At 60.7% G+C, this 113,987-nt stretch carries 106 protein-coding genes, 1 tRNA gene, 4 pseudogenes and 1 riboswitch (2 of these 112 only partly in view); of the genes and pseudogenes, 46 read left to right on the top strand and 65 right to left on the bottom strand.

What is annotated here, in order from left to right; translation table 11 throughout:
* Window positions 1-1,596, top strand: the 3' portion of a protein-coding gene (gene rpsA / locus ACZ1JM_RS09575; protein ID WP_465134587.1) for a 30S ribosomal protein S1. 120 nt of this gene lie to the left of the window's left edge; the window shows 1,596 of its 1,716 coding nt (coding positions 121-1,716); the start codon falls outside the window, past its left edge; the stop codon is at window positions 1,594-1,596.
* 173 nt (window positions 1,597-1,769) lie between these two features.
* Window positions 1,770-2,540 carry a hydroxyacylglutathione hydrolase gene (gloB, locus tag ACZ1JM_RS09580; protein WP_465135027.1) on the top strand — a complete coding sequence of 257 codons (771 nt, stop codon included), beginning with the start codon at window positions 1,770-1,772 and terminating at the stop codon, window positions 2,538-2,540.
* Window positions 2,541-2,545: 5 nt separating this feature from the next.
* On the opposite strand, the gene ACZ1JM_RS09585 is transcribed toward gloB, so the two are convergent.
* From ACZ1JM_RS09585 to ACZ1JM_RS09625, 9 genes are all read right to left on the bottom strand, one after another.
* Window positions 2,546-2,734, bottom strand: coding sequence for a hypothetical protein (locus tag ACZ1JM_RS09585; protein ID WP_465134588.1), 189 nt, complete (start codon window positions 2,732-2,734; stop codon window positions 2,546-2,548).
* Window positions 2,735-2,909: 175 nt separating this feature from the next.
* Window positions 2,910-3,494, bottom strand: a complete 585-nt coding sequence (locus tag ACZ1JM_RS09590; RefSeq protein ID WP_465134589.1) for a F0F1 ATP synthase subunit B family protein — start codon at window positions 3,492-3,494, stop codon at window positions 2,910-2,912.
* A complete protein-coding gene (locus tag ACZ1JM_RS09595) occupies window positions 3,487-3,981 on the bottom strand; it encodes a F0F1 ATP synthase subunit B family protein (protein ID WP_465134590.1) in 495 nt (164 codons plus the stop codon). Before ACZ1JM_RS09595 ends, ACZ1JM_RS09590 begins: the two co-directional genes overlap by 8 nt.
* Window positions 3,982-4,085: 104 nt before the next feature.
* Window positions 4,086-4,310, bottom strand: coding sequence for a F0F1 ATP synthase subunit C (locus tag ACZ1JM_RS09600; protein WP_008833283.1), 225 nt, complete (start codon window positions 4,308-4,310; stop codon window positions 4,086-4,088).
* Between the two features lie 42 nt (window positions 4,311-4,352).
* Window positions 4,353-5,135 (bottom strand): F0F1 ATP synthase subunit A, encoded by a 783-nt coding sequence (locus ACZ1JM_RS09605; protein WP_465134591.1) that lies wholly within the window; start codon window positions 5,133-5,135, stop codon window positions 4,353-4,355.
* A 64-nt stretch (window positions 5,136-5,199) separates the two neighbouring features.
* Window positions 5,200-5,520, bottom strand: a complete 321-nt coding sequence (locus ACZ1JM_RS09610) for an AtpZ/AtpI family protein (RefSeq protein ID WP_465134592.1) — start codon at window positions 5,518-5,520, stop codon at window positions 5,200-5,202.
* Between the two features lie 362 nt (window positions 5,521-5,882).
* Window positions 5,883-6,266, bottom strand: a complete 384-nt coding sequence (locus tag ACZ1JM_RS09615) for a YdbL family probable chaperone protein (protein WP_465134593.1) — start codon at window positions 6,264-6,266, stop codon at window positions 5,883-5,885.
* Window positions 6,266-6,427 (bottom strand): YnbE family lipoprotein, encoded by a 162-nt coding sequence (locus ACZ1JM_RS09620; RefSeq protein ID WP_465134594.1) that lies wholly within the window; start codon window positions 6,425-6,427, stop codon window positions 6,266-6,268. The genes ACZ1JM_RS09615 and ACZ1JM_RS09620 overlap by 1 nt, the downstream gene beginning before the upstream one ends.
* Window positions 6,428-6,564: 137 nt before the next feature.
* On the bottom strand, window positions 6,565-9,798 hold the full coding sequence (locus tag ACZ1JM_RS09625) for an intermembrane phospholipid transport YdbH family protein (protein ID WP_465134595.1): 3,234 nt from the start codon (window positions 9,796-9,798) through the stop codon (window positions 6,565-6,567).
* Window positions 9,799-9,851: 53 nt separating this feature from the next.
* On the opposite strand from ACZ1JM_RS09625, the gene radC reads away from it, so the two are divergent.
* Complete coding sequence (gene radC / locus ACZ1JM_RS09630) at window positions 9,852-10,589, top strand: RadC family protein (protein WP_465134596.1); 738 nt, start codon at window positions 9,852-9,854, stop codon at window positions 10,587-10,589.
* A gap of 4 nt (window positions 10,590-10,593) precedes the next feature.
* Here radC and ACZ1JM_RS09635 read toward each other — a convergent pair whose 3' ends face one another.
* Window positions 10,594-12,273, bottom strand: a complete 1,680-nt coding sequence (locus ACZ1JM_RS09635; protein WP_465134597.1) for a sensor domain-containing diguanylate cyclase — start codon at window positions 12,271-12,273, stop codon at window positions 10,594-10,596.
* 284 nt (window positions 12,274-12,557) lie between these two features.
* Between ACZ1JM_RS09635 and purB the strand changes: the two genes are divergently transcribed.
* From purB to ACZ1JM_RS09660, 5 genes are all read left to right on the top strand, one after another.
* Complete coding sequence (gene purB, locus ACZ1JM_RS09640) at window positions 12,558-13,871, top strand: adenylosuccinate lyase (protein ID WP_465134598.1); 1,314 nt, start codon at window positions 12,558-12,560, stop codon at window positions 13,869-13,871.
* A 149-nt stretch (window positions 13,872-14,020) separates the two neighbouring features.
* Window positions 14,021-14,362: a LapA family protein gene (locus ACZ1JM_RS09645; protein WP_465134599.1), complete on the top strand. Its 342-nt coding sequence runs from the start codon at window positions 14,021-14,023 to the stop codon at window positions 14,360-14,362.
* Window positions 14,359-15,051, top strand: a complete 693-nt coding sequence (gene pyrF, locus ACZ1JM_RS09650; protein ID WP_465134600.1) for an orotidine-5'-phosphate decarboxylase — start codon at window positions 14,359-14,361, stop codon at window positions 15,049-15,051. The genes ACZ1JM_RS09645 and pyrF overlap by 4 nt, the downstream gene beginning before the upstream one ends.
* A 111-nt stretch (window positions 15,052-15,162) precedes the next feature.
* Window positions 15,163-15,921, top strand: a complete 759-nt coding sequence (locus ACZ1JM_RS09655) for an SIMPL domain-containing protein (RefSeq protein ID WP_465134601.1) — start codon at window positions 15,163-15,165, stop codon at window positions 15,919-15,921.
* 112 nt (window positions 15,922-16,033) lie between these two features.
* Window positions 16,034-16,681, top strand: a complete 648-nt coding sequence (locus ACZ1JM_RS09660) for a phosphoribosylanthranilate isomerase (RefSeq protein WP_465134602.1) — start codon at window positions 16,034-16,036, stop codon at window positions 16,679-16,681.
* 107 nt (window positions 16,682-16,788) lie between these two features.
* Here ACZ1JM_RS09660 and ACZ1JM_RS09665 read toward each other — a convergent pair whose 3' ends face one another.
* Window positions 16,789-17,256: an outer membrane protein gene (locus ACZ1JM_RS09665; RefSeq protein WP_465134603.1), complete on the bottom strand. Its 468-nt coding sequence runs from the start codon at window positions 17,254-17,256 to the stop codon at window positions 16,789-16,791.
* A gap of 266 nt (window positions 17,257-17,522) precedes the next feature.
* Here ACZ1JM_RS09665 and trpB point away from each other — a divergent pair, with 266 nt between their 5' ends.
* Genes trpB through ACZ1JM_RS09685 form a run of 4 tightly spaced genes read left to right on the top strand, consistent with a single transcriptional unit; the run spans window position 17,523 to window position 21,104 of the window.
* Complete coding sequence (trpB, locus tag ACZ1JM_RS09670; RefSeq protein WP_465134604.1) at window positions 17,523-18,764, top strand: tryptophan synthase subunit beta; 1,242 nt, start codon at window positions 17,523-17,525, stop codon at window positions 18,762-18,764.
* Entirely contained in the window at window positions 18,761-19,012 is a 252-nt protein-coding gene (locus ACZ1JM_RS09675; RefSeq protein ID WP_465134605.1) for a hypothetical protein, read from the top strand. Before trpB ends, ACZ1JM_RS09675 begins: the two co-directional genes overlap by 4 nt.
* Entirely contained in the window at window positions 19,012-19,788 is a 777-nt protein-coding gene (gene trpA / locus ACZ1JM_RS09680; protein WP_465134606.1) for a tryptophan synthase subunit alpha, read from the top strand. Before ACZ1JM_RS09675 ends, trpA begins: the two co-directional genes overlap by 1 nt.
* Window positions 19,788-21,104, top strand: coding sequence for a bifunctional folylpolyglutamate synthase/dihydrofolate synthase (locus ACZ1JM_RS09685; RefSeq protein ID WP_465135028.1), 1,317 nt, complete (start codon window positions 19,788-19,790; stop codon window positions 21,102-21,104). Before trpA ends, ACZ1JM_RS09685 begins: the two co-directional genes overlap by 1 nt.
* A gap of 22 nt (window positions 21,105-21,126) precedes the next feature.
* On the opposite strand, the gene ACZ1JM_RS09690 is transcribed toward ACZ1JM_RS09685, so the two are convergent.
* Window positions 21,127-22,440: an AmpG family muropeptide MFS transporter gene (locus tag ACZ1JM_RS09690; protein WP_465134607.1), complete on the bottom strand. Its 1,314-nt coding sequence runs from the start codon at window positions 22,438-22,440 to the stop codon at window positions 21,127-21,129.
* 96 nt (window positions 22,441-22,536) lie between these two features.
* Here ACZ1JM_RS09690 and ACZ1JM_RS09695 point away from each other — a divergent pair, with 96 nt between their 5' ends.
* Together ACZ1JM_RS09695 and rsmD are read left to right on the top strand one after the other, a co-directional pair.
* A complete protein-coding gene (locus ACZ1JM_RS09695; protein ID WP_465134608.1) occupies window positions 22,537-23,967 on the top strand; it encodes a pseudouridine synthase in 1,431 nt (476 codons plus the stop codon).
* Entirely contained in the window at window positions 23,964-24,527 is a 564-nt protein-coding gene (gene rsmD, locus ACZ1JM_RS09700) for a 16S rRNA (guanine(966)-N(2))-methyltransferase RsmD (RefSeq protein ID WP_465134609.1), read from the top strand. Before ACZ1JM_RS09695 ends, rsmD begins: the two co-directional genes overlap by 4 nt.
* 45 nt (window positions 24,528-24,572) lie before the next feature.
* Here the strand turns inward: rsmD and ACZ1JM_RS09705 are convergent, their stop codons facing one another.
* On the bottom strand, window positions 24,573-25,157 hold the full coding sequence (locus ACZ1JM_RS09705; RefSeq protein ID WP_465134610.1) for a hypothetical protein: 585 nt from the start codon (window positions 25,155-25,157) through the stop codon (window positions 24,573-24,575).
* A gap of 115 nt (window positions 25,158-25,272) precedes the next feature.
* Between ACZ1JM_RS09705 and ACZ1JM_RS09710 the strand changes: the two genes are divergently transcribed.
* Entirely contained in the window at window positions 25,273-27,561 is a 2,289-nt protein-coding gene (locus tag ACZ1JM_RS09710; RefSeq protein WP_465134611.1) for an ATP-dependent helicase, read from the top strand.
* A gap of 217 nt (window positions 27,562-27,778) precedes the next feature.
* Complete coding sequence (locus ACZ1JM_RS09715; protein WP_465134612.1) at window positions 27,779-28,081, top strand: integrase arm-type DNA-binding domain-containing protein; 303 nt, start codon at window positions 27,779-27,781, stop codon at window positions 28,079-28,081.
* A gap of 195 nt (window positions 28,082-28,276) precedes the next feature.
* Here ACZ1JM_RS09715 and ACZ1JM_RS09720 read toward each other — a convergent pair whose 3' ends face one another.
* Window positions 28,277-28,735: an Lrp/AsnC family transcriptional regulator gene (locus ACZ1JM_RS09720; RefSeq protein ID WP_465134613.1), complete on the bottom strand. Its 459-nt coding sequence runs from the start codon at window positions 28,733-28,735 to the stop codon at window positions 28,277-28,279.
* Between the two features lie 140 nt (window positions 28,736-28,875).
* Here ACZ1JM_RS09720 and ACZ1JM_RS09725 point away from each other — a divergent pair, with 140 nt between their 5' ends.
* Window positions 28,876-29,499 carry a LysE family translocator gene (locus ACZ1JM_RS09725; protein ID WP_465134614.1) on the top strand — a complete coding sequence of 208 codons (624 nt, stop codon included), beginning with the start codon at window positions 28,876-28,878 and terminating at the stop codon, window positions 29,497-29,499.
* Between the two features lie 838 nt (window positions 29,500-30,337).
* Here ACZ1JM_RS09725 and ACZ1JM_RS09730 read toward each other — a convergent pair.
* Complete coding sequence (locus tag ACZ1JM_RS09730) at window positions 30,338-30,799, bottom strand: hypothetical protein (protein WP_465134615.1); 462 nt, start codon at window positions 30,797-30,799, stop codon at window positions 30,338-30,340.
* Window positions 30,800-30,929: 130 nt separating this feature from the next.
* Between ACZ1JM_RS09730 and ACZ1JM_RS09735 the strand changes: the two genes are divergently transcribed.
* From ACZ1JM_RS09735 to ACZ1JM_RS09745, 3 genes are all read left to right on the top strand, one after another.
* On the top strand, window positions 30,930-31,058 hold the full coding sequence (locus tag ACZ1JM_RS09735; protein ID WP_465134616.1) for a hypothetical protein: 129 nt from the start codon (window positions 30,930-30,932) through the stop codon (window positions 31,056-31,058).
* A 282-nt stretch (window positions 31,059-31,340) separates the two neighbouring features.
* The gene (locus ACZ1JM_RS09740) at window positions 31,341-32,456 is read left to right on the top strand and encodes an RNA-directed DNA polymerase (RefSeq protein ID WP_465134617.1); all 1,116 of its coding nucleotides are present in this window, start codon (window positions 31,341-31,343) and stop codon (window positions 32,454-32,456) included.
* Entirely contained in the window at window positions 32,416-33,006 is a 591-nt protein-coding gene (locus ACZ1JM_RS09745; RefSeq protein WP_465134618.1) for a hypothetical protein, read from the top strand. The genes ACZ1JM_RS09740 and ACZ1JM_RS09745 overlap by 41 nt, the downstream gene beginning before the upstream one ends.
* Window positions 33,007-33,640: 634 nt before the next feature.
* Here the strand turns inward: ACZ1JM_RS09745 and ACZ1JM_RS09750 are convergent.
* A complete protein-coding gene (locus ACZ1JM_RS09750; RefSeq protein WP_465134619.1) occupies window positions 33,641-33,964 on the bottom strand; it encodes a nucleotidyl transferase AbiEii/AbiGii toxin family protein in 324 nt (107 codons plus the stop codon).
* Window positions 33,957-34,565: a DUF6088 family protein gene (locus ACZ1JM_RS09755; RefSeq protein WP_465134620.1), complete on the bottom strand. Its 609-nt coding sequence runs from the start codon at window positions 34,563-34,565 to the stop codon at window positions 33,957-33,959. Before ACZ1JM_RS09755 ends, ACZ1JM_RS09750 begins: the two co-directional genes overlap by 8 nt.
* Before the next feature lie 1,051 nt (window positions 34,566-35,616).
* On the opposite strand from ACZ1JM_RS09755, the gene ACZ1JM_RS09760 reads away from it, so the two are divergent.
* Entirely contained in the window at window positions 35,617-36,303 is a 687-nt protein-coding gene (locus ACZ1JM_RS09760) for a type IV toxin-antitoxin system AbiEi family antitoxin domain-containing protein (RefSeq protein WP_465135029.1), read from the top strand.
* Window positions 36,296-37,147 (top strand): nucleotidyl transferase AbiEii/AbiGii toxin family protein, encoded by an 852-nt coding sequence (locus tag ACZ1JM_RS09765; RefSeq protein ID WP_465134621.1) that lies wholly within the window; start codon window positions 36,296-36,298, stop codon window positions 37,145-37,147. Before ACZ1JM_RS09760 ends, ACZ1JM_RS09765 begins: the two co-directional genes overlap by 8 nt.
* Window positions 37,148-37,399: 252 nt before the next feature.
* Here ACZ1JM_RS09765 and ACZ1JM_RS09770 read toward each other — a convergent pair.
* Window positions 37,400-37,928, bottom strand: a pseudogene (locus ACZ1JM_RS09770) (LysR family transcriptional regulator); the annotation flags it as partial.
* A 95-nt stretch (window positions 37,929-38,023) separates the two neighbouring features.
* Between ACZ1JM_RS09770 and ACZ1JM_RS09775 the strand changes: the two are divergent.
* Genes ACZ1JM_RS09775 through ACZ1JM_RS09785 form a run of 3 tightly spaced genes read left to right on the top strand, consistent with a single transcriptional unit; the run spans window position 38,024 to window position 38,906 of the window.
* Window positions 38,024-38,353, top strand: coding sequence for a nuclear transport factor 2 family protein (locus ACZ1JM_RS09775; protein WP_465134622.1), 330 nt, complete (start codon window positions 38,024-38,026; stop codon window positions 38,351-38,353).
* Window positions 38,350-38,769, top strand: a complete 420-nt coding sequence (locus ACZ1JM_RS09780; RefSeq protein WP_465134623.1) for an SDR family NAD(P)-dependent oxidoreductase — start codon at window positions 38,350-38,352, stop codon at window positions 38,767-38,769. The genes ACZ1JM_RS09775 and ACZ1JM_RS09780 overlap by 4 nt, the downstream gene beginning before the upstream one ends.
* Window positions 38,664-38,906, top strand: coding sequence for an alpha/beta hydrolase (locus tag ACZ1JM_RS09785; RefSeq protein WP_465134624.1), 243 nt, complete (start codon window positions 38,664-38,666; stop codon window positions 38,904-38,906). Before ACZ1JM_RS09780 ends, ACZ1JM_RS09785 begins: the two co-directional genes overlap by 106 nt.
* Window positions 38,907-38,972: 66 nt before the next feature.
* On the opposite strand, the gene ACZ1JM_RS09790 is transcribed toward ACZ1JM_RS09785, so the two are convergent.
* The 9 genes from ACZ1JM_RS09790 to ACZ1JM_RS09830 all read right to left on the bottom strand — a co-directional run bounded on the left by ACZ1JM_RS09790 (window position 38,973) and on the right by ACZ1JM_RS09830 (window position 51,324).
* Window positions 38,973-39,719 carry a sulfite exporter TauE/SafE family protein gene (locus tag ACZ1JM_RS09790; RefSeq protein ID WP_465134625.1) on the bottom strand — a complete coding sequence of 249 codons (747 nt, stop codon included), beginning with the start codon at window positions 39,717-39,719 and terminating at the stop codon, window positions 38,973-38,975.
* A gap of 92 nt (window positions 39,720-39,811) precedes the next feature.
* Complete coding sequence (locus tag ACZ1JM_RS09795; protein WP_465134626.1) at window positions 39,812-40,297, bottom strand: cupin domain-containing protein; 486 nt, start codon at window positions 40,295-40,297, stop codon at window positions 39,812-39,814.
* A gap of 132 nt (window positions 40,298-40,429) precedes the next feature.
* Complete coding sequence (locus ACZ1JM_RS09800; RefSeq protein ID WP_465134627.1) at window positions 40,430-42,160, bottom strand: N-acyl-D-amino-acid deacylase family protein; 1,731 nt, start codon at window positions 42,158-42,160, stop codon at window positions 40,430-40,432.
* 251 nt (window positions 42,161-42,411) lie between these two features.
* Window positions 42,412-43,587 (bottom strand): amidohydrolase family protein, encoded by a 1,176-nt coding sequence (locus tag ACZ1JM_RS09805; protein WP_465134628.1) that lies wholly within the window; start codon window positions 43,585-43,587, stop codon window positions 42,412-42,414.
* A gap of 311 nt (window positions 43,588-43,898) precedes the next feature.
* Entirely contained in the window at window positions 43,899-44,789 is an 891-nt protein-coding gene (locus ACZ1JM_RS09810; protein WP_465134629.1) for an AraC family transcriptional regulator, read from the bottom strand.
* A gap of 135 nt (window positions 44,790-44,924) precedes the next feature.
* The gene (locus ACZ1JM_RS09815; RefSeq protein ID WP_465134630.1) at window positions 44,925-45,962 is read right to left on the bottom strand and encodes a serine hydrolase domain-containing protein; all 1,038 of its coding nucleotides are present in this window, start codon (window positions 45,960-45,962) and stop codon (window positions 44,925-44,927) included.
* A 43-nt stretch (window positions 45,963-46,005) separates the two neighbouring features.
* Entirely contained in the window at window positions 46,006-47,331 is a 1,326-nt protein-coding gene (locus ACZ1JM_RS09820; RefSeq protein ID WP_465134631.1) for a spinster family MFS transporter, read from the bottom strand.
* 104 nt (window positions 47,332-47,435) lie between these two features.
* The gene (locus ACZ1JM_RS09825) at window positions 47,436-49,112 is read right to left on the bottom strand and encodes a sialidase family protein (protein WP_465134632.1); all 1,677 of its coding nucleotides are present in this window, start codon (window positions 49,110-49,112) and stop codon (window positions 47,436-47,438) included.
* A gap of 139 nt (window positions 49,113-49,251) precedes the next feature.
* Window positions 49,252-51,324 carry a TonB-dependent receptor gene (locus tag ACZ1JM_RS09830; RefSeq protein ID WP_465134633.1) on the bottom strand — a complete coding sequence of 691 codons (2,073 nt, stop codon included), beginning with the start codon at window positions 51,322-51,324 and terminating at the stop codon, window positions 49,252-49,254.
* Between the two features lie 645 nt (window positions 51,325-51,969).
* Here ACZ1JM_RS09830 and ACZ1JM_RS09835 point away from each other — a divergent pair.
* Window positions 51,970-52,305 (top strand): hypothetical protein, encoded by a 336-nt coding sequence (locus ACZ1JM_RS09835; protein ID WP_465134634.1) that lies wholly within the window; start codon window positions 51,970-51,972, stop codon window positions 52,303-52,305.
* Between the two features lie 29 nt (window positions 52,306-52,334).
* The gene (locus ACZ1JM_RS09840) at window positions 52,335-52,520 is read left to right on the top strand and encodes a hypothetical protein (protein WP_465134635.1); all 186 of its coding nucleotides are present in this window, start codon (window positions 52,335-52,337) and stop codon (window positions 52,518-52,520) included.
* On the opposite strand, the gene ACZ1JM_RS09845 is transcribed toward ACZ1JM_RS09840, so the two are convergent.
* The 4 genes from ACZ1JM_RS09845 to ACZ1JM_RS09860 all read right to left on the bottom strand — a co-directional run bounded on the left by ACZ1JM_RS09845 (window position 52,504) and on the right by ACZ1JM_RS09860 (window position 55,099).
* Complete coding sequence (locus ACZ1JM_RS09845) at window positions 52,504-52,620, bottom strand: Arm DNA-binding domain-containing protein (protein ID WP_465134636.1); 117 nt, start codon at window positions 52,618-52,620, stop codon at window positions 52,504-52,506. The genes ACZ1JM_RS09840 and ACZ1JM_RS09845 overlap by 17 nt on opposite strands.
* A 391-nt stretch (window positions 52,621-53,011) precedes the next feature.
* Window positions 53,012-53,839 carry a sigma-70 family RNA polymerase sigma factor gene (locus ACZ1JM_RS09850; protein WP_465135030.1) on the bottom strand — a complete coding sequence of 276 codons (828 nt, stop codon included), beginning with the start codon at window positions 53,837-53,839 and terminating at the stop codon, window positions 53,012-53,014.
* Window positions 53,840-53,897: 58 nt separating this feature from the next.
* The gene (locus ACZ1JM_RS09855; protein ID WP_465134637.1) at window positions 53,898-54,341 is read right to left on the bottom strand and encodes a hypothetical protein; all 444 of its coding nucleotides are present in this window, start codon (window positions 54,339-54,341) and stop codon (window positions 53,898-53,900) included.
* Window positions 54,338-55,099: an SDR family oxidoreductase gene (locus ACZ1JM_RS09860; protein WP_465134638.1), complete on the bottom strand. Its 762-nt coding sequence runs from the start codon at window positions 55,097-55,099 to the stop codon at window positions 54,338-54,340. Before ACZ1JM_RS09860 ends, ACZ1JM_RS09855 begins: the two co-directional genes overlap by 4 nt.
* Between ACZ1JM_RS09860 and ACZ1JM_RS09865 the strand changes: the two genes are divergently transcribed.
* On the top strand, window positions 54,983-55,726 hold the full coding sequence (locus ACZ1JM_RS09865) for a carboxymuconolactone decarboxylase family protein (RefSeq protein ID WP_465134639.1): 744 nt from the start codon (window positions 54,983-54,985) through the stop codon (window positions 55,724-55,726). The two genes, ACZ1JM_RS09860 and ACZ1JM_RS09865, sit on opposite strands and share 117 nt — an antisense overlap.
* A 307-nt stretch (window positions 55,727-56,033) precedes the next feature.
* Here the strand turns inward: ACZ1JM_RS09865 and ACZ1JM_RS09870 are convergent, their stop codons facing one another.
* The 9 genes from ACZ1JM_RS09870 to ACZ1JM_RS09910 all read right to left on the bottom strand — a co-directional run bounded on the left by ACZ1JM_RS09870 (window position 56,034) and on the right by ACZ1JM_RS09910 (window position 69,774).
* Window positions 56,034-57,470, bottom strand: a complete 1,437-nt coding sequence (locus tag ACZ1JM_RS09870) for a serine hydrolase domain-containing protein (RefSeq protein WP_465134640.1) — start codon at window positions 57,468-57,470, stop codon at window positions 56,034-56,036.
* A 406-nt stretch (window positions 57,471-57,876) separates the two neighbouring features.
* Window positions 57,877-58,719, bottom strand: coding sequence for a hypothetical protein (locus tag ACZ1JM_RS09875; RefSeq protein WP_465134641.1), 843 nt, complete (start codon window positions 58,717-58,719; stop codon window positions 57,877-57,879).
* Window positions 58,720-59,370: 651 nt separating this feature from the next.
* Window positions 59,371-61,497: a TonB-dependent receptor gene (locus ACZ1JM_RS09880; RefSeq protein ID WP_465134642.1), complete on the bottom strand. Its 2,127-nt coding sequence runs from the start codon at window positions 61,495-61,497 to the stop codon at window positions 59,371-59,373.
* Window positions 61,498-61,710: 213 nt separating this feature from the next.
* Window positions 61,711-61,959: riboswitch (cobalamin riboswitch) on the bottom strand.
* Window positions 61,960-62,073: 114 nt separating this feature from the next.
* On the bottom strand, window positions 62,074-62,625 hold the full coding sequence (locus tag ACZ1JM_RS09885) for an SUMF1/EgtB/PvdO family nonheme iron enzyme (protein ID WP_465134643.1): 552 nt from the start codon (window positions 62,623-62,625) through the stop codon (window positions 62,074-62,076).
* Window positions 62,626-62,772: 147 nt separating this feature from the next.
* Window positions 62,773-64,434 (bottom strand): arylsulfatase, encoded by a 1,662-nt coding sequence (locus ACZ1JM_RS09890; RefSeq protein WP_465134644.1) that lies wholly within the window; start codon window positions 64,432-64,434, stop codon window positions 62,773-62,775.
* A 25-nt stretch (window positions 64,435-64,459) separates the two neighbouring features.
* Complete coding sequence (locus ACZ1JM_RS09895; protein ID WP_465134645.1) at window positions 64,460-66,838, bottom strand: TonB-dependent receptor; 2,379 nt, start codon at window positions 66,836-66,838, stop codon at window positions 64,460-64,462.
* A gap of 337 nt (window positions 66,839-67,175) precedes the next feature.
* Window positions 67,176-67,325, bottom strand: coding sequence for a hypothetical protein (locus ACZ1JM_RS09900; protein ID WP_465134646.1), 150 nt, complete (start codon window positions 67,323-67,325; stop codon window positions 67,176-67,178).
* A 218-nt stretch (window positions 67,326-67,543) separates the two neighbouring features.
* Window positions 67,544-68,098, bottom strand: coding sequence for an ankyrin repeat domain-containing protein (locus ACZ1JM_RS09905; protein WP_465134647.1), 555 nt, complete (start codon window positions 68,096-68,098; stop codon window positions 67,544-67,546).
* Window positions 68,098-69,774: a catalase gene (locus ACZ1JM_RS09910; RefSeq protein ID WP_465134648.1), complete on the bottom strand. Its 1,677-nt coding sequence runs from the start codon at window positions 69,772-69,774 to the stop codon at window positions 68,098-68,100. The genes ACZ1JM_RS09905 and ACZ1JM_RS09910 overlap by 1 nt, the downstream gene beginning before the upstream one ends.
* A gap of 910 nt (window positions 69,775-70,684) precedes the next feature.
* Between ACZ1JM_RS09910 and ACZ1JM_RS09915 the strand changes: the two genes are divergently transcribed.
* On the top strand, window positions 70,685-73,597 hold the full coding sequence (locus tag ACZ1JM_RS09915) for a TonB-dependent receptor domain-containing protein (protein WP_465134649.1): 2,913 nt from the start codon (window positions 70,685-70,687) through the stop codon (window positions 73,595-73,597).
* Window positions 73,598-73,921: 324 nt separating this feature from the next.
* On the opposite strand, the gene ACZ1JM_RS09920 is transcribed toward ACZ1JM_RS09915, so the two are convergent.
* On the bottom strand, window positions 73,922-74,551 hold the full coding sequence (locus ACZ1JM_RS09920; RefSeq protein WP_465134650.1) for a DeoR family transcriptional regulator: 630 nt from the start codon (window positions 74,549-74,551) through the stop codon (window positions 73,922-73,924).
* A 206-nt stretch (window positions 74,552-74,757) separates the two neighbouring features.
* Between ACZ1JM_RS09920 and ACZ1JM_RS09925 the strand changes: the two are divergent.
* Window positions 74,758-74,835: pseudogene (locus ACZ1JM_RS09925) on the top strand (hypothetical protein); the annotation flags it as partial.
* 46 nt (window positions 74,836-74,881) lie between these two features.
* Window positions 74,882-75,523: pseudogene (locus ACZ1JM_RS09930) on the top strand (S1/P1 nuclease); the annotation flags it as partial.
* A gap of 16 nt (window positions 75,524-75,539) precedes the next feature.
* Here ACZ1JM_RS09930 and ACZ1JM_RS09935 read toward each other — a convergent pair.
* Complete coding sequence (locus ACZ1JM_RS09935) at window positions 75,540-76,370, bottom strand: aldo/keto reductase (protein ID WP_465134651.1); 831 nt, start codon at window positions 76,368-76,370, stop codon at window positions 75,540-75,542.
* A gap of 251 nt (window positions 76,371-76,621) precedes the next feature.
* Here ACZ1JM_RS09935 and ACZ1JM_RS09940 point away from each other — a divergent pair, with 251 nt between their 5' ends.
* From ACZ1JM_RS09940 to ACZ1JM_RS09950, 3 genes and pseudogenes are all read left to right on the top strand, one after another.
* Window positions 76,622-77,221, top strand: coding sequence for an SOS response-associated peptidase (locus ACZ1JM_RS09940; protein ID WP_465135031.1), 600 nt, complete (start codon window positions 76,622-76,624; stop codon window positions 77,219-77,221).
* Between the two features lie 59 nt (window positions 77,222-77,280).
* A complete protein-coding gene (locus ACZ1JM_RS09945) occupies window positions 77,281-77,904 on the top strand; it encodes a thermonuclease family protein (protein WP_465134652.1) in 624 nt (207 codons plus the stop codon).
* Window positions 77,895-78,086 (top strand): annotated as a pseudogene (locus ACZ1JM_RS09950) (tyrosine-type recombinase/integrase); the annotation flags it as partial. The gene ACZ1JM_RS09945 and the pseudogene ACZ1JM_RS09950, both read left to right, overlap by 10 nt.
* Window positions 78,087-78,239: 153 nt before the next feature.
* Here ACZ1JM_RS09950 and ACZ1JM_RS09955 read toward each other — a convergent pair.
* From ACZ1JM_RS09955 to ACZ1JM_RS09970, 4 genes are all read right to left on the bottom strand, one after another.
* Complete coding sequence (locus ACZ1JM_RS09955) at window positions 78,240-79,484, bottom strand: PepSY-associated TM helix domain-containing protein (RefSeq protein WP_465134653.1); 1,245 nt, start codon at window positions 79,482-79,484, stop codon at window positions 78,240-78,242.
* A 19-nt stretch (window positions 79,485-79,503) separates the two neighbouring features.
* Window positions 79,504-81,864 carry a TonB-dependent siderophore receptor gene (locus ACZ1JM_RS09960; RefSeq protein ID WP_465134654.1) on the bottom strand — a complete coding sequence of 787 codons (2,361 nt, stop codon included), beginning with the start codon at window positions 81,862-81,864 and terminating at the stop codon, window positions 79,504-79,506.
* 78 nt (window positions 81,865-81,942) lie between these two features.
* Complete coding sequence (locus ACZ1JM_RS09965) at window positions 81,943-82,902, bottom strand: FecR family protein (RefSeq protein ID WP_465134655.1); 960 nt, start codon at window positions 82,900-82,902, stop codon at window positions 81,943-81,945.
* A complete protein-coding gene (locus ACZ1JM_RS09970) occupies window positions 82,886-83,398 on the bottom strand; it encodes a sigma-70 family RNA polymerase sigma factor (protein ID WP_465134656.1) in 513 nt (170 codons plus the stop codon). Before ACZ1JM_RS09970 ends, ACZ1JM_RS09965 begins: the two co-directional genes overlap by 17 nt.
* Before the next feature lie 459 nt (window positions 83,399-83,857).
* Between ACZ1JM_RS09970 and ACZ1JM_RS09975 the strand changes: the two genes are divergently transcribed.
* Window positions 83,858-84,634 carry a hypothetical protein gene (locus ACZ1JM_RS09975; RefSeq protein ID WP_465134657.1) on the top strand — a complete coding sequence of 259 codons (777 nt, stop codon included), beginning with the start codon at window positions 83,858-83,860 and terminating at the stop codon, window positions 84,632-84,634.
* Window positions 84,635-84,697: 63 nt separating this feature from the next.
* Entirely contained in the window at window positions 84,698-85,630 is a 933-nt protein-coding gene (locus tag ACZ1JM_RS09980; RefSeq protein WP_465134658.1) for a hypothetical protein, read from the top strand.
* A gap of 42 nt (window positions 85,631-85,672) precedes the next feature.
* Here the strand turns inward: ACZ1JM_RS09980 and ACZ1JM_RS09985 are convergent, their stop codons facing one another.
* The 3 genes from ACZ1JM_RS09985 to ACZ1JM_RS09995 form a co-directional block, all read right to left on the bottom strand.
* Window positions 85,673-86,317 (bottom strand): hypothetical protein, encoded by a 645-nt coding sequence (locus ACZ1JM_RS09985; protein ID WP_465134659.1) that lies wholly within the window; start codon window positions 86,315-86,317, stop codon window positions 85,673-85,675.
* Between the two features lie 336 nt (window positions 86,318-86,653).
* Window positions 86,654-87,985 carry a tyrosine-type recombinase/integrase gene (locus ACZ1JM_RS09990; protein ID WP_465134660.1) on the bottom strand — a complete coding sequence of 444 codons (1,332 nt, stop codon included), beginning with the start codon at window positions 87,983-87,985 and terminating at the stop codon, window positions 86,654-86,656.
* Window positions 87,986-88,167: 182 nt separating this feature from the next.
* Window positions 88,168-88,257: transfer RNA gene (locus tag ACZ1JM_RS09995), tRNA-Ser, on the bottom strand.
* Between the two features lie 155 nt (window positions 88,258-88,412).
* On the opposite strand from ACZ1JM_RS09995, the gene hspQ reads away from it, so the two are divergent.
* Window positions 88,413-88,793, top strand: a complete 381-nt coding sequence (hspQ, locus tag ACZ1JM_RS10000) for a heat shock protein HspQ (RefSeq protein ID WP_465135032.1) — start codon at window positions 88,413-88,415, stop codon at window positions 88,791-88,793.
* A 7-nt stretch (window positions 88,794-88,800) separates the two neighbouring features.
* Here the strand turns inward: hspQ and ACZ1JM_RS10005 are convergent, their stop codons facing one another.
* Entirely contained in the window at window positions 88,801-90,951 is a 2,151-nt protein-coding gene (locus tag ACZ1JM_RS10005; protein WP_465134661.1) for a bifunctional diguanylate cyclase/phosphodiesterase, read from the bottom strand.
* Window positions 90,952-91,122: 171 nt separating this feature from the next.
* Entirely contained in the window at window positions 91,123-92,028 is a 906-nt protein-coding gene (locus tag ACZ1JM_RS10010; RefSeq protein ID WP_465134662.1) for an ABC transporter permease, read from the bottom strand.
* 123 nt (window positions 92,029-92,151) lie between these two features.
* Here ACZ1JM_RS10010 and ACZ1JM_RS10015 point away from each other — a divergent pair, with 123 nt between their 5' ends.
* Window positions 92,152-92,859, top strand: coding sequence for a GcrA family cell cycle regulator (locus ACZ1JM_RS10015; protein ID WP_465134663.1), 708 nt, complete (start codon window positions 92,152-92,154; stop codon window positions 92,857-92,859).
* A 22-nt stretch (window positions 92,860-92,881) separates the two neighbouring features.
* Entirely contained in the window at window positions 92,882-93,571 is a 690-nt protein-coding gene (locus tag ACZ1JM_RS10020) for a peptidylprolyl isomerase (protein WP_465134664.1), read from the top strand.
* Window positions 93,572-94,043: 472 nt separating this feature from the next.
* On the opposite strand, the gene ACZ1JM_RS10025 is transcribed toward ACZ1JM_RS10020, so the two are convergent.
* The 6 genes from ACZ1JM_RS10025 to ACZ1JM_RS10050 all read right to left on the bottom strand — a co-directional run bounded on the left by ACZ1JM_RS10025 (window position 94,044) and on the right by ACZ1JM_RS10050 (window position 100,247).
* Complete coding sequence (locus ACZ1JM_RS10025; protein WP_465134665.1) at window positions 94,044-95,120, bottom strand: NAD(P)H-dependent flavin oxidoreductase; 1,077 nt, start codon at window positions 95,118-95,120, stop codon at window positions 94,044-94,046.
* A 128-nt stretch (window positions 95,121-95,248) separates the two neighbouring features.
* Window positions 95,249-97,567, bottom strand: coding sequence for a polyribonucleotide nucleotidyltransferase (gene pnp, locus ACZ1JM_RS10030; RefSeq protein WP_465134666.1), 2,319 nt, complete (start codon window positions 97,565-97,567; stop codon window positions 95,249-95,251).
* Between the two features lie 198 nt (window positions 97,568-97,765).
* Window positions 97,766-98,035 (bottom strand): 30S ribosomal protein S15, encoded by a 270-nt coding sequence (gene rpsO, locus ACZ1JM_RS10035; protein ID WP_465134667.1) that lies wholly within the window; start codon window positions 98,033-98,035, stop codon window positions 97,766-97,768.
* 5 nt (window positions 98,036-98,040) lie between these two features.
* On the bottom strand, window positions 98,041-98,949 hold the full coding sequence (truB, locus tag ACZ1JM_RS10040) for a tRNA pseudouridine(55) synthase TruB (protein ID WP_465134668.1): 909 nt from the start codon (window positions 98,947-98,949) through the stop codon (window positions 98,041-98,043).
* On the bottom strand, window positions 98,949-99,455 hold the full coding sequence (locus ACZ1JM_RS10045) for a DUF2239 family protein (RefSeq protein ID WP_465134669.1): 507 nt from the start codon (window positions 99,453-99,455) through the stop codon (window positions 98,949-98,951). Before ACZ1JM_RS10045 ends, truB begins: the two co-directional genes overlap by 1 nt.
* Before the next feature lie 201 nt (window positions 99,456-99,656).
* Entirely contained in the window at window positions 99,657-100,247 is a 591-nt protein-coding gene (locus tag ACZ1JM_RS10050; RefSeq protein ID WP_465135033.1) for a thymidine kinase, read from the bottom strand.
* Between the two features lie 200 nt (window positions 100,248-100,447).
* Here ACZ1JM_RS10050 and ACZ1JM_RS10055 point away from each other — a divergent pair, with 200 nt between their 5' ends.
* Window positions 100,448-102,019, top strand: coding sequence for a DUF1963 domain-containing protein (locus tag ACZ1JM_RS10055; RefSeq protein WP_465134670.1), 1,572 nt, complete (start codon window positions 100,448-100,450; stop codon window positions 102,017-102,019).
* Window positions 102,020-102,035: 16 nt separating this feature from the next.
* Here ACZ1JM_RS10055 and rbfA read toward each other — a convergent pair whose 3' ends face one another.
* Window positions 102,036-102,431, bottom strand: a complete 396-nt coding sequence (rbfA, locus tag ACZ1JM_RS10060) for a 30S ribosome-binding factor RbfA (protein ID WP_465134671.1) — start codon at window positions 102,429-102,431, stop codon at window positions 102,036-102,038.
* Between the two features lie 111 nt (window positions 102,432-102,542).
* Between rbfA and ACZ1JM_RS10065 the strand changes: the two genes are divergently transcribed.
* Window positions 102,543-102,851 (top strand): RcnB family protein, encoded by a 309-nt coding sequence (locus tag ACZ1JM_RS10065; protein WP_465134672.1) that lies wholly within the window; start codon window positions 102,543-102,545, stop codon window positions 102,849-102,851.
* 50 nt (window positions 102,852-102,901) lie between these two features.
* Here ACZ1JM_RS10065 and ACZ1JM_RS10070 read toward each other — a convergent pair whose 3' ends face one another.
* The 5 genes from ACZ1JM_RS10070 to rimP all read right to left on the bottom strand — a co-directional run bounded on the left by ACZ1JM_RS10070 (window position 102,902) and on the right by rimP (window position 109,305).
* Window positions 102,902-103,435, bottom strand: a complete 534-nt coding sequence (locus ACZ1JM_RS10070) for a DUF1697 domain-containing protein (RefSeq protein ID WP_465134673.1) — start codon at window positions 103,433-103,435, stop codon at window positions 102,902-102,904.
* A gap of 108 nt (window positions 103,436-103,543) precedes the next feature.
* A complete protein-coding gene (gene infB / locus ACZ1JM_RS10075; RefSeq protein ID WP_465134674.1) occupies window positions 103,544-106,330 on the bottom strand; it encodes a translation initiation factor IF-2 in 2,787 nt (928 codons plus the stop codon).
* A gap of 22 nt (window positions 106,331-106,352) precedes the next feature.
* Window positions 106,353-107,126, bottom strand: a complete 774-nt coding sequence (locus tag ACZ1JM_RS10080; RefSeq protein ID WP_465134675.1) for a DUF448 domain-containing protein — start codon at window positions 107,124-107,126, stop codon at window positions 106,353-106,355.
* Entirely contained in the window at window positions 107,107-108,729 is a 1,623-nt protein-coding gene (nusA, locus tag ACZ1JM_RS10085) for a transcription termination factor NusA (RefSeq protein ID WP_465134676.1), read from the bottom strand. The genes ACZ1JM_RS10080 and nusA overlap by 20 nt, the downstream gene beginning before the upstream one ends.
* A gap of 3 nt (window positions 108,730-108,732) precedes the next feature.
* The gene (gene rimP / locus ACZ1JM_RS10090; protein WP_465134677.1) at window positions 108,733-109,305 is read right to left on the bottom strand and encodes a ribosome maturation protein RimP; all 573 of its coding nucleotides are present in this window, start codon (window positions 109,303-109,305) and stop codon (window positions 108,733-108,735) included.
* Window positions 109,306-109,572: 267 nt separating this feature from the next.
* Here rimP and ACZ1JM_RS10095 point away from each other — a divergent pair, with 267 nt between their 5' ends.
* Entirely contained in the window at window positions 109,573-110,265 is a 693-nt protein-coding gene (locus tag ACZ1JM_RS10095) for a hypothetical protein (RefSeq protein WP_465134678.1), read from the top strand.
* Between the two features lie 21 nt (window positions 110,266-110,286).
* Here ACZ1JM_RS10095 and ACZ1JM_RS10100 read toward each other — a convergent pair whose 3' ends face one another.
* Together ACZ1JM_RS10100 and pspF are read right to left on the bottom strand one after the other, a co-directional pair.
* Window positions 110,287-111,057: an EAL domain-containing protein gene (locus ACZ1JM_RS10100; RefSeq protein ID WP_465134679.1), complete on the bottom strand. Its 771-nt coding sequence runs from the start codon at window positions 111,055-111,057 to the stop codon at window positions 110,287-110,289.
* A gap of 131 nt (window positions 111,058-111,188) precedes the next feature.
* Complete coding sequence (gene pspF, locus ACZ1JM_RS10105) at window positions 111,189-112,208, bottom strand: phage shock protein operon transcriptional activator (RefSeq protein ID WP_465134680.1); 1,020 nt, start codon at window positions 112,206-112,208, stop codon at window positions 111,189-111,191.
* A gap of 161 nt (window positions 112,209-112,369) precedes the next feature.
* Here pspF and ACZ1JM_RS10110 point away from each other — a divergent pair, with 161 nt between their 5' ends.
* The 4 genes in view from ACZ1JM_RS10110 to ACZ1JM_RS10125 are tightly spaced (at most 41 nt apart) and all read left to right on the top strand, a layout consistent with a single transcriptional unit that may run on beyond the window.
* Window positions 112,370-112,603: a hypothetical protein gene (locus tag ACZ1JM_RS10110; protein ID WP_465134681.1), complete on the top strand. Its 234-nt coding sequence runs from the start codon at window positions 112,370-112,372 to the stop codon at window positions 112,601-112,603.
* A gap of 41 nt (window positions 112,604-112,644) precedes the next feature.
* On the top strand, window positions 112,645-113,406 hold the full coding sequence (gene pspA, locus ACZ1JM_RS10115) for a phage shock protein PspA (protein WP_465135034.1): 762 nt from the start codon (window positions 112,645-112,647) through the stop codon (window positions 113,404-113,406).
* Window positions 113,407-113,440: 34 nt separating this feature from the next.
* Window positions 113,441-113,833, top strand: a complete 393-nt coding sequence (locus ACZ1JM_RS10120; RefSeq protein WP_465134682.1) for a PspC domain-containing protein — start codon at window positions 113,441-113,443, stop codon at window positions 113,831-113,833.
* A 29-nt stretch (window positions 113,834-113,862) separates the two neighbouring features.
* Window positions 113,863-113,987, top strand: partial view of a hypothetical protein gene (locus ACZ1JM_RS10125; protein ID WP_465134683.1) — the beginning only. Its footprint extends 154 nt past the window's final position; 125 of the gene's 279 nt are visible here — the first part of the coding sequence; the start codon lies at window positions 113,863-113,865; its stop codon lies beyond the right edge, outside the window.

Consider the following 113,987-nt stretch of genomic DNA (forward strand, 5'->3'; position numbering starts at 1 on the left):
GAAAACGACAAGGCCGTCATCGACGTGGGCCTCAAGAGCGAAGGTCGCGTGCCACTGCGCGAATTCGCGCGCGGTGAAGACGACCACGGCATCAAGGTAGGCGACGAAGTCGAAGTCTATGTCGATCGCGTTGAGAACGCCGACGGCGAAGCGATGCTCTCGCGCGACCGTGCTCGCCGCGAAGCCGCATGGGACAAGCTCGAAAGCGAGTTCGGCGAAGGCAAGCGCGTCGAAGGCGTGATCTTCGGCCGCGTCAAGGGCGGCTTCACGGTTGACCTCGACGGCGCCGTCGCGTTCCTGCCCGGCTCGCAAGTCGACATCCGCCCCGTGCGCGACGTCACGCCGCTCATGGACGTGCCGCAGCCTTTCCAGATTCTCAAGATGGATCGTCGCCGTGGCAACATCGTTGTGTCGCGCCGCGCCGTCCTCGAAGAAACCCGCGCCGAACAGCGCAGCGAACTGATCGACAAGCTGAGCGAAGGCCAGGTCATCGACGGCGTCGTCAAGAACATCACCGATTACGGTGCGTTCGTCGACCTCGGCGGTATCGACGGTCTGCTCCATGTCACTGACATGAGCTACAAGCGCGTCAACCACCCGAGCGAAGTCATCGCCATCGGTGACACCGTCAAGGTTCAGATCATCCGCATCAACTCGGACACCCAGCGCATCAGCCTCGGCATGAAGCAGCTGGAAAGCGATCCGTGGGAAGGCGCTACGGTCAAGTACCCGGTCGGTGCGAAGCTGTCGGGCACCGTCACCAACATCACCGAATATGGCGCCTTCGTGGAGCTGGAAGCCGGGATCGAGGGCCTTGTCCACGTTTCGGAAATGTCCTGGACCAAGAAGAACGTCCACCCGGGCAAGATCGTTTCGACCTCGCAGGAAGTCGAAGTCATGGTTCTCGAGGTCGACAGCGACAAGCGTCGCATCAGCCTGGGCCTGAAGCAGGCACAGCAGAACCCATGGGAAGCCTTCGCAGAGAAGCACCCCGTCGGTTCGCAGGTCGAGGGCGAAGTCAAAAACGCAACCGAATTCGGTCTGTTCATCGGCCTGGATGGCGACGTCGATGGCATGGTTCACATGTCCGACATCGCCTGGGGCATCTCGGGTGAAGACGCGCTGGCCCTCCACCGCAAGGGTGAGCAGGTATCGGCCGTGGTTCTCGACGTCGACGTCGAAAAGGAACGCATCAGCCTCGGCATGAAGCAGCTTGAGCGTGGCGCTCCGGCAGCTGGCGGCGCGGCTACGACCGGCGGCGAAGGCGGCCTGCGTCGTGGTCAGGTCACCACTGTGACCGTTCTCGAAGTACGCGACGGCGGCCTGGAAGTTCAGGCTGGCGACGATGGCGCCACCGGCTTCATCAAGCGTTCGGACCTTGGCCGTGATCGTGACGAACAGCGTCCCGACCGCTTCCAGGTCGGCCAGAAGCTCGACGCCATGGTCACCGGTTTCGACCGCTCCAAAAAGCCGAACTTCTCGGTCAAGGCCCGTCAGCTGGCCGAAGAGAAGGAAGCAGTCGAGCAGTACGGTTCGTCCGACTCGGGTGCATCGCTCGGCGACATCCTGGGCGAGGCTCTGAAGGGTCGTTCGTAAGAACCCTTCAGGCTCGATCAGGCCTGAAATTGCAAAGCCCGTCCGGAGCGATCCGGGCGGGCTTTCGTTTGCAAAAGGCCAATCGTTGGCAAATCAGCGCCTGTCCAAAAGGACGTTGCGCACTTTCGAACCTCGCGCTTCAGACCTACATTCCAATGAGAAGGAGAGGTCAAATGCTCGAGGTTCACCAATTCCCATGTCTATCCGACAACTATGGCTTCCTGCTTCATGACAGCGACAGCGGCGAGACCGTTTGCATCGATACCCCTGATGCTGGCGAGTATCTGAAACAAGCAGCGCACAAGGGGTGGCAGATCACCCAGATCTGGAATACCCACTGGCACCCCGATCACGCGGGTGGAAACTTTGCAATCAAGTCCGCCACGGGTTGCCGTATTACCGCGCCTGTTAACGATGCCGCCAAGATTGAGGGGGTTGATCGAACCGTGGGGCAAGGCGACATTGTCGCCATCGGCGATCGCCAGGCGCACGTCATTGACGTCGGCGGACACACCGCCGGGCATATTGCGTATCATCTGCCCGGTGCCTGCCTGGCGTTCGTCGGTGACGCTCTATTCGCCCTCGGCTGTGGCAGAATGTTCGAAGGGACACCGGCCCAGTTCTGGACATCACTCCAGCGCCTCAAGGCACTGCCCGGCGCGACGATGATATACTGCGCGCATGAATACAGCGCATCAAACGCCAAGTTCGCGCTACACGCCGATCCCGAAAATGCTGAACTTCAGGCCTATGCCGAAGAGATCGACAGGCGACGCGCCAAGGGTCTACCCACCGTCCCCGCCAAACTGGAAAGGGAACTGACTACTAACCCATTCCTCCGGGCTGATCAGCAAGCCATTCAATCCCGCTGGGCGCCGAACGACAACCCGCATGATCCGGTCGCTACATTCGCAGCTTTGCGATCAGCAAAGGACGGTTTCTGAACGCCTCAGGTATTCGGAAACGACAGTGTGTGGTTGAGGCGTTCCATCACTTCCTCAAGCGGCTCGACCACCGTCACCGCACGGCCTTCTCCAAACCGAATGCGCGTTCCGCCGGTAACTTGCGAAATGAAAGTGACCTGAGCCGCGTTGACCGATGTCGCCGTACGATCCGCGCCAGTGAACTTTACGAACATGAATCACCTCTCCATTCGCTTTGGAAGGTGAGCCTATAGCTTGCCAGCGCCGCGTCAAACGCTCTCGTAAAGATTTGCCCCTCGTCACTCCAGACGACGCTTGCTGGGAGCATGCATAAGAAAAAGCCCCCGCCGGGACGACGAGGGCTAATCTATAATTGTGTGGAGGAACCGATCAGATTCCGGCGATTGCCTTATCAACCAATGCGCGATCAGCATCAGCGGTATGGTTTGCCGAAATCAATCCCCTCGCAGCTGCTGCAGCTGCCGCAGCAGCCTGGTTACGCAGCTCGGTGACAGCCGAGAATTCAGCCGCAGAGATCTTGTCCCTGGCCATCTTCTCACGCCGGACGACGACATCCGCCGTGTCCTTTTTTGCCTTTGCGATGATTGCCTCCGCTTCATGACGCGCATGATCAATCATCGAAGCCGCGTCTTTCTCGGCACCCGCAATTTTGTTGGCATATTCCTGGCGCAAGGCCTCCGCCTCGGCACGCAAGGACTTCGCTTCTGCGAGCTGCGCCTTGATTTCGGCAATCTTGGAGTCGAGCCCCCCTGCGAGAAGCTTGGGCACACCCTTCCATGCCAAGATAGCGAGCAGCACGATCATCGAGGTGCTGACGATCGCAACCGGGGGAGCAAAGCCCATCAGGAGCGGCTCAGCGTGATGCACAGACGCGCCCTCATGAGCATTGGCGCCAGTCACTTCGGCGCCCTCATGCTGAATGCCCTGTTCTACGGCCAGATTAGGATCAGCCATGGATCAGATTCTCCCTTACGGCGCCACGCACGGCAGCATCATCGAGCGACAGTCCAGCGATACGGCTGACGATATCGCGCGTAGCGTCGGCAGCGACGTTTTCGATTTCGGCGGCCGCCGAACGACGGGCTTCCACGATGCGGCTTTCGGCGCTCGAGATAGTTGCATCGATGCTGGCCTGTGCTTCAGCAAGGCGCTGCGCGGTAGCGGTTGCGGCTTTTGCGCGGGCATCCGCGATCATACCCTGCGCCTGAGTGCGATTTGCGCTTTCGCGCGCACGCCAGGCGGCTTCTTCCGCGTTCGCCTGTGCGCGTGCGGCTTCGGCCGCCTTGAGGTCGTCGGCGATCTGCTTGTCGCGGGTCGCGACCGTGTCCATCACCTTAGGCACCATTCCACGTCCGACGACAAAGAAAGTGATGCCGAAGAAGACGAGCAGCCAGAAGATCTGGCTTGAGTAGAATTCGCCTAGCTGTGCGATCTGAGGCATTGATCAGCCCTGTCTCGAGGAAGCCGTAAAAATCTTGAACCAGGAAAACCCGGTCGCCTGACCAAAGGGTTCAGGCGACCGGATCAATCTGGTTGACGCTGGGATCAGGCGAAGATCAGCAGCGCGGCAATGACGAACGAAAGCAGGCCGAGAAGCTCTGCACCGGCGAAGCCGATGAAGAGGCGGCCCTGCTGGGCATCAGCAGCGCCCGGATTGCGCAGCGCGCCTTCGAGGAACTTTGCGAAAACATTGCCCACGCCGATCGAGGCCAGACCGGCGCCGATTGCAGCGAAACCAGCTCCGAGCAGCTTTGCAGCTTCTGCGTCCATTTCAAAAACTCCCTTTGGTAAACCCGTGTTGGCGAAAAAAGATCAGTGAAGGTTCTCGGCGTCGTTCAGATAGACGCAGGTGAGAAGTGCGAAAACGTAAGCCTGGATACCGGCAACCAGCAGTTCCAAGGCGCAAATGCCAACCATCAGCACAAAGCTGGGAATGCCGGCAATGACGAACAGAGCCGGTCCGGCGTTGCCGCCGCTGATGACGAAGCTGGACAGCACTTCAAGAAGAACGTGCCCTGCCATCATGGCAACGAACAGTCGCAGGCCGAGGCTAAATGGGCGTACCAGGAACGAGATCAACTCGACCACAAAAATGATCGGGATCATCAGCACTGGCGTACCATGGGGCACGAAAAGCGAGAAGAAGTGCAGGCCATGCTTCCCGAAGCCAACGATCAGCACGATGGCGAAGGAGAGCACCGCCAGAACACCGGTTGCCGAGAAGTGGCTGGTAAAGGTGAATGGGTGCACGCCAACGACGCCAAGCGGCATCAGGCCCAAGAAGTTGGCGAACAGGATGAACATGAACAGCGAGAAAATGTACGGGACATACTTCTTGCCGGCCTTGCCGACGTTCGCAGCCAGCATACCGTCGATGAAGCCGGTGAATGTTTCCACCGCCATCTGCCAACGGCCGGGCACTACCTGGCGCTTCATCCCGCCAGCCACGAAAACGATGAGCGCGAGCGTCGCGATACCCATCCATAGTGCACTATTGGTGAAGGCAATGTTGTAACCGGCAATGTTCCAGTCCGCGCCCGCCAGCTTTTGCAGCTGGAACTGGTGCATCGGATCGAGCTTTGCTTCGGCTGCCACGCGAATTTCCCTGTCGCCAATGAACGGCAGCGCCCCTTAACAGTCCCGCAGCGATGGCAACGGTTCAGTCCGGGCGCCGGTTCGTAATCCGGATTATGTTTCTGAAAGCAATGCCAATTCCGACGAACAGCATTACCATCAGACCCCAGGGCGATGTTCCAGCGAAATGGTCAATCAACCATCCCAGGAACAATCCACCCGCAAGCCCCCCCAGAAGTTCCGAAAGAACGCGGTTCCCAAGGCGATAGCTCGCATCAGTCTCCGCACCTGCTTTCGGTCGGTTACGCTCCTCTTCCTTATCGCGGAGGGCTTTCAGCCTTCCGTCGAGAGAGTCGATGCGCGCATCCTCGCCTACAGGGTCTTGGGCGGAAGGCTCGTCGGTCATGTCAGGGTCCTCATCTACGACAACAAGAACGCAAGACACAAACAACGGCTGCCCGCCAAGAGCGCCGCCCCCTTAGGGTGGCCGTTTTCCCGAGTCAACCATAGGTGACGGATACCGAGGTCGTCTGGACTACATTGTCGGCAGCGATTGGCCATGCTTCCCTGTCGCGGAAAGGTTTGAGAAGCCATTTCGGCCAACGCGCGTTGCTGCTTTGATAAGCGATTGCGCAAAAAGGCTGCAAAAACATATCGTTCCTGCAGCCTGATAATGTTGATGTCAGGTTGGACCGGGATAGCCATCATCCGACAAAGCTTCGAAACCACACTTTATCACCGTGCGGACAATCGAAACCGCTGCGGCATTCAGGGGCAGCGTGGATCCAACTCCGGCGCGCTCGCGCCACGCGTTTTCCATGAGCCGTCGAGACCCTGATACTTTTCGCCCGGTTTCGTGTCGCGAATGAGTTTGCAGCCGGTAGTGAACGCATATTCCTGGATGGTGCTCTTTCCGGATGATGCATTCGTATAGACGGCGCGGCGCTGATTGTTGAGATCGCGCACCATGGCTGCGATATCCGCGCTTTGCCCTCCCACTACGCCCAGATAACCGTCCGTCTGTTCGCCCACCTGCCCGGCGGCGCGCGCGGCATTATAGGCCGGACTGCGACCTTCGGCATGAGCCGAAATAAGGCCCGAAGCCATCAGGATAGTGGCGACTGCTGCGCCGATGAGACGGATGCTGGTCATCAGAATATACCTTCGTTCTGCTCCACGGTCTTGGCCGCATCAGCCGCCAGACGATAGACCACTTCCTGCCGGATGTTGATATTCAGTTCGATGACGATGGGCTTGTCCGGAGCAGCAACCTGTATGCACCCGCAAAGTCCCAACGCTACCGATGCGGCCATCAGCATCACGCCAAATTTACAAGCGCGAACGGCGCGCCCTCCGGACCTTGAAAACACCAGTTGCTGTTGAGATGGACCATCCTGCATGGTCGGGTATCTCGCAGCCAGCGCGCTTCCGGTCAATTCACACGGCAACATCATCTTTTCTCGCTGACTGGAGGCTGAATGGAGACGGGCGGAGGCGTGGAGGGGATGACAGTTGCGTCAAGACCCGATTCGCGACGGCGACCGTCCGAGTCGAGCAGCCCTATTTCTCGCGGGTCAGTGACAAAGTTAGGATCGTACAAGGAGCGCATCGATCCGAATAAACTGAAGAACGGAGCCCTGATATTGAGCACAAAGCGGATCGGCAGCTTGGCGATCTGCTTGGTGATAAAATTCTTACTCGCGCCCTTGCCCTGGCTAAGGCCATCGAAGCTGATCCGCGTCAGTATCTCGCCCGAAAGTGAGCCGCCCAAGCCGATTTCCATGTGCTTGTAGTTCACCGACTTAAGCGCATCGAACGCAAAATTACCCATCGCCGACAGGTCCTTGTACGTCAGCGCTCCGTTATAGGCGACAATTCCGCCAGGTGGGCGGCTCAACAGGAAGCCGTGTTCGATCCGCCCCCCATTCTCGTCAAATATCAGCGGCATCTCGCCATCGAACGTGCCGGTAGCGCTGATATTCTCCAACTCCAGATGTTGGATGAAGGTTGCGGCGTCGAGGCCCGTCACCCTCAAGGTGTATCGCCGCGTCTCCGCCACACCAATCTGCATATGAGCGGGATCCAGGTTGAGCGTACCGTCCATGAACGGCCACTGCGCGCCATTGATCTGTAGCCGGTAGCCCGGCAGCATCGCATACGACAGCGTGCCATCGGTCACTTCGATGCCAGGGTTGGCGGACGCGATGTGGACGGTCTGCTTCGGCGCGGTGACCAGCCCCAGCAGATCGGTGAAGACAACTTCGCCCGATAATCCCTTCACCGGCCCAAAGGCAGCGGCAAAATCCACACCGTCGGTTGAAAACCTTCCACGGCTCTTCACCACGTCAGGGGTCCAATCAATCCGACCGGTGCCCTTCACCAGTCCTTTCAGACCGGAAACGACGCCGAGCATCGATCGCGACAGCGTGTCAGCCTGCAATCGCTTGTCGAAAATAACGCCATCGACAACTAGGTCGGCATGCCCAGTCGCGTTGGCCAGACTGTGGGTAATCGTGGTCCTCACTACTTGCCGGTCGCTGGATGGCTCCCTCAGCAACGCATTGGCAACGATGCGATTGTCCGCCAGGCGCAGGCTTGCATCACGCGCGACTAGAGGTTGGAAACGACCGACCGGCTGACGGTCGACCAGCGCAAATCCCGCCTTGTCGATCGAAAGAACGCCGCCCGCATAGCGCCATTCTCCTGACGCCTGCTTCATGTCTAGTGGCACCGCCGCCAGAGCAATATCCGCCTCATCAAAACTTCCCGCGATGTCTTTTCCGACGCGCGCGGCGATGCGGTTGATCGAAAAATGGGAGGCGGTCTGTGCCGGTCCGAGCGAAACCCTAACATCGCTGGCGCGCAAGGCACCAGGGCGCCCCCTCCCCGAAGCAAAGCCGACTGGCCCGCTCGCGATCCGGATGGGCGTTTGCCCCAGCTTGCCCGCCAATGTCAGCGACGTCGCCCCGGCACCGAATGAAACCTCTTCCGATGTCCCTTCGACGATGGCTGCCCCTCGCGATGGGCAGATCGTCAGCGCTCGTTTGTCGATCGTGAGGTTGGCGAACCGCAATTCGTCGAAACGCACGTCGACACAGTCTCGCCAGACCGCCAGCTTTCCATTGCCCGACCACTTCCCGTCGACAGGTACGAGCAGGTTGCGCGCAGAGCCGCCCGGAACAGCGCCGCCCAGCAGCACTTGCCCGGTAAAGCCCAGCGTTCCGTCCCGGTCTTGGGTCAGGGACAGGCGCGGGACGCCGATCAACGCCGGACCGGCGCGGTAATCCGGCATGGCGATCTGCATCGTGAGACGGCCACCGGGGGCCGTTTCCATCCGCCCCCAGATCTTGGGCAGTTCCTTGCCACCCGTCGTGAAATTTCCGGTGACGTGAGGGGGTTCGTCCTCCCCTTTCCCAGCAAACAGCGCCTGGATGCGTGACAAAGACAGGAGCGATGCGCCGCTTCCACCGCGCAGAGCACCTCGCGTCACCACCAGACTGAGGCGCCCCTGTGAACGGCGCACCAAGACATTGGCGTCGAGCGTGCTGCCCCGCGATTCGCGATGCAATGCATTGCGCATTTTCGCCATGATCGGGTCTACCAAGGTGCCTACGCCTGCCCGCTGGGCGCGTCGTAGCTCACGATCGATCTGCTGGCCGAGAGCAACATTGCTGCCTTCCAGGTCCCCTTCGACATCGAAGCGCGCCAATCCGCCCGTAGAGCGCACCCAGCCATCGAAACCGAGGCTATCCATGCTCGTCTGCGGGGTCGACACGCGGCGGGCCGCAATCTTGTACGTGCTGCTCAACGCCCGCTTTCGATAGGTAAAACGCCCGCTCGCCGACAAGCCGGCCACTGCGTTCGCTCCGTACCGGCCATTACCGGCCGACAGTCCTGCCTTGCCCTCACCGCCGTCCAGCGCTTCATCCAGCGTGAGGTCAAGCTGGACGCCGGCTTGCGCAAGTCGGGCGTTCCGATCGGGGCACGCGAGGCCTTGAGTTCGGATCGGCCCGACGAAACGCGGCTTGGCCGATGCTATGGTCAGTTTCCCGTACAGTGTGGTCCGTCCAGCCGAGCATCCGCGGACGGCGATGGTCGGCGCCACTGCCGCCACTTCACCCGAGAAACCGCCGCGCAAAGCACCCTTGCCAGCCAGCTTTACGCCGACGCGTCCCAGATCGCTGTTGATAAGCGCACGGCCATCGACGATGCCCACGTCGAGGTCAGGCATGGTGAATGGACCGCCCGCCCCCCCGAACAGCACTTTATCGAGACTGCCGAAGCTTAGTTTTCCACGATAAAATTTGCCATAAAGGCGCGGCCTCACCAAGGTGATGCGTCCAATGCCCGGCAACCCCCAGTAGAGCCGGGTGGAAATGCGCAGTTCCGACACGGTAAGGTCCGGATTCGCGGGATCGCCGATCGACAGGTTGCGGATGACCTGTTCGGACGGGCCGATTCTGACGATATCGTACCGTGCCGGCAGGTTCATCGCGTCGAGTTGCTGCTGGATCAGATTGTCCGCAATTTCCTTGCGTGAGAGCCAGGCGGCCCCCATCGCAATGACAAGTATCGTCCCGACGACGATGACCGGCCCCCGCCAACGCACGCGAAGTGCCGGCGCGCGGGCCGTCCCACTTGCAACCTCTCCGCCATCCTGCAACTGGTCGTGCTCTTGCGCCATCCGCTGCATCACTTGCGCTGGCCGAGCGAGAAAGGCAATTGCCTGCGCACGCTATGTCCGACCAGAACTCCTTATTCGAGGCCAATGCTGGCCCCTATGCGCCGCCCCCGGTCGATGCCGGCAATGATCCAAGCGGTCACCGAACCCGCCTTCGGAAGCGACTTCTGGAGGGCGGAACCGAAGCCCTTGGTGATCATGAAGTCATCGAACTACTGCTTATGCAGGCGGTTCCGAGGCGCGACATGAAGCCATTGGCGCGAAGCCTGCTGCAGCGGTTCGGATCGTTGGCAGGCGTCCTGCAGGCGGACCCACGCACCCTGGCAGCGCATCCCGGCATGGGGCAGGCCACTGCGGCCGCCCTACGCATCGTCACGGTGGCCGCGACTCGAATGGCGCGCCAGAAAGTGCGGGAAGCCCCCGTCATTGGGTCATGGCAGGCGTTGATCGATTACCTGACGATCGACATGGCGCACCTTACCGTAGAGCGGGTGCGCGTACTCTATCTGAACACGCGCAACATGCTGATCCTGGACGATCTGGTGGGCGAGGGATCGATCGATGAAGCGGCGATCCATCCTAGGGAAGTGATTCGCCGTGCGCTGGATCTTGGCGCCGTCGCCCTTATCCTCGTGCACAACCATCCGTCCGGCTCACCCCAGCCGAGCCGCGCCGACATCGAAGTCACCAATCGCATCGCTGAGGCGGGCCGATTGCTCGGCGTGACCGTTCACGATCATGTCGTTATCGGTCGCGAGGGCCATGTTTCGCTACGCGCGAAAGGCCTGATCTAAATACCTAAGCCGCGATAAGCCGGTTACGCCCGCCCCTTTTGGCTTCGTACAGGGCCATGTCGGCGCGGTTGAGAAGATCGATGCCGTCTTGACCCGGCATGCGATGGACCAGACCACAGCTGATCTGGGCTTGGGCCTCTCCACCCAGCGGCAATTGCACGGGCTGGGCTGATACGCTGGCGACGATGCGCATGCAGATCTCCCGTGCCACTTGGGGGTTCGCCGTCCCGAGCAGCACCACAAATTCATCGCCGCCCAGTCTAGCCACAAGATCACTGGACCGCAGGTTCCCCGCAATCCGGCGGCCTACTTCAGCCAGCGCGGCATCGCCGGCCACATGACCCAGTTCGTCGTTCAGAGATTTGAAGCGATCGACATCAATCAGCGCTATGCTGATTCCATCGCTCGGCGGCTCAGCCAATGCCGTGTCGAAGCGGCGCAGGAATCCGGCGCGATTGATCAGTCCGGTGAGTTCATCGGTTTCCGCACGGCGCGCGAGTTCACCCTCTCGCGCTTTTCGAGCGGTGACGTTCGTTAACGTCGCTACAGAGCCCGTCATCAACCCTTGTTCGTCGCGTTCGGCCCGGAAAGTGGCCTCCACCCACCCCAGCCCAGGTCGTTCCACCTCGACCGTAACAGGTCCGTCAGAATCGGCCGCCTGGAGATGCGCGGCGAAGAACTGATCGCCCATGGGTTGCTCAAGCTCCCCAAGATGCGCACCCGGCAGAAATTCGGATCTCTCTCCCAGCAGCAATCGGGCGTTGCCCACTACCCGCGTGCATGAGCCATCGTCCGAAAAACGCAAAAGGACGATGGAAGAGCGATCAGCCAGCAGCTTGAGCGACCTCTCACTTTCACTCAACCGGTCAATCAGGTCGCGCCGTGTCGCAAGAGCCGCCGCCACCGGCATCATTACGACCAGGACGGTACCCAGATAGACCTGCAGGAATACCATGTGCATCCCCATGTCCCCGCCGGAAAGAGTGACCGGTCCATGCCCGTAAAATGTCGCAACGCCCCCCACGACCGCCAGCATCATCACGCCCAGGCTGGTTCCCAGCCACCCTTGGCGGAACGACAGCAGCATAAGCGGCGCGAGCGGCATGAATAGGATGGGGAACCGATCCTGCCAGAACACGGCCGCGCTTACGATGAGCACAGCGCTGTAGAGCGCCAGTATCCTGGCTCGCTCCTTCCAGTCAGTCGCCCGGATGTTTGCCAGATAGTCGCCGCGGAACAGGCCATAGAAAAACGGTGTGAAGATTAGAAGCCCGAGCGAATCGGCACTGAATTTGGTGACCAGCGAGCCCCCGAAAGACAGGCCATATGCCATGTTCGCGACCAGTGCCCCCAAGGTCGCTCCACAAGCCGGCGCGATCAGACCTGCGAAGATGGCGAAGCGGCCGACGGAGGCGTGACGATGCAATAATCGGCCGTCTCCGTCCACAGCGCTACGTAGCAGCCAAGCAGCAAGCAATATCTCGAAACAATTTGCGATCGCGAAGCCGAGGGGTGCGATCAGGGTGCCTCGGGTGATGATGCCAGCGGCCATGATGGCCACAAACGCACCGACAATGAAGCGCCACCATTCGCCTCGGCTCCGCCCGATCAGCTGAGCCACGACCACTGCATTGGCAGGCCATACCGACGCGAGATTTCGGTCAAAACTCAGCAGTCTGATCATCGCGACCGCAATCGCAAAACAAAGCAGCGCGCTGATGAGGGGCGCAACAATGGTCCTGATCCTGATCATTCTAGATGCCTTGAATTTGGCCCCGGGTATCAAAGTGTTTTGCGTGTGAACGTAGCCTTGGCTGTAATTGGTTAATATTAGTACCTGCTCCACATCCGACGGCTGCTTCCCGGCAACAAGCAGACGGCGGCTCCTTGCCTGTTCTCAGGGGCCTCACGCTTGCGTTTCCCGCCCAGCCCGCCTAGCGGCCCGTGCGTCAGCCTTAGGAGTCGAACATGGTCCCCCGCTACGCCCGCCCCGCGATGACCGCGATCTGGGAACCCGAAGCACGTTACCGCATCTGGTTCGAGATCGAGGCTCATGCCGCCGTGAAGATGGGTGAGATGGGCACCGTCCCGCCCAGCGCAGGCAAGGCGTTATGGGATTGGTGGGGAACGAACCCGACGATCGACGTGGCCGCTATCGACGCGATCGAGGCAATTACCAAGCATGACGTGATCGCCTTCCTGGACTGGGTCGCACAGCAGGTCGGCCCCGAAGCCCGCTTCATGCATCAGGGCATGACGAGTTCCGACGTTCTCGACACCACGCTCAACGTGCAGTTGGTGAAAGCGGCAGACATCCTGCTGGAAGACCTCGATGCCCTGCTCGCAGCCATCAAGCGTCGGGCGGAGGAGCACAAGTACACGCCAACGATCGGTCGCAGTCATGGCATCCATGCGGAACCGGTGACGTTCGGCCTCAAGATGGCCGAGGCGTATGCCGAGTTCTCCCGCTGTCGCGCCCGGCTCGTCGCGGCACGAGAAGACGTTGCGACGTGCGCTATCTCTGGCGCAGTGGGTACTTTCGCGAATGTCGATCCCGCCGTCGAGGAATACGTAGCGGACAAGATGGGCCTGGGTATCGAGCCGGTCTCCACCCAGGTGATCCCGCGTGATCGTCACGCGATGTTCTTCGCGGTGCTCGGCGTGATAGCCAGCTCGATCGAACGCCTGGCAGTCGAAGTTCGCCACCTGCAGCGCACTGAAGTGCTCGAAGCAGAGGAATATTTCTCGCCCGGGCAAAAAGGCTCCTCGGCGATGCCGCACAAGCGCAACCCCGTTCTGACCGAAAACCTGACCGGCCTTGCCCGCGTCGTCCGATCGGCCGTCGTGCCAGCGATGGAGAACGTAGCGCTCTGGCATGAGCGGGACATTTCGCACTCTTCGGTTGAACGCTTTATCGGACCCGACGCCACCATTACGCTCGATTTCGCCCTTGGTCGTCTGACCGGAGTGATCGACAAGCTGCTGGTGTATCCCGAGCGCATGCAAAAGAACCTCGATCGCATGGGCGGTCTCGTTCACTCGCAGCGCGTTCTGCTGGCTCTCACGCAAGCTGGCCTGTCTCGCGATGAAAGCTATAGGCTCGTCCAGCGCAACGCGATGAAAGTCTGGGAGTCGGACGGTCAGCTGTCGCTTCTGGAACTGCTGAAAGCAGACGCCGACGTTGCCGCTGCACTACCGGCCGAAGTCATCGAGGACAAATTCAACCTCGATTATCACTTCAAGAATGTGGACACGATATTCGCGCGCGTATTTGGTAACTGACGCGGCAACCGTCACCGCAAAAAGGGAATGATCGTCAGGCTCGCTCGGCGTTGGCCGAAGGAGCCTGACGCGATTGCAGGCAACCTCTTTCCTTGCCCGGATTTCATGCCTAGCATCAGTAAGTCCGGCGGGGGAAAGCAGGAGGTTCAATGCAAGTCATCCGCACCATAGCGTGGATCGTTGCCACGGCCGTTCTCGTCGCCTTCGTGGCGATGAACTGGAACCGGGCGCCGGTGAATTTCTGGCCGCTGGAAAACGGCAACTATATCCATTTCGACTGGCCGGTCGGTTTCCTGGCGCTGCTGTTTTTCGTGCTCGGTATGCTACCGGTCTGGCTCTACCTGCGCGCCGTGCGCTGGCGCCTGAACCGTCGCATCGCCAGCCTGGAAAACTCGCTGCGCGCCACGTCGACCTCCAATCTCGCCACGCCGTCCGGAGAACCCGTGCCGGTCAGTCCCCTTGAAACCCGTCCGGAACCTTTGCAGCCATGAACCACAATCCCGTCTATCTTGCCCTCGATCTTCCCCGCCTCGACGCTGCCGAAGCGTTGGCGCGAAAGGTCGCCGGGCATGTGGGCGGGATAAAGCTGGGCTTGGAATTCTTTTGCGCGCACGGGCACCATGGCATTCATGAACTGCACAAACTGGGGCTGCCGATCTTCCTTGATCTGAAGCTGCACGACATTCCCAATACCGTGGCCGGTGCAATGCAGGCCATCCATGTGCTTCAGCCGTCAATCGTCACCGTTCACGCGGCGGGTGGCCGCGCGATGATGGAGGATGCCAAGGCTGCGGCTGGCGAAAACTGCAAGGTCGTTGCCGTTACCGTGCTGACCAGCCTGGATGGCGATGATCTCGCCGCGATCGGCGTGACTGATGCCGATCCGCACGCGCAGGCCCTGCGCCTTGCCGACCTGGCCCATGCCGCCGGTCTCGACGGTATCGTGTGCTCCGGGCACGAAGTGGGCGCCGTGCACAAGCAGTGGAAGGATGGCTATTTCGTGGTCCCAGGCCTGCGTCCGGCCGATGGCAAGTCTGCTGCCAGCAAGGGCGACCAGAAGCGCATCGTCACACCGAGGGAAGCGCGCGACGCCGGCGCCAGCGTCCTGGTGATCGGCCGCCCGATCAGTCGCGCGGAAGACCCCCTCGCAGCTGCCCGCGCAATTGAGGCAACGCTGTAAGCTTCGAAGTTCGTTTCGCCTTAACCTTGGCTCGTTCCGTCGTTCAGCCGAAGGCAACCTCCGGGCATCCAAGTCGTTGTTCCTGATCCTGATCGATGGAGAACGACCGGAATGAAAAGCCTGAACTTCCTCGCAGCCACTGCCCTTGGCGCGGCCATGATCCCCGCGATCCCAGCCGCCGCTCAGCAGGTTGGACCTGTGCCGGCGATCGAGGCAGGCCATACCTTGCTGACGGTGACCGCCGAGGGATCCTCCGCCCGCGAACCCGACCTGGCTACCTACACCGCAGGCGTTACCACCCAAGGGGCTACGGCGACCGAAGCGCTGGCCGCCAACTCTTCCCAGATGAACAAGGTCCTCGCCGCAGTGAAGCGCGCGGGTATCCCCGACCGTGACGTGCAAACCAGCAACCTAAGCGTCAGCCCGGTTTATGCGCAGCCGAAGCGTCTGCCGGATGGCAATTACGAGGACGGTCCCCAGCGGATCGTCGGCTATCAGGCGAACAACTCCGTTAATGTGAAGCAGCGCAAGCTGGCTGACATGGGCAAGGTCATCGATGCGCTGGTCACGGCCGGTGCCAATCAGGTGAACGGTCCGTCGTTCATGCTCTTCGCTCCAGACGCGGCCGAGAATGAAGCGCGCACGGCTGCCATGAAATCGGCCCGTGCCCGCGCCGATCTTTATGCCAGCGCGGCTGGTCTGCGAGTAGCGAGGATCGTCTCTATCAGTGAGTCCAGCGGGTACGTCCCCCAGCCCGTGATGTATGCGCGCAAGCAGTCTGCCGATGTAATGGTCACTGGTTCTTCAGTCGCTGCCGGCGAACTCGAGACGAAAGTGAATGTGACCGTCCAGTTCGAATTGGCCCCCTGATCGGCGGTATGCGCGCCGCCTGCCCAGCGTGGCGGCGCGCAACCTGCCCATTGTCGCGCCCAACCTTCTCGCTACATAGCCCCATCGACGTTCAGACATAAGAGGTGGGCCAATGCCGGCAGCGGCAATCAAAATCTGTGGTGTTTCCACACCGGACGCGCTCGAAGCAGTGGTCAAAGCCCGCGCTGCCTATGTCGGATTTGTGTTCTTTCCGAAAAGCCCACGGGCGGTAACCCCAAAGCAGGCGTCGTCTCTTTCCCAACAGGCACAAGGGCGAGTGGGTCGTGTTGGGCTGTTCGTCGATCCCGCCGACGATGCCATAGGCGAAGCTGTCGCCGCCGCCGCCCTAGACGCCATTCAATTGCATGGTGAGGAGACACCCGAACGAGCCGCCCAATTGCGAGCGCGGTTCGGCATTCCGGTGTGGAAGGCTCTTCCCGTTGCAACGGCCCGGGACATTCATCATGCCACGGCTTACGCCGACGCGGTGGATCTCATTCTATTTGACGCCAAAACGCCCAAAGGCTCCCTGCCAGGTGGAATGGGGCTCAGCTTCGACTGGACATTGTTGAGCGCTTACAAAGGGCAAACCGCTTGGGGACTGGCGGGCGGCCTCGACGCCAAAAATGTGGGCCAGGCGATAATGGTGACCGGCACACCGCTCGTCGATGCATCGTCGGGCGTGGAAAGCGAGCCGGGCCAAAAGGATGAAGCCCGGATCGCTGCCTTCTGCGCCGCGGTCCGTTCTGCCGGTACGTAGACTTCACGAAAAAGGGCGGCCCGTTGCCGAACCGCCCTTTCCCTCGTGTAATCATCGGTCACCGACGCCGCCGACTCGGGACATGCAGCGGATCGGATCGCCGGTGATCAGAACTTGACGCCGAGGCCCACCAGCCCGCGATCGGCATCGGGCGTGTTGTCGCCCACCAGCAGGTGCTGGTACTCAGCCTTGACGTAGTAGCGTTGATCGAGATCGCGCTGCACGCCCCCACCGACGCCCACGGCGCTGTTGCCGAAGCGGGTGTTCTTCGACTGCCAGTCAGCCAGCGCATAGACCTTGGTCGCCGGGTTCAGCTTGACACCAACACGGCCGCCGGCGCCCCAGGAGACGCGGGTGTTGCTGGTGAGGATCTTGTCGGCCGAGCCCTGGACGCCGACGAACAAATTGTCCGACAGGTCGTAATCGTAACCAGCGGCGACGCCCGCCGTCGCTTCGCTGTCGCTGCCGTTCCAGATCACGCCGCCGCGCGCTTCCACGCGGGCTTCATTGGCGAATGCGGGAGCTGCGGCGGCCATGGCGGCGACAGCGGCGAGCGAAACGAGTGCAATACGCATACATAACTCCAGTATCTTGTGTCCCGGCCCTCACCGGGTGCGCGGCCAGTGAGCGTGGCGACCTTGCCGCCAAATGAACGATATTCTCGGGATGCCATCAAACCGTCACAAAACCAGCGCGCGCAGGGATTGTTGTTTTTGGAGCCAGCCGCTTGCGGAATTAGCAATTGAAAATCGATCGCGGACGACCAAGGCGGGCGGGGGCTGCGCGAACTCTCGCTATGGCTTCTGGACAAGAATCGAAGCGTCTGCCAAGCGCCCGTATCATGACAGCACAACCGCCCGTGAATTCGCTGCGCTCCCTGCCCGATGCGACCGGCCATTTCGGCCAGTTCGGCGGACGGTATGTGGCCGAAACGCTGATGCCGCTTATCCTGGACCTGGAAAAGGAATACCGGGCGGCGAAACTGGACCCGGCTTTCCAGGCCGAGTTCGACGATCTGCTCAAGACATTCGTCGGCAGGCCCAGCCCTCTGTATCCCGCGCCCCGCATCACCGAGCATTTTCGGAAGCTCGCGCCCGATGGCAAGGGTCCGAAGATCTACTTCAAGCGCGAGGACCTCAATCACACCGGCGCGCACAAGATCAACAATTGCGTCGGACAGATCCTGTTGGCGATGCGGATGGGCAAGACCCGCATCATCGCCGAGACCGGAGCCGGCCAGCACGGCGTCGCCACCGCCACGGTCGCTGCTCGCTTCGGGTTGCCCTGCACGATCTTCATGGGCGCCAAGGACGTTGAGCGCCAGAAGCCGAACGTGTTCCGCATGAAGCTGCTCGGGGCGGAAGTTCAGCCAGTTACCAGCGGCGCGGAAACCCTCAAGGACGCGATGAACGAGGCGCTGCGCGACTGGGTCGCCAACGTCCACGACACGTTCTACATCATCGGCACCGCCGCCGGTCCGCACCCTTACCCCGAACTCGTTCGCGATTTTCAGAGCGTGATCGGCAACGAAACGCGTGAGCAGATGATGGAGGCGGAAGGTCGCCTTCCCGATATGCTCGTCGCGTCCGTGGGCGGTGGATCGAATGCGATCGGCATCTTCCACCCTTTCCTTGACGATCCCGAAGTCGAAATGGTCGGGATCGAAGCGGCCGGCCATGGCGTGGAGACGGGCCAACACGCCGCCAGTCTCACCGGTGGCAAGCCGGGCATCCTGCACGGCAACAAGACCTACCTGCTGCAGGATGAGGACGGCCAGATCACCGAGGCCCATTCGATCAGCGCCGGCCTGGATTATCCGGGCCTCGGGCCAGAGCACTCGTGGCTGCATGAAAGCGGGCGTGTGCGCTATGTGCCGATCACGGACAATCAGGCGCTCGAGGCGTTCCAGCTGTGTTGCGCACTGGAAGGCATCATCCCTGCTCTCGAAAGCGCCCATGCGCTGGCTGCCCTGCCCCAGCTGACGAGCGAGATGGACGAGGACAAGATCCTTGTCGTCAACGTGTCGGGCCGCGGCGACAAGGACATCTTCACCGTCGCCGAGGCCCTGGGGGCAGAGCTTTGAAGAAAGGCGGGTGGCAACGCTCGCTGATCGACGCCGCCATTTTGTGGATGGCAGTGTTCCCGGCGATGAAAGTGCTGGCCGATCTGGTCCGCGCGCGCTCGTTCGATCTGTCAGGCGCCGGCTATTTCTGGTCGTTCGCGTTTCGCGGTGACTGGGGCGCCATCGGCGTGAGCCTCGCTTATCTCGCCATCTTCATCGGCCTCACCGCCGCCATCCTCCGCTTTTCCGGAAAGACGCTGTTTTCCTGATGACCCGCTTCCAAACCGCTTTCGCCAAAGGCCCGGCGCTCGTCTGCTTCATCACTGGCGGCGACGGGGACACCGCTGCGAACCTCGACGCATTGGTTGCAGGCGGCGCGGACGTGATCGAGCTGGGCATGCCGTTCACCGACCCCATGGCCGATGGGTCCGCGATTCAGGAAGCGAACCTGCGCTCCTTCGCCAAAGGAACGCGCACCGCTGACATCTTCGCCATTGCGGCGGCCTTCCGTGCGCGCCATCCGCAAGTGCCCTTGGTGTTGATGGGCTATGCCAATCCGATGACTGTGCGCGGCCCCGAATGGTTCGCCGCCGAATGCGAGAAGGCGGGCGTCGACGGCGTCATCTGCGTCGATATACCGCCCGAGGAAGACGCCGATCTGGGTCCGGCCCTGCGTGAGAAGGGCGTCTCCCTCATCCGCCTGGCCACGCCGACGACGGACAGCGCGCGCTTGCCCGCCGTGCTGGAGGGTTCATCCGGGTTCCTGTATTACGTGTCCGTCGCGGGCATCACCGGAATGCAGCAGGCGGCACAAAGCTCCATCGATGAGGCTGTGGCGCGGCTCAAAGCTGCCTCCAAGATTCCGGTCGCCGTCGGCTTCGGCGTTCGCACGCCCGAACAGGCGGCCGCTATCGCCAAAGTGGCGGACGGCGTCGTCGTCGGCTCTGCGCTGGTGGATCTGGTGAAGCAGCATGGAGACAACGCCGCCGAGCCTTTGTGGGCCTTGACCGCCGCGCTGGCGCAAGCGGTGCATTCGGCGCGCTGATGCGCGACTTCGCGGTATCGGATGCGCCTGCCGTCCAGAAGCAGCTGGACCGTCTCGCGGCGCTGTCGTTACCGCAGGGCCGAATTGGACTGGACGCGATCCGGGCGCTGCTAGGCAGGCTGGGCGATCCGCACTTGGCGATACCCCCGGCTTTTCATGTGGCCGGGACGAATGGCAAAGGATCGACCTGCGCTTACTTGCGAGCGATCCTGGAAGCGCAGGGCTACAAGGTTCACGCGATCACCAGCCCGCATCTCGTGCGCTACAACGAACGCATCCGCATAGCCGGCGAACTTGTCTCTGACGCAGAACTCGCATCGCTGCTGGATGAGGTGCTGGACGCTGCGGCCGGGCTTCAAGTCAGCTTCTTCGAAGTGACGATCGCCGCCAGTTTTCTGGCGTTCTCTCGCCACCCTGCCGATGCCTGTGTGATCGAGGTCGGGCTTGGCGGCCGGTTCGATGCGACCAATGTGTTGCCCGCTCCCCTCGCGTGCGGGATCGCCACATTGGGTATCGATCACGAGCGTTTCCTGCTCGCCCCGGAAGCGGATGTGCCGGGCGAACCGCTTTCACGCATCGCGTTCGAAAAGGCGGGTATTCGCCGCGCCCATGTCCCGCTGGTGACGCAGGCTTATCCGCCCAGCGTGGTGGCGGTGCTGCAATCGCTCGCCGCATCGGATGACGTGCCGCTGTTCTGGCGCGGCGAGTGCTGGAATGCGCGCGCCACCAGCGATGCCATCTGGTTCGAGGATGGCGACGGATCGCTCACCCTGCCCCTGCCAACGATGCCCGGAGCCCATCAGGCAGACAACGCGGCGCTGGCCGTCGCGATGGTTCGCAGACAGGATACGCTGCGGGTCGATCCGGCTGCAATAGCGCAAGGCATTCGATCCGCGCATTGGCCCGCCCGGATGCAGAAACTGGCTGACGGCCCGCTCACGCAACTGGTGCCCGGCACTCCCGTCTGGCTGGATGGTGGACACAACCGCGATGCAGGGCTGGCGCTAGCCGCGTTTCTCCAGGAGCAGGAAATAGCGCCGCAGCTCGTGCTGGGCATGATCGCAGGCAAGGATCCCGGCGCCCTTCTCGATCCGCTCAATCGGCTGGTCGAAAGCGTCACGATCGTCCCGGTGCCGGGCCATGATTGCCTGCCGCCTGAGTCGTTCGCCGAATGGGCGCCGGACGCCAGGACCGCCCCTGATGTGACGACCGCGCTGCGCGAACTGGAGGCTCGCAACCCGCGAAGCATCCTGATCGCCGGATCGCTGTATCTCGCAGGAGCAGTGCTGGCACAAAACGCGGAATGGCCGGACTGACCGTTCCGCGCCGCTTACGCCGCTAGACTTCGACTTCGCCTGCCGACCCCATTGCTTGATCGACCAGCCCGGTACGGCTCATCCACCAGAACAGCACGATGCCCGGCAGGGCGGCAAGCGTGGTCAGCAGGTAAAAGTTCACATAACCCAGCGCCTCGATCAGCGCGCCGGCGGTCGTGCCGGTGAGCAGCCGCCCCACCACGCTCGCCGCCGCCGAAATCAGGGCGTACTGGGATGCGGTGTAACGAAGGTCGCACAGCGCCGAGAAATAGGCGATCACCACCACCCCGCCATAGCCGCTGGCAATGTTCTCGAACCCGATGGCGCCAGCCATGCCCCAATTGCTGTGGCCCGCCGCCGCCAGCGCCGCGAAGCTGATGTTGGAAACCCCCATCAGCACCAGCGACAGCATGACCGATCGCTTCAACCCCATGCGCGCATAGGCGACGCCGCCGATGAACACGCCGATCATGTACGCCCAGAAACCAAGGCCGATGTCGTAGATCGCGATCTCGTCATTGCTGAAGCCAAGATCGTTGAACAGCAGCCGGAAAGTAAGGTTCGCCAGCGTGTCGCCGATCTTGTGGACCAGGATGAACAGCAGCACCAGAAATGCGCCGTTGCGACGAAAGAACTCGACAAACGGGCCGACGATCGACGACCAGACTTCGGCCACGCCTTTCTTCTCGACGACGACCTTGCGGCGCTCAGGCTCTCCGAGGAACAGGGCAGCGAGCATGGCTGGAAGCGCGAACACCGCGCAGGCCATGTACCCGACACTCCATCCGTATCGGGCCGACAGGACCAGCGCCAGCGCGCCCGCCCCGGCAGAGCCGATCCGCCAGCCGTACTGGCTCATCCCCGATCCCGTGCCAAGCTGATAGGGCTTGAGCGTCTCGATCCGATAGGCGTCGATTACAATGTCGAAGCTGGCCCCGGCCACGCCGACAAGCACGGCGGCCAGCACGGTCGCGCCAATGTCGGCGGATGGATTGACGAGGGCGAGGTTCACCACCGCCGCCATGACCGCCAGCCCGCACACCAGCATCCAGGAAACTCGCTGCCCCACCCGGTGCAGCAGCGGCAGGCGCACACCATCGATGATCCAGGCCCAGAAGACTTTCAGATTGTAGACCAGGAAGGCCAGGGTGAACGCGGTGACCGTCTTCTTGTCGATCCCGTTCTGCGCCAGCCGGGTGGTCAGCGTGGCGCCGATCATGGCGTAGGGAAAGCCCGAGGACAGACCCAACAGGAACGCCGCCAGCGATTCCCGCTCAAAATAGGGCTTGATGGCCCCCAGGACGCTGCGACGCTCCAAACTGCTATCGGCGTCCACGCCTGTCTCCTGATTGCGAACCGGCCTGCAACTTAGCGGCCCCTCCGGTGAAGGGAAGGCTGGATGATAGGGCGATCAACAGCTATGGGCGCTCGAATGTCCAAACCACCCAGCAAGTCCGGCGGCGCCGGCCGCGGCCGTCCGCCCCAAGGTCCATCCGGCGGCGGATCGTCGCGCGATCGCTCGTCCTCCGGCGAATCCCGTAGCGGCGGCTTCCGCAACGACAGCCCGCGCGGTGGGCCTTCGCGTGGAGCGGGACCGCGTGAGGATGCTTCCCGGGGCGGCGATGGGTCGCGGTATAATTCGGGTGGATCGCGCGGAGCTGCACGCTCCGGCGGACCTCGCGACAATTTCCGGCGGGACGATGCCCCCCGCGGAAAGATCGGTCGGGACGAGGCTGCCCGGCGCGATGGCCCTCGCCCGCCACGTCGTGATGACCGGCCCCGCGCGGATGGTCCCCGCGATGCTCCTGCGCGTGATGGCGCATTTCGCACCGGGCCGAGGGACAGCGCCCCGCGCGGCAAGTATTCGCGCGATGACCTGCCGCGTGGCGGTTCCCGCGATGGCGCACCCCGCGCTACCTATTCGCGCGGCCCTGCCCGCGACAGTCGCTTTGGCGATGATCGGCGCGACAACCGCTACGGCGACGATCGTCGCGACAACCGCTACGGCCGGAACGAGCCATCGCGTGGTCCGCGCCCGATCTCGAACCCCGGTCCCGCACCTCGCGCGGCAGCACCGACACCGAAGAACCCGGCGCTTCCCGCGCGTGAAGGAGAACGGATCGCCAAGCTGCTTGCCCGTGCCGGTGTCGCCAGCCGCCGCGAAGTGGAGCGGATGATCATCGAGGGCCGTGTGAGGCTGGGCGATGATCTGATCGAAACGCCCTCCACCGTGCTGACCAGCCTGGCGGGCGTCACCGTTGACGGCAACCCGGTGGCTGAGGCGGAAGGCACTCGCCTGTTCCTGTTCCACAAACCCGCCGGTCTGATCACGGCCGAGCGTGACCCTGCCGGGCGGCCTACGATCTACAACGCCCTTCGCAATGCGCTGCCTGATGGCGCTGGCCGGGTGATGCCGATCGGACGGCTGGACCTTAATACCGAAGGCCTGCTGCTGCTGACCAACGACGGGGAGTTCAAGCGGCAGCTGGAACTGCCTGCCACCGGGGTTCCGCGCACCTACCGGGCACGCACATTCGGGGACATCACCCAGAGCCGCCTTGAAGAGCTGATGGAAGGCATCGAGGTCGATGGCGTGATCTACGGCAAGATCAACGCCAACATGGAGCGGCGCACCGGCCGCAACCAGTGGATCGAAATGACCCTGACCGAGGGCAAGAATCGCGAAGTCCGCCGCGTTCTGGAAGCGCTGGACCTGCAGGTCAGCCGCCTTCTTCGCGTGTCTTACGGCCCCTTCCGCCTTGGCGATCTGCCCAAGGGCGCGGCGGGTGAAGTCGCGCAAAAGGACCTTGAGAACTTCCGCCGCTCGTTGCGCGAAGGGAAGGCATCGGGAGGCCTGGCTTGACCGGATCGCTCCGCATCGTCGCAGGTGAATGGCGCGGCCGCAAGCTGATCGCGCCGCAAGGCGATACTACTCGCCCCACCGCCGACCGAACCCGGGAAACCCTGTTCTCGATGCTCGTCAGTCGACTGGGCGATTTCGAGGGCCTGAAAGTAGCCGACCTGTTCGCCGGGTCCGGCGCGCTGGGGCTTGAGGCGCTTTCACGCGGCGCGGCGCATTGCCTGTTCGTGGATCAGGACGCGGCGGCGATCCGGGCCATCCGCACCAACATCGCCAATCTTCGGGCGCAAAACCGTAGCGATGTTAGAGCAAGTTCGGTGATGGCGCTGGGACCGGCGAAAGAACCGCTCGATCTCGTCCTGCTTGACCCGCCCTACGAAAGCGGCGCCGGTGCTGTCGCGGTGGACAAGCTGGCGCGGCTGGGTTGGATCGGCGAAGGAACCTGGGTCAGTCTCGAAACCGGCAAGGGCGAGCAGGTCGTCATCCGCGGGTTCGAAACCGAAACCGCGCGCGATGTCGGCAAGGCGCGGCTGCATCTGCTTCGCCGCATCGAAAGAACCTGAAACGTCGTCCCGGACGCAATGCCGGGACGACGAAGGGCTTCAAGGTTACTTGCCGCCGCGATTGCGGCAGTTGTCGGTCACGGTCTTGCTGCAGACCGGATACTTCTTGTCCATTGCAGTAGCCGGCGGCGGGGTCATCGTGCCCTGGCCTGCCATGCTCTGATCATTCTGGTCAGCTGGCATCGTAGTGAGAGCCGCCTGTCCCGCAGTTTGCGGATCCGGCGCGCCACTGGCTGGTATGCCTGCTCCCGAAGGATTTGCCTGCCCGGCAGGGGTCGTCGGCGTCTGGCCATTCATCTGCTGCATGATGGAATTCCACGCCATCTGGCGCTGTTCCGGCGTCATCTTGTAGATCTGGCCACGCTGGTCTGCGGTGAGTGCCCAGTATCCCTTCTGCTGCTCGGGGTTGAGTGACCAGTAATAGACCTTGTAGTCGTTTGGCCAGGCATCATAATCGGTTTTCTGGGCTGCCGGCCACGCATCATACATTGCTTTCTGCGCTGGCGTCATGGTCGGGGCGGCGGCGGTTGAGGTGGGTGCGTCCGTCATCGGGGCCGACTGGGCCTGGAGCGCGGCGGGGACGCTCATCATCGTCAACGCGGCGCATCCTGCGAGCAGTATTTTACGCATGTGTTCTCTCCGATATTTATTTTAGCTGACGGAACGACGAACCACCGGCGGAAATGTTCCAGACACACCGTCATGCAGACTTGCGCCCAGACTTGGCGTTCCCTAGTTGTTCACGGTGAACAATCTGCAAGCCCCCCCTTCCCCCGATGCGCTCATCGCGGGACTCAACGAACCGCAACGCGACGCGGTGATGACTACCGAGGGCCCTGTACTCATGCTGGCGGGCGCGGGAACGGGCAAGACGGCCGCCTTGACCACCCGGCTCGCCCACTTGATTCGCAACCGCCTCGCCTGGCCCAGCGAAATCCTGTGCGTGACTTTCACCAACAAGGCCGCGCGCGAAATGCGCGAACGCGTCGGCCACATGATCGGCCCGGCGGTGGAAGGAATGCCATGGCTCGGCACGTTCCACTCGGTAGCGGCGAAGATGCTGCGGCGGCACGCGGAACTGGTCGGACTGCAATCGAACTACACGATCATCGACACCGACGATCAATTGCGCCTGCTCAAACAGCTGATCGTGGCAGAGGGTGTCGATGAAAAGCGTTTTCCGGCCCGTCAGCTTGCGGGGTGCATCGATCGCTGGAAGAACCGAGGCTTCAACCCGGCGGACATTGATGCCGGCGAAAGCGAGGCCTATGCCAACGGCAAAGGTCAGCACTTTTACCAGCTGTACCAGAACCGCCTGAAAGCGGTGAACGCCTGCGATTTCGGCGATCTGCTGCTACACATGTTGAACATCTTGCGCACGCATCGCGAAGTGCTCGAGCAGTACCAGCAGCGCTTCAAATACGTGATGGTAGATGAATATCAGGACACCAACCAGGTCCAGTACCTGTGGCTGCGCCTGATTGCACAAGGCCGTCAGAACATCTGCGTGGTGGGTGACGACGATCAGTCCATCTACTCCTGGCGTGGGGCGGAAGTCGCTAACATCCTGCGTTTCGAAAAGGACTTTCCCGGCGCCAAGGTGATCCGGCTCGAACAGAACTATCGCTCCACCCCGCAGATCCTTGCCGCCGCGTCCGGTCTCATCAACGAGAACAGCCAGCGGCTCGGCAAGACATTGTGGACCGAGCGTCATCCCGGCGAAAAGGTGCATGTCATCGGTGTCTGGGACGGGCCCGAGGAAGCCCGTCGCGTGGGGGAGGAGATCGAGCGGATCGAGCGTGAAGGCGCCCCACTGGACCAGATCGCCATCCTTGTGCGCGCCCAGTACCAGACGCGCGAGTTCGAAGACCGGTTCATTTCGATCGGCATGAAATATCGCATCGTCGGCGGATTTCGTTTCTATGAGCGCGCCGAAATCCGCGACGCGCTGGCGTATCTTCGGGTTATCGCCCAGCCGCAGGACGACCTCGCCTTCGAACGTATCTACAACAGCCCAAAGCGCGGCCTGGGCGCCAAGGCGTTGGAGGCGCTACACACGCTGGCCCGGCGCCAGAACATCCCACTCGCAATGGCCGCAATCCAGATCGCGGACAGCGACGAGCTTTCCGCGCGACCGCGCAATACGTTTCTCGCGCTGATGCGAGATTTTGCGCGTTGGCGCGAACTGTCTGCCACGGAAAAACCTTCCGACCTGATCCGCACTGTGCTCGACGAATGTGGTTATACCGACGCTCTGCAGGCCGAAAAGACGGCTGAGGCAACCGGGCGACTGGAAAACCTGGCTGAACTCGCCCGCGCCATGGAAGAGTACGACAGCCTCGGCGATTTCCTCGAACACGTCAGCCTCGTCATGGATAACGAGAATGCAGCGGACGAGGAAAAGGTCACGATCATGACCATGCACGCCGCCAAGGGGCTGGAATTCGACAACGTATTCCTGCCGGGCTGGGAAGAAGGCGTGTTTCCTTCCCAGCGTGCGCTGGACGAGGGCGGTCTCGCCAGCCTGGAAGAGGAACGCCGGTTGGCGTACGTCGCCATCACGCGTGCCCGGCGCAAGTGCACGATCCTCCACGCGGCAAACCGACGCATCTATGGCCAGTGGACCAGTTCCATCCCGTCGCGCTTCGTGGCCGAATTACCGGACGACCATGTGGAAACCGAAACCACCCTGTCTGGCGGCGCGTCCCTGTGGCGGGCGCAGTGGTCGGAGCATGCCGATCCTTTCGCCGACGTCGCTCGCGCACAGCCTTCGCGCACTGTCACCCGTGGCCCGGGTTGGCAACGAGCCGCCGCGCAGGAATTCGACACCAAACCCAAGCGCGTCGCCGAAAGCTCCCGCAGCGCCGCCAGCTTCGCTGCCAAGCCTCGCGCCGACATCGCCACAGGATCGCGCGTTTTTCATGAAAAGTTCGGCTACGGCACCGTTGCGGCGCAGGAAGGCAACAAGCTCGAGATCGACTTCGAACATTCGGGCCGCAAGCGCGTGATCGACAGCTTCGTCAAACCCGCCTGATCATCAGGCCAGCGTGATCAGGCAAACGAGTGCCTGAACTGGCAAAGCCCTGCTGGGTTCGAACCAGCGACCTACTGATTAAAAACAAAAGTTCAATGATTTGGCAACTTTGCCCCCAACTCCCATGTAGCCTAAATCCCCTTGTTTTCGGTGATTTTTCACTGCACTTCTTATTCTGCGATAGCTTCGAAACGCTCTCTACTGCTGTTTGCGGTGGTTGCTAGCAGTTGGAAATGGGCAACTTACAAAGAGAACGATCGACCGCTTAGAGGTCATATCAACGGCGCCAAGCATCCTTTCGGATGATCAGCTACCCGGTTTCGGGGTGAAAGCTTTCCTCACTGGCCCCAAACGGTTCATCCTGAAATGCCGCACAGGCGGCGGTGGCCGAGCAGCTAAACAGCGATGGATGACGCTCTTATGGACAATGACGCTCGACCAAGCTCGAGGTCTAGCAAGGCAGGCGCGTGCAGAAATTGCTGGTGAAGGTAACCCGCAGGATGCCAAATGCAAGCTGTGAGCCGCTCCAACCTCACTGGGTGTATGGGACCGATTTGAGCGTGAGCAACTCGATCGCCAAAAGGCAATCACGCCGCGCGATTACAAAGCAGCTTGGAAGATCTCAAAGCACCTCGGCTGAGGTCGACAAAATCGAAGCAATGACACCTGCCCTCGGACGGATGGGCTCACAATAGCGAAAAATACGGTTGCGCTTCTAAAGCGGAAGCTCGTTGGTCGCCTTGATCGAACGCAACACTATCCAAGACTTAAGCGCGGTGACACCGCCGGTGACGGTCATTATCCGGTCGATGAGGTCGGCTAGTTCGCTCAGATCGTGAACCGCCACCTTGAGAATAAGGTCAACATCGCCGCTTTGCATATAACATTCAAGCACCTCCGGCGCTTCGCGCACGAACTGGTAAAATGTGTCATTTTTGTCCCGCTGATGCTCTCGGAGGCTGATCAGCACATGCGCAAGGATTGCCAATCCCAAGCGCTCGCGGCTCAGCGTGGCGACCATGCCTTCCACATATCCGTCCGCCCGTAGTCGATCGAGTCGGCGCGCGCATTGGCTGGCGGACAGGTGAACGCTTTCCGCGAGCTTGGCATATGTCAGGCTGCCGTCGCGCTGGATCGCGCGAAGCAGACGGAGATCAAAGGCATCGAGGTTCATGACAGGACAATGCGCGTATCTCGCATAAATGCCAACGTCTATGCGAAAAACTAAGCATCAAGCGACCATATTTCGGTCAAAATGCGTACTTCCGCGGTGGCTCCAGCGGTATCTATGCCATTTTAATTCTGAGGCAAGTTATGATCGTGATTCCTACGGATCTTCCCGCCTTCATTGCTTCATCCATCCTATTGGCGTTCGTTCCCGGTCCAGACCTGCTATTCGTTTTGACCGAAACGATACTGCGTGGAAGGAGGGCAGGCCTCCTGGCGACCGCAGGCCTTTGCAGCGGCCTGCTGGTGCATACAGCGGCCGTTGCGCTAGGTGTCGCAACGTTACTTCAGGCGTCGCCCACAGCTTTTGCCGCCCTTCGATTTTTGGGGGCGGCCTATCTGCTCTACCTCGCATGGCGGACCTTTAGCGCGTCGCACGCGGCAGTCGAAGGCGACGAGCCAGCACCGGTCATCACGAAGGCAATCTATCGCCGTGCTGCGATCATGAACGTCACGAATCCAAAAGTGCTGATATTCTTCCTCGCATTCCTGCCGCAGTTCGCCCAGCCGTCGCGGGGCGGCATGGCGGGCCAGATGCTTGTGCTCGGCGCAACCTTCATGGCTTGCACTGCCCTGTGCTTCTTCGTCATCACCTTGGCAGCGCATCCGATCGGAGGATGGATTAGGAGAAAGCCCTCCCGGCAGGTGCGCCTCAATCAGGGTGCGTCCGTTGTGTTCGTAATGCTGGCCGTGAAGCTGGTCCTATTCTGACTGCGATTACGCAATGCCGGCTATAACCGTTTATAGGTTCACGATCTAAAGCGCAGATATTCCTCAAGCATAGCGACAATGTCCGGCGCGCGCTGTAGGACTACTTCCCTAAACAACTCTTCCTTGCTTGCAAAATGGTAGATAGCAAGGCCGTGCGGTACCTGCGCGAGCTCCTAATCTGTCGCATCAACGCGCCAAAACAGCCTCGCTCAGCAAAGGCCTCGTCCGCAGCGTCGAGAAAGGCCAACTTCCCCGAAGCTGTCATTGATCCCTGCCGGAACATGGCCGAGGCGCACAGAGCGAAGTCCCTTAAATGGCGATCCAGATCGCTTGACCATAAAACTCTACGATCATGCAGTTTGGACGAGAAGCGGGAATGATCCGCATTTTCGTCGACATCGGATCATCATGATAGGGAGGAGAGAATGCACGAACGGCCGAACATAGCCCTTCTTCGATTGATCGGCGGAGCGCCCGACTCCGACAGATATGAGCGCGTTTTGAGCGTCGAGCTAGCCAACACCCGTCGGGTTGGCGTGTTTAGTCATCGTGATGCCCTGCTGCGCGATCGTGATTCATTTGTTCGGACGGCTTTACGACCTTTCGGACTGAGTGCTAGGGGGGCATCAGATCAGCCGTTGCTCATCAGGCGGTCGCAAACGACGCGGTCGACTGGCGCCCCGTTTCCTCATGTCCTTAGCGTTCTGACGCTCGGCGACACGAAATTGGTGGCCCTGTCGCCCCTGCCCACTTCATTCCTTCATTGATCGAGCATGAGTTCTGTTGAAGCGTCAATCGACCTGCGCGTCGGCGGAATCAGCCGAATTGCAGCCCGGCATCAGCGTATGACATGGCGGGCTGGTTGCGTTGGAGCGGGGCCGTGGTTCGGTAGCGATGTCTCGGCGCTTCGAAGCTTCGGCCTAGGATTTTGGGGCCGGAGTTGGTTTTCTTGGCAACGGTTGGCGACATCTTCACAAGCATCATCCCACGTCATATCTGGAAAGCGATATTGAGGGTAGCTGATGCGCCATACCTTCATCAGAGCATCGCCCGCCTCTAACTCCCTCTCGTATATTAGTTCTTGGCGTTTCAAAGTCATTCTATGAACATCAGTTGCTTTTGCGAGTTCGGACCGGTGCGTTTCTAGGGCTTCATTCAGTTTCCCTTGATGGTCTTGCAGCCATCTTTTTGATGCATGGTTACTCATGAACTTGGCGACACCAGCCGATACTACACCCACGCCACCAAGCGCCGTCACCGCCGTTAACCCGGCCGTCACAAGGTCCGTATAATCTACCATCGCTGAACCTATCGCTTATTGAAGGATCATCCTAACGCTCGACAAAAAACTCCGGGCGCGGGAGACAGGTCGTTTACCATCCGCAACGTCGGAACTTTTGTGGACGTAATCACAATGGCGCGAGAACGTAATGCAGACCACCCGCTTCAGCGCGGTAAACGAGGAGTTCGGCGACGTCGTTCTCGGTTGCGATTTGAAACCACGTCCGGCGCTGCATCCGGTTGCAGGCTTCCGTAGTCGCGAGAAGACCGCAGGATAATCACCATCGTGGACGGCAGCGTCATGAAGGCGGCCTCATGGATAGACAGCATTAGTGCATGCACGGGACAAACTTATGCCCGCGTGCGAGACGCGAAAATACTGGTTTCAGCTCACCGCTTACCTGATCCTTTCCCGAGCACTGGCGGAGACTTGGCATGTTACACAACCGCCCGTCCGGCGAGCGCCACCCTCCGCTTGGACCGCGTGAGAGCACCATCGGGAAGCAAACGAGGTTGCCGTTCCAGTACGCATCCGCCAACTTGCCCGAAGGGGGACGCTAATGACGAAAGACCAAAGGCTGCTGGCCCTTCTAGGCAGGGGATATTTTCCAGACGAGTTGCCCCCGTCGTTTACGAGCATGACCTTTGCCAAATATCGTAATGCTATCGGAAAGGCCTGGGCCGGGGCACAGGCGCAATACCCCAAAACCGTTCCCGAAATATTCTCGATACCCAAAGCAAAAAAGGTTCGTCGCGATCTTTCTATCGTGAACCCCATTGCAGAATATCATGTTTGCAAATTGATCGCCGATAACTGGATCACGCTTCGTAAACATTTACAATCTTGCGACCTCGGCCCAGCGCCACTCGAGATTATGTCCAGTGACCAGCGAGCGATACCAATCCCTGACTTCCGCCTGATCAGCCTTCGCCAGGCGGAAATATCCGCATCTTTCGATAACTTGCTCATTGCCGACGTTTCTCGGTTTTATGGCACCCTGTACACTCATGCAATACCCTGGGCGCTTCATACGAAGTCTAGGGCAAAGAAACACTTAAACACCCCAATCTACGACAACTCATTGGGAGCAAAACTCGATAGAGCTGTAAGAAAAGGAAATGACAACCAAACCATTGGCATACCAGTAGGGCCCGATAGTTCGAGAATACTTTCAGAGATTGTCGCTGTGGCTGTAGATAAAGAACTGAGGGGAAGCTTGAAGGTCTCCTCGTCCTGCCTGCTGCGCAATGTAGACGACTGGTATGTCGGCTTTGACAGCGCTGGCCAGGCGGAAGATGCCATAGCTGCGATAGCAACCGCGTGCCGCACATATCAGCTAGAAATACACCCCGATAAAACGCGATCAGGTCACGCTGGAACGATGATTAACGCGGTTTGGCCTACCACTCTTCGACAAACACCGTTTCGGCAGGCAGTGTACCCACAGGGCCAAGATATAGAGCACTTTTTCGCACTCGCGTTTGATTATGCAAATGCAAATGCAAATGCAAATGCAAATGCAAATGCAAACCCAAACATTTTAGACTTCGCAGTCAAGCGAACAATGTCCGTCAAGGTTCACCCGGATAATTGGCATCGCTATGAGACATATCTTCTGAAGGCGGTCAGGTCCAATGCCCACAACAATACCCGCCGTAGTTCAGATATTTGCTAGTTATAATGAATTGGCTTATCCGTTGGGGAATACTCGCATAGCGAAGCTGATCAGTGATCTAATTCGCCGCTGCGCCCCGACGGGGAGTCACGCCGAAGTTTCGTGGGCACTCTTCCTCGCGAAAGCGTTAAAGATCACACTTACTTCGTCCGACGTCGGGCCTGTTTCTGGTGTAGAAAGTTCCGTTTGCGCGCTAATCGCACTCGACCTGCGTTCCCTCGGACTAATCAACGGCACGCTGGACACCTCCCTGTGGCAGCAGAGTATGAATACGGCTGGTTTGAGATCTAATAATTGGCTGCTAGCCTACGAGGCGAACATCAAAGGCTGGTTACCAACCGTAGCCCCCAATTATCTCGACGATCACACACATTTCTCTGTATTGAAAAATCACGGCATCAGCTTCTACGACGTCAAAAAGAACGTAAAACGTATCAAGGCACGGAAGCCAAAACGTGTTTCACCTGCGCTTGCTGAATACCTCGCTGCGACCAAACCTGAACCATTCCAGATAGCCGCCCAACTCATGGGCATGTCGATGACAGGCTGATGTTGGCAACGGCAAGCGCCTAACTCCATTCGCCCACAGTCTACGCAGCACCTTCTTCGGAGCCATTCCCTAATGCTGACCACCATCGCGCCCCTCTACGACGCTCTGCTTGACCGTGTGTCGGGAGCGACCCGCGACTTGAAGTCTGACGATATGACCGAGAAACTGGTTGCCTTGATCGTTGCCTCGCGCGGTTTTTTGATGACACTAAACCGCGTTCCGCTAATTTCTAAGGTTTTGGGCAAAGAATATTTCATGTTTTGCGACGCGGCGGGGAATAAGACCTCTCGACCTGTCAATACTGCTTTATTTAACGATGCCTTACCTGCTGAACAAATCAGATCGCTACTAAGCTGCAATGTTGAAGGACTAACAGAGGATCAAATCACGGCAGGCGTATATTCATGCGCGATTGCCTATTGCTGCGCGACGGACATTCTTAAAGCGTCGGACCAAAAAACACCCGGCACGTTCTTTGAAGTAATCATAGGCCACATGGTAGCGCGGTCATTAGGGGTAAACCCAGAAACTTCAATTACGGTTCCTACTTTGGATGTAAAGATCACCTTACCAACCGATTACGTGTTCGATCTAGGCCCAGATAAGAACAGAGTTCACCTGCCGATCAAAACTTCTACGCGGGAGCGCGTCGTGCAAGTTTGGTGCCGATGTCCGGATCCATGGGCGATGCGACATCCTCGATCAACGGCGCCGATCGCCGGATCGTAAGGTCGATGTCTTCCGAAAAGCGTGCGATGATCCCGTAGGCCTTCGACAGCGACGTTCCGCCCTTGAACGTCAGATGGCCCGCCAACTCTCGAGTCTGGGTCAGGCGACGAAGCGTCCAGCAAACCCAGAAATCCTTCTCGATGACGAGAGCGGTCAAATCGCGACGAGCTGCACATTCCTCGACAAAGACAATCCGCTCTTCAGCGGGGCGTCGTGCGAATTCATCCATGGCGGGCTTCCTGAATCTTGAGAATCACGTCGCTCATCCATCCGGACATCCGCGAGCGGGCCCTAAGGAGGGCGTGCATGTCGCGATCATCCACCTGGTTCGCAAATTTTCCGATGGCATCGGCATCGACCTGCCCTTTTCCCAAGTGCGCGAGCGCTTGCACGATCGCATTAGCAGATGCGCTCGCGTTCTCCAGAACCGGTGCCCGGCTGTGCCGGAGAGTCAGACTGCGTCCGGCGGCACGCTTGATCCGCGTAGGACCATTTGTCGCATAGCTCGCTTTGGCGGGCACCTGCGTCGAAAGGCCCAGGCTATTTGCAGCCATAGCGCCCGAAGGAGCGAACCGGTCGCCGGCTTGCGTGGAGACAGCGTCTGCCAGTCTGTTGGTTTCGGGGCTCAGGGCACCCAACGTCGCATGAAGACGCGGATAATCGTAAAGACCTCGGCCAATGCGGCGAATCTCTCCAGCCTTGGCGAGTCGGGACAAGGCCACGTCTATTGCGCCGCGCGTCCCGAAGTCGACAAAATGCTTGGGCGTGAAGACCCAACCGCGGCCCTTCCCGCGTACACGCTTCATAATCCTGTCGCTCACGGCCAGCATAGCTTGCTCCTAGGCGTTAGATATTAGCGCACTAGTTTCTAACAGACCAGATGATAAAATGGGGCCGAAATATGAGGGAAAATCGTGGTCTATGGCTACCAGCACCATTGACGACCCCCAAGGGTCTGTAACGCAGACAAGCCCTGTCCGATACGACGGCCTGTCTCCCGGTGCGCAGCGAATGCCCCCCTCGGCATACTAGGTGCATGAACGCGGATTTCGGTCTAGAGCTATCGGCGACCGGAGAGGTGCAGATAGTAGGCTCGAAACAGGAACACTGCCTACATCTTCCTTTTCTTGCCTTCGAACCCGTCCTTGACGTCATCGATCCAGGCGACGATTTCATGGTCGCTCCACCGGGAGGCGCCATTGGCGAGCCTATAGGGAGCTGGGAAACGGTCTTCCTAGATGAGACGATAGACCATCGACTTGCCTAGGCCGACCCGACGCTTGACCTCGTCCAGCTTGATGAAACGGTCAGGGCTATCCCTCTCGGTATTCATTTCAATACCGGCCAGAGCATTGGAGCGGACGGATTCCTGCCTCCCGAATGAATGCCGTTCGAATGATCGAAGGGGCGGCATTTATTCGGATGTGCAAATTTGTCGGTTTCATATGGACCTCCACCGCATCGCTCGCCACGACGGGTTCGGCCTAGGATCTGCTAGCCACATCCTTAAAGATAGACATTCTCTGGTATCTCGAGGGTCTGTTTCAGGGTCGCCGGTTGCATATCTCCTGCGGCCGTTCTCCCGCGAAATTTTTAAACTACGTGTGAAGATCGCTTCGAAGCCGGCAAACCAACGAGTACAGAAGAGGACTCGAAAACGAGCAATTCTGGCGCAGAAAACCGCCATTTCTTGAGCATTGTCGCGAGCTGATACCATGATCGATACCCAGGGACTTTTTGTCGGAGCGGTTCGAGTCCTGAAGCCCCCGAAATTGTGAGTGTGCCCAGGTGATTCGATAAAGCCGCTTTGGGGAGGCGGTAGCCCTTGCTGTCATTCGAGAAATTCTTGAAACTTTCATTTATTGAATGTATCTGGAATTTATGAGCGCGCTTTCGGAACAGATTTCGGGATCAGGCCTTGCTGAGCGGGTCTTCAACGAAGACCAGCTTCGTGAGTTGTTGGGCGGGAGCGATGCCCGCCGTCATGCTCTGGTACACAGGGCTTTGAAGGACGGTTCTCTGATCCGCCTCAAGCGGGCCACCTACATTTTGGGTCAGCGATCCAGCAACGATGCCATCCATCCCTTCGTGGCTGCCCAGGCGCTTTTGCCAGGGAGCTACATCTCCTTTGAAACCGCCCTCGCTTACCATGGCTGGATTCCGGAGGCCGTCTTCACCACGGCAAGCGTTTCGCCCAGCCGCAAGACGATTACCTATGACACGTCATCCTTCGGGCAATTCAGCTTTCATCCCCTCGCGCTCAAAGAATACCAGTTTCTGACGAGTGTCGACCGGGAAAAGTTCGGCAAACTTGCGGCATTCGTCGCACAGCCTTTACGAGCAATGATGGATCTGGTCGCCTTAAGGAAAGAACGCTGGTCCGGTTTGGACTGGCTTACCACGGGCATGCGCATCGACGAGGATCAGCTGTTGTCGCTTAAACGCAAGAATTTCTCCGCACTCCGCCCCGTTTACAAGCATAAGGCCGCCAACCATTTTCTTCATTCACTTGAAGACGCCATTTTGACGAACAAAGGCGCAGTCAAAGGACGCCTCGCGGATGATTGAAATCATTCAAGAGAAGCTTCGCCAATATCGAGCGACCAACGCGGTCGAAGAAGAGAATGCGACCAAGGAGATCATCCAAGAGATCGCTCTGTACGCGCTATGGCGTGGCGACTTTTTCGATGTTGCCCTTTTCCAGGGCGGCACGAGCCTACGCATCCTGCACCATCTGCCAAGGTTTTCCGAAGACCTCGATTTCATGCTCCGGTCACCGAACCCCGAGTTCGACTGGGCACCCTATCTCAAAATTCTGGTCGAGGTTTTCGCACAGTTCGGATTGAAGCTCGATGCCCAGCCGAAGGAGAGGATGGACAAAGCGGTTCGGGAGGCGGTGCTCAAGGATGACTCCATCGCGAGCCAGCTCGACCTGACCTTCGCGGGAACAGGACGCCGCAAGACCATCAGGATCAAGCTGGAGATCGACACCAATCCACCGCCCGGGTCCGGGGAAGCCAGCACCTTTCTCGATTTCCCTGCCGATTACGAGGTGCGGCATCAGGATCTGCCTTCTAACTTTGCATTGAAAATACACGCACTTCTTTGCCGAGGATATCTGAAAGGGCGGGATTGGTTTGACTTCTCTTGGTATGTTTCGAACGGGGTGCTTCCCAATCTGACACATCTCCAAGCCGCCCTCATCCAGGTAGGTCCATGGACGGGGCAGGAAGGCTTCAAGATCGACATGGCATGGCTGGAGGACACGCTGCAGAACACCATAGCCACTATCGACTGGAAAGCCGCCGCCGGCGATGTCAGGCGCTTCCTGCGCCCAGCGGAGGCAAAGTCGATGGAATTATGGAGCGAACGCTTCTTCCTGGCGAAGCTTGAGAAGATAGGGGCTGTCTGACTGGGTCATTCAATACCGAGAATTAGCGGCGTTCCGCCCTCATTTACGACGGGTTTTCCATGCCGCAGACGGAAATTCTGGCAGTTCCCGCTATAAAGCTGTCTGGCCATTTTGCAGATTGAACCGGACCGGCACCCAAATAGGGGGTCTGAACGGTGAAGCTAGTGGAGTTGTCGATTACCGGAACCAACTTTCCGGCAGAAGCCGACCAGCGCACGAACCCGCTCTGCGGGAGGGTCGCTTTGGGTGGGCAATGGCTCTGTCTTTGAGAAAGCCGGGAGACGCGACGACCGCGATACGTTGCATCTGACCCAGCGGTATGGCGATCGCGTCGCTGGGCACCAAGTCCGCACGTCGCACGCCCAGATCAAATTCCGCCGCCACGACGTCTACCAGCCGCCCCTCGGTGACCATGACCCTGCGGGTAGCGCTGCATATCGTTCAGAACGAGCGGCACCATGATCTCGCGCGCGGCCGTTGCGAACGCATTGATGCGCAAGGTTCCGGATGGCGTCTCCTGTTGCGACCGCGCCGTATCCATCGCCTTCTGGATGCCTTCAAATGCTGGTTTAATCTGCGCGACAAAGATCCGCCCCGCGTGCGTAAGTGACACGCTGCGCGTAGTGCAATTGAATAATCGTACGGCTAGGTCCCGCTCGAGCTTGCCCACCGCGTTGCTGATCGCCGTCGACATGCCGAGATCGAGCGCCGCCGCGCGAAACGAGCCGCACCGCCCGATGGCGAGAACCGCCGCTAGCTCAAGAAACGAATGGCGATTCATTATTCCGATATTCGTGACATGGCATGCCGATTTGTCTCGATTATCAGGCGGAAAGTCCACCGCTACATAGACCTCGTCACCATCAAGAGATGATCATGTTAGTAGACCTGCCCAAGCCGATCGCCGACTATGTCGAGGCGAGCGCCCGTCTCGATATCGACGGCATGTTGAAGCCCTTTCAGCGCGACGCCATCTTCATTGACAACGGCAAGCATTTCGAGGGCGGGGCGGCGATCCGCCAACTGCTCGAAGAAGAAGTGATCCCGGTGAAGGCGATCTTCACGCCGGATACTGCTCGGGAAGAAGGCGACCACGTCGTGGTCGAAGGCCCCGCCCATGGAAAATTTCAGGGCAGCCCGCTCCGCTTCACTTATCGCTTCGCGCTGTCGGCCGGCGCCATCGAGACGCTGGAGGTCACGCTATGAGTATCAAGGTCGATCCCGCCAAGTTCGCCGGCAAACGCGTTCTCGTCAGCGGTGGCACCAAGGGTTTGGGGCGCGCCACGGTAGAGCGTTTCCTGACTGGCGGAGCCCGTGTCATCACCGCCGCCCGCACGATCAGGGATGCCATGGAGGGCGTCGACTATGTGCAGGCGGACCTGACGACCGCCGAGGGCGGCGAGGCACTGGCCAAGGCGGCGATCAAGCGGCTGGGCGGCATCGACATTGATCTGCCCCCACCGAGTGGCCCAGAGACTATGATAGTCTGGACCCCGAAAGCGATGTCGGCCATGTTGTGCCCGCGCGCGCGCGCGATGTCTCGAGCCTTCCCCCGGCCTATATCTGCGTCGGGGCGCTGGATCTGTTTCTGGAGGAAGAACTGGACTATGCACGCCGCCTGATGCGGGCGGGCATTGCGGTGGAACTTCACATTTTCCCCGGCGCCATCCATGCCTTCGAACTGGCTGCCGAAGCAGCCGTCTGCCAGCGCGCCGAGACAGAGCGCCGGGTGGCACTGGCCCGTGCCTTCGGTAGCTAAAGCTCGGCCCGATCATTTCGAGACGGCATCCGCTCGCAATCCCAAAACACGGCGTTCTCAGCGCAATTATTGATAGGCCCGAATTAAAAGGCCGAGAAACAACAGAAACCCGAGCAGCAAAATGCCAAGTCTTAGCCATCGCTCGCTGATCCGCCGAAGCAACCATACGCCCCACAGACCGCCCAAGATCGCACCGATGCCAAGGACGGCGGCCTCGACCAGCGGCACATGTGTGGTGATAAGAAAAATGACGACGGCCGCTGCATTAATCAAACTGGCAAGAACATTCTTCGCCGCGCTGGCTCCCCGAACTCCAAATCCCGCTATCGTCAGAAGCGTGATTATCAGAAAGCCCATGCCACCACTGAAGTAGCCGCCATAGAGCGCAATGACACCTTGCAGCGGCACGGCGCGAACGGGGCCTATACGAACCTTCGCCTCAGCCGGTTTTTTAACGAAGCTGCTCCAGGCGAAAATCCCCGTCGCGACGAGCACGAGCCAGGGCACCACGACATTGAACGCGGCCGACGAGGTTATCAACAGGAGCGCAGCACCCACGGCTCCGCCTGCCAGGCTGATGACGGCGAGTTTTCTGAAAGCGACGCCGGGCACCTGTTCGATCAGCTGACGCCCCGCAAAGCCGCTGATCACCTGACCCGGGAACAGCGCAATGCACGACGCAATATTGGCTGTTTTCGCGTCGAATCCCGCCAGAATGAGCGCGGGCAGTGTCACGAAAGACCCGCCACCCGCCAAAGCATTTTGCGCCCCCGCCCATAAGCCTGCGAGAAACAGAACGAGGAGCGTCAGCACGGACAATAACCATAGCCTTCAAGACCGGAGCGCCAGTGTAAGGCCCGGCACCGCTGTCGCCTGCTCACGAAACGCGGGTCGACATCCCGCACTTATCCGATCCGCGGTTTGAGAGCATCGGCGCTGTTCAACACTGCCGCCATCACGCAGACTTGATCGCTTCGATTGCTCCAGGCATGGTTGGTGCCGCGCTGCACGATGACGTCACCCGGACGCAACAGCACCTCGCCCTGCTCCATGACGCAGTAAATTTCTCCGGAGATTATCGCGACATAATCTAGCGTATTGGTCTGGTGCATGGCCGGATGCGGCTCGATGGCCGCATCTCCGACTGGTTCATCCGCCGCATCCGTTGATTGCTTGGCGTCGATTTTGGCCAGATACTCCCGATCCGGCGGGATATGGACAATGCGAAAGACGTTCCCGCCGACCGCCGGTTCGAGCGAAAACTCGTCCGGGCCATTGTCCGGTCGCGCATTGTCGGATGGCAACGCCTCGACACGCCAGACGTCGTTGACAGAGAAGTCCGCCACCCACAGCGCGGCGTTGGCACTACAGCTGGCATCGCTGACGATCACAGATTTCCCGTGCACGTCATGCCCGGTGACCACTCGGCGAGTGAACCGCACGGGAGAAGGAGGGGACACACTCATCGTCGATCATCCTAACACGAGGCAGTCTTATACAAATTACCAGAATATTGCGCTGCTTCAGGCGACAACAACCTCCTGCGGCCCACGTACCAGACGGCCAGGCAGATCGCCGGTCGGCTTGCCATTTCTGTACACCATCTTGCCGCTGACGATGGTCGCGACATAGCCATCGGGATCGTCGATCAGGCGACTGCCCCCGCCCGGCAGATCGCAGACGACATAAGGCCGGCTCACGTTCACTCGGTCGTAGTCGATGATGTTGAGGTCCGCTTTATATCCGGCCTCGATGACACCGCGGTCGTTGAGACCGACCGCTCTGGCGGTATCCTGCGTCAGAGCTTTGATGGCCCACGCCAATGGAACGGTCCCGGATGTGCGGTCACGGGTCCAGTGGCTGAGCAGGAAAGTCGGATAGCCTGCATCACAGACCAGGCCATAATGCGCCCCGCCATCGCCCAGGCCAAAGATGGAATGCTCGCTCACCATCATCGCGCGCGCCGCATCGAGATTACCGTCGGCATAGTTGACGAAGGTCAGATAGAGCATCGCATGCCCGTCGTCCCGAAGCATGACCTCATATGCGAGTTCCTCCGGTGAAATACCCTGCGCCTTCGACAGGTTTTCCAGACTTTCCTTGACGTTCGGTTCGTAATTCGGGCGCTTCTCCAGAATATACATGTGCGCAAAATCCCGCACCGAATTGAAGAGGACGTGGCCGTCGTCGACAGGCTCTTCGGCGAGCAGGCGGGCGCGAACCTCCGGCCGGGCAAGCTCGCGCACGCGCTCGTCATGGGGAAGGTCCGCCAGTTTGCGGTAGGAGGGGCAGAATACGAACGGATGGGTGGAAAGGGACAAGCCCATCAGCACACCCGGCGCTCGTGGAAAGACCTGCACGCTGACCTGCGTGCCTTCCTTCTCGTTAGAGTCGGCGATCAGCTTCAGATGCTCGCTCCAGGCGGTCGGGTCCTCATGAATCTGCGTCAGCGTCAGCATCACCGGGCGGTCGGATGTCTTGGCGACATCGATGAAAAACTGGATTTCACCCCGCATCATATCGGCCGCGAAGTTTGGCGTGACCTGCATCACGCCGCGACCCGCTTCGGACAGGGCACCCGCGATTGCCTGCATCTCCGCCTTGTCCGTTTCGAAACTCGGGATGCGCTCACCACGCGAATTATGGTGGTGCTTCGTCCGGGATGTAGCGAACCCCAGCGCACCTGCCTGCAACGCCTCGCGCACGATCTGGCTCATCTTGTCGAGGTCGTCGGCGGTCGCAGCCTCCCGGCGAAGCGCGCGATCACCCATTACATAGACGCGCAGCGGCGAATGCGGCAGATAGGCACCGACATCGACGTCCCTGGGTCGCTTTTCGAGTTGATCGAGATATTCTGGGAACGTCTCCCAATCCCATGTCAGCCCTTCCCGGATAACAATTCCGGGAATGTCCTCCACTCCCTCCATGAGGGTCACAAGCTCTTCGCGATCTTTCGGGTGGCATGGTGCGAAACCGACCCCGCAATTGCCCACGATTGCCGTCGTCACGCCGTGCCGCGAGGACGGGATAAGTCGGTCGGACCAGATTGCCTGGCCGTCATAATGGGTGTGCACATCGACGAAGCCGGGCGTAACCAGCATACCAGTCGCGTCGATCTCCGTGGTCGCCGACCCTTCTACAGCGCCCACGAAGGTGATCTGGTCGCCGACTATGCCGACGTCGGCAATCCTCGGATCGGCACCCGTACCATCGACGACAGTGCCATTTCGGATAATAAGATCGAAGTCCGCCATTTCAGCCTCTCTTCCAGTTGTTGCAAGGTCGCATCCCGTCGCCTTCACTCCATCCGTTGCTAGAGTTGGGAGGCTATTTGCCCCGGCTTACGTGGTGCGCCTTGTATATTCGGCTTTTATTTATCGTGCGGCGGGTGCAGCCCGCCCACTTCGGACCGGGATCGTGGTCGGCCTATTCGCAGAACCACGACCATTCGGTCTTCATAGTCCAGGCCCGCACATCGACGGGCCCGGGTCACCGCTCGCTCGGCTCAAGTGTCGAGCCCGTAAAGTTTCCGCGCATTACCGCCCAACACTTTGCGCGCATCCTCGATACCGAGAGCGTCTATGACGGATTCCATCGAATGCCGACTATATCCGAATGCGCCTTCCAGATGGGGATAGTCGTTGGCCCACATAATCCGGTCAACCCCGATATGATCGATGAGCCGCAATCCGAGCAGGTCGTTCTGGAACGTCGCGTAGCAGTTATTGTGCCAGTAATGGCTCGGCCGGTGTTTCGGACGATAGTCCATCACTTCGTCATGGCAGTCGTAAAGCAACTCCGCATCCTGGAGCACCGGCGGAACCCACGCGATACCACCTTCTGCAAAAACGATCTGGAGATTGGGATGTCGGTCGAAAACACCGGAAAACACCAGCTCCGCGAACAGCTTCCTGAACACCCCGAACTGAATCATCGCTCCGGTCGAGACCGCTCCGCGACCGTTCAGCGAGAATCCTTCGCCGATGTGAAAGCTCACCGGCAGTCCAGCTGCGGCAACCTCCTCCCAGAGCACATCCAGTTCAGGGGAGTTGAACGCCAGAGGCTGGCCATCGGCGCCCTTGCCGGGAATGCGTTGCGAGATCATGAAGGTCTTGAAGCCAAGATCCTTTATCTGCTGAACCGCGGGAGCGATCTTTGACGGATCCCACCAGTTGCTGAGGATCGCCACACCGAAAAAGCGTTTCGGATATCGGGCAAACAAGGCGGCGATATGCTCGTTATAGATCCGATAGACCTGCGACATGATGGCGGGATCGGAATGGCTGAAGCCGAGAACCGATTGGGGATAGATGATCTCCTGTTCGACACCCTCGATCGACAGATGCTCTGCGCGCAGGTCGAGGTCCGCCCCGCCCGGCCCCATCGCAAATCCGAAAACTTCCTTATATCGCTCGTCTAGGGCCGCCATCGCTGGATTGGTCTTGAAAAGCTCCGGATAACCGAGATGCCAATAACGGTCATGCCAAACTCTGGGAGCCTTTTCCTTCAGTTCCTCGGGAAAGCGCGAAAAGAAGATATCTTCGGAGAGGTCCCAATGCCCGTCTGCGGAAACCACGCGCAGATCGCTCGGGAGGTCCCGCGATCCTTCGCCCTGTGGTGTGCGCTTGGGGCTGATGGGCCGGTTGGCTGTCAGGGGATTAACGAGGGTCTCGACGCCCATGCTGCTTCCTCTCTTGCATGTACTCGAACCGGGGAGGCCGGGCCGGTGCAATTTATTGATTAAACATCTTACCCTGAAATCCGGGACAATCTATGCGAGCCGCTCCAGATAATCCCATCGATCGTCCAAAACCCCTGCCGGATGGTGAGCAAAGTCCAACGACTGCCCTGCACATCCACGGTCCCACGGGTCGATTGCCGCTCTTCGGAAGTGGTTGCCCATGCCAGACGAGACATGGGGGGGGCAGCGAGTGGCGCAGCGATGGAAGTCGTGGCCGAGCGTGAGCCGTCCCCGTTGGACAGTGGCGATCTTTACGATTTGCCGAAAAAGCTCGGGGCACATCCATTCCGTCTCCGGAAGGCATTGCTGAACGCAGCGCCCGACTGATAACCGACAGATCGTGCGATGATTTCGAGGGGCTGGCGTCCCAGCGCAAGAGCGTCTCGCGCCAGGCACATCCGCCAGCTGGCGAGATATTCCATCGGACTGCACCCGACCACCTCGGCGAACCGCTTGGCGTAGGCGGATCGGGACATCCCGGCAGAACGCGCCAGTTCCGAGACTGTCCAGCCATGGGTCACGTTCGCATGCATCGCGCTGAGGGTACGCGCGACCCGCACGTCATGCATACCCGCCAGGAGACCCACCTGTACTGCGCCACGTTCGAGATCGTGCCAGCGCAGGGATTCGATCAACAACACCTCAAGGAGCCGCCCGAGGACCACCTCGCGCCCTGGCCGTTTATTGAAATATTCGTGCGTAATCAGGTTGATGATCGAAGCGAGATCTGTGGTGTCGCTCTCCGACGACCGGATATAAAGCCGATCGGGCAGGAGTTCCAGCAACGCAGGCGCGTTTTGCGGATCGATGCTGAATGCACCGCCCAATATGCGCACATCAGGCGAATCTTGCGACTCACCATAATGCAGGTCACCCGCCGAAAATGGGGTGCCGTTGCACTCTGCACCGAGGTCGCTTCGCAATTTGAAAGGCTGCGAGGTCCGAATGAGAAGAAAATCCCCGGGCTCCAGCATCCGGTCGTTGCGCGGGGAATTCTCGAATGTGATCCAGCATCTGCCCTCCAGGACGATGCAGAATGTCGGCGCGTCGTAACCGACAAACCGCACCCCCCACGAGCCGGACCCGGTGATATGCTTCACCACCACCGCATGTGGCCGCAACAGGCCGACGATGTCGCTCAACGGATCCGTCATACTCGCCTCCACCTCCCGACCCGACCGCGCATTCCCTGAAAGCGCAGACTTTCGGCCATGGCGAACATCCCTAGGCACGCTTTCGCCGGGAACACAGAAAGATCGGGCCCGCCATCGCCCTGTTCAAGATACGCAGGCCCTGTAGATCGGATCAAGGTAGGTCAGGTCGACTTCATCCCCCGCTATGGGCGCAAACTGCTCGGGAAAAGCACCGACGAGGTTGGCTACCACGATTACCGCCGTTCCTTCTGGATACAGGACCACCTGCGCCTTTGCGCCTCCCACCGCAGCCGGGAGTATTCCACTGGCGCTGCGACCCACGATCCAACCGATGCCCCAGATGCCGGGACGCCCGTCATGCCCCGGCGTCGGGGTCATGAGCGTGGCCAAGCTGGCGCTTCGTTCGAGCAATGTCCCATTGTGTAGACCGATGACCCAACGCGCCAGGTCTTCCGCCGTGCTGTGAACGCCGGCCGACGTACGGAGCATCGCCGGGCAGTTCATATGACAGTTCGACACTATGCTGCTGGCGCTGCCGTCGGAACTGACGCTCATGTAGGAGTCGGCGCGGTTCGGGATCAGATCGCGGTCTCCGGCATATCGCGAATGCGACATATTTGCCGCATCGAACTGGCGTTCCGCGATGAACGTCGCGAAAGGTTTGCTGCTCAGCCGGTCGATAATCCGCCCGAGAAGAGCATAGTTGGTCTGGACGTAACGATAGCCTTCGCCCGGCCTGAATTCGACGGGCAGCCGATTCGCGGCCTGCCACGCCTCTTCCTCCCCGCCACCCCCGATCAAACCGGTGGAAAAATCCTCGGCTATCGTCATGATCTCCGGCACGCCCGACGTGAAGGTTGCGAGCTGGCGGACGGTGATCGCTTCCCAGGCGTCGGGCAGGTCGTCCAGATACCGGGATATCGGCGCGAGAAGATCGAGCTCTCCGGCCTCCACAAGCTGCATGAGCGCTACACCCGTAAATGCCTTTGCCATCGAGATGACGGAGAATATCGAATGATTTGTCGCCTCGACGCCATGTTCCAGATTGGCGATGCCGAAAGTCTCGCTATAGGAAATCCGCCCTTCCTTGACCACCGCAACCTGCATCGCGGGAGAATTGCGCTGCGCCATCAGCTGCCGGACATGATCGTCGATCGTCATCTTCTGCAAACCTTCCATATTCACTGATATCGGTCCCGCAATCCTATCGGGACATGGCTGCATTCGTTTCGACGTCGCCAGCATGATCCAGCACGGCCATATGACGAGCGGCTCGAAGCATCAGGCCACCCCCGGCAAACATCACCACGAACAATATCATGATGGACCATCTCAGCCCCTCTCCGGTCCCATAGGTCGGTGCAAGGCTGTCGCTGATGACGCCGGCGAGAAACGGACCCAGGCCAAGACCGATGAGATTGGCAAATAACAGAACGATCGCAACCGCTGTCGCACGCCTGCTGTTGTCGCAGGCGAGCTGAAGAGACGAAAACAGCGGGCCATACATGACATTGAGCAACGTAATGCCAAAGAAGAGACCCCCCGCCATGGCCGGGAGCGTCGATCTTGAGAAGGCGAACTCGAAGACAGGCACCGATGCGATCATCGCCCAACCCGCTATCTTCGGGATGTTGGCCAGGCTCGTCTTCGCCCCGCGATTGGCTATCCAGCCGCCGAGGAGATTGCCGAGCAGCGCGCCGGAAATCGCAATCGCCCCGAAAGTCGAGCTTGCCGCTTGCAGGCTTACGTCGAACAACCGCATCATCAGTGAGACGACAAATACGATTGCGCCGTATCCCATGAAGAAGTGAATGGTGATCGCCGACAGGATGCAACGATAGGCTGGAGACTGGAATAACGCTTTGACAGTTGTGTGGAGAGGCTCGACTATCGACTGCGGCACAACTTTTGTCCGTGGATCACGCAGCACGAGCAAACAGATCGGTCCGAGCACGAGACTGGCCGCCCCTACGAAGATGAAGGCATTGCGCCAGCCATAATGCTGCGCGATGTAGCCGCCCAGGATCAGTCCAACCGCATAGCCGACGGCCGACGACGACATCAGGAAGGACATCGCTCCCGCGCGTTCCTGCGGCGGAAAATAATCCGCGATCAAGCTCTGCGATGTGGGAAGCGCCCCGGCCTCGCCCGCACCGACGCCGAGCCGCGCGAGCATCAATTGCCAGAACGACTGCGTGAACCCGCACGCTACAGTCATTGCACTCCACACGACCAGCGAGACCGAGAGAATGAGGGCGCGATTACCCCGGTCGGCCAGTCGCGCTATGGGAACTCCCAGAACGGCATAAAACAGGGCGTAGACAATGCCGCTGAGCAGGCCAAGTTCGGTATCGCTGACGACGAATTCCGATTTGATCTGGGGAAGCAGGACTCCGACGATCAAACGGTCGATGTTGCTGGACGCCGTTGCCAGAAAGAGAATGAACAAGAACAGCAGGCGACGCGGCTTGGAGTACAGTAGCCAGGGCTGATCGGGCATACCCACGGAACGATCCTCATCAGCATTCATATTCAGATCCCCGCCAACCGTTTTTATCGATATTTCGAGGCAACACGACCGATCCGCACCAGTCGCCGTAGATTATGCCATGTGCCGATCCGGGGGCAGGAACCTCACTTGAAAACAAACTGGCCGATCGGAATACGGCTGTACCAAACCTGTTGCTCTCCGCTTCTCGCGTCGCCCCAGCCAATCGCCACACTCTGCCCGTCGCCGGTGATATAGGAGAAGCTGTCTATACAGCCACTCAAGACCCCGCCCAGACATTGGGGCGAATATTTGCCCGACTTACTGCTGATTCGGAGAGGCGCGCTGAACTCCACGCCATCGCTGGTCTTCCTCCCCATAGCAGCCCACATATCATATGATGTCGTGGTGAGGTCCGGCGTGCCGTTCCAGGTGCGCCACGCCAGCAGCAACTGACCGGACGGGCTGTAGGAAAACCACCGGTTGAACCGTTTGCGCCGCGGTGTTTCTGCCACGACGGCCGGGCCCCGCCACGTCAGGCCGGAGTCCACCGTCGTATAGACTTGGTTTTCCGTTTCGTCCGCACCGAGCGTGAGTATGGCGAAGCCGCCCTTGGCGGTCGGGTCGGCCGCCACGAAGAGGACTCCCGCATTGGAGCCCCCTTCGATAGAAGCATTGACCGTGGGGACGACATCGCGGCGCCATGTCGCGCCCCCGTCGCGCGTCGTCGCGAGGACGACACATCGCGACCGGCAGCCGCCGGACGCAGGATCCGCAACATAGGCCACGGCCAGAACGCCGTTCGCGACCGCTATGTTGGCGCTGTTCAGTCGAGGATTACGGTAGAAGGCTTGGGGATAGGTCGGGGAGTCGATCGGGTGGATCGTCCCCCAGCTATTGCCCTTGTCCTTGGACGTTACGACGAAACGCTGCCTGTTGCCGCCAATTTTCGTGGCCGAGAAATATATCGTCCCGGAGGATTGATCGACCGCCAACTGGGGACGGTCGAAGACACCCGCCGGTTCCGGCGAGCCCGGCGCGTAGCGATAAGTGCCCGTCCCAGGCGTTCCCAGCGGGCGCGGCAAGTCGGTCCAGCTTTTACCTCCGTCCGTCGAACGGGCCAGCATCGTCGTCCCGTAGAATTCGATACAGACCTGCGTATGTCGAGCACCCAATACCGCGTAAATCGGAAGGCTGCCGGTCGGGCAGCCCGGTGGGTCGCCTGCACGATTGTCATACCCCAGAAACGCCGCGCCACCCGCGTAGAGGGTGCCATCCGGGCCATAAGCCGCCACACCATTGGCGCATTGGCTAAGCGTGAAGCGAGTCTTTTGCTTGTAGGGAAGAAAGGCCGGCTTCCACGTCGCCCCTTTATCGCTCGAAATCATTCCGCCGCAGGAGTGCGGCGGGGACGGCTCGAACGATAATGCCGGATCGAGCGACCCGGTATATTTCGACGTCGAATATGCGACGAAGACTTCGTCGGGGTTAACCGGGTTAATAGCCACCTGTGGCTCGCCCGACTGATATCCGGGCGCGTTCACCGGACCGGTCACGTCGAGCTCCAGCCGAGCATCGCCTGGCGAATTCGGCGACGAGGCCGCGGCCTTCGGACCGCGCACCGGGGCGCATCCCGCAACGGCCGAAAACAGCAATACGGCTCCCGCAGCAATGCCGGACGACCGCAATCCCGGCATTCCGCGCCCGAACTTCGCCACGCCTGAGATTTTCACATTGTTACAGGGCATGAGGATTGCCTCTCCGATGTCCGCTCGATCCGGTAAAAAACGAGAAGTTGGTGATATCTCCAAGGCAAAACGCATCCAATCCCATCAAAAGCCAATCGATGATCATGTGGACGGCGACGCACTGAACGATGTGCCTCGGCCTCTCATGTAGCCGCCGTCCAGACAGTCCTCCTGTCCGCATCGCCGTCGCCAGCTACACACGGACATACAACACTTAAAATTTATGCTGGAACTGAAGACCGATCGTTCTCGGCCTGACCCTGGATTTATACTCCGGCACACCGAACGGAAATAACACCACCCCATTCTCGTTGAGCAGGTTGTCGACGAACAGGCTGGCAGTCCACCCGCTCGGCGCCTCGACGCCGATATTCGCGCGCGCCAGGGTAATCGCGTCGCCCACGCCCACCTCTTTATTGGCGAGAACCAGACGATAGGTCAGCGGAGAGGTGTGGTTCACCGAGGCATCCATACGCAGCTTGTACCCTGCGCTTCCGATATCGGTCACATAATTCACGAAAGCGCCCAGCGTGTACTTCGGCGAATTGTTGAGCCGGTCGCCCTTTTCGAACAAGACCGTCCCACCCGACACGACAGTACCGTTGATGTGAAGATCGTTCACGCTCAAGGTGCCGCCGAAGTCCAGCCCCCTGAAGGGATGAAGGGTTAACGAAAGATCGGTGCCGACGCCGGTTGCTTTGGGTCCGTTGACAAGGGCAGTGAACGGCAACGGACCGATCAGAACCGTGGTCGAAAGCTGTACGTCTTTCCAGTCGATGTAGTATAAGGCTGCTTCGTAGCTGACAAAGCCGTCGAAGAGACGTCCTTTCGACCCGATTTCGTAATTTGTCAGCGTATCGGGACCGAGCTGCGGAAACGTCGGATTGGCCAGGATCACCACCGGAAATTGCTGCGTACCGCTCCTGAACCCTTGAGAATAGGAGGCGTAGAAATTCAGCGTGTCGGACGGTTTGTAGGTCAAAACGGCACGGGGTGTAAATTTTTTGAACTTGTCCGCGCGGCTGATCAACGGCGTGCCGATTATGCCATTCGCAGGATAATTCTCCTGAAGCTCCACCTTGTCGTGAAAATATCGCGCGCCAGCCGTGATCTCCAGCTTGTCGTCGAACAGCTTTCGAGTGACCTCGCCGAAAACGGCATAAGCATTCGATGTATCGGACAGGTCGGTTGGTATGGTTATCGCCGATCCGAAAAACGCGCGATCCTTGACATGCCTATAGCTTCCACCCAACGACCACAACCACGGCCCATCGCTATTGGAGTTCAGCAGAATCTCCTGGTTGAACGTCTTCGACCGGTTGCGAACGGTTTGGGTCAGGACGAGCGGAAAGGTGAACGGTGTAAAGTCGTTGATCGCGTCATTGCGATAGTTCACATATCCCGTCGAGCTCGTCGCCGTGAACCCGCCAAAATCATAAGAAATCTTTGCGCCGTAGATGTCGTAATTTGTCTCGAACGGCAGCGCGACGGGGGCGGTCGACCGGTATGGGAAATCGCCCTGCGGGGGATCGTCATATTTCGACCGCGAAATCCAGGCCGACAGGACGACGGACAGTTGTTCGGTCGGCGCAGCGTTGACCTTTACCCGCAGCGTCTTGGTATCGGAGTCGTTCGCGTCCTTTTTGCCCGGACGGCTGATCCAGCCACTGCCATGATCGTAGCCGACCACCGTGCGCACAGCCAGCTTGTCTTCGATGAGAGGGATGTTGAGTGCCGCATCGCCGCGATAGTTGATGCCGCCTTCATGAGTCGAAGACACCGACGCCCGGGTCTTGAGTTCGAACCTGCTCAGATCGGCATCCTGCGTCAGGACACGAATGACGCCGTTAAGGGCGCTCGCTCCGTATAGCGTACCCTGGGGACCACGAAGAACCTCAACCCGATCGAGGTCGTAAGCGTTTGAGTCGGGCGCAACGGCATTTCGCACAAAGCCGAACGCCGCGGTGTCGAGATAATAGGCGACCGGGCTGGAGCCGTTGAAATAGGGTCCGCCCGCCGATACACCGCGGATGGTCAACTGAGTGCCGCCGCCCTGGACTGCGTTCGTAATGGCCGTACCTGGAATGCGCCGAAGCAGTTCGGATACACCTTCATTCGATTTGTCTGCGACCAGAGAACCCAGGACCGAAATAGAAATCGGGACCTGTTCGAGCTTCTGCTCGCGTTTCTGGGCGGTGACCACAATCTCGCCAACGGCATCTGTTTGTGCGGCGTGATCTACGCTGGCCGCACCCCCCGATGGCTGAGACTGTGCGTGCGCTGGCATTGCAGCCGTCAGGCACGTCAATGCCAGACCTGCACACCCACCAAGATAAGACCACTGTCTGGCATGTCTCTGCATTATTGCGCTCCCCTCTGATTATTCTATTTACGAAAATTCGCGCTGTTCATCAGTATTTGCCAGCGGGTATTGCCGCTGGCCGATCCAGTCGCGGAAACGAAGAAGAAGACTTCGCCGATTTTATTCCGGACAAGCCCGTTTTTAGGTACCAACCATGGTCCTCTTCGTTAATGCATCGGGATCAATTACTGACTGAAAGAATATAACTGCGGATTCTCGCGTCACTTTTGATTGGGTTCATCCTATCTCGAAGACTAGGACAATCTATGCGAGAAGCTCCAGATTATCATATCGATCATCCAAAAAATGCTCAATTGGAACTGGACCGGATCACCGGACGCATTTTGATGCGGCTGCAGCAGATATGTGTCCGCCTCGGCAGGCGCGGATGTTGGAGCAGAGCGACTAGGCCACCGTATCGCGCCGCCACGGGCGCTCGGTCCAATACGTTCGACCGGGCAGATAGTTTAGGTCCTAAACATCTACTGGTTTGATGCGCAGCCCCGCTCCCTTATTCCCGATCCGGTAATCAATATGGAGAGACAAACGCGGGCAACGGAACCGCGCCAGTTGAAGACTGCGGCGGATCACGCGTTCGACCCACAGGATCCTGCGACAGTGCACAACCCCGGCCCCGCCTATTCGGAGCTTGCCGCGAAACGCCCCTTCTATCGCTACGAGGGCAAGGATTTCCCATATTATATCGCGAGCGATTATAAGGAAATTCGCGAGAAAGTCCTGTGGGACAACCCGATCTGGTCTTTCAAGTGGGGAGACGGCCCGAGCGATTGGGAGCATTTCAGCGATTTCGGCATATTGACCGACCCGCCCTTTCACTTCGACTATATGGCGGCGATGCGTAAAGGCATGGCCCGTCCCAGATCAAGGTCTATCGTCCCCGGATAGAGCAGATCACCGACGAATTGCTGGACGACATGACCAGTGCGTCGGTAAAGCAGGGCAATTTTCACGATCTCTGTGCCCTTCCCCTGCCCGCCCGTGTCATCTGCATGCTGCTCGGTTCGGATGAAAGCATGTATCCCGAGTATAAGCGGTGGGGCGACGCACTGGTCGCGTCTCTGAAGCGCCTCATCGCGTCTTTCTCTAGCGTCCCAGGCTGACGTCCGGCCATAGGCCAAGATGCAGTGTCTTCTGCTTACCGAGATGGCGGAAGCTCAGCTTCCATAGCTTCGAGCCATTGGGCTGAACGGTAAGGAACACGCTTTGCCGGTCAGAGAGGTTAAATGCCTTGTCGGAGGGCTAGGCGGCGGTGATCTTGATATGAGGCAGCATCATATGAGTCCCAGCAAAGCCGGGTCGATCCACCACCGACAAAAACCCCAACAAATGTTGGTGTTGTAGCTGGATTCCGGTGGATATCGCCGGACGGTCAGTCGGCGATTTTCCATCGAATTATGCTGTAAAACATGCTGCTTGCTGGACAATCCCGGATTGTACCGGGAGCGTTTCTGGTGCCAGAAGAGGCCGAAGATGGGCGCTCAAATCATGGAGAAATTTCAGTCTCACGCGGCTAGCGGCCGGTAGCTGACTATCCGATCCTGGGTCATCAGGCTAAAAAAGCTGCCGTCGGCTTCCGACCAATTCACGACCTTCAGTGGCTGTGCTGCGGATGACCGTCTGTGCCGAAAGCTGCCGCCACATGGCGGAGCTTGTCAGGATTACGAACTATATAGATCCCCATGATGCGGCCATCGCGTACATCAAGCGCAGTGGTCTGGAGCACGTTGCCTCGATCGATACTGATGTAGCCGGGCAGGCCGTTAATGATCGCAGTGCGTAGCAGCGTCGGCATTGAGGTATACTTCCGACGCAGCCCGGCGAACAAGCGAAGCGCTCGGTCGATCCCGCGCACCACATTGCGGAAAGCGATGACCTTGCCGCCGCCATCGGAATGGATCTCGACGTCGCGCGCCAGCAGTGTTGACAATCCGACCGTGTCACCGTCGCGAGCAGCAGAAAAAAAGGCTCGCGCGATCTGATCGGCCTCCGTCGCCTCTACGGTAAAACGTGGCCGCGCATGCTGCACGTGCTTGCGTGCGCGCGAGGCAAGCTGTCGCACGGCTGTAGGTTCGCGCCCCAATGTCGTCGCGACATCAGTCAGCGCCATGTCGAACACGTCGTGGAGCAGAAAGGCAGCACGCTCCAGCGGGGACAGGCGCTCCATGGCGAGCATCAGAGTGAGCGTCACGTCATCGGCGATCGCCTCCTCCGCCTCGGTCGTTCCCATGAGCGGTTCGGGCAGCCAGGCCCCGACGTAGGTCTCCCGGCGCGCGCGGGCCGACTTGAGCTGGTCGAGGCAGAGACGCGTGACAACACGGGTCAGATACGCCGCCGGCGTGTCAACGCTCTCCGCCCTTGCCGCCCATCGCAGCCAGGCCTCCTGAAGGACATCTTCCGCCTCGCTGACCGATCCGAGCATCCGATATCCGAGACGCAGCAGTCTTGGCCGCTCGGCGTCGAAATCAGCGAGGCGTCCGTCAGTGCGTGGCACGAGAGTCCTCCATCGGATGCGACCGGCGACTGCCGCTTACCGCATCGCGCCACGCCCACAGGGCGAGAGCGGCCGTCAGTATAGCCGGAAGTGTCACTGCGGGAAAATCCTGAACCAGCGCGCCCGTCCCGCAGATGCCTACCGCCACCTCCCAGAAATGGAACAACGCGTGGCCCCCAAGCCAGAGTGCAGCGAGGGACCACAGCGTGACGCGCGCCGCCGACCGCGCGGCACCGGTCAGCATTGCGATACCGACTAGAAGGAAGATCAGTCCGATATCGCGCAGGAAGTGCTGGTTGAACGGGCCGGTGGTAGTGACGCCCGGGACCGCGAAGTACCAGTTCGCAGGCGAGATCAGCATGAACAAGCCATTGGCTATGGCCCCGAGACCGAGCGCTACGGCCAGCGCGATAGGAAGGCGCCTGTTCATGCCGCCTGCCCCTGCGACTGAGCGGCAAGCCACGCATCAAAACGCGTAGGCGTGATCCGCGCGTCCTCTCCAGGCACCAGCGTGTGGTCGTAGACGGGCGCGCCGAAATAGTTGCGATCGTCGGTGATGACGATCCGGCGCGGATCATCTCGCGCGCCAAGCCAGCTGGCGGTGAATTCCACGAGCGGCGCGCGCTCGGGTCCCGCGACTTCGACGATGCGATCTGCCGGATCAGACGTCGCTATCTCGGCAAGCAGGGCTGAGATGTCGGCGGCAGCAACCGGCTGGAGCGCAATGCCCGGCAAATGCGCAGCGTCGCCCTGCGTATAGCCGTCCGCGATGCTTGACAGAAATTCGAAGAACTGGGTGGCCCGCACGATCGTGTAGGGAACGGCGCCGGCGGCGATCAGCTGTTCCTGCGCTAGCTTGGCACGAAAATAGCCCGAAGCTTGTAGGCGATCCGTGCCGACGACCGAAAGCGCGACGAAGTGGCGCACCCCGGCGTCGCGGGCCGCTTCCAGCAGGTTCGCCGTGGTGCCGCGAAAAAAGGCGAGAGCGACCGCGTCCTCGAACGAAGGAGCATTGCTGACATCAACTAGCACGGCAGCATCTGTTAGTGCCCGAGCCAAGCCTGTGCCGGTTTGGGCATCAACGCCGGTGCTGGGCGATGCGGCGACGACCTCATGGCCCTCGGCCCGCAGCAGTCCGACGAGGGGCCGACCGATCAGTCCGGTACCGCCGATGATAACGATCTTCATGTCCATGTCTCCAATGCAGGTGTCTTCCTGCATGACGAGATGGCCGCCTCCGGTGTGACATGGGACATCGGCGAGAACGGAAAATATCTGCGCCATAATGTCACGATGCACCGGCGTACCTCGTCAAGTCAGCGAGCGCCGGTGCTTGGCGCCGATTACGAGGAAAGCAGTATGACCGAGATAAAGCGTTTGAACTGGTCGGAAATCGCACCCGAGGGCGCCAAGGCTCTGTTCGGTATCCATCATTATGTGACCAAGAAAACGGATCTTCCTGAAGAGCTGATCCATCTAGTCTTTCTACGAGTGTCGCAAATCAATGGCTGCGCCCACTGCATCGATATGCATACGCGCGATCTGCTCAAGACCATGGCGATCGACAAGGTTGCCCTCGTCCCCGTCTGGGCGGAGGTGCCGCAGCTGTTTTCTGACCAGTATCGGTCGGCGTTGGCCTGGGCGGAGGAAGTGACCAATGTCAGCACAACCCATGCTTCGGACGAAGCCTATGCCGCCGCTGCCGCCGTCTTTGCTGAAAAGGAACTGGTTGATCTCACGCTAGTGATCGCGGCAATGAACGCGTTCAATCGCCTCGGCGCGCCATTCCGCCTGCCGGTCGCCGCGAAGCCATAGGCTCGCAAAAGGGGGGAGCATGCCCTTGCTTCCCCCTTCGGCAGCACGTGACCAAGCCTCGCTGTTCGGGAGTGAGGGCACGTACGTCCGCTTGTACCATGATCTGCCGTCCGCTTGCCGCCGGGCTGTCCGGCGGCAACGCCGCCAATGTAGGATCCCTGTGTCCACGGGCGTGTCCCCTGAACCGGCCATGCCGGAAAACACCTGATTACCGTCAGCCCTGCGGCTTTCCCACAAACGATGGTAAAACAAGAAAGTGTGCGCCCACCCGATCACCTCTAAGCCGGCAGGGTTATAGCACCACTAATCAGATGTTGCGAAAGCGGTAGATACGGCCGTCAGGTGCGTAAGCGAAGCTTGCATGGCGTGCCCGGCCATTGCGCGTTATTCTGTAGCGCCGGACGTGGCCGCCAGGTTCGGCATGATGCCCGACAAGCCGAAAATCGATACCCGTCGTGTTCGCTCCAAGCTTGAACGGCACTACGACGCCAGCAGCTGGACCTTTCATCAGCGCGGAGATTTCGGGGGTGAACAGGCCCGGGTCCAGTGGCCGGTCGCCACGTGTCAGCAGGGCCAGCGCCTGCGCCGTAACCTCCGGCGCGTCGTCCTGGGTCGGAACCAGCCCCAGCGGGGTGGATTCTGGAGCAACGAACTCCGCCAGCATCAGGCAGGCCTCTTCAATGAACCGCCCAGCTGGTCCGCTTTCGATGTTGACCATGACGGTGACCGCAGTCCGGGTAGACGGCGCGCGCCAGGCGAAGGTCAGAAAGCCCGTCACACTGCCGGAATGGTACTGAACCGCCCGGCCATTGATCTCATCGGTGAACCAGCCCGCGCCATAGGCTGCGCTGCGGCCCGAGGACATAAGGGCCGGACGCACCAGTCTTGCAACCGTCGCTGGCGATGGGACAGGACCAGCCTGGAGTGCATGTTCCCATCGCGCCGCGTCGCGCGCCGACATCAATACCCCGCCGTCAGCCGATTGCGAATAGTCGGAACTCATGCCAACGGCGTGCCGCGTGATATTATCTTCCAGTACGTAAGGCTCCGCGCGTCCTGCAATCACGGCACTTGCGTCGTCCACCCGGGCATCGGACAGGCCGGCACGCCTGAGCAGCCGCTCGGTCACGAGGTCGCGATAGGATTTCCCGGTAACATCGGCCAGCAGATAGCCGAGTAGCACGTAACCGGTATTCGAATAGGCCCAGGCATGGCCCGGTTGAAAGTCGAGCGGGACGGCAGATACGCCAGTGAGAAAAGCCTCGCGCGTGATCGGGCGGTCGGCGTCGAACCCGGGCAACCCTTCATAGTCCGGCACCCCCCCGGTGTGGCTCAACAAGGCGCTGATGGGAATCGCAGCAAAGGCGTCCGGAAGGCCTCGCGCATAGCGCCCGACCGGACCATTCAGATCGATCGTCCCGGCTTCGGCCAACTCGAACACCAGAGCAGCCGTAATTTGTTTGCCCACTGATCCAAGATGGAAAAGCGTCTTCTCGTTTGCGGGAACTTCGAACGGCAGGGAGGCCGTGCCCAGACCTGCGGCCATCATCGTGACGCCATTATGCACGACCGCTATTCCCGCAGCGGGAATCCGCCTATCTCGCATCATCTCCTGAACGCGATCAAGCACCTTGGACGGTAATCCGCTTCCTTGCGATGCCATCCCGAAGCCTGGTGTGGCTATTACGCCGGCACCTACGGCCATCACGGATCGACGGCTCCAGCCACTCATATTCTTGGTCAATCTCGATCCTTATCACGACGAAGCGGTCAAACCTATTTAACGCGCCGTCATAGCCATTCCCACAGGTAGCGGGAGAGTCGCTCTGCCGACCACGCCGACGGTCTTCTGTAGGCTTCGCATTTCCAAAACCTGTTCCAATTGCAAAATCCCGAAATGCCCTCACGGACATTGGGAAATGAGAAAGCCATGGTGTCGCAAAACATGTGGAGAACGGCGGCTATCGCCTGATTTCCGGCAAGCCAAAAAGCTGCCATTCAGCCATCGACCTAATTACCGCCTTTCAAACCTCCATTTCCAATTAGCAGACCATACAGTCTCTGTGAGCCGATTGATTTCACTGCTCCGATCATCATCGACCTGTCGACAAAACGCCCATATACTTATGTTGCTAGAGGCGATTCCGGGTTTAAGTTCGGAAAAGACGTCTCCAACCAACAACGATACCGCTGATTGAAATAAGGAGGCAAGCACCTGACAACAGCCAGATCAGAGTATGCCGCATCGGCGGCCAGATCAGCAGCCATGGGAAATCCAGATTGTGCAGCGCGCTAAACAGCCAACGATAGCTGCGAGCACCTGATCCAACCTGACCCAGTAATGCGCCAGTGGCTGGATCGATATGCAACCATGTTTGCGCAGCGTCGTCGAATTTGAGCCGCAGCACGGGCAGCGGTCGGCTGTCGTCCCGCACATTTCCAGTCGAATACCAGTAGCGATCGGGACGTTTCAGCCGATCCACGCCGGTCAGCGTCGAGCCGGGCATGGCGGCCTGTGCAGCGATGAGGATCCGGCCCTCATCCATCGACATTTGCTGCCCCGTAAGACCGTCCAGCAACTGGGGCTTTCTTTCGCCCCATAAGCTGACGACCGGCCGACCACCAACATAGGTGAAGCGAGCCTCGCGCGCACCTGTGGCTGCCCGCGTCAGCATCGCCACATTAGTAGCAGGAAAACCGGGGCGCGCTGCGCCATAGAGCCTTGCCACATCGCCACCCGCCTTGTCCCGCAATCCACCCCATGGGCTCATGGACAGCCAGCCGCTGAACACCCAGGTGATGACGAACAACCCGCCCGCCAAGCCCGCGACATGATGCCATTTCATCCAGCCGCGATAGGGGCTGACCGACCCTGATTTGTAGCGATTGCGGAGCCGGACCCGCAACAGGCCGATCCAGACGCCGGCAATCGCCCCCAGCAGTCCGATGCCTGACGTCCACAGGACTGTCTGGCGCCATGGTTCCTGAAACACCCGCAACACCTCGAAATAGATCCAGTGCGGGATGCGCCCAACCAGTTCCAGAATCGTTCGTGTGCGGTCGTATTCTGCACGACCTCACCGGTTTTTTGGCTGATGTAGACGTCGGTCGCTACGGCATCGGCAAGCCTTACCCGCCAGAACGGGGCCATCGCCATGTAGGCGCGCGTGACCACCCATTGGTCATGGTCAACAGTAGTAATAGAGACTGTCGGTGCGCCGGTAAGGGCGGAGGCAATCGCCTCCGCACGCGGCGCATCGATCTGTGTGATTTCATCGCCCGTTCGCGCCGACACGGCGCGCCGCCCGTCGGGCGTAACGAACCGATAGACCGGTCCGCCACCCGTCATGCCAAGCCGCATTTCGGTAGGAAATGCAGCCAGATTCAGTTTCGCCAGTGCCCGATCCGGACCAACATGCACCTGTTGCCATTCGATCGGCGCTGCCGTCGCAACCCGTTCCTCAGCGCGGAAGGAGGGGAAGGACACGTAGAGCATGACCAATCCGGAGAAGAACCAGATAGCAAACAACAGACATAAGGCGATGCCCACCCAGCGATGGAAGACATAAAGCCAACGCTTCCCATTCTTGGTCCAGGCGGTCAGCGAGAGTGGCGACTGCCTTGGCCGGGTCATGATTGCTACTTTAGAAAGCGACATGAAGGGTCGCCTCCACCGTGCGAGGATCGCCCAGCACCCATTGCGACGCCCCATAGGTCGCACGCGCATAGATTTCGTTGAAGATGTTGCGCACCCGTACCGCCGCACTCGCGCCTTCAATGAACTTCCAGCGGATACCGGCGTCCGTCAAGGTGTAAGCGGGGACGACACGGCTGTTGGCCGCATCCTGATAACGTTTGCCCACATAGCTGACACCCCCGTCGATGACCCAGTCATCGGCGAACGACCAACTGACGAACGCATTGGCGCTTTTCGTGGCGACATTGCTGGGGCGGTTGCCTGCGCGCTGGAACAGAACCCCGCCCACCGATTCCGCAAAATCGTCGTAGCGCGCACGCAGCAGCGCACCGTTGAGGGTAAGGCTCAAGCGATCGATCGGCTCCAGGAACAGCGACGCTTCGACACCGCGAGAGGATTGTTCGCCGACCTGTACCTGGATCGTGGGGATCAAAGGATCGGATGTCAGCAGCTTGCGCTTGACGATGTCATACACCGCCAATGTCCACTGGCCCCGGCCCCCCCAGAAAACATGCTTGATGCCCGCTTCATATTGCCGACCGGTGGACAGGTCGAAATCACTCTGCGCCACACTGGTCGATACCAGTGCTCCAACAGGATCGGCTGCGGTCGCATATTGGCCGTAGAGCGCGAGCGTCGGCACGGGATTATAGACGGCCCCGACCCGCCACGTGACGGCGTCCGGCGTCGACGTGAAATTGTTCGCCGCGTTGACATAGTCTGTCTTTGTAATCTTAGGCCGGTCGTAGCGCAGGCCGCCAACCAGAGAAAATTGCTCGCTGAACTGCAGCCGATCTTCGGCAAATATTGAATATTGCCGGATCCTATTGGTGTAACGGGGCTTGGTAGGCGCGTTGGCCTGGTGGAGGAAAAGCGTGAAAGCCGGATCCTTCACATCGACCAGGCGGGTTGCGTTATTGCCGCTGTTGCTGACATTCTTGTAGCTGATACGGTTGATGTCAAAGCCGACAACCATCTGGTTCTCCATCCCGCCCAGCCTGTGGGTGAGATTGGCGGTCGTCCGGTTCCCGGTCTGCTTCTGGATATGATAGAGTTCCAGGAAGCTGGATTGCTGAATTTTTGCGGTGCTGGTCGCCGTCGCAGGCACATAAGTGACGTTTTCGGCATTCTTCCAATATTTGTTGGCCCACAGATGATAGAAGGTGCTGCGTATGGTCAGCGCATCGGATGCTGCCCATTCGATTTTTGCCTGGCTCCAATTGTCGCGGAAGCGCAGCCGGGCATCGTCGACATTATAGTTGTTCCGGCGCAGCGATCGGTCCAGCTTTCCGTTGACCAGCGGCACGCCGAACCACGTCCGCGGATTTTGGTTACTATGGTCGTGGGACAAGGTGATGGAGAGCGCATCCGTCGGCTTCAGGTGAATGGCCCCCGACAAGGCGATCGCGTCAGAATCGCCGCGGTCCATCCAGCCTTCGGATCGGCGATAACTTGCATCGGCCCGGAAGCCGATGGCGTCCGTGATCGGCCCGCCAGCGCCCGCCGCGACGTTCAGACTGTCGAAGGATGCAATGCCGATGCGGCCGCTGACCTCTATCTGTTCAGAGGGCTGCTTGCGCACGACGTTCACCGCGCCGCCAATGGCGCCCTCACCATATAGAACGGAGGCTGGTCCACGCAGAATCTCCACGCTTTGCGCCATCCACGGGTCAGCCGGGAAGGTCAGCGTGTTGTTGTACATCCGCATCCCGTCGTAGAGCGTCATAACCGAATTCTGCCCGGTGAAGCCGCGGGCGGACAGGCCATAGCCGAAGACCCCGGATGTGTTGACGATACCAGTAGCGCGCGCGGCAGCATCCTGGATGGTCAGATCGCCCCGCAACCGGATCGCGTCGCCATCGAGCGTTTCGACGCTGGCTGGCATTTCGAGCGGTGTAAGCCCAAGGCGACTGGCTCCTTCGGTCTTCAGATTGAGCCGAAGCGGATCGACCACACCCGTCACGATGATGGCGTCAGGTGTGGGATTGATGTCTTCCGCCGGTGTCTGGGCATAACCAGCGGTCGGCAAGGACAGACCAACCGCAGCGAGCATGACGTTCTTGAAATACTGCATATAACCCCCGTTCGTTTCGCGGCGCACCTGTTGTGAGGGGCGCCAAGTGACAAGTTACGAACGGTTGGAGATGTGGTGGCGCGAAGAAGGAACGGTTGCCGCAACGTCGGGAACGCGCACCCAACCGCCCGGATTCCCGCACTTGCAGGTCCAGCCGTTCGTTCGTCGCTCAGACGGAGTTCACCGTGCCGCGGCCATCCCCTGGACCAAGGCAAGAGCGACCAGACGCCGGCAGGTCTCCTGGCTCATGGGTCATCGCTTGATATACGGCCTTCCCAGGCCTCGCAGGATTTAGCGTCCGGCCCAGTGGCTGGCGGTTGGGGCACAATGCCGTCCGCACATGTATATCGCGCTCGCCACTTACAGTTGCAGGGACAGCTGCGGCATAGGATTCTTGCAAGGACCCGCACCGCATTCCCTTTTAATCCCCGTTTCCGGGGAACCGACGCGATCTATGTCTGTATCCTGCCGAAGCAGAAAGAGACGGCGCTTCTTATGACGCTGAATATCGTTTCGCAAGTGACTGTCGTTGCCCGTCGGAATAAGCCTCCCCAGGCTGACACCAGAGCGGAGGGTCTAAGTGGTGAACGCCCCGGTCATTCGGCTCGAAACAGCCTGCCGGCGCCAGACCCTTAAAGCCGTCAGCGCCTGTGTCACGGATCGGGAAAGGGCCTTCCCACACGTTGGCGCGCGCCCTGCCGTCGGAGTGAAAAGCCCAACTGGTCGGATTGCGCGGGCCGTCCTACCGGCCGCGCGCGGCCTGTTCCATTGCGCTTCAGTCGGCAACGCGCCACCGGCCCATCGGGCATAAGCTTTCGCATCCTCGCGATCGACATGGACCACCGGGTCGTTTTCATGGCCTTGCAGATTAGTGTCCGGCCCCTGCGGATGGCGCCAGTTCCCACCCTTTACCAGGCGCCACCAGCGCGCAGCATTGTCGAGCGGCACAGGTGCGAGCGGCTGAACAAAAAGGGCAGACGCCCCCTCATGTTCGGCGCGGGTCTGATAGCCCGTCGCTGCAACGAAAGCCGCAGACTGGCGATTGGTGACTTCGTGGCGGTCGATCCAGAAGGCGGCGGTCGTTACCCTATTGCCCGGGCGGCCGGGCCCGTCCTCGCCGAGGAGCACCGCCGGCAGGAACGGCGATGCGGTCGTCCCGGCTGTCGCATTGCGACGGCGACACAGTCGGCGCTGGCGATCCTGAGCCGCCGACGATCGCAGCCAGAGGCGCAGCGATCAAGGCCATGGACCGGGTGGGAAGCCGGATCCGCATCGTCAGTCCGCCCCCCGTGGTGGGCCTGGATGAGTCAGGGGATCAGCGAGCACCACGCCCACGCGCCTGGCGTAATCATTCCAGACGCTAACCAGGGCTGCCTTGCGGGCCGGCTCAAGCGCCGAAAGGTCGCGCGTTTCGCCGGGATCGGCGGCGACGTTGTACAGGCGCCACTTCCCGTCGCTGATATCGGTGATCTTCCAGTCACCGTCACGGATGGACCGCGAATTGAACAGTTCGGAGCCGATCGGCTGTCCCGCAGCATAAACCGGCGCGCCGGTTTGCAAAAAGGATTTCCAGCTTCGACCGTCGATCGGCTGGGCCGTCGCCCCTCGCGCGGAAGGCTGCGGAATGCCGGCGAGATCGAGAAAGGTCGGGGTTACGTCCGTGACATGCGTAAATGCGCGGCCAATCTGCCCTTTTGGCACCGCAGGCCCGGTGAGGAAGGCTACGGAACGGGTGCCACCTTCCGTGGCATAGAGCTTGAAGCGATAGGATGGCGCGGTCGCCGCCTGCGCCCAGCCTTCGCCATAGGTGGCGTAGGATGCCGCGTTGCCGATGTCTTCGGGCGCCTTGACGGGCGGGACCATGTCGCGCAGCATTTTCAGCCCCGATCGGCTGGCTTCCATGCCTTCGGCACCATTGTCGGACAGGAAGAGGATGATGGTGTTGTCCAGTTCGCCCGTTTCCTTCAGCGCACCGACCACTTGGCCGACGGCAGTGTCGAGCCGATCCACCATGGCCGCATAGACTTCCATCTTGCGTGCCTCGATCTGCTTGTCGCGCGGCGACAGCGTCTCCCAGGGTTGGGCGTCCACCAACGGGTGCGGCTGCACCGATGCATCGATCAGGCCGAGTTCCCGCTGCCGCTTCAGTCGCGTGGCCCGCAGCACCTCATAGCCCGCATCATAGCGCCCTTTATATTTGGCGATGGTTTCGGGTGGAGCCTGCAAGGGGTAATGCGGCGCGGTAAAGGCGAGATAGGCGAAGAACGGCTTCTTGCCGTCCGAACCGGAACGCGTGCTCTTGATTTGCTCGACCAGCTTCTGCCCGAAATAGTCGGACGAATAGAAGTTGGCCGGTATGGTGACGGGCACGCCGTTTTCGCGATAGGTCGGGGCATATTTCGGGTTCGAACCCATGCCCCCGCCAAAATGATTGTGGCCGCCCTGCGCCAGCGAAAAGCTGAGCTGGAAGCCACGGGCGTGCGGGTCCTGGTCGGGTTCGACGCCCAAGTGCCACTTGCCGGAGTAAAGCGTGCGATAGCCCGCCGCGCCCAGTCGCTCCGCCAGCGTCGGCGCGTCGGCGCGCAGATAGCCTTCGTAGCCAGGATGGCCTGTTTGATTGGGCGCCATCACTTCGGCCATGGCGCCCAGCCCGACCCGGTGACTGTCGCTGCCCGTCAGCAGCATGGCCCGCGTCGGCGAGCAGGCGGGTGCGGTGTGGAAGCCGGTCAGACGCAAGCCGGACTGCGCCAGCTTATCCAGATTGGGCGTCTCGATCTCGCCACCGAACGCGCCCAGATCCGAATAACCCAGATCGTCGGCGACGATGATGAGGAAATTGGGCCGGCTCTTCGCTGTCGATTCCCGCGCGCCGCCGGTTCCCATCGTCATGGCTGCCAGGGCGACTGTTGCGGCCAGACGGCTGATGATATTTCTCATATCGTCCTCTGCTTTGCTGCTGCGGTCAAAAATTTGCCCGCAATGTGGCGCCCAGGGTGCGCGGTTCGCCTGGCAGGCCCGTGACTACGCCGATTGGCTGAACCACCTTCGTCACGAAGAAGTCCTTTTGCGCCAGGTTGCGTGCCCATACGGACAGGTCATAGCGCCCCTCAAGAAAGCTGAGGCCGACACGGGCGTTGAGCACGCCATAGGCGGGTATGACGCCATAGGAACTCAGCGTCGCGGTCGCATTGGTCGACGAGCGATGGAGATAATTGATACGGGTGTAGACCGAGACGCCGTCGCTAAGGGGTCGGGATGCATCGACATTCAACGTATAGGTAAATTTGGGCACCAGCGGAAACGACGTGCCCGACAAATCCTGGATCGGGCCGAGATAGGCGCGCTCGGGTGCCTGCGCGGCATTCTTGTAACTGACATAGCGCGCGTCGGTGTAGGCCGCCGAAGCACCCAGCCGCAGGCCTTCTACAGGCGCGAAATTCAACGTCGTCTCGAAACCTTTCGAGCGCACCTTGGGAACATTGGCGATATACTGGATCGAGGTCGTCGGGCCGGTCTGCTCATTGATGTTCGTCTGGTAGTCGCGCACTTCCGTCAGATAGGCAGCGGCATTGAAGGTCAGCCGGTGGTCGAGCCATTGCGACTTCAACCCTATTTCGAAATTGCCGACCTTCTCCGGCGCGATCACCGGGCGGGATGCGCCACCGGGACTTAGGTTGAGCCCGCCGGACTTGCTGCCCCGAGAGTAGGTGCCGTAAACCAGCACGTCGTCGGCGGGTTTGTAGCTGAGCGTCACCAGTCCCGATATGGCATTGGAACTGTCGCGGGCGTCGAAGGCCAGTTCACGCTGGGAGGCGCGGGCCGCCGTCGCGATCGCCCGATCGGCGGGGGACAGGATGGACAGGTCATTGCCGCCGACCCAGAACTGGCTGAAGCTGCCTTCCTTCTTCTCATGCGTGTAGCGCAAACCTCCAGTCAGGGTCAGCGAAGGCGCGATGTGCCAGTCGATCTGACCAAAGGCAGCGTAGCTTTTTGTGGTCGGATCAGAATAGTTGGACGATTCGAAATTCTCGACCGCGTACCGGTTGATCGCGAGCGTCGCCGGTGGTGTCGTCGCTGGATTATAGTTCCATGCGGCATAATCGCGCCCGAAGGCCGCCGAGCCATATCCGCGTACGACTTGCCAGAAATAATAAAGACCCGCGACATAATCGACCGTATTTTGCCCGTTGGAAGCGATGCGCATCTCCTGGCTGAACTGGCGCTGGCGATTGGACGTGTGCTGCTTGGTCATGATCGGCAGCGAGGTGCCGTCGGTATCGTTCCGGGGATCCCAGTCCCACCAGCGATAGGCCGTGATCGAGGTTAGTGTAGCCGACCCCAAATCCCAATCGACCTGCCCGGATACGCCGTAACTCTTCATATTCGCCTGGATCTGCGCATCGGCGTCGCCCCGGCGGTCGAAGGCTCCCGCCGCCAGCGGGGTATAGCCCAGACGCGCCGAACGATCGAATATGTTGTTGGCGATGCGCTCGCCGTTGGCCAGCGTCGTGAAATATTCGTCATTGATCGACAGCATGAAATATTGCTTCTGCCGCGAATAGTCCCCGATGATGCGGACTGTGACGTCATCGATAGGCTTTGCCAGAATTTGTCCGCGAAGGGTGAGGTTCTCGTAGTTCTGCGCGTCCCTGCCGTTGAAGACGTTGGTCAGGAAACCCTTGCGATCCGTGTAGGCGGCGGTCAGGCGGACGGCCAGCCTGTCCGCGATGATCGGAGCCGATCCCGACGCGCGAAGCTGGCGCTGGTCGAAATTGCCAACGCTGCCTTCGACCACCAGTTCAGGATCGAAGCTCGGTGCGCGGGTCGTGATGTTGATCGCGCCGGCGGTCGTGTTCTTGCCGAACAGGGTTCCTTGCGGACCGTTCAGCACCTCGATCTGCTGCAGGTCGATGAGATCGACCTGAGACTGACCGGGCCGACCATAATAGACGCCGTCCACATAGAAGCCGACGCCATATTCCAGACCATCGATCGCGATCGTGGCATTTGCGCCGAGCCCCCGGATCGTGACATTGGAATTGCGCGCGTTGGTGGTGGTGATCTGGAGCGCGGGCACCAGTTGTTGGATCTGGTTGAAGGTAGAGGTGCCCGAACTGCGAATATCCGCCGCGCCAATGACGCTGAGCGAAATTGGCACGTCCTGCGCCGCTTCATCGCGGCGACGCGCCGTGACGAGAATCTCTCCGGCCCCTGCGTCGCTTGCCTCAGCGACGCCATCCGGCAGCGGGGATTGTGCCTGTGCACTATTCGCATAGCTCATCGCTAGCACTGCAAGCGAAACACCAGGCAGCGCCCGACGCAGCGCGAATCTACGGAACATAGGTATCCCCCTTTGCCAGGCGCTATCACCGCGCCGTCTGACAATTTTGATGGTGAACGCCCTGACGTGGTCGCCTCGGCTGCAAGATGTCCAGCCATGCGGACATCGCAAAAGTCTACTAAGGAAGTAGGCAATTGTAAGCAATTGAAGTTTTTATGAGGTGCGGCAAACCTGAAGTATGGGGTGCTGGAAAAATGGCATTCGCGCGCCGTGGGCGATCGACTTCGCTGCGGGGTTTCCGCACGTGCACCCCGATTTCGGCAGCATGGCTTCGAGATTGCCGGATATGCTGCCCGGGGTGAGGACTGCCGATCTCGATGCTATGGACCTAATGGCTTTACCTTTGGATGTTGCGCAGGCAGCTGTTTCTCGCCAGCGACATGGCGAGTTTCGTAACGTAGCCCGCCCAGTGGGCTGATGGCAGCAACGCGGCAATGAAACTGTAAGTGTTCTTGACGGCCAACAGCTTTCCATCATGCTTGCGCATAATAAATGCTGTTGGCTTCGATCGAGATGACTGCTTCTGATCGAAGCCGCCGTTCCCCACAGCAGACTGAATGGCAGAATTGTTCTACTTTAAGGCAATGAACGAAGGGCCTGAATGGGGCGCCCATTTTGGCTCGGGACCTCCAATATCAGGGCGGTTCTTGCGTTTATGTTTGAACGATTTCCTATGCCATCGAAAAATGGCCGAAGGGTGATGGACTATTGCGAGCGAGACTCCTTCAGCTGCGTCAATGCTGCATTATTGCCTTGGGCTTCTGCCACTAGCGCAGCCGATCGGCCGGCCATGTCGAGAATAGCGGGATCCGCGCCCCCTTTTAGCAGCATTGCAATTTGCGCCGTGCGGCCGAACAAAGACGCCATCATCAGCGCGGTCTGGCCCGCCTTGTTACGTGCATTGACGTTGCACTTCTCCTGGAGCAGGCGAGCGGCGATCCGATCATTGCCTTTGAAAGCCACGCCCATCTGCGCGGTGTTCCCCTGGATAAGATCGGCTTTGCATGGGTCCGCCCCTGCCTTGAGCAGGGCTTCTACCGCATCGGCCTGCCCATTATACGCTGCCAAGATCAGCGGTGTGAAGCCCCTGGCTTCGTAAGCGTTCACGTCTGCGCCGTTCTCTACTAGCAGAGGGATTAGGTCCGTCCGGCCCAGCTTCGCCGCCTCAAAAAGCAACTCCTGCCGCCGCTCTGGCGGCGGCAGGGCGGCAGCTTGTGCTGGGGTGGCGGCCAGCACGGATGCGAGGAAAAAGGCCAGCATCACTGCTGTCCCGCGTAGCGCGCATCAACGGCGGCCTGGTATTCGGTCACGGCCCGGTTGACCTCGCCCATTGGAACGCTGATGGCCTTGGCTATGCGCGTGCCAAGGTCCTTGTCGGCCTGCGCGAAATAGCTGACCATGATTACCTTGGTGCGGGCCGAAGTGACTACGCCAAGGTCGCCGGCGAGGTTCTTGACCAGGTCCGCCTTGTCCGCTGGCTTAAGCGAGCGATAGAAGTTGCCGGCCTGATCAAATGGCTCGGTCTTCGAGACCGGCACGGTCTGGACGATCGCGTCGATCTTGTATGGCGTCGGCGCGAAGGCCGGATCCACCGTTTTGCCCTGCATCACGGACGGGAAATAGTTCACGTCGACCTTGCCGGTGGCCGTGTCGAGCTGACCGTCCTGGTAATTGTTCACGACCGGAACGTGCGGGCGGTTGACGGGCATATCCATTACGTTCGCCCCGACCCGGTAGCGCTGGGTATCCGAATAGGAAAACAGACGTCCCTGGAGCATGCGATCGGGCGAGGGTTCGATCCCAGGCACGAGGTTGGCTGGCGCGAATGCGGACTGCTCGGTCCAGCGGAAGAAGTTTTCAGGCACTTGGTTGAGCATCATTTCACCGATCTTGCGGAAGGGCACGTCCAGCCATTCCTTGGTATCATCGAAGGGGTTGAAGGTGAGCTTGCCCAGTTCCTCGGCAGTCATCGTCTGCACCATGAGATCCCAGGTCGGATAATCGCCTGCCGCGATAGTGCCGTACAAATCGTCGGTCAGGTAATTCGGCGGTGCCTTGGCGGCGGCATCTCCGTTCAGGCTTTTGACGCCTTGGCGGCTGATCCAGCGGAATTTGGCGAAGGTGACCTTGCCCTCCTTGTCGACCAGCTTGAAGGCATGCACTCCGTTGCCGTCCATCGTTCGGTACGAAGCGGGGGTACCTAGGTTGGAATAGACGTGGACCAGCATGTTTGTGGCTTCAGGCGTGCCTGAGAAGAACTCGAAAAAGCGGTTGGGATCCTGCTTGTTGGTCACTGGAGACGGCTTGAGCGAATGGATCATGTCGGGGAACTGGATCGCATCGCGGATGAAGAAAATCGGCAGGTTGTTGCCCACCAGATCCCAGTTGCCCTGGTCAGTATAAAACTTCACCGCGAAGCCGTGCGGGTCGCGCATGCCTTCGGGCGAGCCCGAGGGATGGATCACGGTCGAGAAGCGTACGAACACCGGCGTCTCCTTGCCGGCCAGGAAGAGCGAGGCGCTCGTGACGCTGGAAAGGTCCGCAGTCGCCCGGAAAACGCCCAGCGCGCCGGTGCCTCGCGCGTGGACGACGCGCTCGGGCACACGTTCGCGGTCGAAGCGAGCCAGCTTTTCGATCAGCGTGGTGTCCTCGAGCAGCACCGGTCCGGTGTCTCCGGCGGTCAGCGAGTTGCGGTTGGAACCGATCGGGGCACCATTGTCGCGCGTCATCTGCGGAGCAGCCCCGCCGGGTGAGCCGGACCGCGCATCGACAGTGCCCTCTACGCCAGCCTGTGCGGCCTGCGGCTTGGCAGCAGCCATGGGGGCAGCGACAGTGGTCATGCGATCTTCGACTTGCGTGGCCGTCTGGGCCTGCACCGATGTCATGGATGCGATCGATGCGGCGGTAGCTAGCATAATGGCGTTGGAACGCTTCATGACATCTCTCCTATTGTCGTGACAGCTCTGCGCCTTGTGGACCTGGCGCTCCATCAGCATTCGCCCATCACAGTAATCGGGTAAATCGTTCATCGTAGGGCAAGGTTGCAAATCCTCAACGCGGCGTATTGAAGTAAGCACGATCATAAGGCTGTGGTGTAAACCCCGCCTGTGAGCGATGACGGTACTAGGCTTACGCTGCAGGTGCAGACCAGGTCGCGTATCGACCTGATCATTTATTGGCAGCCGATCGCGAGCGTAGTGTTCCAACGAAATGTGTGGCGGGTGTCTAACACCTCCAAAATGAGGCGGAAAGGAAACGTTCAAATGATCGGATGGACACTTTCAGCAAAGACGATTTGCAGTGTGAACGTCCGAAATCAGGGCGAAATCCGTGCTAAGGCTAGGGGTTCAGTAACAACTCGCGATCCATTTTGGACGCTCAGGCATCAATTTTCTTATCGTTATAAGCAGACGTGCCGCAGTTAGGACAGTTGTTGCCGAATACTGGCGTGCATTTAAATCGCTAAGTTTGCGGCCGAGAGACGGCTGGGACAGGGCTTAACCTACTACAAGATCGTAAACGGATGAAGATGCCCTCAGGCTAGGCGAGTCACATACCTATGAATGGATCTATCACCAGACTACAGATCACGAAGTTGTCACATTCGAGCTTGTGGTTGATCCACAACCCCACCCTTTTTGCACTGTCACTGGGTTGTCCGCGCCGATCGTCTGGCGCTTGCTCGCATACCTTTCGATTGTTGTAGCAAAGTTACATCTTCACGGAAAAGCTAGAAAAATTTGACCGTCGCTCCGGTCAGGGTTGATCAGGGCAGGTGATCTGGCGTTTGTTACCGGTGACATCGAAAGGTCACACAGGGGACATTGTATGCAACGGACTTCCGTCATGATGCGCCAACTACTCTCGGCAAGCTGTCTCAGCCCGCTGTTGGTAACCTCTGCACTCGCGCAGGAAGCTGAAACCCCAGATCAAGGCGAGACCATCGTGGTTACCGGTAGCCGGATCCAACGCAGCGACTACAATGTTCCTAATCCCGTCGTAACCGTGACATCGGAAAATCTCGAGCAGGCGGGTAATGTCCAGATCGTCGATACGTTGCGTCAAAATCCTGCGCTTATAGCCTCGTTCAGCGGTGCGCAGACGTCAGGATCCAATTCTGATTTCGGCGCGGTTGGGGTGCAACTTTTGAACCTGCGCGGCTTGGGTGAGAACCGCACATTGGTTCTGGTCAACGGGCGCCGCCACGTATCGAGCCTTGCTGGTTCGGCTGCTGTCGACATCAACACAATCCCAAATGACCTAATCGAGGGCGTTGACGTGCTGACCGGTGGCGCATCGGCCATCTACGGCGCTGACGGTGTGTCAGGCGTCGTCAACTTCCGCCTCTTGCGCGATTTTGATGGGTTCAAAGCTAGTGGGCAGGTTGGCATTTCAAGCCGGGGCGATGCCGGCCAGCGCTACGGCTCCCTAACTTATGGCAAGAATTTCAGCGACGGGCGCGGCAACATTGCTTTGTCCTACGAATATCGCGATCAGGACAGGGTGAGCAGTTCGAGCCGATACCGCACCGGCAATCCGCTCGGTACATACGGAATTGTGCGCGATCCCAATGACATTCCAGACGATCCAAACCGGCCCGACCGAGTACCGACGAACAATCTGCGTTACGCAGACAGTTCTCCCGATGGCGCTGTCGACCTGAATTTAGATGGCATTCCTGATTTCACCGGTTCGGGCAAGGTCTATGATCGCGGGCGACTACTGCCATCCTCGGGTGGGTTGACGCAAGGCGGAGACAGTACGCCGCTGGCCGGGTATCAAGGCGACCTTCAAGCCTATAATCGCGTCCACAATTTCAACCTGTTATCGCATTATGACTTCAGTGACGCGTTCAAGATCTTCCTCGAAGCCAAATACGTGAAGAACCGCACTTTTACGCTGGCTCAGCCCTCGTTCGACTTCTTCACCTACCTGTCACCCCACAACCCTTATCTGCAGGACCGTTTCACAGGGTTGGCCGACACGACCCAGGGCGCGTTCATCTCGCGGGACAATTACGACCTTGGTGTACGCGGTGAGCGCAATGATCGTGAAACAATGCGCTTCGTCGGCGGCTTCGAGGGACGTATTTCAGAGCACGCCACCTATGAATTGTCCTATACCTTCGGTCAAACCAAGTCGAAGGTGCTGCTGACCGATTATCGCATTGGCGATCGTTACTGGGCAGCGATTGATGCAGTGCGTGATCCAGCTTCGGGCGCCATCGTCTGCCGCTCTACGCTGGATCCCACGGCGAACATCAATCCTGACAATTATGACGCGCCGGCAACCAGCTTCACGCCCGGCGCAAACAGCGGTTGCCGTCCGCTTAACTTACTCGGCAACGGAGTGCGGGACCAAGCGGCGCTTGATTGGGTCAATGCCGACATACTCAATCGCGCCAGAGTGCAACAACATGTTGCATCCGGCTCCATTTCTGGAGACTTTGGTCAGTTTTTCGAATTGCCTGGCGGTCCGATCGGCTTCGCTCTGGGCGGAGAGTATCGCAAAGAAAAAAGCAGCTTCGTTCCTGATCAGCTGTTGCAGCAAGGGGCTCTTCAGGACTTTTCGCTGCAACTGCCCGAAAGCGGCAGCTTCGACGTCAAGGAAGTCTTCGGCGAACTGTCGGTGCCTGTCCTCAAAGATGCACCTTTCGCGTATAATTTGAGCTTCGGCGCAGCGCTCCGGCTGTCCGACTATTCAACGGTTGGCAAAACAACGACATGGAAGGTGGACGGCACCTATGCGCCGATCGCCGACATCACGCTGCGCGCCACTTATTCCGAAGCGGTGCGAGCGCCCAACATTACGGAGCTGTTCGCCCCGCGCAACGGGGGCTTCTCATTCATCACCGACCCTTGCGACCCGGTGGCCCTGCCCAATGGCACTCAATATCGCGCCGCCAACTGCCAGGCAGCGCTGCAGGCAGCAGGCCTGAGCCCGGCGCAAATCGCCGCGTTCAATCCCGAGAATGATCCGACCGCCACCGTCAGTTTGCCGGGCTTTTCCGGCGGCAACCGCAACTTAAGTGAAGAAACGGCACGGACCTGGACCGCAGGCGTGGTTTTTCGCCCCAGCTTCATTCCGGGTCTGACAGCTTCATTCGATTGGTATGACATCAAGCTGAAGAACGCGGTCAATACACCCACCGCAGAGGAATTGGCGCAGCTGTGCGTTGATCAGCCTACCCTCGACAATGTCTATTGCCAGAACATCACCCGCACGCCCGGCACGGGCTATATCAGCAGCTACTTCGTGCAACCTCAGAACGTCGCGAACTTTCGGACCGCAGGTGCTGACTTCAAGCTGAATTACGGTTTCGACACAGCGCGGCTCGGCAGCTTCGCCATCGGGCTGGTGGGCGGCTATCTTCACCGCCTGGAATTTATCCCGACGCCCGGCGCGACCGTCAATATTGATCGCAACGAAGCCTATTATCCCAAGTGGAACGCGACTGGCGACATCACATGGAAGCTCGACAAACTGACGGTCAACTATGGCATCAGCTGGTTCAGCAAGACTGACCGCTACACGCGCGAGGAACTAGCCGGCAATCCGGATATCGCCGCGCCAGAATATCTGAAGTTTAAGGAGAAGTGGCAGCATGATCTGTACGTGGCATATGACGTGGACACGCGCTTCCGCTTTTACATGGGCGTGAACAACCTGTTTGACCAGGAGCCCTCGATCGCCTCAGCCAACTATCCTATCAGCTTTGTTGGTCGCTATATGTATGCGGGCGCTAAGATTACGATGTAGTAGAGCTATCAGAGTCAGGAAACGATCTGCGCGGCGCCTCCGATTTTTCCGGAGGTGCCGCGGACATTGTGCATCGAGGTTCATCCGAATGAGCCCGGCGAATTCAGTGAGTGTCAGAACAGCTGCCCCAATCTGCCTCTGAGATACATAATAGGTCATGGGCGCTCGGCACGACTGATTGTCCTTAACCAGCCCATCCTCGCGGGCAGTTCTTTACGTTATCCTCACGTAAATTAGTGATAGCCGATTCAAGACGAGGGCGTACGCTCGCCCCCGCCAAGCCGTTGGGACGGTAGAGCCGGTCACGACGGATTGGCCAAGACCTCACGAAATGCAACGATACCGCCCTTTGCGGCGTGATCCGACATAGGCCAACAGCCCAGCAGCCTTGAGCCTCGCAATGTCGCGCCGTGCGGTCTTGGGGCTGACCGCCCATACGTCCATGATTTCGCTCGCCGCGCAGCGATATCCTTGGGCGACTCGGCACAAGAACCAGTGCTGCCGCTCGTTGAGCTCGACCGGATCAGGGTCATCCAATGGGTCACGATTAGGGTCGCTTCCAAGGTCATCGAGCGGACGTCCGCTTGGCGGCAAGCCCGCCGCATTCTCGCCCGTGACATAGGCGGCGCGTGCAGCCGCGAGGGAATAGCGACCGACAAAACTGCCCACCCCAGTCGCGGCAGGGCGCTCGATGAGACCTAGAACGAAGGCCCGGATGACGGGCGAGGACACCATGAGGCGCAGGAACAACACGGTATCGAGGCCATGTTGACCCGACAACCAGTGTTTGACGGCGCGTTCGCTCGCATGGGTCTGGCGTATCAGCATCTTGACCGCCTGATGGCTGTTGCCATGCTCCTTTTTCAGCAGCTCGGCCATCGTGCGAGCATAGCTTTCATGATCTGCAAGGACGCTGGTCCAGGCCGGTAACCTCCTGCCCCTTTTCGGCAACATCTTCCGTATCCTCAATCGGTAGACTGAGAGCGGCTCGAAGTACGGCTGAGACCGGGTGCGAAACCGCGACCAATCATTTCCAGCGCCGTGACAGGCATCGCATGATGCCAACGAAGAAAAGGTGAGGCTTGTCGATTAACACGGCCTTCGATGAAGATCACCCGTCTTCCCCAGGACACCGGGTGCGGGCCGCGGAATATGTCCGCATGTCGACCGACCATCAGAAATACTCGACCGAAAATCAGGCCGATGCGATCCGGCACTATGCCGCAACCCGCGGGATCGACATCGTACGGACCTATGCGGATGAGGGGAAGAGCGGCCTCAAGATCGAGGGGCGCGACCTGGCCCGACGACATGAAGTCCGATCCCGACGCCTTCTGGCAGAAGCAGGCGAGCCCCTGGCATTACGTCACCGTGAAGGGCGACGATTACAAACCTTCCGATGCTCCAGCAGTGGGCGACGCGGTGACGGCGCTCACGCGTTTCACTGCGACCCTGCGCAATTCGCATGCTTCGATCAGTGACAAGCGCCTCGCGCTGCGTTTCATCGTCCACATCATCGGCGACCTGCACCAGCCGCTTCACGACGGTGCCGGCGACGACCGTGGGGGCAACACTGTCGCCGTCACGTGGTTCGGCAAGCCGACCAACCTGCATTCGGTGTGGGATTCAGCCTTGGTCGAGCAGCGATCGCTTTCGTACTCCGAGTACGCGAACTGGCTGTCCCGTTCGATCACCCCCCAGGAGGTGATCGCCTGGACCGAGCGCGATCCCGCGGTGTGGATCCATGAGAGCATAGCGCTGCGCAAGACGATCTATCCGACCGATCCGGCACTCTCGTGGGACTACGCCCATCAGCATCGGACCGAAGTCGACGATCGCCTTAAGCGGGCCGGCGTGAGGATCGCGGCTTATCTCAATTGGATCTTCGACAGTGCCCCAGCGGCAGGCGGCGCCGCGAAGCGCTAGGCGGCGTCAAGTTCGCTCAAAGCATCTCGAGCGGGCGCCGCCTGGCCGGCTTTGGGAAGCTGTGCTCCAGCAGCGCAACATCGTCTTCAGTGAGTTCGAGGTCCATCGCAGCGTGATTGTCGCGAACGTGGGCGAGCGAAGCTGCCTTCGGTATTGCCAGCACCCCAGGCCGCCGAAGCAGCCAGGCCAGAGCGACCTGCGCTGGTGACACGTCATGTTTCATGGCGATCTGCGTCAGTGCCCGGTGTCCGAGCAGGCGACCCTGTTCGACCGGACTGTAAGCCATGACCGGGATGGAGCGCTGCTCGAGCCATGGGATCAACTCGAACTCGGGGCCACGCCGGGTCAGATTGTAGAGTATCTGGTTTGTCATGCAGGCCAGGCCCCCGGCCGCCTCCAGTTCTCCCATGTCCGCGGTGTCGAGGTTGCTCACACCCCAGCGCGCAATCAGCCCCGCTGCCACGAGAGCTTCCATCGCCTCGACCGTTTCCGCCAACGGCACGCCGCCGCGCCAATGGAGCAGGTAGAGGTCGAGCCGATCGGTCCCCAGGCGTTCGCAGCTTGCTTCGCAGGCCTGGCGCAGGCGCGCTCGCGATGCATTCTGCGGATAGGCCTTGCTGACCAGGAACACCTCGTCCCGGCGCCCCGCAATGGCTTCGCCGACCACGCGCTCGGCTTCGCCGTCGGCATACATCTCGGCGGTATCGATCAGCGTCAGGCCAAGATCGAGCCCGGCCTGCAATGCGGCTATCTCGTCGGCCCGGCGGCCGGAAGCTTCGCCCATCATCCATGTACCCTGGCCAAGCGCGGGCACCGTCGTTCCGTCCGAAAATTTAATCGTCTTCATGATCGGATGAACGTCCTGGCAACAGTTGGGTTCGCCGCGAATCCTGCATCGACACGACAATCGGATACAACCCAGTCCATCCCGCCCCTCATGTTCGCGGCACATGTTCCGATGCGTGATCCCGGCTTGGCAATGGGATACAGGCAGCCGCAGTTGCCAAGCCGGGACAGGCGGCTACTCTGCTCGGCGAGAGGACGACGGCCATCTGCAACCTGTACCGCCTGACCACGCCGACCAGCGCCATCGCCGGGCTGTTCGCAGCGCAGGTCGGGCCGGCACCCAATGTCGCCGAGGAAGTCTATCCAGGCTACCCAGGTCTCGTCGTCGCCGCTGGAGACGTACGCGCGATGACCTGGGGGTTTCCGCGAGCGATGAAGAGCAAACGCACCGGCCTTCCGATCAAGCCACGTATGGTTAACAACGCCCGCGAGGACAAGCTGGCGACGCCGTTCTGGCGCGACAGTTTCGTCAACCGGCGATGCCTCATCCCGGTCAGCGCCTGGGCGGAGGCGCAAGGCGAGGAAGGCCGCATGACGCGCACATGGTATGCAGTGCCCGGTGACGAACCTTTCGCGGTGGCGGGGATCTGGCGGCCGACAAGCGAGTGGGGCGATGCCTACTCGATGGTCATGGTCGACAATTGCGATTTCATGGCCGAGGTTCACGACCGCATGCCGACGATCCTGCGCAGCAAGGACTGGGAGGCCTGGCTTCACGGGACGCCCGAGCAGGCTTTTGCCCTGTGCCGTATTTGGGACGGACCGCTGGATGCAGACGCAACGACCGAGCCATGGGCGAAGCCGCGCCAACCCGCCGCCGCGCCCACCCCGCCCTCGCCGACTTTATTTTGAGGCATCGAAAGATCCGGCTCGCAATCTTCGCGCTCGTGGTGCTGACAGGTAGATCCGCGATGGCGCAAGCTCAGGAATTCGGCGGAAGCGCGCGCGCTATCGATGGCGACTCGCTCCACGTCGGTACGCGCGAAGTGCGGCTGTTCGGCATCAATGCCCCAGAATATCGCCAGACCTGCAGGATCGGCTTCACCAACTGGAGTTGCGGCGGCGATGCGGCCGCGGCGATGCGCGCGATGGTCGATACCCGTCAGTTGACCTGCGAAACGCGTGACCGTGACGTCTACGGGCGCACCGTCGCGACCTGCCGCTCGAACGGTGGGGACATCGCCGCCAAAATGGTGAGCTGCGGCTTTGCGATCGTACTTCTCGGCGCGCCGACAAGCTATGGTCAGCGCCAGGCCGCCAGCAAGACAGCCAAGGCAGGTATCTGGGCCTCAGAATTCATTACGCCTGCCGAAATCCGCGCCGCGCATCCCCGAACTGGCGCAGATGCGAGAACCTCTCCGCCGCGGACGATCTGGCAAAGCAGTCCGGCCACGCGTGCGCCCTCCCCCGGCATGTGGCGCAGCTGCGCCGAGGCACGCGCGGCGGGCGCCGCCCCGGTCCATAGGGGCAGTCCAAGGTACAACCCGATGCTCGACGGCGACAACGACGGGATCGCCTGCGAACCGTCGGCCTGATGCGAAGTGAGTATGGCACGCACTCACTCCGCCGAACGAAGGCATCGATCATCTACAGGGCAACCGGCAACCTTCGTGCCGTCCAAATCCGGCTTGGCCACAGCAAAATCGAAAACACGGTCCGCTATCTCGGGATCGATGTGGAAGACGCACTTGCCCTTGCCGAGAACACTGAGATTTGACCCGTCGGCTCCTCGCTCCGGCGAGGGGCCGAACTCACAGCGGTTGGGACAATCCTGTCGTTCCCAGCGAATGGCCCAAATGGCGAGTTCGTCTGAAACCCGCCATTGGCCGGTCAGAAAATCAGCGATTGTTAGACGGCAGCTTGTCAGCGATTATGGATAATTTGAGCTTGCTCTTTTGGTCTTAATGCCAATCCGAGCGGAGCGTTTTCGGATCCACAGGAGGACGCCCGTTACTGAGAGCATCGTCACCAGCATTCCAATCACGGTTGTCGCAATGCGCCACGGCAGGCCCCAGACACTTGCCATGTGCATGGCGGTCAACCACTCTGTGATCGTGTTTGCGCCGTTCTGACCCTGCGGTATCACCGCCTTGATGAGTTTGCCCGTGCTGCTGTCGAAGATAATCAGCGACCGGCCACCTTCGCGCCGCATGTCTGCCGAGGAACTGTAGATGTAAGCGTAGATGCCGGCGTCTGGTCGGTGGAGCAGTCCGCTTTCCCGCGATGGGTCGAGCATAATATCGGATCGTGACGTTTCCTGTTGCGCAAGACGGCGTCCCACCGCCTCGGCGGCCCGAAAATCGAGAGCGGACCGGTAACGCGGCGCGGAAGGTGGCACGATATCATCCTGCAAGCGTTCATAGCCGAACAGCCGCATGACCGGATCATGGACCGTTGGTAAATTGAACGACACGCCCGACCACGCAAACACCAGTAGCAGTGGCCACAGCCACAAGCCACCGGCACGGTGCAGATCGAATGTCAGCTTGTGACCGCTTGCATACCAACGTACCCGCCAGGCTGGTTTCCAGCGTGACCACCAAGCTGAACCCCGTGTGACCTGACGCTGGCGCACGGGCAGGGTTAGATAAAAGCCGACAAAACAGTCGAGCGTCCAGATCAATGCCGCGATCCCGAGCGCCATCAGGCCCCATCGCCCGAGTGCGAGCGATTGATGGAGCCGGTATATGAAGGGCATGAGGTTGACCATGCCTTCGCTGATATCGCCCCAACGGCGATGCCCCATCGTTCGCCCGCTATAGGGGTCAACGAAGAGTTCATCCCAGCGGCTCGACCAGGGCACGAGGGTCCCGGTTTGATGATCGATGCGGTCGACGCGCAGGATGACGCTCCGCCCCTGCGTCAATCGGAGCGGCAGATAGTCGATTACGCCGCCGGGATGGAGGGCCAATACCTTGTCACGCAGCGCCTGGGGATTAAGCGTGATCGCACCGGGATGCGGCGGCGTCACCCGGTGCAGTTGCGGGGCCGACCAACTCTCCAGTTCATCGTTGAACGCGAGCAGGCTGCCGGTCAGGCCCGCGACCATCAGGAACAGGGCGATCGTTAGCCCTGCCCACCGATGCGCGATCACCCAGAAAGCACGGATACGCATGAGAACGGGAGATGCCCGTTCAGAACCGGGTCGTGAGGTTGACGCGCCACGTCCGCGGCGCGCCGGGCCAAACCTCGAACAGGCTGTAGGCGTTGCTGTAGTAGCGTTCGTCAGCCAGATTCTCGACACTCGCACCCACTTCGACATGGTCGGTAAGGGCATAGGCTATATTGGCATCCAGTCGCCAGTAGCTGGGCAGCGAGAAGCTGTTGGCGATATCGGCGGGCCGCTTGCCGGTGTAGGTCGCGGAGCCGCCGAGAGACAAGCCGGCCAGTGCGCCAGACTTGACCTCATAGTCGCCGCGCAGGACCAGGCTATGTTCGGGGGTGTTACGAATGCGCTGGCCAACTATGGCAGGATTGCTGTCCTCGGTCGTCTTTGCGTCCATGTACGCATAGCCAGCATAGAGGGTCAGGCCAACGACCGGGCGCCCCGTCGCCGACAGTTCGAAGCCCTTGGCGACCTGCTCACCGATCGCGATCAGGAAGCCAGGTGTCACCCGGTCTGCCACCGCCACGTCGCCACGCTCCAGGTGGAACAGTGAGCCGTTGAGCGAAAGCGCGCCGTTCAGCAGGACAGCCTTCGCGCCCACTTCATATTGGGTGCCGGTCTCGGGCTTGAGCGCCGCGCCAGCAGAGGTGATGCCCTGCACGGGGAGGAAAGACGTCGTGCGGTTGGCAAACAGCGAGATCTCTGGCGTCGGCTGATAGAGTAGGCCGAACTGCGTCGTCCACGCCGTCTGCTGCTGATCGCGGGTGAGCGCCGCGCCGCCGCGCGTGCTGACGACGGTCTGGCGATAGTCGGACCAGCGCACGCCCGCGATGAGCTTGATCTGGTCGGTAAGGGCGATGCGATCTTGCGCGAACAGGCCGGCGGTGCGCGTTGATTCGTCGTTGGTCGTGCTGCGGCTTGGAACCAGCGTCGTCGCCGGCCGTGTTGCCTTCAGATAGACGGGCGCGAACAGATCGAGACCGGGTGCGAGGCTGGTGGTCCCGGTCGTATAGCGGTCGAACCAGGTATAATCGCCTCCGATCACCAGTTCATGGCTGAAGGGGCCGATCTCGAACCCCAGGCCCAAGTCCGTATGCGCGGTCCAGGTATCGCCTGACGATACCGACGCCAGCACGGCGCGCGACAGCGTGCGCTTGGCGGTGTCGGCCCAGCCCAGCAGGCCGAGCACCCCTTCCTCGTCCCGATGCTCGTGCATCCATGTCATCGCCGTGCGCCAGCGTATCCTGTCGCTGAAGGCATGTTCCACGCGCGCGGTGATCTCGCTGTCTTCGCGGATCGACGGGCGGAAGGTGGGATCGGTCAGCGTCAGCGATCGCGCGAAGAGGCCGTTAGGATTGGGCAGCACCGTCCCTTCCGCAGGCAGGCCGTTGAAGAAGCCCTCGAGGCGGTTGCGTGAATACATGCCCTCGATCGTCACCGTCGTCGCGTCACCGGCATTGAACGCCAGCACCGGCGCGACAAAAATATGCCGGCGGTGCCAATAATCGATGAAGCTGTCGGCATCGTCATAGGCGCCGGTGACACGGAAACGCAGGTTGCCGTCGGCGGTCAGCGGCCCGGTCAGGTCTACCGTCCCTCTGAAATCGTCGTAGCGTCCATAACTGAGACCGGCGCTGCCGGCCCATTCGCGCTGTGGCTGCTTGGTGACGACGTTGACCACAGCGCCGGGTTGAAGCTGCCCATAAAGAACCGAAGCCGGTCCTTTAAGAACCTCGATCCGTTCGACGCCGATGCTATCGCGTGGCTGCCGGATGGTCGAGACGGCGATACCGTTGACCGTCTGGTTGGCGAGGAAACCCCGGATCAGATAGGTATCGCCAAAGGCGTCGAGGGTCGAGCCGTCCCGCGATGCGCCGGGCAGAAAGCGCAGCGCCTCGCCCACCGTGTCGCTGTTGCTCGATTGGATCGCGTGAATGGTGATGACATCGACGCTCTGCGGGATGTTGAGCGTTGTTTCCCGTGTCAGCCGGCCATAGACGAGGATTTCTGTCTGCGCGGGATCGGCTATTGCAGTCGCAGCAGGCGTAGGCGCTGGCGCAACGGATACCTCGCTTCGGACCAGCACATAGCCGCCGCGCCCGTCCGGCTGCGCCTCAAGCCCGGTTCCGCGCAGGATCTGATCGAGCGCTTCCCTAGAGGCAAGATCGCCACGCACGGCGCTACTGCGCTTGCCCCGGGTTAGGCTGGCATCGGCCACCACGAGTATGCCGGATGCTCGCGTAAAGCGGGCAATCGCGCGGCCCAGCGGCTCGGCCGGCAGGTCGAAGCTGCGCGTCGCCGCGCTCTGTACCTGAGCATTAGCAGGCAGGACGGGAAGTGTTGCACAGCACAGCAGCGCGCCAGCCAGGCGCAGAAAACGATCGGTCATTTATATCCCCCATTGTTCGGATGCTCTTCCTACGGACGGATCAGCCGCGGCGAGGGACAGTGCGGAACGGCTTTTTTTTTAACGGCGACGGATCGTGAGGCTTTCTCCACTCCGTTCGATCGCCACGGGCAGCGCAGCTCTTATGCTCGCCAGCGCGCGATTGGCGTCGGTAAGCGGAAAGGTCCCTGAGACTTTCAGCCCATCGAGTTCGGCCGCGTCGAAACGGATCGGCGTCGGCCGGTAGAGATTGAGCCGGTCGATCACCTGCGCGAGAGGCATGTCGTCCGCGATCAGCAGCCCATCGCTCCATGCCGTCTCTGTCGCTGGGTCGATATCAGCGAGCCGTTGCACGCCACTGCCATCGAGCCGCGCGCTCTGACCCGGCCTAAGTGTCAGGCATCGACGCCCACCCTGGCTTGCACAGGCTTCCACGCCGGATTCTATCACGGTGACGATGGTGGCGTCCGCCGCAATACGCACGCTGAACTGCGTGCCGAGCGCGCGAGCGAACCCTTGGGATGTGCGGATCACGAATGGCTGGGCCGAACCTTTCGCGACCTTGGCCATGACTCCGCCCCGCCAGAGCCGGACAGAGCGTTCTCCCTCATCGACGTCGGCGGCACTATCGCTGTCAAACGTGACCTGATCGGCCGTGACCAGCGTGACTGATCGTATCTCCCCCACGGCCGTGCGTGCATCAGCCATAGGTGCCCGCACGGACGGGTCATGCGCAGCCAGCCATGCCGCGAGGCCAGCGCCACCCACAAGGACAATTGCAACAAAAGCGGTTCGGCGCGAACGCCGCGAAAGCATGGCTTGCAATGCGGTTCGCTCGATCACGTCGCGGTCTGACACGCGACCGGCGATACTGCTCATCCGGTCAAAAGCGATCCAGTGCGACGGATGCTCGTTCAGCCAATGGTCGAACGAGGCGCGGTCGGCGGCGTCGCAATCTTCGTCGGCCAGCCGGGCCTGCCACATGGCGGCCTGTTCGATGACGGCGCGGTTGGGTTCTGCAGGATCAGTCCGGGCAGTCATGCATGACGAGGTAGCAATGGGCGAAGGCTCGCGCGACATATTGCTTCACCATACTCGCCGACACGCCAAGTTCCTGGCCGATCTCGGCATAGGTAAGGCCATCGATCCGGCTCATCAAAAAAGCGCGGCGAACGCGATCGGGAAGTTCGCCGAGCAGTTCCGCCAGGGCGGAGATTTCCTGCACCGCTGCGATGATCCGGTTGGGACACGGCTCTACTGCATCACCCATGTGCAGCGCGAAGGCTTCCAAAAAACATCGTTCGGAACGCTGTCGGCGCACATCGTCGATCAGGAGCCTGCGCGCCACCGTCGCAAGATAGCGTCGCGGATGAGAATGAAAGGACAGCTTGTCTTGCGCCGCCAGTCGGCAGAATGTCTCCTGCACTAAATCGCTCGCGCGCGCCCGGCAACTGGCGCGATCGGTCAGCCAGTTCAGCAGCCAGTGCTCATGCGCACGGTAGATGGATTCCAAAGACGTTTGCGTAAGGGCGGTCATGCCGCGATGCTAAATTATATGATAATGGCTCGCAATAACTTCTTCCATTAGGTGATATGTTGACATTGTTCGGACGGGAGCTGGGACCTTTCCGCCATTCCCATGCGACAGCCGAACGGCAGTTCTTGTCAGAAGCCGGCGTTCAGCGCTCGCCCGACCTCTCGCACGTTAAGGCCGGGGCGTGCGGGCGTCCTTCAGGCGAGGCGCCGACGATCAGTGTGGCCGAAACATCGACCTGCACCCGCCAGGGGCCGAGCGGAAATAAGGGCCTAGTCAGCTCAACAACTATATGGAAGATCCGACAGGAAGAAAGGCGAGGTGATCGCCGACCACCGACGCGCCCGAAGTGTTGGTGGCGTCACGCCATCGGCATAATTGCCAAACGGGCGACTGGGGTCGCCCCTTGTTCGAGACAGGCGGGTCGCCGATTTCTGCGACGCAGGCAAACGGAGTGAGTTAGTGAGTGGAAACAAGCGCAAGCAGGAATTCCTGAAGCAGCACCCGATCTGCTTCAACTGTGGCACCGCGGCCGCGACCACTGAGGACCACGTTCCGTCGCGCGAGTGCTTTGTCGAGCGCCAGTGGCCCGAGGGATTCGTGTTTCCGGCATGCGAGCCCTGCAACGCCAAGATCTCGTCGATTGAGCAAGGCATGGCGTTGCTCATCCGCGTCGCCGACCACGACGAGAGCCGGGTAGATCAGGCGGTGTTGGAGAAGCTGATCCGCGGCGTCAGGAACAACACCCCCGACCTGCTCCCGCGCGAATTCACGAGCGACACGGAGCGGGAAAAGGCCATCGTGGACAGCGGCTGGGTCCCCGGGCCTGGCGAGACCATGGCCGATGCGCCGGTGCTTGCACTAGGACCGGGGTGGCGGGATGCGGTCCACGCGTTCGCGCGGAAACTGACGCTGGCGCTCCACTATAAGGAAGTGGGCCAGCCGTTGCCGCTCGACCATCACATCCGAACAGAGTTCTTCCAATTCACGGATCACGCGGCCCCGGAAATCGTCGAGCAGTTCGGGACTATGATGCCGGAATATCGTACCGGTGAGCGCCGTAACTTCGACTTCGGTGATCAATTCCAATACATCGTCGGGCGTTCGGATGAGGAAGGCGTCTTCGCCTACCTCGCCCAGCTCGCCCAATCATGGTTCATCGTTGGCGTGACGGTGCCGCCGGCGCTGGGCGCGGGTCGGGCCAACTACATCAAGCACGAGGACGAACTGAACCTTTGAAGCCGGCGGCGCCCTGCGTACGATTCACTGGACTGGCATAGGCCGCCAAGGCATTCGTGGCCGATGAACAAGCCAATGATCCGCCAACGCAGACACGCCATGTTGATCCCGTTGTCGGCGCTTGCCGCGCTCGTGCTCGCCACCTCAACGCCTGCGCTAGCGTCCGCCCAAGTCTCCAACGGCATCGCGACCAATATGTCGATTCAGAACGACGTGGCTGCGAACGGGAGCGTGCCCGGCGACAACTTCGTAGGTGACGCACCACCGCAGGCCAAGGCGACGGAGGCAGGCGAGGCGAACGCGGCGAATGCCGAGGTTGCACCCGCGACCGACACGGACCGGGGCGGCGGCGACGAACGGGGCTGGCTGAAAGTAATCGTTGCCGGGCTGGTCGGCGCCGCGGGCGTCCTCGCGACCCAATGGATAACCGCCCGCACCAACCCCGCGATCGCCAGAGAGCAGGCGGAGATCAGCAAGTCCGCAGTGCAGGTCGCCGCGGACGCCGCGAAGGCCTCTGCGCTCGGCGCGAGCGCCGCGGTCGAAAGCGCGGGGGCCGCCCGCGAGAGCGCGGCGGTCGCCGGGCGGAACGCCGACAACCTCGGCGTGCACGCGGTCGCCCGGCTGCGGCAGGACTGGATCAACTCCGTCCGCGACGAGCTGTCCAGGCTGCATTCCCTTCTGGCGAACTACCGGCCGCTCCCAACTAATGCCACGCCGGGGCAGATCGTCGCGCATCAGCAGGGCCAGCGAGATGCCAACCAGTGCCGGGCGAAGATCGCGCTGCTGCTCAACCCCCGCGAGGTGCCGTCGCGCAACCTGACCATGGTCATCCGCCGGTTGGACCACCCGACGCTATCGACCGCCGACCGAGCCCGGTGGGCGCGGTGGCTCGTGCGCTGGGGCCAAATACTGCTGAAAGAGGAATGGGACCGGGTGCGCGCCGAGCTCAAAGGCGAGAAGCTCGCGGTGCCATTCAGGAGGGACCGGCGCCCCTGATACCCGGTGGCTCCGCGCCGCATCGAGCCGGCTTGCGTCGGGTCATGCGGCCCGCAGGTCGTCGCCGATGCCCAGCTGGCCAATCAATGTCGCCCACGCCTTTATAAAGGCGAGGAAGTCCGCCTCACGCACGGCGACCAGCCGATATGTCTCGCCGGCCTCGCGCTGTTCCGGCGTCTCCTCGTATCTCGAAAGGAAGCCGAGCCACTCGACCCGCGCGCCTGCGACCTCGTGCCCGTCTTCGTTGAGGTAGACGATGCTGCCGTGCGCGAGCGCGTTGCGGAGCACCCGCAGGACCTCGACCGCGCGACGCCTGCCGATCGTGTTTGCCTCTTCCGCCATCGACCTGACGTCGCGCTCGTCCCGCCAGCCGGCGACTTCGTTCGGATCGCCCATGATGCGCGCGAAGCGCCATCGGACCGGTGACGCCGCCGCCCATTCTCCGACTTCGACCCATCGCTGGCCCGCGATGCGCTTCAGGCCTGCGGCGAGGTCGTGGCCGGCACCGTGCAGCGGGTGCCGGGCGTTGAGCCTTTCGAGCGGAACGGTCAGCATCGACGAGGCCAGCATGATGGCGAACGTGCCGACCAGGTCCTGACGGGTGGCATCGCTCTCGAAGCTCTCGAGCAGGGTGAGACACCGCGCTGGGAACTCTGTGACGAACCGGTCTGGAATCATAGCAGTCATATAACCCGCTGGCCTAAAGCTGAAAATGACGAATGCGTACGTGCGTCACCTGCCGTCGCCGTAACGCGAGAGTGCAGCGGCGCTCGCTTTCCAGATGCAGGAATTGGGTTCAGCAGGTTGAACGGAAAAAAAGGAAGCCTGCGGCGCAGCCCACAAGCATGAGGATTAAGCCATCAAAATTGCGAAAGACCGGTTCCGGCGTGAGCGGACATTCCCGCCACCGCATCGGAACGGCGAATTTTGGTCGCAAACGGCCGGTTAGCCAAAGGAAGGGTCGGTAGGAATCCTTGCCCTCCCTCGGCTCAGTCAGCAACGTTTTAGGCGCCGGAGAATAAACTACATCCGCGCTGGGAAGCGAAAATCTGCCTCGACGATCGGCAGCATGCGCCGACGCGAGTGCAACCCTATTTCCTTTGCGGGCCCGGCGAGCAGCGAGGCCGGATCGGGCAAGCCATCGGTCAACACTCCGGCCCAAACCTCGGCCAATTCCCGGCGGCGAGGAAGGTAGGCTGCCCGGTTGTAAGCGCTCTCGACCCTTTCCTTGGGAACATGGGCAAGCATCAAATCGATGACCTTGCGATCATGGCTCTTGCCTTCCCGCTCCGCCCACTCGTTCATGATCGTCGAGAAGGCTGCGCGAAAACCGTGCGGGACATGACGACCGTGATAGCCTGCCCGGTTGAGGAGATAGCCGATCGCATTCTCGCTCATGGGCTTGTGGGAATGGCGGGTGCTGGGGAACACGAACTTGCCCCCGCCGGTGAGCGGCCAAAGCGCCCTGAGCACGCCCACCGCCTGAGGCGTGAGGGGAACGAGGTGATCGCCGTCGATCTCGTCCTTGCGATCAAGATCTCCTTTCATCCGTGCCGCGGGGATGCGCCACAGCGGTTCGCGACCATCGAGATCCTCCATTTCGGCCCAGAGCGCCCCGCGAAGCTCGCTCGGCCGCACCGCAGTGAGTGCAAGCAGGCGCAGGGCCAGGCGGGTGATGGGGCGGGCATAGTCTCCTTCCGCAGCGACGATCATCTTGCGCAGGGCCTCGATCTGGGTGATCGCCGGTTGGCGGCCCTTTCGCAGCGGCTTGAGGACAGCGCCGAGCTTTTCGGCCGGATCGTTCTGCGCAATGCCCTGGGCGATCGCATAGATGAAGACGGCGGATATGCGTTGGCGTACGCGCCTGGCCGTCTCGATCGCGCCGCGCTGCTCGATCGCTCGAAGAACGCCGAGGACATGAGGCGGTGTAAGGCTCGCGATCGGGAATTCGCCGATCAAGGGGAAGACGTCGCGCTCGAGGCTGCGGAAAATATCGCTGGCGTGGACAGCGGCCCACTGGGCCTTCGCATTAGCGTGCCATTCGCGGGCGACCCGCTCGAACGTCTGGCGCTCCGCCTCGAGAACCGCCTCTACCCGCAGCTTCTTCGCGATGGTGGGATCTCGACCCTGGCACAGCGTGGTATAGGCTTCGTCGCGTTTTGCCCGCGCGTCAGAAAGCGTGACCAGCGGATATGCGCCGAATGCCATCCCCTTTTGCTTGCCATCGAACGTGTAGCCCCACCGCCAGAGTTGTCCTCCGCTGGGCGTCACGAGCAGGAACAGTCGATTGGTGTCGGTGAGCTTGTAGGGTTTGGGGCGCGGCCTTGCCGCGCGGACCTTCGCTTCAGTGAGCATCTGCGATCTCCAAAAAGTACCACGTTTTTGGACGCCGCGTACCACGTTTGCGTGCTTCCAGAGCGCTGGAAGGGCATGGACGGGTGCGGACGACCGGAGCCGAACTGGCTAGCTAAACGTCGGTAATCAGGGAGAAAAAGTCCATCCCAGTGGTCCTTTGTGGACCGTTCTGGAAGGGCTCTTGGCGGAGAGGGTGGGATTCGAACCCACGGTACGGTTTCCCGTACACTGCATTTCGAGTGCAGCGCATTCGACCACTCTGCCACCTCTCCGCTAGAGATCGAGATACAATGGGGTTTGCCCACCGGGTCAAGGAAGCGCGCGGTTAGCGGACTTGCGGTGGCTTGCCAACCCCCAAATGCACTTTGTCGGGAACGAGGTGCGATGCGGCTTGTTTGATTTGGACATGAAACCTATATCGCAACCCATGAATAGAGCGTCCTTTTTCTCTCCTCAAGCCGGACGCGTGATCGATGCTCCCCGGCAGATGCGGGCGCAATTTGCGATCGGGGACGTCGTACGACATCGGCATCACGATTTTCGTGGCGTCGTTTTTGACGTTGATCCCGTCTTCGCAAATAGCGAAGAATGGTATCAGTCGATTCCGGATGACGTTCGACCCATGCGCGATCAGCCATACTATCATCTGTTGGCCGAAAACGAAGAATCCAGCTACGTGGCATATGTCAGCCAGCAGAATTTGCTCGGCGATGCGGACGGAGGGCCGGTGGATCACCCTTCCCTGGCCCAGATGTTCGATCAATTTGATGAGGGACGGTATCGGCTCCGTCCGGGATTAGCCCACTGAGAAAGTCTTAGCTTGCTATCCGGTGTCGCGATAGGACGCGGGGCTCAGGTGGCATGTCGCAAATTTGATCGATTTTCGAACTTGGGACCGGCCGTGACAGCAGGAACCCCTGAACCTCATGACATCCGACGCGACTGAGGAATGCACATTGTGCATGATCTTCCACCCCCTCGGCAGTCAGTTGCAAACCATTTGCCCTTGCCAGGGAAACGATCGCCTCAACCAGCGCCGCACCGGGTATGGTTCCCACCGCTTGGACGAACGATCGGTCTATCTTGATCCGATCCACCGCGAGATCGCGTATGTGGCTGAGCGAGGAATATCCGGTGCCAAAGTCATCAAGCGCGCAAGCCACGCCCATGGCGCGCAACGCCCGCAAGGATTGTGCGACGTCCTCTGACGCGGTCATAAGCGCAGTTTCGGTCAGTTCCAATTCGAGCCGGTTGGCCGAAAAGCCAGTCTCGGCTAACAAGTCACGTACGGTTTCCGCAAAATGACGGCTGTGCAGCTGTGTAGGTGACACGTTCACCGCCACGCGTAGGCCGGGCCAGGAGAGAGCATCTCTTACCGCTCGGCGCAGAACCCAGTCTCCCACCACCTCGATAAGATTGAATTCCTCAGCCGAGCGAATTAATTCGATGGGGCCGATCAACCCAAGCTCCGGATGCTGCCAGCGCAAAAGCGCCTCCACACCAACCATGCGGCCATCGCGCATTGCGTATATCGGCTGATAGTGAACCTCCAGATGCCGGTCGCAATCCGCGATGGCCATCCGCAATTCCCGGTAATGTTCTTCTCGCGCGTGAACATCGACGTCCATGTCTGACGTGAAGAAGCAGAAGCGGCTGCGCCCTTCGTGCTTGGCGCGATACAATGCAATATCTGCCTTGCGGGTCAACTCGGTACGATCAAGTCCGTGACCCGGCGAGACCGCTACACCAACGCTCGCACCAATGAAGGCGGGCGACCCGTCGAGATCAAAAGGGCGTTCCAGTTCGGCGATCACCCGCGTGCAGATCCGCTCAATCGTCGCGCGATCTTCCGGCTCGCCGATCAGGATGGCGAACTCGTCTCCGCCCAATCTTGCGACGAAATCATATCCACGAACTTCAGCCTCAAGGCGCTGGGCTACCTGCCGGATCAGTGCGTCTCCCGCCGGATGGCCGAGGGTGTCGTTCACTTGCTTGAAGCGATCGAGATCGATGTAAAGAAGCGCGAGCAATGAGTTTTTGCGCCGTGATCGCATCAGCGCCTCTTCCAAACGCTGCTCGAACATCGCCCGGTTCCCCAAACCGGTAAGCTCGTCATGCATGGCTCGGTGCTGGGCATCGTGACGGCTTACTTCAAGATCGTGAGTACGCCGCGCCAGTCGGCTGGCAAGAAGATAGATCACGCCGGTAGACAGCAACAGCACAAGCAACAGGAACGGGCCGACGGCGGACGTGACCTGACTGCCAGGGGCAAACGGTTTCCAGACCAGAAAGCCAACAATGCCACCGGATCGGTTCCGGATGGGTGCAGATCGAGAACCAGAATCGCGAGCGGGGGCAACCGCATAATGCGCAGCATTCATTGAATATTGACGGCCGACGCGAGAAAAGTAGCCATCATCGAGATAAAGGATCGCGGCATGGACTGCCTCCTTGCCGGGCTTCTGCCGCAACTTGGCGCTATCGGTCACAATGGGCTTTACACTGACGACAGCCGGCCGACCCTTCACGATCGCAAAGTCCCCATAGCCTGGCGACAACATCGCAAGATTAGAGTTGGTGCGCACCTTGATTAAGCGGGTGGATCGCAGTTTGGCGACGAGGGGTAAGACAGCGTCCTTTACAGCGATGTAGCTTTCTGGGCGAACACGATCGCCATCGCCCATTGCATAGATCGGTCTGTCCTCGGGATCGAGGACGTAGACCTCATCAATTCCGGCGTATTCCGTAAACCAGCCGCCAAGATTAAGGTCCATCCACGACAGATCTAGCGGACGCTTGCGCACCTGACGGACAGCTTCCTCCCAGATGGTGGAGGACTCTTGTGCGTGGGCTACCCGCTCTGACGCTTGCGACAGCACAAGCGAGACGATGTCCCGATCTCGTTCGAGGGCAATCCGGTCAACCTCGCGCCCTGACCACAAAAGCAGCATCAGAATGCATGTCATGACGCACAATGCCGCAAAGACGATTGGCGTCGTAAATCTTACGACGGTCCGACTGCGACTTTCGCTCGAGGCCTGCTTATGCATCACCGTCCACCGATGTGCATACCCATGGATAACTTTTCGTTAATAAAAGGAGTAGATCGGTCCTTTCTCCCCGTGGCCCGTTGATCTCTACCCCTTCAGCTTCCAACCAGAGCGCAAGACAACGAAAACGATCGTCGCCAGCGCCGCATCAAGCAAGCCGATGCCGATAGCGCTATGCAGCACCGCCATATTGGTATCGCCGATGTCGCTCTGGCCGAGGAATCCAAAACGGAAACCGGAAATAACATAGAAGAAGGGGTTGGCCCGACTGATGGCCTGAAAGGCTGGAGCCAGATTGTCGATCACATAGAACGTGCCCGACAGTAGCGAAAGTGGCGCGATGACGAAGTTGGTCACGGCCGCGTTGTGATCGAACTTTTCCGCCCAGATGGACGACAAGAAACCGAGCAGCGCAAGAAAGACCGAACCAGTCAGGCCGAACCACAGGACCGCCCACGGATGCGCCATCGAAAGGTCGACGCCCGGCCACAACAGCATCGCCGCCGTCAGCGCCAATCCCACCAGCACCGCACGCGTAACGGCAGCGGATACGATCGCCAGCATCAACTCGCCCTCGGTCAGAGGCGGCATCAGGAAGTCGATGATCGTGCCCTGGATCTTGCCCGCAAGAAACGAGAAGCTGGAATTGGCGAAAGCGTTCTGCATCATGCCCATCACGATCAGGCCCGGCGCCACGAAGGTCGCAAAATTGACGCCAAGCACTTCCCGGCCACCCCGACCTAGGGCCACCGTGAAAATGACGAGGAACAGCATCGTCGTGATCGCGGGCGCCCAGATCGTCTGGGTCTGGACCTTGAAGAAGCGGCGCACCTCCTTCATATATAGGGTCTTGAGCCCCACCCAGTTCACTTGGTGGATTACCGGCTCTCCCTTTGCCGGAAAGCGACCCGGAAGTGGCATAGCCTGGGTGGATTGCGGCATCGCCGCTCCCACGGTCGTGGTCGGTTGAGTCGAATGGGGTTGATCGGGCATGGACCGGCGACTATCGGCTGTACGCTTGCGAGGCAAGGGGCGCCTGAATTTCCGGGGCGATTCTCGTGACGCATCCTGTGGGACGGTCGCGTGGCGCCCTACCTTAGTTATGATGGAACTGTGATGAGCTGGACTGACGAGCGGATCGAGAAGCTGACCAAGATGTGGGAAGGCGGTGCCACCGCCAGCCAGATCGCGGACGAACTCGGCGGCGTCAGCCGCAATGCGGTGATCGGCAAGGCCCACCGTCTTGGCCTGAAGGCTCGCCCTTCCCCGGTCAAAGCCAATGAAAAGCCAGCACGCCCGGCGCCGCCGAAGAAGGCCAGACCGGATGCAGCGCCGCCAGTCGCGCATGCGCCGGAACCTGAGCTAAAGGCTCCCGCCGCGCCGATACAGGCGCGCACCGCTCCTGTCGCTCCTCCTACACCGCCACGCGCGCCAGAACCTTCGCCTATCTCTGCAGATGCGCCTGCGCCTGCGCCTGCGCCTTCGCAGCCGCGTGTCGTATCGGTAGGCCCCGGAGGATTCCTAAGGCAAGGGCCTGGCGATCAGCAGCAGCCTATACCGCCCGCACCCCCACGCCGCCTTGTGCCCGCCAAGCCCAGTGCGGATATTGCTGACAAGACCAGCCTGCTGGATCTCAACGATCGTGTCTGCCGCTGGCCCATGGGTCATCCGGGAGAGCCGGACTTCCACTTCTGTGGCGAAAAGGTGAACCCCGGCTTCCCATATTGCGTTGAGCATTGCGGACGTGCCTATCAGGCGCAACTGCCGCGTGGTGCACGTCGAGCGCCCCCGCCGTTGCCGTTCGGCGGCCCGCGCGTCCGCTGACCCGATGCGGCGGCTTGGCAGCATGATTACGCAGACGGCGCTGGCGCTGCTGGCGGCGCCCTTGTTCATCACACCTGCTCTGGCTCAGGAGGTCGCGCAGACAGCCCCTGCAGCGATGACCCCGCCCGCTGCGGTTGAAGCTGCAAAGGCTCCGGTGCCTACCGAATGGGTCTACGTCGCTCTCACGGTCTCGCAAGGGGTCATCACTCTTGCGCTCGACAAAACGCACGCGCCTCTGACTACCGCTAACTTCCTGAAATACGTCGACGCGAAAAAGATGGACGGCGCGGTGTTCTACCGCGCCATGCACTTCGATCACGATCCCAATCAGGGCCTGCTGCAAGGCGGCGTGCGTAACGGTGCTAACTTGCTGCCCCCCGTGGCGCATGAACCGACCAGCAAAACCGGCATCAGACATGTGGCAGGCACCGTATCGATGGCCCGCTTCGCCCCCGGCAGCGCAACGGCCGACTTCCTGATTCTGCTGTCAGACATGCCTTCCCTTGATGCAGAAGAAGGCAACGAGGGCAAGGACCCCGGCGCCGGCTTCGCCGCATTCGGCCACGTCGCCTCGGGCATGGATGTGGTCAAGACGATCTGGAATCTGCCTCGTTCTACCACCAAGGGCGAAGGCGTGATGAAAGGCCAGATCCTCGAAAACCAGGTTCGCATCATTACCGCGGGGCGTACCAAATCACCCCAAAATCCCTGATCATGCCGGGCTAACTCGCTCCGCGCCTAGCCCGACCCGCTCGTCAAAATCCGATCTTAACGCCTACCATCAGGCGATTACTCTGTGCTCCGGGTAGCTGAACCGAACCCATGCGAAGATCGATAGTGGCATTGTCACTCAGCCGGGCTTGAGCCTTCGGTAACGCCGGAGTAGGGCTCGCGGGTAATATGGGCAGACGGTCGGCATCCGGACTGCGAGCGCAAACAACAATTTCGCCCGCCGACCCACCTCCGCAGGGAGGACGAACCATGCCGGACTTCATCCCGAGGTCAGCGCCAGCCGCCACATCAAACTCCGCAGCGACATGCGGAAGATGTATCGCATGCGGTGCTTCGGGTAACGGCACGACCAATCTCCCTGACTCGATGCGGCATCATTATGCTGCTCGATCAAGGCAATTTGAAGGCGATTGGTGCCTATTGAACACTGAAGCTAATTACCTGTCAGCGCTCTAGGCAGGTCTGCCGCCCCGATGTTCCTCAAGCTCCATTTCCAGAACCTCCATCAGCCTGGCGGCAGGCATCGGCCGTGTCAAAGGAGCCCCCTGCCCTGCCCATTGCGCGCCGAAACCATACTCCCCCTTGGATTTCGCCGCAGCATTAAGCGCTTTTCCGGCATCGTAAGCGATTGGGTAATCCGGTGGACGAACCCCTTTAGCTGATGTCGCCAGCTCGGTGAACCTGTTTGCTAGCGCGCGCGCCGGTCGCCCGGAGATGAGAGACGTCAACGTCGTATGATAAGCTCCTGGCCCTGCCAGCGCGGCGCGATATGCCTCGTCTGCGGAGCTTTCGGTGCAGGCGATGAACGCTGTGCCCAGTTGTGCGGCGATGGCACCCAGATCAAGCACTGATGATATCCCGGCACCATCCATGATGCCTCCCGCGGCGATGACCGGAAGCCCGCCCTGACTGACCAGCAGTCGCGTCAACGCAATGGTGCCGAGCGCGTCGTCCGTCGCCGACGGATCGAAAATGCCGCGATGGCCACCGGCTTCAATTCCCTGTGCCACGACGACGTCGACTCCCGCAGACTCGATCGCGCGCGCTTCTTCGATGCTGGTGGCGGTTGCCATCAAAAGAATGCCGCTTCGGCGTAGCGCTTGCACGTAGGATGCGGGGGGAATCCCAAAATGGAAGCTGACAACTGCGGGCGAAACGTCCAGCAGCATCGCCAACATGTCCGGATCGTCGTTGAAGCTGCGGTAAATGGTGCTCAGCGTTCGCGGAGGCGAGGCTCCAAATTGCGCGAACTGGGGGCCCAGCCATTCTACCCATTCGGCTTCCAGAGCAGGATCCACTTTGGGCGTGTCGTGGACGAACACATTGACGTTGAAAGGGCGCGAGGTGCGCGCCTTCAAGTCTTCTATCATGGCGCGTGCACCGCTGGCGTCTACGGCACCGACCCCGATCGAACCCAACCCGCCCCGGTTCGATACCGCAGCCGCCAACGCCGGTGTAGAAACGCCCGCCATCGGTGCTTGGACGATGGGAACTGACAGTCCCAGCCGATCGATAAAATTAGAAACCATGACTACCAATATACGGGGAATAAGGGCAATTGCATCCCTGATCCGTTCGGTATTCAGCACGGTCTAAACGAAAAGGGCCGCACTCTCGTGCGACCCCATCGTTACACGCCCGATCAAAGGCGATCCGGTCAGTCTTCCTTGAGGAAGGCCGGCAGATGGTCGGGATTGCCGCCACCGTTCTCCCCGTCGCGATCACGACGCGGGCCGCGATCACCGCCGCCACGCGGGCCACGGTCACGGCCGCCACCGCCGCCTTCACGGCGCGGGCCACGACGATCGCCGCCACGGTCGCCGCCGGGACGATCGCCACGCGGTTCGCGTGGTTCGCGAGCCGGACGGGTGTCTTCCAACTCAGCACCGGTTTCCTGATCGACGACACGCATCGACAGGCGAACCTTGCCGCGCGGGTCGATCTCGAGGACCTTGACCTTTACTTCCTGGCCTTCCTTGACGACGTCGGTCGGCTTTTCGACACGTTCGTTGCGCATTTCGGACACGTGGACAAGGCCGTCCTTGCCACCCATGAAGTTCACGAACGCCCCGAAGTCGACGATGTTGACGACCTTGCCGTTGTAGACCTTGCCGACTTCCGCTTCCTCGACAATTCCGAGGATCCACTTCTTGGCAGCTTCGATCTGCGCGATGTCGGACGACGAGATCTTGATCGTGCCTTCATCATCGATGTCGACCTTGGCGCCGGTTTCGGCGACGATCTCGCGGATGACCTTGCCGCCCGTGCCAATAACGTCACGGATCTTCGACTTGTCGATTTGGATCGTCTCGATGCGCGGGGCATGAGCCGACAATTCGGAGCGCGAAGAACCAAGAGCCTTGGTCATTTCACCGAGGATATGCGCACGGCCGGCTTTCGCCTGCTCCAGCGCCTTGCCCATGATTTCCTTCGTGATGCCGGCAATCTTGATGTCCATCTGCATCGTCGTGATGCCGACTTCGGTACCAGCAACCTTGAAGTCCATGTCACCGAGGTGATCTTCGTCACCGAGAATGTCGGAAAGAACCGCGAAGTCCTTGCCTTCCAGGATCAGGCCCATGGCGATGCCCGAGACGGGGCGAACCAACGGCACGCCGGCGTCCATCATCGAAAGGCTGCCACCGCAAACGGTCGCCATCGAGGACGAGCCGTTGGACTCGGTGATGTCCGACAGAACGCGGATCGTGTAAGGGAAGTGTTCCTTGGCGGGGAGCACGGGGTGCAGCGCACGCCATGCCAGCTTGCCGTGACCGACTTCGCGACGACCCGGAGCGCCGAAGCGCCCCACTTCACCGACCGAGTAGGGCGGGAAGTTATAGTGCAGCATGAACGAGGAATACGACAGGCCTTCAAGGCCGTCGATCATCTGCTCCGCTTCCTTGGTGCCAAGGGTTGTGGTGCAGATCGCCTGCGTTTCGCCGCGGGTGAACAGCGAGGAACCATGCGTGCGCGGCAGGAAGCCGACGATCGCTTCGATCGGGCGAACCTGGTCGAGCTTGCGGCCATCGATGCGCTTGCCGTCCTTGAGGATGGCGCCGCGAACGATTTCGGCTTCCAGCTTTTTCATGGTCTTGATGGCGACCATCTGCGTCTGCGGCGTCTCTGCGCCAAACGCTTCCTTCGCCTTGGCGCGGGCGGCGTTCAGGGCGTTAGCGCGGGCCGACTTGTCGGTCAGCTTGTACGCAGCGGTTACATCCTTGCCGACGGCCTTCTTCAGTTTGGCCTTGATGTCGGCGGTGTTGTCCGACAGGTCTACGTCCCAAGGATCCTTGGCAGCCTTTTCGGCCAGATCGATCACGAGGTTCACAACCTTGCGGATTTCGTCATGCGCGAACATGACAGCGCCGAGCATGACTTCCTCGGTCAGTTCCTTGGCTTCCGATTCCACCATCATCACGGCATCGCTGGTGGCGGCGACGACGAGATCGAGGCTGCCGTCCTTCAGAGCGACGTCCTGCTTGGGGTTCAGCGTATATTCGCCATCGACATAGCCGACGCGCGCAGCGCCGATCGGGCCCATGAACGGCACGCCCGAGATCGTCAGCGCGGCCGACGCGGCGATCATCGCAACGATATCGGCTTCGGTTTCACCGTCGTAGCTCAGAACCTGAGCGATAACGTTGATTTCGTTGTAGAACCCTTCAGGGAACAACGGGCGAATCGGACGGTCGATCAGGCGACTGGTCAGCGTTTCCTTTTCGGTTGCGCCGCGCTCACGCTTGAAGAAGCCACCGGGGATGCGGCCGGCAGACGAAAACTTTTCCTGATAGTGGACAGTCAGCGGGAAGAAGTCCTGGCCTTCCTTCACCGACTTGGCGGCGGTCACTGCGCACAGGACCACGGTTTCGCCGTAGGTGGCAAGAACAGCGCCGTCGGCCTGACGGGCGATGCGGCCGGTTTCCAGGGTGAGGGTCTTGCCGCCCCACTCCATGCTTACGGTTTTGACGTCGAACATAAGATTTTCCTCGACCCACCGGCCCTATTGCAACGGCGGGGCTTACTGCCGGGGTACCGTCCCGGTCCGGTGCGGGGCTTTTTCTCGGCCCCAGGGCTCCTTGCCGAATTGCGAGGATACCCGGTAAATCGGTGGGGAGCGCGAATGCGCCGCCCGAAAGCAAGAAGCGGCCCACAAGGGGCCGCTCCAAGGTCGATCTTACTTGCGCAGACCGAGCTTCTGGATGAGCGAGTTATAGCGCGCTACATCCTTCTTCTTCAGGTAATCCAGCAGCGAGCGGCGCTTGTTGACCATGGCCAGCAGACCGCGACGCGAGTGGTTATCCTTGTGGTGAGCCTTGAAGTGCTCGGTCAGGTTTTTGATACGCTCCGTAAGGATCGCAACCTGGACTTCCGGGCTGCCCGTGTCGCCAGAGGCGCGGGCGTTGTCCGTGATGATGTCCTGCTTCTTTTCAGCGGTAACCGACATTTCTTCTACTCCGCGACATCTGATAGATTGAACCCCCTGACGACGCGGACCTCATGGTCCGAAAGCTGGACGAGAGCGACGGGGACTAAGCCCAACCGCGCGCAGTACAGCCCATCTTCGTGGGGCATTCCGGTCAGAACGCAGCCCTGACGGACCGCCCCTGCCTGCTCCGGATCGAGGTCGATGGCCGGGATGTCGTCCAGCCCCGCCTCCAGCGGCAAGAGTACGTGTTCAAGAGGCGCGCCCTTACCGATTTTGTTCAATTTGTCCAGCGAAATCGCCTGTGACAGGATGAACGGACCGGCCTGAACGCGGCGCAGCATGGTGACGGTACCGCATGATCCAAGGGCAAGAGCGATGTCCCTCGCCAGCGAGCGTATGTAGGTGCCTTTGGACACTTTGGCGAGTAAAGTGACGTCGCCCTCCCCCTCGGTTTCGGGGCGGAGTTGGATATCGTGGATCGTGACGCTGCGCGGCTGCAATTGCACGTCCACTCCGGCGCGAGCCAGATCGTAAGCGCGCTCGCCGTCCACCTTGAGGGCCGAATAAGCGGGTGGCACCTGCTCGATGGGGCCGGTGAAGTGCGCCAGTACCGCAGCCACCTTCTCTCGCGTAGGTCGCACCTCGCTGGTTGCGACTACTTGACCTTCCAGATCGAGCGTGTCGGTCTGCTCGCCGAAGCGGATCGAAAAGGCGTAGGCCTTGCTTGCGTCGAGCATCCGGCCGGTCAGCTTCGTCGCTTCCCCCACTGCGATCGGCAGAACCCCGGAGGCCAGCGGGTCCAGCGTGCCGCCGTGCCCTACCTTGGTTTTCTTGCCGAACCCCGCTTCGCGCAGATTACGCTTCACCGCCGCGACCGCCTGCGTCGAGCCGAGGCCCACCGGTTTGTCGAGGATGATCCAGCCATGCGGCATCACAGGCGATCCTTCGGCCAGGCGAGTTGGCGGGCATAGTCCGCAATGGCACTGGGCCACAGCACGCACAGAGCATCGAAGTTATCGCGATCGCCTGCGTAAAGTGCGCGCGTGGCTTCCTCGTACCCGGGGCGGTCGCCCGCCATCACCGTGAGGAAACGACAGGCAGCGTCCAGACAGTCACGCTCGCTCCGCCCTGCCCTCATCGCCGCTTCAACCAGCTTGCGCAGCGTAACGGAAGCGCCGCCCGGCTGGCTTGCCAACCAGTCCCAATGCCGGGGAAGCAGCGTCACCTCGCGCGCCTCGACACCCAGAGCCGGGCGCCCGCGCGGACGGGGGCTGGCTGGCTCGGCAAGATCAAGGTCGACCTGACGGCCGGTATCGTCATCGAACGCCAGCAGGTCGCCGCTGCGGGCTGGCGTATCGAGAGCGCGGGTCGCGGTGCGGGCGTCGGCTGAAGAGCCGCGAGCGATAATTTCGTCTTTGTGGAATACGGTGATGGGCATGAGAGCGCCCTATATTTACCCGGATTAAATTGTCAATGTGCGCATTCAGGAAATGGGCCTAAGGCGCAAAGAGGTCGTGCAGCGCCGCAGGCTACTTTGCCGATGTGAGTATGCGTTTCGCGCAGCGAGGATAAAGAGAGCAGCCTCGCGGCAGGCGCCAATCCTTCGCGCCTCTGCGCCTTCGCGTGAACTCTTATATCCTTATTGCCCGAGCGACTCACTGAAATGACGGCGACACAAGGCTACATACCGGTCGTTGCCGCCGATTTCCGTCTGCGCGCCTTCACTCACCGCCCGCCCCGCTTCATCGACCCGAAGGTTCATCGATGCCTTGCGACCGCAGTGGCACACCGCTTTCAGCTCGATCAGGCTGTCAGCGATCCCCAACAGCACCGCGGCGCCCGGAAAGAGTTCGCCCCGAAAGTCCGTCCGCAAACCATAGCACAGCACGGGAAGCCCGGCCTTGTCCGCCAGATCAGCGCATTGCCAGACTTGCGCGGGCGTCAAGAACTGCGCCTCATCGACCATGACGCACGACAGCGGCTCAACCGTATGCGTGGCGCAGACCTGTTCGTACAGATCGGTGTCGGGCGCAAAACGGTTGGCGCCTGCATGCAAGCCGATGCGGCTTTCAATGGCGTGCCCGGCGCATAGATCCGCGCTGCGGTCGTCGATCGCGGCGGTCCACAGCATCGTGCGCATGCCTCGCTCTCGATAGTTGAAATCCGCCTGCAATAGCGTCGTCGATTTGCCCGCGTTCATGCTGGCATAATAGAAGTAGAGCTTGGCCATCGCCGCCGTCGATACCACCAGCCAAGGCAGCACGCACGATCCCCGACAGGCTTCTCCCCGGCGGGATTGCGCCGCGCCGCCAAATCCATCAATGGCGGTGATGAGGTGGGTGACGCGCTTGACGAGCGCGGCGGGACGGAGCGGAAAAGCAGATGAAGTTACTGGTTGCCGGGGTGGCATGTTGCGCATCGGCGTTGCTTGTGGCTGCATATCTGGCGCTGGCGCCCGTCGGAGGCGCGCTTGCCGGGCTGGACGTGATCGCCGGACGATTCGTCGGTACGCTGACCCGCGAAGGTGCGGTTGTGGCAGTGCTGCTGCTTGGTCTGGTGCCGACGCTCGGTCTGTTCCTGCTCGCCCGAAGCCGCGCCGCGCATGACATGGAGTTTGAGTGGGACGATCCGGTGCCGATGACTGCGGAAGAACCGGCAGCCGGCCCAATCTGGACGCCAGAACCCGCCCTTCAGCCGGAAGATACGCGGCCCGCCCGCGTAGTGCCGCAAGTCGCCGAGGTACCTCTCTCCATTCGGCGGGAAGTTCGTCCCTCCCGGCCTGAAGCGCGTTTCGAAACCGTTCTGCACGCATCCATGGAAAGCGCCGCAACAATGCGAGCGCTCATCCCACCCCCGCCGGTCATCCTGATCCGCAAGCCGCGTGAACGGGATCGGGACTGGTTCGGGGATGCAAGCTGGTTCGGTGGCCTGCCTCGCCTCGACGGCACGCAGTGGCCCTGCGAGGAAGACGGGACGCCGCTGCCTTTCGTTGCTCAGATTGATCTGTCGGAACTCGCCCGCGCCTGCCCGGAAACACCCCTTCCCACCAGCGGATCACTGGCATTCTTCCTGGGCAATGGCGCCGTCGTAGCAGTACCTGAGGGCGAGCACGAATTCAGCGATCCGCCACAAAATTTGCCCCCGGCATTCGATGAGGGTGGAACGCCGTTTCCACCGACCATCGACCGTCTTAGTCGCTTCTTCTTCCCATTCTGGCCCGTCTCCCCGGTCGCGCTGGACCTGCCGGAAAACCTGCGCGATCACGGCGACCCCTTGCGCGAGACGGTGATCGAAGAAGCCATGGAGCGGCGGCTGAAGCGCCATGCCGCCATGCGCGATCACCCGTTCTACGCGGCAGGGGTGGGCGCGCCTGTCGAAGCGCTATGGTGGCATTCGGTCATCCACCTTGCCGATCAGGTGCATGAAGCAAGCGAGTCGAGTGCCGGGACCTATTCCGATAAGCTGACTCTGGCCGACGCTGCAGACGCCGATGTCGATCATCCGATGAGCCAGCACGACGAGCTCGCCGCCATGGCTGAGGCGCTCGATGGTTTCATCGCCGGGCGCGATCCCTGGACCGCGCTGACCGACCAGGAACTCGACGTCGTGGGCGATCTTCTGGCCGAACTGCATGAGCGCTTCGGCGATCTGGTGCATCACCGCCTCCCCGGATCGTTGGCGCAACTGGCCACGCTGTCTCTGCGCGCGATGGTGTCGGGCTCACCCGAAGCGCTGGCCGCCGTGCCGGACGATGCGCTGACCCGGATCAACAGCGAGTACCGCCTGCCACCAGTTGACCAGCACCAGATGTTCGGCCTGCCTGCAAGCCGTGCGCCATCCCGCTATGATCGCAGCGACGACCTACTACTTCTGCAACTCGGCTATGACGACATGATGGAATGGTGCTGGGGCGAAGCCGGGCTATTCCAGTTCTGGATCCACCCCCAAGACGCCGCCGCTGGCAACTGGGCCGCCGCCCGCCTCACCTTTGACGAGAGTTAAGGGTCGGCCCGGTCGCTCAATCGTCCGAAAGGTCGCGCTTTACGCGGGGATCGTTAAGCAATGCGTCGATCCGGCTGGCCTCGTCAAACGTCTCGTCCGCCCGGAACTGGATCTTCGCGGCGTATTTCAGCTTCAACCGCTGCGCCACTTCCCTCTGAAAGAACGCGGTGTGCGTGCGCAGCGCCTTCAGCACCGCCTCCTCGTCCTCGCCCAGCAGAGGCTTCACGAAGACCGCTGCAGAGCGCAGGTCCGGTGTCATCCGCACTTCGGTGACGGAAACGGTATGCGCGCTCAGCGTTGCGTCATGCACCTGCTGCCGGGTGAGGATTTCCGAGATGACATGGCGCACCTGTTCGCCAACCTTGAGCAGGCGGACGGAGTGCTGTTCCGGGGTGGTCTGGTGGCGTGCCATCGTGGGTAGGTCCATGTTGGTCGGTTGCGACAATTTGCAACACTTGATTTCGGGTTCCTGAGCAGATGTCGGGCGTTACCCCCAATGCGACAACCCGTCAAAGGAGTGCTCATGCACAAGTTTACTGCTGCCCTAATTGCCGCCGCCACGCTCGCCGCAGCCCCCGCCATCGCGCAACCGATGCGCCACGATGACCATCGCGGGATGGAATCACGCCAGCAGACCTGGAAGAATTTCCGCAAGGGCGAGCGGTTCGACCGCAAGCATGCCCGCAATTACCAGCGCGTCGACTACCGCAAGTACCGCGGCGTCAAGGCTCCGCCGCGTGGATACGAATATGTTCGCTCGGGCAACGACCTGCTGCTCGTGCGGTCGAGCAACGGCATGATCACGTCGGTACGCAGCGGCCTTTTCCGCTGACGCTGTAGTCGGATACCTTGGGGGCGGCCTTTACGTGAGGCTGCCCCTACTCACATCTTGGCTAGAATACGCGCGAGCGAGCGGACGTTGCGCGCCGTTCCCCTGCAGCCCAGTCGCCGTTCGATGAAGGCGCCCGTCAACTTCGACTGCCCTGCCCCGTCCACGTAATCGATGTAGAGCGAGCGTGGCCCGGCAGCGATCTTCTCGGGCCCGCGCCCCGCATGATCAGCAGCGAGTTTGGCGAAGCGATCCGGGTCCGGCTGTCTTTCCAAAAACAGCGTGTGCACGAAATGGTCCTGCCCGATCCCCGTGTAGGGATTGCCCTCTATAGCCACGCACACCTCTTCGCGATTGCGCACGGCGGCGAAGGTATCGATGTCGAAACGGTCACGCATCATGTGCGCGAACAGGTCTTCCAAACCATCGGTCGGCCGGTCCTCGAAATCGAAAAGGACATTGCCGCTGGCCACGACTGTCTCGACATTCTCGAACTCCTCCCGCTCGAAGGCGTAGCGCAAGTCCGCCATCGTCAGACGATTGCCACCGACGTTGATCGATCCGAAAAAGGCGCAGTAGCGGGTCATTATCTTCCATCAATAACCAAGGGCGCATCGTATCAAGGCAATCTGCTAAACAAAAGGCCACCGCCGGATCTCCGACGATGGCCTTTGGGTTTAGCGAGGACAACCCTGTCAGCCGACGGTGCGTTCGCGCTCCGTGACTTCGAACACTTCGAGCATATCACCCGGCTTGATGTCGTTGGTGTCGGCCAGAACCACGCCGCATTCCAGACCGGCGCGCACTTCGTCCACGTCGTCCTTGAAGCGCCGCAGCGACTGGATGAGCGTCTTCGAAACGATGACGTCCTGACGGGTAAGACGCGCGTTGATGCCCTTGCGGATATAGCCATCCGTAACGAGCAGACCCGCTGCCTTGTCCTTCTTGCCGGCGGGGAACACCTGCTTGACCTCGGCGCGACCAACGACCGTTTCGATCCGCTCGGGGCCCCAGATACCGGCCATCTGCTTGGCGACTTCAGCAGTCAGCTCATAGATGATGTCATAGTACATCATCGGCGTCTTGGTCTTCTCAAGCTGCTCGCGCGCCTTAGCGTTCGGGCGGACGTTAAAGCCTACGATCGGCGCACCGCTGGCGGCTGCCAGCGTGACGTCGCTCTCGGTGATCGCACCCACGCCGGAGCTGAGGATGCGTACCTTGATCTCGTCGTTCGACAAGGCGTTGAGCGCGGCGTTGATCGCCTCGACCGAACCCTGCACGTCGCCCTTGATAACCACGGGATACTCGATGACGTTTTGCTTGGCGGCAAGCGCCGAGAACATCGTGTCGATGTTGGTCGGGGCGGTTGCCGTACGCTTGGCGGTCGCTCGCTCCTGACGATAAGACGATACCTCGCGAGCGCGCTGCTCGCTGTCGACCACGGTGAGCATGTCGCCCGCCATCGGCACGCCGCCGAGGCCCAGCACTTCGACCGGCATCGATGGCAAAGCCACCTTCACCTGACGGCCCTTGTCGTCGAGCATGGCGCGAACGCGTCCGCTTTCGGTGCCGACGACGAAGATGTCGCCGACCTTGAGCGTACCGCGATTGACCAGTACGCTGGCCAGGGGGCCCTTGCCCTTGTCGAGTTTGGCCTCGATCACCGTGGCTTCCGCCTCGCGGTCAGGGTTGGCCTTCAGCTCCATCAGTTCAGCCTGAAGCAGGATCTTCTCGATTAGTTCGTCGAGACCCTTGCCGGACTTCGCCGATACTTCGACATCCTGGACATCACCCGACATTTCCTCGACCACGATCGAGTGTTCGAGCAGACGCTCACGCACTTTTTGAGGATTGGCTTCGGGCTTGTCGATCTTGTTGATCGCGACGATCATCGGCACGCCCGCCGCCTTGGTGTGGTTGATCGCCTCCACCGTCTGCGGCATGATACCGTCATCGGCTGCAACCACCAGTACCACGATGTCTGTGACGTTGGCGCCGCGCATGCGCATCTGAGTGAAGGCAGCGTGGCCCGGCGTATCGAGGAAGGTGACGAGATCGCCGCCCTTTGTCTTGATCTGGTAGGCACCCATGTGCTGGGTGATACCGCCCGCTTCACCGCGCACCACGTCGGTGCCGCGAAGGGCATCGAGCAGGGACGTCTTGCCGTGATCGACGTGGCCCATGATCGTGACAACCGGCGCACGCGGCTTCAACGTGTCCTCGGCATCAACGTCGCCAGCAGTGTCGATATCAACGTCACTCTCGGACACGCGCTGGATGTTGTGGCCGAATTCCTCGACCAGCAATTCCGCCGTATCGGCATCGATCGTCTGGTTGACGGTGACCATCATGCCCAGCTTGAACAGGGACTTGACGAGGTCAGCGCCCTTCTCAGCCATACGGTTGGCGAGTTCCTGAACGGTGATCGCCTCTGGCACGATCACGTCACGAACCTGCTTCTCGCGCTGCTGCGACGACTTACCGCCATAGCTTGAACGGCGTTCCTTTTCACGCGCACGCTTCAGCGCGGCGAGCGAGCGGGCGCGTGCACCCTCGTCATCGTTTAGCGCACGAGTGACGGTCAGCTTGCCGGACTGGCGACGATCGCCACCGGCACCTTTGCCACGGTCCCCACCCTGCGGTGCCGCCGGACGGGCAGGCAATGCGCCCTTTTTGGCGGCGTCGGCCTTCTTGGCACCGGTCCCGGATGCCGGGGCAGCCGCGCCAGTGCTGGTTGCGGCGTTGCCGGCGGCAGCTTCGGGCTTGCGGGTTTCCGGGCGGGGAACGGGTGTAAAGCGACGCGCAACCGGCGTGAAAGCGCGCGGCGCCGGAGCAGGCTCGGGTGCCGCCGGTTCGGCAGGTGCTGCTTCGACAACCGGCGTGGCTGGCGTTTCGGCAACCGCTTCGGTTGCAGTCTCCGTTGCAGGCGTTGGTGCGGCCTCTACCGGTGCAGGGGTTTCTGCCACCAGCGGAGCCTCAGATTCAGACGCGGGTTCCGGCGTCGGAGCTGGAGCAGGCGCGGCTGCCGCAGTAGCGGCTTCCTCAGCAGTGCGGCGAGCATCCTCGGCGCGGCGCTTTTCTTCCTCCATCGCGCGGAGACGGGCTTCCTGGTCGCGGCGGTTGTTTTCCTCCTGCGATGCCAGGCGATCTTCCTCGGCCTCACGCTGCAGACGGGCGACACGCTCCTGCGGCGTCTCGCTCGACGGAGCAGGGCGCTTGGCGACGGGAGTGGCAGCCGGACGCTGCGGCACTGGCGCCGGAGTGGCGGGGGCCGGTGCGGGCGCCGCAGCGGCGGGGGCGGGCTGCGCCTCGGCAGCGCCTTCCGAACCGGGCTTGCCGATCAGCTTGCGGCGCTTCACCTCGACCACCACCTTGTTGGTGCGGCCGTGGCTGAAGGTCTGCTTGACCTCACCCGCTTCCACCGAGCGCTTAAGCCCAAGCGGCTTGCGGCCCAGGGTCGGTTTGTTGTCGGTCTCGCTCATAATTCTCGTCTTCGCCCTTCGGTCAGTTCGTCGTCACGGAGGCGGCATCCAGTGCCGCTCCGTCGCCATCATCCATGTCGGTCGCGCTCAAGTCCCCTCGCGGGGTTTCCCGGCTGCCGGTCCCATCGGCATCGTCGGTGCCCGGAACCTTACCCTGGAAATGCAAAAGGCGCTGAAGCTGCGCGGCGACTCGGTCAGCCGCCCCGCGATCGTTCAGCGCCAGATGAACGACGTTGTCGCGGCCCAATGCCACAGACAGCGTCTCTCGGTCCAGTGGCAAGCGCGTGCCCCTGAGCCCACTTCCTTCTTCATCACGCCCGACCCGCCAGGCCTGATCCAGTTTACGCGATCCGTCCTCGCTTGCATCGGCGGCATGGCCGAGCCATTCGACCCGTCCTTCGCGCGCATTCTGGGCGATCCTGTCCGATCCCATCAGCAGACGGCCAGACTTTAGTTCAAGACCCAAACGATCAGTCAGGGAGCGCCTGAGCGCGATTTCGATGCGTTCGCCAAGATCGGCCGGGATACTAATCACCGCCCCTTTGTAGGCGCGCGCCAGTGCTCCCTTTAGTTTGCCCTTCGAGAGCGCAATTTCAAGGTCTGGCCGGGAAACGCCGATCCACGCGCCGCGCCCAGGGGCACGCGCGTTCACGTCGGGAAGCACCATTCCGTCCGGCGAAATGGCCAGACGGACGAATACGTCCCGCGCAGCTTTCCCGCCGGAGAGGATGCAGGTCCTCTCCGCCCGGGAGCCATCGATGTCGGAGCTTACGCGATCATTGCGAGGAATCCGCATCGGCGGCCTCCTCGGTTACGGGTTCGTCGTCGAACCAATGCGCACGCGCGGCCATGATGATCTCGTTGCCCTGCTCTTCGTTCAGACCATAGTCGCCCAGGACGCCGCCTTTGTCCTCGTCGCGCGAGGCGCGGCGATTTACGGTGCCGTCACGGCGACGCTGCTCGGTCCGTTTCTTGGCGATGAGTTCGTCGGTGGCGAGATCGGCCAGATCGTCCAGCGTCTTGATGCCCGCCTTGCCCAGCGTGACCAGCATGGCCTCGTTCAGGTGCGGCAGGTCGGCAAGCGCGTCTTCCACGCCCAACGCACGACGCGCTTCGCGGTTGGCATCTTCGCGGCGTTCCAACGCCTCGTGAGCGCGGCTTTGGAGTTCCTGTCCAAGTTCCTCGTCGAACCCTTCGATCGCCGCCAGTTCGTTGACGTCGATATAGGCGACTTCTTCCAGCTCGCTGAAACCTTCAGCCACGAGAAGCTGCGACAGCGTCTCGTCGACGTCCAGTTCTTCCTCGAACATCTTCGAACGCTCGGCGAATTCCTTCTGACGCTTCTCCGAGGATTCTGCTTCAGTCATGATGTCGATCTGCGAGCCGGTCAGCTGCGAGGCCAGACGCACGTTCTGGCCACGGCGACCGATCGCCAGCGACAACTGATCATCAGGAACGACGACTTCGATGCGGCTTTCTTCCTCGTCGATGACGACGCGGCTGACGGTCGCGGGCTGCAACGCATTGACCACGAACGTCGCGGTGTCCTCGCTCCAGGGGATGATGTCGATCTTCTCGCCCTGCAGTTCCTGCACGACGGCCTGAACGCGGCTGCCCTTCATGCCGACGCAGGCGCCGACCGGGTCAATCGAGTGATCGTTACTGATGACGCCGATCTTGGCGCGCGAACCCGGATCGCGGGCGGCAGCCTTGATCTCAATCACGCCGTCGTAGATTTCGGGCACTTCCTGCGCGAACAGCTTCTTCATGAAGTCAGGGTGCGCGCGGGACAGGAAGATCTGTGGTCCACGGTTCTGACGCTCTACCCGCATCACCAGCGCGCGCACACGCTCACCGACACGGGCGGCCTCGCGCGGGATCTGCTGATCACGGCGGATCACGCCTTCGGCGCGGCCAAGGTTGACGATCACATGGCCGAACTCGACCGATTTGATCACGCCGGTGATCACTTCACCGGCGCGATCCTTGAATTCCTCGTACTGACGGTCACGCTCTGCATCGCGGACCTTCTGGAAGATTACTTGCTTCGCGGACTGCGCATCGATGCGGCCCAGATCGACCGGCGGAAGAGGATCGACGATGAAGTCACCGACCTTGGCGTCCTTTTGCAGCTTTTCGGCCTGCTTCAGGTCCACCTGCTTGAAGTAGTCCTCTACTTCCTCAACCACTTCGACCACGCGCCAAAGGCGAAGATCGCCGGTGCGCGGATCAAGCTTGGCGCGGATATCGTTCTCGGCGCCGTAGCGGTTGCGAGCCGACTTCTGGATCGCTTCTTCCATCGCCTCGATGACGATCGACTTGTCGATCATCTTCTCCGACGCGACGGAGTTCGCAATCGCGAGCAGCTCGGCGCGGTTGGCGGAAATCGCACTGGCCATGGCTTAGTCTTCCTGTTCCTCAAGAATGTCGTCTGCGCCGCTGGTATCCAGCGGGCGGCTTGCTGCGATCAGCCTGTCGGTCAAGATCAGGCGTGCCGATTGAACGTCTGCCAGCGGAAAGCTGACGGAGCCGGATTTCTTGTCATTCACGGTGACAGTTTCTGCACCGGGTTCGCCTGCGATGCCGACAAGATCGCCATGCAGGCCCTTGCGATTGCCCTCGATCGGATTGGCAAGGTTGAGCTTGACCTCATGCCCCGCCCAATTGTCGTAATCCTTGGGACGCGTGAGCGGGCGATCGATGCCGGGCGAGCTTACCTCCAGCCGATACGCTTCCTCGATCAGCGTTTCGCCGGTGCTTTCCAGCGCATCCATCCGGTCGGATATACGGTGCGACAGCGCAGCGCAGTCATCCAACAGTAACTGGCCGGTAGCCGGGTTCTCGGCCATGATCTGAAGCGCGATCTCATCGTCACCGACCTCGCTCTTACCGAAGATGCGCACGCGCACGAGATCGAAGCCAAGAGCCTTGACCTCTGGTTCGATCACTTCGGTAAGGCGTACGATATCGACCAAACGGCACTCCGTAATAACAGCAACTATAATGCAACGCAGTTTTGCGCCGGCCCCGTCCGGCGCCAGCCCAACCTTGTTTCACCATGTCGGGATGAGCGCCAAATAAGCGCGATTCTGAAAAAACGCAAGGGCAAGTTCGAAATCTCCAACACCTTCAAAACGTCCCGATTTTCGACAGGATGTATCGCAAGTGAGCCAATGCGCGCTGGTCAGTGGCGACAAGATCGGTCATCTTCACCTGCCCCCTCCTTCCGTCAGGAAAACTGTTTGAAAAACCAGATTTTTAGCGCTCTTGCTACCGCAGCCGTGGTGATGATCTGTACCTCGCCCGCCACCGCTGCCCAGACCCCACGCGATCTGCTTTCCGCCGCAGCATTCCAGGCCCCGGACAAGGCCAGGGCGCTGGCGCTGGTTAACCAAGCCATCGCAGCCACCGACAAGGCGCTCGCCGCCAACCCGGGCAACGCGGAGGTGGCATTGCAACGCGGCATCGCCATCGGCTACCGTGCGAAGCTTACGCGCAGTCGAAGCGACGCCAAGGCCGCGTTGGGAATATTCGACAAGCTGGCTGCGCAGAACCCCAGGGATCCCGAGCCGCATCTTGCGGTGGCCGGCTGGCATCTCGACGCGATAGATAACCTTGGCAGCTTCGTCGCGCGGACGATGCTGGGTGCAAAGGCGCAGGTCGGCAATGCTGCGCTCTCTCGGGCGGTAGCGCTGGGCGGCAATCGCTCGCTCTATTCGGGGTATGCGGCGCTGATCGATATCCGAAGCAATCCGCAGGATGTCGCGACTGCTCGGAAGTGGGCGGAAACCGCCGCTACAGGACAGACGCCTACCGCGCTCGACAGCGTGATGAAGCGTGCAGCGATCGCTATCCTCCCGTCACTCCGCGCCAACAATGGGAAAGCTGCAGCGGCGCAGGCTCGAAAGCTTTTGCCGTTTGGAAAACTGGATTAGCTGGGCAGTACTCCGATCGAGTCAGACCGCGAGGGCGTAGGGAAATTGCTGCGGAAGAGTGATTGTCGGCAGCATACGGAAACCCGGACGCGCAAGCAGGAACCCCTGAATGTAGCGCACGCCCATGGCGCGCAGGGCCTGGTACTCGCCGATGGTTTCAATCCCCTCGGCGATAACCTGAATGCCCATGGAATGGGCCATGCGCAGCACGCCTTCGATGATCAGGCGTCGAGGCATGTTTTGATCGAGGCCGCGCACCAGTTCCATATCGAGCTTGATGAAGTCAGTCTGCAGCTTGGCGAGCAGCCCCAATCCAGCGTGGCCTGCACCAAAATCGTCAATGGCGGTGGCAAAACCCATGCGCTGATAGGTCTCGATGATGTTGCGAACGTGGTCGGTGTCGACCATTTCCTCGTTCTCGGTAAATTCGAAGATGAGCCGGTCGGTTGGAAAGCTTGTTTCAGCCGCCGTTTTTAGCGTCAGCTGGATGCAGGCAAGCGGCGAATATACCGCGTTGGGAAGGAAGTTGATTGATAACCGGGCGCCCGTCTCCAGAATGCCCGCTTCCACTGCACCCTCGATAGCGGCGACGCGGCACTGCTGATCAAAAGCGTAGCGATTCTCGGGGGTTACCCATGACAGAACCTCCCCCGCACTCTCGCCCTCACTACCGCGCACCAAGGCTTCGTAGGCGAATGGCAGGCCGGTTTCGGTATCGACGATCGGCTGAAATGCCATGGCAATCGCAAAATCATGGTCGCTCGATTTGCACCCCTGACAACCAAGTTTCATAGTCAGCCCTGTATCCTGTTTCGGTCAGGCTATCGGTGATGATTGAAAAAACCGTTAAATACTCACATGTTACTTATGTAACATAAGTTAGGAACCTAAAATGACATTGCCGCGTTTTTGGCGGCCTTGTCTCAGGACTTAGGCTTCAGGCCGTGCTTGCGAAGGCAATGGCGAAGCTGGTCGTACGTCAGGCCGAGCGCGGCCGCCACACGCCGCTGATTCCATCGAGCCTGATCGAGCGCCGCCATCAAGAGGGTGCGTTCATGCGCCTCGACTGACTCCCGCAACGACATCGGAGGGGTAACCGGCAAGACCGGGGGCGGCGTCCCCGCTTCTGAAGTAGCCGGAGCGCCAGACCCGACCTGCGCAGACGGCGCCCACGCGCTGGCGAATGGATCGAACACCACGTCCCCGATCATTTCATCATCGCGGGCCCAGCGGTATACCGCGCGTTCCACCACGTTGCGCAGTTCGCGGACGTTGCCAGGCCATTCGTACGCCTCCAGCGACGCGATTGCTGCGGCGGAGAAGCCGGGCCAGCGATCCCATTCCAGTTCGCTGGCCATGCGCCGCCCATAATAGTCGGCAAGCTCGACGACGTCTCCTTCGCGGGCGCGAAGCGGTGGCAACGTGATCACTTCGAAGCTCAGTCGATCGAGCAGGTCTGCGCGGAAGGTGCCGGCCTGCGCCATGCTCGGAAGGTCCGCGTTGGTGGCCGCGACGATCCGCACGTCGACCATGATCGGTCGGGAGGAGCCGATACGCACGACCTCGCCATATTCGATCGCCCGGAGCAACCGCTCCTGAGCGCCCATCGACAGGTTGCCCAGTTCATCCAAAAACAGGGTGCCGCGATCCGCTTCCTCGAACCGGCCGGTCCGGGCTCGGGTAGCCCCGGTGAATGCACCGGCCTCGTGACCGAACAGTTCCGCTTCGATCAGCGTTTCGGGCAAGGCCGCGCAGTTGAGAGTGACCAGTGGCTCACCCCAGCGCGGGGAGAGGTGATGCAGGCGCTGCGCGATCAGTTCCTTGCCGGTCCCCCGCTCCCCGATCACGAGGACAGGGCGTCGCACCGCAGCGGCACGGCTGGCGCGCTCCACCGCATCGAGGAAGGCCGTCGACTGGCCGATGAATTGCGCTTCCCGCTCCATTCCCAATACTTAGGAAATTTTCCCATTCATTGGCAATTCATTTTAGCAGGAGATGGTGCCCTCATGACGGGATCGCTGAATTTCAGGCCTCTGGTCTGTTTGGCACGCTCATTGCGATACGGTTGGCAAGCAAGAGTTCAGGACCGCAAGGAAACATCGCCATGTCTTCGCCCGCCGCTCATTTCGTATCCGCCGGTGAACGCAACACCTCGAAGATTGGGCGCTCGACGATCGGCCAGTCGACTCTGGCACGCACCAAGCTGGACTGGGCGATCATCGCCAGCCTTCTGGCGATGGGCGCGCTGAACCTCTATGTGATGGCCGATCAGTTCGGCCCCACGAAAGCCTATGCCGCCCCTGTCCGCAGCCATTCGTGCGGAGCGCCACTGGCATGAGCAGGCTCGACATGGAAATAGAAAGCCTGCGTCACCATCGTATGGACGACACAGCTTCGACGCGCTCTTCCAATCCGAATTTCATCCGAGGAACCACCGCCATGGGCATCTTTTCCCGCACGCGTGACATCGTCGCCGCGAACTTCAACGACTTGCTCGACAAGGCGGAAGACCCGGCCAAGATGATCCGCCTGATCATCCTGGAAATGGAAGAAACCCTGGTCGAAGTCCGGACCTCCAGCGCCCGAACCATTGCGGACCAGAAGGAACTGCGCCGTCACGTCGGCAAGCTGGACAAGCTGCAGGCGGACTGGGCCGACAAGGCGCAGCTGGCGCTCAGCAAGGACCGTGAGGATCTGGCCCGCGCCGCCCTGCTGGAACGCAAGAAGGCGGCCGACATGGCCGAACAGCTGGCTGCCGAGATCGAGGTGCTGGACGATGCCCTGCGCGCTTACGAGGCGGACATCGAAAAATTGCAGACCCGCCTGCGCGAGGCCCGCAGCCGCCAGTCATCCATCGCGGCCCGCTTGCAGAGCGCGGAGAATCGCGTCAAACTGCGCACCTTGTTGGCCAGCGAGCGCGTGGACGAGGCCATGGCTCGTTTCGATCAGCTGGAACGTCGGGTCGACTATGCGGAAGGCCGCGCCGAGGCGATGAGCCTGTCCGACCGCCGCCAGCCGACGCTTGCCGAGGAGATCGCCGCACTGGCGGATGGTGACACGATCGATGCCGAGCTGGCCGAAATGAAGCGGACGCTTGGGCAGGCTCCATCGCCCACCACCCCGACATCGACCGAACAGTAACCATACGGCCGGAATTCAGCGAAAGGGAAATCCTGTGTCTCGTGGACAATTCTATCTCGACAAGTCGAATGCCAAGCTGGCCGGCGTCTGCGCCGGGATTGCCGATTACACCGGCGTCGATAGCTTCTGGGTACGTCTGGCGGCCGTGGTGCTGACGCTGTTGGGCTTCGTCATCATCATACCGGCGTATATCGTCGCCGCCCTCGTCGCTGGCAAGCGACCGACAGAACTCTACAGCGAAGAAGAGGAAATGCGCCTGCTTCGCCGCATGGAGCGCCGCCGTGCCCGCAAAGGGCTGGGCCGTCCCGAATCGTCCAGCCGCCTGCGCTCCGACTTGTCCGACATGGATCGCCGTATCGCCGACATGGAAGCGCACTATTCCAACAGCAACTCTCGCCTGGCTGCCGAGATCGACAAGCTGCGCTGATAGCGCCTGGGCAATAGGGGGATTCGAAAATGGAAGACGCGATATTCGTTCTTATACCGCTCGCGCCGTTCATCGTGGGAGGCTTTGCGATCTGGGCCAAGCACCAACGCAAGATGGCGGAGCTGCAAGTCCAGGCCACCGCCGAAAAGGCCGC

The sequence above is a fragment of the Novosphingobium sp. BL-S-24 genome (assembly GCF_055521575.1).

Coding starts and splice junctions, on each gene's coding strand:
- gloB (WP_465135027.1), top strand. CDS start 1,770: ATGCTCGAGGTTCACCAATTCCCATGTCTATCCGACAACTATGGCTTC.
- ACZ1JM_RS09585 (WP_465134588.1), bottom strand. CDS start 2,734: ATGTTCGTAAAGTTCACTGGCGCGGATCGTACGGCGACATCGGTCAAC.
- ACZ1JM_RS09590 (WP_465134589.1), bottom strand. CDS start 3,494: ATGGCTGATCCTAATCTGGCCGTAGAACAGGGCATTCAGCATGAGGGC.
- ACZ1JM_RS09595 (WP_465134590.1), bottom strand. CDS start 3,981: ATGCCTCAGATCGCACAGCTAGGCGAATTCTACTCAAGCCAGATCTTC.
- ACZ1JM_RS09600 (WP_008833283.1), bottom strand. CDS start 4,310: ATGGACGCAGAAGCTGCAAAGCTGCTCGGAGCTGGTTTCGCTGCAATC.
- ACZ1JM_RS09610 (WP_465134592.1), bottom strand. CDS start 5,520: ATGACCGACGAGCCTTCCGCCCAAGACCCTGTAGGCGAGGATGCGCGC.
- ACZ1JM_RS09615 (WP_465134593.1), bottom strand. CDS start 6,266: ATGACCAGCATCCGTCTCATCGGCGCAGCAGTCGCCACTATCCTGATG.
- ACZ1JM_RS09620 (WP_465134594.1), bottom strand. CDS start 6,427: ATGGCCGCATCGGTAGCGTTGGGACTTTGCGGGTGCATACAGGTTGCT.
- ACZ1JM_RS09625 (WP_465134595.1), bottom strand. CDS start 9,798: ATGGCGCAAGAGCACGACCAGTTGCAGGATGGCGGAGAGGTTGCAAGT.
- radC (WP_465134596.1), top strand. CDS start 9,852: ATGTCCGACCAGAACTCCTTATTCGAGGCCAATGCTGGCCCCTATGCG.
- ACZ1JM_RS09635 (WP_465134597.1), bottom strand. CDS start 12,273: ATGATCAGACTGCTGAGTTTTGACCGAAATCTCGCGTCGGTATGGCCT.
- purB (WP_465134598.1), top strand. CDS start 12,558: ATGGTCCCCCGCTACGCCCGCCCCGCGATGACCGCGATCTGGGAACCC.
- ACZ1JM_RS09645 (WP_465134599.1), top strand. CDS start 14,021: ATGCAAGTCATCCGCACCATAGCGTGGATCGTTGCCACGGCCGTTCTC.
- pyrF (WP_465134600.1), top strand. CDS start 14,359: ATGAACCACAATCCCGTCTATCTTGCCCTCGATCTTCCCCGCCTCGAC.
- ACZ1JM_RS09655 (WP_465134601.1), top strand. CDS start 15,163: ATGAAAAGCCTGAACTTCCTCGCAGCCACTGCCCTTGGCGCGGCCATG.
- ACZ1JM_RS09660 (WP_465134602.1), top strand. CDS start 16,034: ATGCCGGCAGCGGCAATCAAAATCTGTGGTGTTTCCACACCGGACGCG.
- ACZ1JM_RS09665 (WP_465134603.1), bottom strand. CDS start 17,256: ATGCGTATTGCACTCGTTTCGCTCGCCGCTGTCGCCGCCATGGCCGCC.
- trpB (WP_465134604.1), top strand. CDS start 17,523: ATGACAGCACAACCGCCCGTGAATTCGCTGCGCTCCCTGCCCGATGCG.
- trpA (WP_465134606.1), top strand. CDS start 19,012: ATGACCCGCTTCCAAACCGCTTTCGCCAAAGGCCCGGCGCTCGTCTGC.
- ACZ1JM_RS09685 (WP_465135028.1), top strand. CDS start 19,788: ATGCGCGACTTCGCGGTATCGGATGCGCCTGCCGTCCAGAAGCAGCTG.
- ACZ1JM_RS09695 (WP_465134608.1), top strand. CDS start 22,537: ATGTCCAAACCACCCAGCAAGTCCGGCGGCGCCGGCCGCGGCCGTCCG.
- ACZ1JM_RS09705 (WP_465134610.1), bottom strand. CDS start 25,157: ATGCGTAAAATACTGCTCGCAGGATGCGCCGCGTTGACGATGATGAGC.
- ACZ1JM_RS09720 (WP_465134613.1), bottom strand. CDS start 28,735: ATGAACCTCGATGCCTTTGATCTCCGTCTGCTTCGCGCGATCCAGCGC.
- ACZ1JM_RS09725 (WP_465134614.1), top strand. CDS start 28,876: ATGATCGTGATTCCTACGGATCTTCCCGCCTTCATTGCTTCATCCATC.
- ACZ1JM_RS09730 (WP_465134615.1), bottom strand. CDS start 30,799: ATGGTAGATTATACGGACCTTGTGACGGCCGGGTTAACGGCGGTGACG.
- ACZ1JM_RS09735 (WP_465134616.1), top strand. CDS start 30,930: ATGCAGACCACCCGCTTCAGCGCGGTAAACGAGGAGTTCGGCGACGTC.
- ACZ1JM_RS09740 (WP_465134617.1), top strand. CDS start 31,341: ATGACGAAAGACCAAAGGCTGCTGGCCCTTCTAGGCAGGGGATATTTT.
- ACZ1JM_RS09745 (WP_465134618.1), top strand. CDS start 32,416: ATGCCCACAACAATACCCGCCGTAGTTCAGATATTTGCTAGTTATAAT.
- ACZ1JM_RS09750 (WP_465134619.1), bottom strand. CDS start 33,964: ATGGATGAATTCGCACGACGCCCCGCTGAAGAGCGGATTGTCTTTGTC.
- ACZ1JM_RS09755 (WP_465134620.1), bottom strand. CDS start 34,565: ATGCTGGCCGTGAGCGACAGGATTATGAAGCGTGTACGCGGGAAGGGC.
- ACZ1JM_RS09760 (WP_465135029.1), top strand. CDS start 35,617: ATGAGCGCGCTTTCGGAACAGATTTCGGGATCAGGCCTTGCTGAGCGG.
- ACZ1JM_RS09765 (WP_465134621.1), top strand. CDS start 36,296: ATGATTGAAATCATTCAAGAGAAGCTTCGCCAATATCGAGCGACCAAC.
- ACZ1JM_RS09775 (WP_465134622.1), top strand. CDS start 38,024: ATGTTAGTAGACCTGCCCAAGCCGATCGCCGACTATGTCGAGGCGAGC.
- ACZ1JM_RS09780 (WP_465134623.1), top strand. CDS start 38,350: ATGAGTATCAAGGTCGATCCCGCCAAGTTCGCCGGCAAACGCGTTCTC.
- ACZ1JM_RS09800 (WP_465134627.1), bottom strand. CDS start 42,160: ATGGCGGACTTCGATCTTATTATCCGAAATGGCACTGTCGTCGATGGT.
- ACZ1JM_RS09805 (WP_465134628.1), bottom strand. CDS start 43,587: ATGGGCGTCGAGACCCTCGTTAATCCCCTGACAGCCAACCGGCCCATC.
- ACZ1JM_RS09815 (WP_465134630.1), bottom strand. CDS start 45,962: ATGACGATCGACGATCATGTCCGGCAGCTGATGGCGCAGCGCAATTCT.
- ACZ1JM_RS09820 (WP_465134631.1), bottom strand. CDS start 47,331: ATGAATGCTGATGAGGATCGTTCCGTGGGTATGCCCGATCAGCCCTGG.
- ACZ1JM_RS09825 (WP_465134632.1), bottom strand. CDS start 49,112: ATGCGTTTTGCCTTGGAGATATCACCAACTTCTCGTTTTTTACCGGAT.
- ACZ1JM_RS09830 (WP_465134633.1), bottom strand. CDS start 51,324: ATGCCAGCGCACGCACAGTCTCAGCCATCGGGGGGTGCGGCCAGCGTA.
- ACZ1JM_RS09840 (WP_465134635.1), top strand. CDS start 52,335: ATGACCAGTGCGTCGGTAAAGCAGGGCAATTTTCACGATCTCTGTGCC.
- ACZ1JM_RS09850 (WP_465135030.1), bottom strand. CDS start 53,839: ATGCTCGGATCGGTCAGCGAGGCGGAAGATGTCCTTCAGGAGGCCTGG.
- ACZ1JM_RS09855 (WP_465134637.1), bottom strand. CDS start 54,341: ATGAACAGGCGCCTTCCTATCGCGCTGGCCGTAGCGCTCGGTCTCGGG.
- ACZ1JM_RS09860 (WP_465134638.1), bottom strand. CDS start 55,099: ATGAAGATCGTTATCATCGGCGGTACCGGACTGATCGGTCGGCCCCTC.
- ACZ1JM_RS09880 (WP_465134642.1), bottom strand. CDS start 61,497: ATGCAGTATTTCAAGAACGTCATGCTCGCTGCGGTTGGTCTGTCCTTG.
- ACZ1JM_RS09890 (WP_465134644.1), bottom strand. CDS start 64,434: ATGAGAAATATCATCAGCCGTCTGGCCGCAACAGTCGCCCTGGCAGCC.
- ACZ1JM_RS09895 (WP_465134645.1), bottom strand. CDS start 66,838: ATGTTCCGTAGATTCGCGCTGCGTCGGGCGCTGCCTGGTGTTTCGCTT.
- ACZ1JM_RS09900 (WP_465134646.1), bottom strand. CDS start 67,325: ATGCGCAAGCATGATGGAAAGCTGTTGGCCGTCAAGAACACTTACAGT.
- ACZ1JM_RS09905 (WP_465134647.1), bottom strand. CDS start 68,098: ATGCTGGCCTTTTTCCTCGCATCCGTGCTGGCCGCCACCCCAGCACAA.
- ACZ1JM_RS09910 (WP_465134648.1), bottom strand. CDS start 69,774: ATGAAGCGTTCCAACGCCATTATGCTAGCTACCGCCGCATCGATCGCA.
- ACZ1JM_RS09915 (WP_465134649.1), top strand. CDS start 70,685: ATGATGCGCCAACTACTCTCGGCAAGCTGTCTCAGCCCGCTGTTGGTA.
- ACZ1JM_RS09920 (WP_465134650.1), bottom strand. CDS start 74,551: ATGTTGCCGAAAAGGGGCAGGAGGTTACCGGCCTGGACCAGCGTCCTT.
- ACZ1JM_RS09935 (WP_465134651.1), bottom strand. CDS start 76,370: ATGAAGACGATTAAATTTTCGGACGGAACGACGGTGCCCGCGCTTGGC.
- ACZ1JM_RS09945 (WP_465134652.1), top strand. CDS start 77,281: ATGGCGCAAGCTCAGGAATTCGGCGGAAGCGCGCGCGCTATCGATGGC.
- ACZ1JM_RS09955 (WP_465134653.1), bottom strand. CDS start 79,484: ATGCGTATCCGTGCTTTCTGGGTGATCGCGCATCGGTGGGCAGGGCTA.
- ACZ1JM_RS09960 (WP_465134654.1), bottom strand. CDS start 81,864: ATGACCGATCGTTTTCTGCGCCTGGCTGGCGCGCTGCTGTGCTGTGCA.
- ACZ1JM_RS09965 (WP_465134655.1), bottom strand. CDS start 82,902: ATGACTGCCCGGACTGATCCTGCAGAACCCAACCGCGCCGTCATCGAA.
- ACZ1JM_RS09970 (WP_465134656.1), bottom strand. CDS start 83,398: ATGACCGCCCTTACGCAAACGTCTTTGGAATCCATCTACCGTGCGCAT.
- ACZ1JM_RS09980 (WP_465134658.1), top strand. CDS start 84,698: ATGAACAAGCCAATGATCCGCCAACGCAGACACGCCATGTTGATCCCG.
- ACZ1JM_RS09985 (WP_465134659.1), bottom strand. CDS start 86,317: ATGACTGCTATGATTCCAGACCGGTTCGTCACAGAGTTCCCAGCGCGG.
- ACZ1JM_RS09990 (WP_465134660.1), bottom strand. CDS start 87,985: ATGCTCACTGAAGCGAAGGTCCGCGCGGCAAGGCCGCGCCCCAAACCC.
- hspQ (WP_465135032.1), top strand. CDS start 88,413: ATGAATAGAGCGTCCTTTTTCTCTCCTCAAGCCGGACGCGTGATCGAT.
- ACZ1JM_RS10005 (WP_465134661.1), bottom strand. CDS start 90,951: ATGACATGCATTCTGATGCTGCTTTTGTGGTCAGGGCGCGAGGTTGAC.
- ACZ1JM_RS10010 (WP_465134662.1), bottom strand. CDS start 92,028: ATGCCCGATCAACCCCATTCGACTCAACCGACCACGACCGTGGGAGCG.
- ACZ1JM_RS10015 (WP_465134663.1), top strand. CDS start 92,152: ATGAGCTGGACTGACGAGCGGATCGAGAAGCTGACCAAGATGTGGGAA.
- ACZ1JM_RS10020 (WP_465134664.1), top strand. CDS start 92,882: ATGATTACGCAGACGGCGCTGGCGCTGCTGGCGGCGCCCTTGTTCATC.
- ACZ1JM_RS10025 (WP_465134665.1), bottom strand. CDS start 95,120: ATGGTTTCTAATTTTATCGATCGGCTGGGACTGTCAGTTCCCATCGTC.
- pnp (WP_465134666.1), bottom strand. CDS start 97,567: ATGTTCGACGTCAAAACCGTAAGCATGGAGTGGGGCGGCAAGACCCTC.
- rpsO (WP_465134667.1), bottom strand. CDS start 98,035: ATGTCGGTTACCGCTGAAAAGAAGCAGGACATCATCACGGACAACGCC.
- truB (WP_465134668.1), bottom strand. CDS start 98,949: ATGCCGCATGGCTGGATCATCCTCGACAAACCGGTGGGCCTCGGCTCG.
- ACZ1JM_RS10045 (WP_465134669.1), bottom strand. CDS start 99,455: ATGCCCATCACCGTATTCCACAAAGACGAAATTATCGCTCGCGGCTCT.
- ACZ1JM_RS10050 (WP_465135033.1), bottom strand. CDS start 100,247: ATGGCCAAGCTCTACTTCTATTATGCCAGCATGAACGCGGGCAAATCG.
- rbfA (WP_465134671.1), bottom strand. CDS start 102,431: ATGGCACGCCACCAGACCACCCCGGAACAGCACTCCGTCCGCCTGCTC.
- ACZ1JM_RS10065 (WP_465134672.1), top strand. CDS start 102,543: ATGCACAAGTTTACTGCTGCCCTAATTGCCGCCGCCACGCTCGCCGCA.
- ACZ1JM_RS10070 (WP_465134673.1), bottom strand. CDS start 103,435: ATGACCCGCTACTGCGCCTTTTTCGGATCGATCAACGTCGGTGGCAAT.
- infB (WP_465134674.1), bottom strand. CDS start 106,330: ATGAGCGAGACCGACAACAAACCGACCCTGGGCCGCAAGCCGCTTGGG.
- ACZ1JM_RS10080 (WP_465134675.1), bottom strand. CDS start 107,126: ATGCGGATTCCTCGCAATGATCGCGTAAGCTCCGACATCGATGGCTCC.
- nusA (WP_465134676.1), bottom strand. CDS start 108,729: ATGGCCAGTGCGATTTCCGCCAACCGCGCCGAGCTGCTCGCGATTGCG.
- ACZ1JM_RS10100 (WP_465134679.1), bottom strand. CDS start 111,057: ATGAAACTTGGTTGTCAGGGGTGCAAATCGAGCGACCATGATTTTGCG.
- pspF (WP_465134680.1), bottom strand. CDS start 112,208: ATGGAGCGGGAAGCGCAATTCATCGGCCAGTCGACGGCCTTCCTCGAT.
- ACZ1JM_RS10110 (WP_465134681.1), top strand. CDS start 112,370: ATGTCTTCGCCCGCCGCTCATTTCGTATCCGCCGGTGAACGCAACACC.
- pspA (WP_465135034.1), top strand. CDS start 112,645: ATGGACGACACAGCTTCGACGCGCTCTTCCAATCCGAATTTCATCCGA.